The sequence below is a fragment of the Streptomyces sp. NBC_01381 genome, from assembly GCF_026340305.1.
Classification (GTDB): domain Bacteria; phylum Actinomycetota; class Actinomycetes; order Streptomycetales; family Streptomycetaceae; genus Streptomyces.
Genome location: NZ_JAPEPI010000001.1, coordinates 2,849,470 through 2,963,660 on the forward strand (window position 1 = coordinate 2,849,470; position 114,191 = coordinate 2,963,660).

Sequence of the window (114,191 nt, forward strand, 5' to 3'; positions counted from 1 at the left end):
CAGCGGCGGCGCCTTCTACGCGTACATCACGCGCGGTCTTGGCAGGCCCGCCGGAATCGCCGCGGCGCTGCTCGCCATGCTCGGCTACAACGGCATGGAGATAGGCGTCTACGGCCTGCTCGGCACCGCCACCCAGGACACCGCCCACGCCCTCTTCGGCGCCGACATCCCCTGGCTGCCGGTGTCCCTCGCCGGACTCCTCCTGATCTGGTACGCCGGATACCGCTCGATCGACTTCGGCGCGAAGCTGCTCGGTGTGCTCCTGGTCGCCGAGACGGGAATCCTGGTGCTGCTCGCCGGGGGAGTCCTCATCAAGGGCGGCGCCGGGGAGGGCCTGAGCCTGGAAGGCTTCACGCCCGGCAACGTCCTCGTCCCCGGCACGGCCGCCGTGCTCGCCTTCGCCTTCGCGGCGTTCACCGGATTCGAGTCGACCGTCATCTACCGCCGGGAGGCGCGGAATCCGGACCGTACGGTGCCGCGCGCGACGTACATCGCCGTGGCGTTCCTCGGACTGTTCTACGCCTTCATCGTCTGGACGGTGATCCAGGCCTTCGGCGACGCACAGGTCGTGAAGGCCGCCGGGTCCGACCCGGCCGGGCTCTTCTTCTCCGCGATCACGACGTACGTCGGCGGATGGGCGGCCGATCTGATGCATGTCCTCATCGTCACGAGCGTCCTCGCGTCGCTGCTTGCCTTCCACAACGCGATCAATCGGTACGGGCTCGCGCTGGCGGAGGAGGGTGTGCTGCCGAAGGCGCTGGGTCGTGTGCACGCGCGCCACCGGTCGCCGTACCTGGCAGGGGCCGCGCAGACGGTGCTGGGGGCGGTGGTGGTGCTGGCCTTCGCCCTGGCGGGCGCGGATCCCTACGCTCAGCTGCTGCTGTGGGTCAACACCCCGGGAATGATCGGCCTGTTGGCACTCCAGCTCCTGGCGGCGATCGCGGTCCCGTTCTACTTCCGGCGGATCAGTCACGGGGAGGGGGTGCTGCGGACGGTGGTGGCGCCGATGGTGGCGACGCTGCTGCTCAGTGCGGCACTGATCCTGGTGGCCACCCACATCGACGTCTTCACCGGGGCGACGCCCCTGGTGAACACCATCCTGGTGGGCGTCACCCCCACGGTCTTCGCCCTCGGCCTGCTGCTGGCCCTACGCCTGCGCAGTCGCCGTCCGGCGGTGTACGAAAACTTCGCGTCAGAACCAAGCTGATTCCCCGCCCACCCACCCGATTGCCCCGCAGCCTTCCCAGCCCGGCCGCAGTTCTTTCAGCCCGTCCGGCGTTTGAGGACGAACTCGCCGAAGGCGGTGATCTACGGCCACCACCGCACCCCCCGCCCCCCCGAACGGAGTTCCCTGTGCCCCCCGCCGACCTCATCCTCACCGGCGCCCACATCCACACCCTCGACCCCGGCCGCCCCGAGGCCACCGCCCTCGCCGTCCGCGCAGGACACATCGCGGCAGTGGGAGGCGCCGAAGACGTACGCGACTGGAAAGGCCCCCGCACCGAGACGATCGACCTCGGCGGAGCCACCCTCACCCCCGGCCTCGTCGACTCCCACAGCCACCCGGTCCTCGGCCTGGACATGGCCACCGGCGAGGACCTCAGCGGCGTACGCGATCTCGACGGGCTCCGCCGGGCCCTGCGCACAGCGGCCCGCGTCGACGGCTGGATCGTCGCCTGGGGGCTCGACCACAACGCCTTCGGCGGGCGCCCCGTCGACCGCACGCTCATCGAGGACGTGCTCGACGGCGCACCCGCCTTCATCCGCCTCTACGACGGCCACTCCGCCCTGGTCAGCGGCGCGGCCCTGCGCGCGGCGGGGGTCGAAGGCCCGCGCGAGTTCGCCCAGCGGGCCAGCGTCGTCTGCGACGAGCAGGGGCGTCCCACCGGTCACCTCATCGAGCACGCCGCCATGGATCTGCTCACCGCCGTCCTGCCCAAGCCCTCGTACGCCGAGCGCCGCACCCGCCTGGTCGAGCTGCTCACCGGCATGGCGGTCACCGGCCTGACCGGCGCCCATGTGATGGACCTCGGCGACGGCGACGTACCCGAGCTGCTCGCCGCGGTCGAGGCGGAGACGACCCTTCCGCTGCGGCTGCGGCTCGCACCCTGGTGCATGCCGGGGATCAGCGACGACGGCCTCGCGGAACTCATCGCGCTGCAGCGCGAGGCCGGGCGGCACTGGCTCGTCGGCGGGGCCAAGTTCTTCATGGACGGCACCGTCGAGGGCGGCACCGCCTGGCTGGAGCACGCGGACTGCCACGGGCAGGGGACCGATGCCTTCTGGCCGGACCCGGAAGCGTACGCGTACGCCGTACGCCGGCTGCACGCGGCCGGGGTGCGGACGGCGACCCACGCCATCGGGGACGCCGCCGTGCGCCACGTGCTCGACACCGTCGCGGGGCTCGGCCCGAGCGGGCGCCTCGTGCACCGGATCGAGCACATCGAGACCGTCCCCGACGACACGGTGCCCAGGTTCGCGGAGCTCGGCGTCATCGCCTCGATGCAGCCGCCGCACACCGCCTACACGCGGGCCGACCACACCGATGAGTGGTCCAAGCGGCTCGGCGCCGAGCGGGCCGCGCGGGCCTGGCGGACACGGGATCTGCGGGACGCGGGCGCGGTGGTCGCCCTGGGCTCCGACTGGCCCATCGCGCACTACGACGTCCGTCAGGTGCTCGCGACCGCGAGGGTTCCCCGCGGGGCGGCCGGCCCCGCTCAGGGGCTCACAGGGCTCCAGGCGCTCGAAGGCTGCACCTCACACGCCGCGATCGCCGCGGGCGAGGCGGCGGTGGCGGGGCGGATCGCCCCCGGCTTCCGGGCGGATCTGACGGCCTTCGGCCTCGATCCGGTGGCGGCGCCCGCCGACGAGGTGGCCGATGCACCGGTACGGCTGACCGTGATGGGAGGGCACATCACGCACCGGGAGGCCTGAGGCCGGGCCTCAGGCCTTCAGGGGTGGGGCGAGGACAGCCCTCTCGCCCCGCGCCGCGATCTGCCTCGGCAGCGAGTACGGCATGCTCCCGTACCAGATCCACGCCACCGCGAAGCCGAACGCGAGGCAGATCATGCCGCCCACCGCGTCCAGCCAGAAGTGGTTGGCGGTGGCCACGATCACGACCAGCGTCACCGTCGGGTAGAGCAGGCCGAGCACCTTCGCCCACGGCACGGACGCCAGGGCGAAGATCGTCAGGCCGCACCACAGGGACCAGCCGATGTGCATCGAGGGCATCGCCGCGTACTGGTTCGACATGTGCTTGAGGTCGCCGGAGGCCATCGAGCCCCAGGTCTGGTGGACCAGGACCGTGTCGATGAAGCCGTTGCCGTTCATCAGGCGCGGCGGTGCGAGCGGATACAGGTAGTAGCCGACCAGGGCCACCGCGGTGGTCGCGAAGAGCACGAGGCGGGTGGCCGCGTAGCGTCCCGGATGGTTGCGGAACAGCCACACCAGGACACCCAGCGTCACCGCGAAATGCAGCGTCGCGTAGTAGTAGTTCATGCCGACGATGAGCCATGTCACCGAGTTCACCGCGTGGTTGACGCTCTCCTCCACGGCAAGACCCAGGTTCTGCTCCACGTGCCAGATCCAGTCGGCGTTGCGCAGGGCCTGTGACTTCTGTTCCGGCACGGCGTTGCGGATCAGGGAGTACGTCCAGTAACTCACCGCGATCAGCAGGATCTCGAACCAGAGCCGCGGGCGCCGCGGCGTGCGCAACCGGCCCAGGAAAGCCCGCCCCGTGCGGTCGGTCTCCTCGCCCGCATTGGGTGATGTGGTGGGCCGCTGCCGGCCTTCCAGTGTCGTCACGTCATCTCACCCATAGGCACAGAGTCTGCCAGATTCCCACCCTATGCCCGATCATCCCAAGGTCTGGTTCAGGTCGCATTCCCTACGCCCTATGGACGAGTTCGTCCCCCAGGGGCAGAGGCTGTTGAACCTCGAACCACCAGCTCGGGCAGGAACACGAATTCACTGTGCGGAGCGGGGGTGCCGCCGATCTCCTCGAGGAGTGTACGCACGGCCGCCTGGCCCATGGCAGGCACCGGTTTGCGCACCGTGGTCAGCGGCGGATCGGTGAACGCGATCAGGGGAGAGTCGTCGAAACCGACCACCGAGACGTCGTCCGGGACCTCGAGGCCGCGCTGCCGCGCCGCCCGTATCGCCCCCAGCGCCATCATGTCGCTGGCGCAGACGACGGCCGTGCAGCCGCGGTCCAGGAGCGCGGACGCCGCTGCCTGTCCGCCTTCGAGCGTGTACAGCGAGTGTTCGACGAGCTCCGACTCGATCGCGTCGGGGGGCAGTGCCAGCTGGTCCCGCATCGTGCGTACGAAGCCCTCGATCTTCCGCTGTACGGGCACGAACCGCTTCGGGCCCAGGGCGAGCCCGATGCGCGTATGACCGAGGGAGACGAGGTGGGTGACCGCGAGGCGGGTCGCCGCGCGGTCGTCCGGCGAGATGAAGGGCGCCCGCACCTTGGGGGAGAAGCCGTCGACCAGGACGAACGGCACTCCCTGTGCGCGCAGCTGGTCGTAGCGCCCCATGTCGGCCGTGGTGTCGGCGTGCAGGCCCGAGACGAAGATGATGCCGCTGACGCCGCGGTCCACGAGCATCTCCGTCAGCTCGTCCTCAGTGGAGCCGCCCGGGGTCTGCGTCGCGAGGACCGGTGTGTACCCCTGGCGGGTCAGGGCCTGCCCGATGACCTGGGCGAGCGCGGGGAATATCGGGTTCTCCAGCTCCGGGGTGATCAGTCCGACGAGACCCGCGCTGCGCTGCCGCAGCCGCACCGGACGTTCGTAGCCGAGCACGTCGAGTGCGGCAAGCACGGACTGGCGGGTGGCCGCTGCGACGCCCGGTTTGCCGTTGAGCACCCGGCTGACCGTTGCCTCGCTGACCCCCGCCTGCGCTGCGATGTCGGCCAGTCGCGCGGTCACAGGATTGGACTGTACCGGTCACATCTCAGGCTGCCCACCAGACCGCCGAATCCGCCGGGACGCTCACTTCTGCGGAGGCGGGATCCAGGTCCGCGCTCGACAGGAGCACAGTGCCGGGCGTGGGGATGGTGACGGCTTCGGAGGTGAGGTTCACCGTGCAGACGAACGTGCCGCCGGGCGTCGTACGTCGGAAGGCAAGGACGCCGTCGGGGGCGTCGAGCCACTCCACCTGGTGGCCCGCGCCGAGCGCCGGGTGCTCGCGGCGCACGGCGAGCGCACGGCGGTAGAACTCCAGGGTGGAGCCGGGGTCGCCCTCCTGGGCCGCCACGGACAGGTCCTTCCAGCTGTCCGGCTGCGGCAGCCAGCTAGGGCCGCCCTCGACGGGACCGAAGCCGAACGGCGCCCGCTCCCCGGACCACGGCAGCGGCACCCGGCACCCGTCCCGCGTCCCGTCCTGCCCCGCCGTACGGAAGAACGCGGGGTCCTGGCGCACCTCGTCCGGCAGCTCGGTGACCTCGGGCAGGCCGAGCTCCTCGCCCTGGTAGAGGTAGGCGGAGCCGGGCAGCGCCAGCATCAGGAGCGTCGCCGCCCTGGCCCGGCGCAGGCCGCGGGCCGCGTCGCCGTCGGCGAAGCGGGTGGAGTGCCGTACGACGTCGTGGTTGGAGAGCACCCAGGTCGCCGGCGCGTGCACGGCGTTCATCGCGTCGAGGGAGCGGTCGATGACGGCGCGCAGCGCGGCGGCGTCCCAACCCGTCGTCAGATACTCGAAGTTGAAGGCCTGGTGCAGTTCGTCCGGGCGGATGTACAGCGCGCTGCGCTCCACGGTCGGCGTCCACGCCTCGGCGACCGCCGCGCGCTCACCCGCGTACTCGTCGAGGATCTGGCGCCACTCGCGGTAGATCGCGTGCACGCCGTCCTGGTCGAAGTACGGCACCGCCTGGTTGCCGAGCAGCTTCACCTGCTCGCTGTGGCCGATGTCGGGCAGCCCGGCCGCCTTGATCAGGCCGTGCGCCACGTCGATGCGGAAGCCGTCGATGCCGAGGTCGAGCCAGAAGCGCAGGACGGAGCGGAACTCCTCGTGCACCGCCGGGTGTTCCCAGTTGAAGTCGGGCTGCTCGGGCGCGAAGAGGTGGAGATACCAGTCGCCGTCCGCCACCCGCGTCCAAGCCGGGCCGCCGAAGACGGACTCCCAGTCGTTGGGCGGCTCGGAGCCGTCGGGACCCTTGCCGGGACGGAAGTGGAAGCGCTCCCGCCACGGCGAACCCGGCCCCTCGCGCAGCGCCCGCGTGAACCAATCGTGCTGCTCCGAACAGTGGTTGGGCACCACGTCGACGATCACCCGCAGGCCGAGCGCGTGCGCTTCCCGTACGAGATCGTCGGCGTCCGGCAGCGTGCCGAACATCGGGTCGACCGCGCGGTAGTCGGCCACGTCGTACCCGGCGTCGGCCTGCGGGGACACAAAGAAGGGGGAGAGCCACACGGCGTCGACGCCGAGCCGCCGCAGATGCGGGAGACGCGCCGTGATGCCCGGCAGATCGCCCATGCCGTCGCCGTTGCCGTCGGCGAAACTCCGCGGATAGACCTGGTAGATGACGGCCTCGCGCCACCAGTCGCGGCGCTCGGCGGCGTCGGACGAGGCGTCGGAGGGAAGGGCGGCCGTGACGTGCTGGGTCATGAAGTCCCTCGGGGATACGGGGTGCGGACACCTCGATGAACGTCGCGCGGAAGGCGAAGGTCACGAGAACGACATCGCGTTGCGGCCCCGACGGCTGTCATCGGGCCTCCCAGAACAATCGCCGAAGAATCCCCTGCACACACCTGTACCCGAAGACTTACCCATCAGTACATTGACGCCATGTCTAATACGCAGAGCCGGGCGCCCGAGCCCGTCGCGTCCGAGCACACCGCGCTCAAGGCACGCAAAGTCTCCTTCTCCTGGGAGAACACCCCGCTCCACTGGGTGCCGGGCGACCCCTTCGTCACGCATACGATCAACGTCCTCCACCTGCTGCTGCCCGCCGGCGAACGCTGGTTCGTCCACGTGTACAAGCAGGTCCTTCCGTACATACGCGACGAGCGGCTCCGCGAGGACGTGATCGGCTTCATCGGCCAGGAGGCCATGCACTCGCAGGCGCACGACGAGGTGCTGCCCCACCTCAAGGAGCAGGGCCTCGACCCGACGCCGTACACCGCCCAGGTCGACTGGCTCTTCGAGAAGCTGCTCGGCGACAAGACGCTGCCGCCGGGCAAGGCCCGCAAGTGGTGGCTGATGGAGCGCGTCGCGATGATCGCGGCGATCGAGCACTACACCGCCTTCCTCGGCAACTGGGTCCTGAACGCGGAGGAGTTGGACCGGCGCGGTGCCGATCCGACCATGCTGGATCTGCTGCGCTGGCACGGCGCGGAGGAGGTCGAGCACCGCTCCGTCGCCTTCGAGTTGTTCCTGCACGTCGACGGCAGTTACCGGCGGCGCGCGAGGACCTGGGCCACGGCCTTCTCCGCCCTGGTGTTCCTCTGGCAGCGCGGGGCGCGGTTCTTCATGGAGAACGACCCGACGCTGATCGGCGGCAAGGCCTCGTTCAAGGACTTCTACAACGGCGGCCGGCAGGGCATGCTGCCGACGACGCCGGACATGATCCGCTCCATCCCGCGCTATCTGAGCCGCGACTATCACCCCTCCCAGGAGGGCAGCACCGAGCAGGCTCTCGCCTATCTCGCCTCATCGCCCGCGGCGACCGCCGCCGAAGCCGCGACGAACGGAGCCCGCTGACATGCCCCGCATCCGCACCGTCCTGCTCGTCACGGGCGCGGCGGTCCTCGCCAAGCGGGCCATGCGGCGGCGCATCGGCGCATCGCCGCTGTGGCCGCTGCCCGCCCTGGAGGAGCCGATATCGGGACGCCCGCGCTCGCGCGCGCTGCGGCTCCTGGTCACCCGGCACGAGACGGTCGCCGACGGTGTCGTACAACTGCGCCTGGAGGGCGAGGACTTGCCGCCCTGGGAGCCGGGCGCCCACCTCGATCTCGTGCTCCCGTCGGGTCTCGTCCGGCAGTACTCGCTGTGCGGGGACCCCGAGGACACCTCCTCGTACACCGTCGCGACCCGTCTCATCGGCGCGGAGCAGGGCGGCCGGGGCGGCTCGCGCGAGGTGCACGAGCAGCTTCAGGAGGGGGTGGAGGTCGAGATCCGCGGGCCGCGCAACCGCTTCCCGCTCGCCGACGCGCAGCGGTACGTCTTCGTCGCGGGCGGCATCGGCATCACGCCGATCCTGCCGATGCTGCGGGCCGTCGACTCGGCGGGGCATGACTGGCGGCTGCTGTACACGGGCCGGTCATGCGCCTCCATGCCCTTCCTGGAGGACGTCGAGAAGCTGGGCGGGGCGGTGGACGGCCGGGTCACGGTCGCCGCCGACGACGAGGGCGGACAGCCTGACCTGGCCGGTTTCCTCTCGGCGGCGCCGCCCGGCACCGCCGTCCATGTGTGCGGCCCCGAGGGTCTGATGGAGGCGGTCGCGCAGACGCTCCCCGAGGGCTGCGACCTGCACCTGGAGCGGTTCACGCCACACACGTCCCTGGACGGCAACGCATCCTTCGAGGTCGAACTGCGCCGCAGCGGACGGACGATCGAGGTGCCTGCCGACTCCACGGTCCTCGCCGCGGTGCGCGCGGAGCTGCCCGACACCCTGTACTCCTGCGAGCAGGGATTCTGCGGAACGTGCCAACAGCGGGTCCTGGAAGGGGAGATCGACCACCGGGACGAGCTGCTGACGGACGCGGAGCGCGCGGACTCGATGCTGATCTGTGTGTCGCGGGCGAACGGGGGCCGCATCGTCCTCGACATGTGAACAGTTGGGGCGGACCAGCCCCTTGGACGGCCGGATCCGCTCGGTAAGGTGTTCGCATGACTACCGGGGTGCGCCGCAGAATGGGTGTCGAAGAGCGGCGGCAGCAGCTGATCGGGGTCGCCCTCGACCTGTTCAGCCACCGCTCGCCCGACGATGTGTCCATCGATGAGATAGCGGCGGCCGCGGGCATCTCGCGACCGCTGGTCTACCACTACTTCCCGGGCAAACTCAGCCTGTTCGAAGCGGCGTTGCAGCGCGCGGCCGACGACCTCGCCGAGCGTTTCATGGAGCCCCGAGAGGGCCCGCTGGGGGCTCGGCTGCTGCGGGTGATGGGCCGCTTCTTCGACTTCGTCGACGGCCACGGTCCCGGCTTTTCCGCGTTGATGCGCGGCGGCCCCGCGGTCGGTTCGTCGACGACGAACGCGCTGATCGATTCAGTGCGCCAGGCCGCGTACGTCCAGATCCTCGCGCACCTGGGCGTCACGGACCCGCCCGCGCGACTTGAGCTCGTCATCCGCTCCTGGATCTCGCTCGCCGAGTCCACGGCACTGATCTGGCTCGACGGACGCCGCATCCCGCGCGGAGAGCTCGAACTCCAACTGGTCCACGACTTCGCGGCGTTGACCGCGGTGAGCGCGGCATTCGACGAGGAGATGGCGGACATCCTGCGCGCCGTGCTCGCCGATGAACCGGCGGACGGCCTGTTCGCCGGCCTGATCACCCGCCTGCTCGAACTGGCCCCCCAGCAGGCCTGACCAGCGGCACGTCGTACATTTCCCGCATGACGACGACGGACGCCGCAGCGCGGCTGACCCACCGCCCGGCCGACGAGGAGGACATCACCACCCTCGTCGCCCTCTACGACGGCGCCGCGCGCTGGATGCTGGAGCGGGGCATCGACCAGTGGAAGCCGGGCGGGAAGGGCGCGGAGCACTTCCGGCAGCGGATCGCTTCGGACGAGGTCTGGCTCGCGTACGACGGCGCGGCCGTCGCCGGGGCGTACGAGATCTGGTGGGCGGACGAGCCCGCCTGGGGCGTCCAGCCGCCGGTCGCCGGGTATGTACACCGGCTGATGACCCGCCGCGGCGCCCCGCCCGGCACGGGCCGCGCGCTGCTGGCCCGCGCGGAACAGCGGATCGCCGAGACGGGCCTGGACCGCTGCCGCCTGGACTGCGTGACGTCCAACCCCCGGCTGCGCGACTACTACGAGGCCGCGGGATACGCGGTGGTGGGAGAGCTGCCGGGGAAGGTGGCGGCGGACGGAAGCACTTATGGGGTGCTGCTGCTGGAGAAGCGGTTGGGGTGAAGGGCGGCCCGGCGGGCTGGGGCCACGGTTCCGGCAGGCGCGCCCGGCCCGGCGGGGCCGCGGCAGCATCCAGCTGGACGGGAGCGGCCGCTCCGGCGGGGCTTGGACGGCTGCCCGGTGGGGATCAGGGCGTACGCGTGTCGTCCGGTGGGGTCGGGGTGTACGTGTCTTGGCCAATGGGACCGGGGTGTACCCGTCTTGGCCGGTGGGGATCAGGGCCTACCCGTGTCGTCCGGTGGGACCGGGGCGTACCCGTCTTGGCCGGTGAGGGCCAGGGCCTACCCGTGTCGTCCGGTGGGGCCAGGGCGCACTCGTCTTGGCCGACGCTTGCCCTGGACGAGACCGGCGGGGCCTGGACGGCTGCCGGTGGGGATCAGGGCCTACCCGTGTCGTCCGGTGGGATCGGGGCGTACGCGTCTTGGCCGGTGGGACCAAGGTGTACCCGTCTCGTCCGGTGGGACCAGGGCGTGCCCGTCTCGTCCGAGGCTCGCCCCCGGACCATGCCGGGCGCGCCTCAACGCAGCGTAGAGATCTTGCCGCCGTCGGTGAGCCTGCCGCTCAGGCCCGCTCGGGCGCCTCGCCCGACCGGTGTGGCCAGGGTGTTGCCGGGCGTCTTTGTGCCGCCCGACGCTGTGACCGACGTGACCTCCTTGCTGCCGGCGCCCAGCAGGTACCAGGTCCCGCCCCGTGACTTCCAGCGCACCCCGGCGAGCACCGCGGGCTCGCGGCCGCCGCAGGCCGGTGCGTCCTCCGCCTTCGCCACGACGGCGGCGGCCGCCGTCCCAGTCGCCCGGAACTGCGCGAGCAGTCGGCTCCCGCCGCCCCGCCAGGTGTCGGCCCGCGTGCACACCCACTGCGCGAGGCCGTTGCCCTCGGGCAACGCCTGGCGGGCGTACGCCCACGCGTTCACCGTCCGCACCCCGTTCGACCGTGCCGCGGAGAGGGAGCACGCGGTCGCGGACCAGTCCGCGGCGGTGGCCTCGCGCGGAGCCTGCGGGCGGCCGGCCGTCAGGTGGGCGGGGACGAGCTCGCCCAGGTCGGTGGAGAGGCGGTCCGTGCCGGAGTTGTCGCGCAGCTGCAGCGCGCTCCACGACGTGCACGAACTGGCTTGCGCGGGGCTGGCGAAGGGCTCGGTGACGCCGGACTTGTCCCGCTTGAGCGTGGTGGCGGCGGACCCCTTGACCAGGTCGCGGACGGCCGCACCCTTCACCCAAGGCGCCGTCAGATAGCGGACGTTGCCGTCGGTGCGGTTGACGATCACCGCACCGGCCTCCGTGCTGTCCGCACCGTCCACGCGCGCGAAGTCGAGCGCGGCGCCGCTGGTGCCGTCCTTCGGCTCGGCGTACCGCACGATGCGAAGACCGTCGTAGAGGAGCACGACCCGGGCCGCGTCGACCTCGCCCGCGAAGAGCAGCTGCGCGGGGCCGGGAGGAGCGCCGGCCGCCGTGCCGGGCGTGGCGGACACCTGTACCGACTCGCCGGGCCGCGCCCACACCGCGAGGGCGCGGCGCAACAGGGCCTTGTCGCCGGTCAGTTCACCCCGGGCGGGCCACACGGAGAAGTCGGTCCTTGCGGACCGCTTCCACTCGGCGGCCCCGATCAACGTCAACTTCCCCGGATCCAGGGCGGCTTGCCCCGCGGGGTTCCTCGCGTACGAGGGAGCAGCGGCCCCGTCCGGCGCCCAGCCGTCGCCAGGGAGCCCGAGCAGCGCCCCGCACACCAGCGCGGCGGCCACCGCCACACCCGCGGCCTTCATGTGCTGCCTGCGCCGCATCAGATCGGTGGGCCGCGCCTGCAGCGAGCAGGGGTCGAACTCGGGCGATGCGAGCAGTTCGTACCGGGCGTCGACACCGTCGGCCTCGGCGAGCGCGTCACCGGGGTCGTCGACGCCCGCCGCGTCGAGCACCTTGCGTACGTCGCCGTCGTCGAGGCGCTCCAGGCCGCGCAGCACGTAGGCGGCGCGGGCCGCACCGGAGAGGGCGGAAAGCCGCAGGTCCAGGTCGAGTTCGTCCGCGCCTCCCGAGCGGGGGAAGAGGCGCAGGCCCCGGACCTGCGGCAGCAGCGGCGGGAACTGCGAGCGCTTGGGGAGGGCCGTCCAGCGCAGCGGAAGACCCGCCTCCAGGGCGGTGCGCACGACGCGAAGGCGTACGTACGCGTACCCCGGATCGCCCTGGCCGCGGCCGTCCCCCGCGCGCTGCACGGGGACGGCCGCCTCGTCGCCCGACGTGCGGCTGCGGGGCAGCGCGCGCTGGGTGAGCGAATGGGCGGTCAGGGCCCGCCGGTTGCGGCCGAGGCTGGGCGGCAGCACCAGGTAGGCGAGGCGCACCAGACGCGGGTAGTGCTCGACGAGGGCGGCTTCGGCCTGCTCGACATCTACGATGCCGGGGGCATCCTGGTCCGGGGACTGCACATGCGACGACACGTTCAGCAAAACGAGCGAATCGTCGGATGGTCACTTGCCGTTGGGGTTGTACCCCGAGAGGCGCGGCCCCTCAAGCGACCCCCCACCCGCTGAACTCCACCGTCCCGCGCCCGCCGTCACCCCCGTTGGTCGCGCTCATGAACAGCCCCGCATCCTGCGCCCCCGCAACACCCGCCACAGTGACGCCTGCAACCACCCGCCAACTGGCCCCGTCATCCGTCGAGCACGCCCCCGTTACCACGTCCCCCGCCCTGCTCAGCCGCAGCAGCACCGGTGACTTGATTCCCGTGACGCGCTTGTAGGTGTCCAGCGTTCCGTCGCCATTGGTGTCGTACGAGAGCACGACCCCGTTCGCCGGTGTCACGGCGAGGTTGACGAAGCCCTGCGAGCCCGCCTCGCCCAGCTTGTTGCGGGCGATGAGTCCCGCTCTGGCCCATGGACCGGTCGCGTCCTGGGTGTCCACCCGGACCGTCACCGAGGCCCCGTCCCGCAGCGCCCCTTCCCGGTACAGCGCCCCGAACTCCGTCGTGCCCTTCCACAGGTCGGCCCCGCCCCCGTTGATCGCGTACCGCCCTTCCAGCTCGCCGAAGACCGCCGCATTGTTGGTGTATGTATTCCAGTCCGCGCCCACCGGACCCGCCTCGTACAGCGTCCCCTCGTGGACGGACCGCACCCGTGCCTCGCCCCGCGGCCCGTACCGCACGGCGATCTCGTACGGCAGTGCCCGCAAGGGTTGGTCCAGGGGTTCGCCCGAAGCGCGCGCCCGCCAGGCCACCTTCCCCGTGCCGCCCGCCTCGACCCGCGGCAGCGACACCGCGCCCTCCGGCTCCGCCTCGATCCCGCTGAGCCCGAAGTCGACACGGCCGGTGTCCCGCAGCCCGTTGACGTTCCGGAACACGGCCTCCACGCGCGCGTGCCCGCCGGGCGGGAAGGCGGGCGGTGTCGCGGACACGTCGAGGGAGCCCTGGTACGGGGCACGGGCCAGGACGTCGCGGGCCCGCCCCGCGGTCCGGTACGGATCGCCGGTGCCCCGCAGCGGATAGTCCTTGCGCTCGCGGGTCCACGGCTCCTCCACCGCGAACCAGTCGACCGCCTTCGGCTCCCGCCCCGCGGCCAGCGCGTCGGCCAGCTCGTCGAGCCACTTCTGCCAGCGCGGGACGTAGAAGTCGGCCATCAGGCCCGCCCATTCACGGTTGCCGTACTCGTGCAGCTTCCCGCCGTCGGACGTGGGCCGGTCGCCCCACACGGTGATCAGGACCTTCGCGGTCCGCTCGAACTCGGCGCGCTCCGCGTCGCTCGTGCCGAGCCGCCGGGCGGCGTCCACCCAAGGGCCGAGCAGGAACGCCGAGTTGGTCGCCGTCACGTCGTCCGACAGGCGCATCAGCCGCAGCCACAGCGTCGAAAGCGCACGGAAGGTCTCCTGGTCCTTCCTGCCGTACGCGGCCCGAAGCTGCGGAAGCAGCTGCCGGCTGCGGTGGGCCAGCGCCTGCCGGACCACGTCCACCAGGTCGTACCGGTACGCTGCGCTGCCCCGCAGCGCGGGCGCGACCCCGAGCAGACCGGCGAGCGCCGCGTCGAAGCGCCCGGGGTCGTAGGTCAGCGCGCGCGGCGCGTACTCGGCGGCGCGGTTGGCCGCGAGGTCGGGCCGGGCGGCGTACAGCGAGTCGTGCGGGTCGCTGCGCTCGACGGCGGTGTGCCGGTAGGCGGTGTCGTGGAGTGCCTGCCAGGCGGCCCGCGCGTCCCGGTCACGGCCGCCGTACCGGAAGCCGGAGTAGTCCGAGAACCACGCCCCGAGGTCCAACCGCTTCTCGGTCCACGCCAGTTCGGAGAAGAGCTCGAAGGCGGCCGGATCGCGGTCCGTGGCCTCCGGCATGAACGACGTACCGGCCAGCGCGCTGCCGCCCTTGTCCCGCCACGCGAAGAACTTCTCGTTCCAGATGTGCGCCCGCGCCCCGATCGTCGTACGCCCCCCGAAGTTGGGGATGGTCCCGAACGCGTACGGCGTGCCGCCCCAGTCCTTCTCGCGGTCGGTGACACTGGTGAACCGGTCGGAGACCCCGTCGACGATCAGCATCCGCCGCCGGTCGATCGCGTCGAGCAGCTCGGGCAGCGGATTGGCCTCCCAGCCCAGGATCACCCAGGTCGCACCGGGGCGGGCCTTTTGCAGGGCGGCCTCGACGCCGCGCGCCGCGTCGGGCACCGGGACGTCGCCCGCGGTGCCGCCCTCGTGCAGCAGGTCCATCTTGAAGTGCTCGGCGGCGCCGAAGAGTTGCTCCTGGTGCCGGTAGAAGGACGCGGCGACCTGCGCGAAGGACGAGGTGCGCGGGTCGAGCCAGTCGGGCCGCTTGAAGCCGTGCCAGTTGCCCTGCGGCACCACCCGCGCGTCCCCGCCGTTGCGCGCCACGAAGCCGTCCGGGACGTGACCGTAGTAGCCGGGGAGGACGGGGGCCATTCCCAGCTCGCGCAGCCGGTCCACGATCCTGCGGCCCAACTCGGCTCGCTTGTCGATGAGTTCGGGGGAGAGCGGCCCGCCGTACCCTGACAGGTTCTGCAGCAGCCACCATGCCTGGTGCGAGGGCGCGGGCAGCCAGGCGCGCGCCTCCGCGTCGCTGTACCCGAAGTCCTTCAGGAGCCGGTGGTAGACGGCCTCGGCCCCGGCGATCACCAGGACTTCGTTGCAGCCGTGCAGGGCGAGTACGTCGATCATGCGCTCCCAGTACGCCCAGTCGGCGTACGGCGCGGTGTACCCGTCGTTGGTGTCGTTCAGGGCGAACCGGTGCGGCAGTGCGGTCGACCGCTCCAGCGGCCGCGCGGGCGCGGGCAGCCGTCGCGGCAGGTCCAACTGGCTGCCGTTCCAGGTGATATGGGCACCGCACGTGTACTTCAGATACCAGTGGACCCCGGTGAGCAGCACGGCCGGCGTCGTACCGGAGACCTCGATGCGCCCGGTGGTGCCGGTCACGCGGAAGCGGTCCTCCCCACCCTGCGCGGGGACGAGTCTGAGGCGGAACTGTTCCGCGTGATGCGGCAGGAGTCTGTTGAGCGCTGAGCGCGCGGAATCCGTATCGAAGGCGGGGCCCTTGGCGGGCCCTTCGGCGGCGTGGGACGGAACGGCCATACCGCTGATGGCACAGCCGATGCCGATGGCTCCGGCGGTGCCGAGCACGGAACGTCGGGACGGGTCGGTCATGTGTACCCCCCTGGGTCGAATGCTGCGGCGCACGGTATCCGTGCGGTCGCCCGTGCTCAACGGTGCATACGGAGAAGGCGAGTTCGCATCGCCTGAAGGGACTGGTGGGACGATGAAGGCAGCGCGAGGCATGGGTGTGGGACTGCTGCTGGTGCTGGTGGCGTGCGGCGGCTCGGACGGCGACGACGCACCGGAGACGGCGAGCGGCAGCCTGGAGCAACTGGCGGCCAAGGCGCGGTGCGAGCCCGACATCCAGACGGATGCGGCCGAACTGCGGCAGGCCACCTGTGGGAACGGTGCCCGCCGCTATGTCCTCGTAACCTTTACAAACGCCCGTGGCCAGGCCGAATGGCTGGACGAGGCGGCCGATTACGGCGGCACGTACCTCATCGGCAAGAAGTGGATCGCGGTCGGCGACCAGAAGGTGGTCGCGCGGCTGCGCGGCCGGCTCGGCGGGACGGTGGAGGAGGCCTCGCACCACTCGGGGAGTAGCGGTGGTGGGGATCACGAGGACTCGGGCCCGGGGCACTCGGGCCACTCCGGTCACCGCACGAGCTGACCGCGCAGCGGTTACGGGGGGTCAGCGCGGCAGATCGGGATCAGGTGCAGCGCTGACCTTCGTTGATGCAGTCGGTGACGCGCTGCATCAACTGCTCGTCGAAGACGTTGATGAAGTCGCCGTGGTCGGTGACGGGTTTGTGCAGTTGCTCGGGGAACGAGTCGACGGCGAATCCGGGGCCGGGCGGCACGTCGTACACGATGCGCTGCACCAGCTGCGGAATGGCCTGGAACCCTTGTGGACAGGCGCCGCTCTCCTGGTCGGCGAAGGCCACGTGCGTACGGTGGTTGGCGCTGTCGGTGTTCTGTCCGTCCCAGCAGCTCTGGAAGTTGAAGGTCCGCACGACCTTGCTGCCGTCGGGGCAGATCGGATACTTGTCCTTCAGCTGCCGGTCCTCGAACCCGGTGCAGCTCCAGGACGCGTTGGCGTTCGCGTCACCATTGGTGAGCGCCTTGGCGTCGCCGGTGATGATGCGCAGGAAACGCGGCATCTCGACGACGTCGCCCACCGGGCTTCCGACGAATTTCAGGGTGACGGACGTCGGGGTCTGGATCTCCCCGACATTCTGGTCCTTGCCGCCGCCGTCCGCGTCGGCGTCGGCCTCGTTCTGTCCGTTCTGCAGTCGAAGGACCGGCCAGTAATAGGTGGACTTGTCGCCCTGATTTCGGCAACTGGTGTCGCCGTTCGCGAGATCGTCGTCGCTCGCGAAGGCATCATTGGCCTGATTGCCCACGTAATCGTGCATATGGTGAGCGCCATTGCTCACACCGGGCGCGACGATGACATTGTCCGGATTGAACTTGCCGTTCTCGTTCGTCCCGCATTTCGTGGCGAACGTCCCGCGCGATGCGCCCTCCTGCTTGTCGGGGCGGTTCACATTGGGCTCAATGGAGTTGATGTCGACGAAATCGTCGGCCACCGGACCATTGCCGTTCTGCTGCCCGCCGTCACCGTCACCGGGCTGCTGCTGCCCGCCGTCGCCTCCGTCACCTCCCTCTTCCGGAGGCTGTTCGGCGCCGCCGTCCTGCCCTTCCTCGGGCGGCTGCTGGCCCCAGGCGCCGTCCTCGGCCCCGTCACCGGCGCGCATGGTGCACGCCGCCATGGAGTCGAGCCCGTCGGGGGGCTGACCGCCCGCCTGGTCGATGGCGGAACCGATCTCCTGGATGACCGGCCGCCGCTCCTCCTCCAGCGGGCCGAGCACGGCCTGGGCCTGCTCGGCATCCTGTGCGTCGGCGAAATTCTCGTAGGCGGCGGTGATCTGAGAGTCCAGGTCCGCGAGCCGCCGGTCGACGTCCTCGCGAGCGCCGTCCGGCACTTCCGGCAGCTGATTTCCCACGTCCGGGCAGCTGATGGTGGAAAACCCGGGACCGGAACCCTGCTCGCCGGACTGCGCGGAGACGGGCGGATCGGTGCTTTCCTCGGCGTTCGCGTAGACATTCACCGCGACCATTCCGCCGCCGCCCAGGATGAGCGCCGCCGATGCGGCGATCGCCCGCCCGGCGAGCTTTGATCGCTTTCGTTGTGTGCGTCGTGGTGTGCGTCCCATGCGACTACGTACGCAACAGGAGCCCGCCCCGTTCAATCACAACAGGAATTCTCCGACGGCTGATTCAACGACCTTGATCGAGATAAGCGATGACCGCGAGCACCCGCCGGTTGTCGTCGTCGGAGACCGGCAGGTCCAGTTTCCCGAAGATATTGGACGTGTGCTTGGCGATCGCCCGTTCCGTCACCACGAGCTGCCCCGCGATCGCGGCGTTCGACCGTCCCTGCGCCATGAGTTCGAGCACCTCGCGCTCGCGCGGCGTCAGTTTGCCGAGCGGCTGGTCCGCCGAGCGCCGGGAGAGCAGCTGCTGGATCACCTGCGGGTCCATCGCGGTGCCGCCGGCGGCGACCCGGCGTACCGCGTCGATGAACTGCTCGGCGTCGAAGACGCGGTCCTTGAGGAGATAGCCGATCCCGCCGTTCCCATCGGCAAGCAGCTCGCGCGCGTACAGCTGCTCCACGTGCTGGGAGAGCACGAGGACGGGAAGCCCCGGCCGCGCCCGCCGCGCGGCGAGCGCGCACTGCAGACCCTCGTCCGTGTGGGACGGCGGAAGCCGGACGTCGACGACGGCGACGTCCGGCTCCAACTCGGCCAGGGCCTTGGTGAGTTCGGGTCCCGTCTCGACAGCGGCGGCGATCTCGAAGTCGAATGCCTCCAGCATCCGGACCAGACCGTCACGCAGCAGGAAGAGATCTTCGGCTAGGACAACTCGCAAGGGATCTCCATGGTCACCATGGTCGGGCCGCCCGCCGGACTGCTGACGGCCAGTACGCCGTCGAATGTACCGAGTCGGCGTTCGATTCCGCTCAGCCCCGACCCCGCCCCGATGGACGCGCCGCCCTTGCCGTTGTCCGTGACCGCGATCCGCAGCATGCCCTGCGCGTGGTGCACATCCACCCAGACGCGGTCGGCGCCCGCGTGCTTGATGGCGTTCGTCAGGGCCTCGCTCACCGCGAAGTACGCCGCCGACTCCACCGGCGCCTCGGTCCTGCCGTGCAGCTCCACGTCCACGTCGGTCTGCACCGGCAGGCGCAGCGCGAGCGCCTTCACCGCGTCGCCGAGGCCGCGCTCGGCGAGCACCGGCGGGTGGATGCCGCGCACCAGGTCGCGCAGCTCGGTCAGCGCCTCGCCGGAGTTCTGCCGCGCCTTGGAGATCAGCTCCTTGGCCTTCGCGGGGTCCTTCTCGATCATCGCCTCGATGGTGCCGAGGTCCATGCCCATCGCCACGAGACGGGCCTGCGCGCCGTCGTGCAGATCCCGCTCGATGCGGCGCAGCTCGGCGGCCGACGAGTCCACGGCGTCGTGCCGGGTCTCGGTCAACCGGTCCACGCGCTGGGCCAGTTCGCGCTCCCGCATGGAGGCTGTCGGGGCGAGCAGGGTCCTGGCGAGCAGGAAGTGGCCGCGCAGGATGGCCGGGGGCGCGAAGACGGCGACGACGCCGATCGCGGTGCCGAGCAGTGCGGCCATGTTGGCGGTGCCCTGCGAGGTGACGTGGATGAAGCCGTACCAGTCGCCGCCGCCCGCGTTGTAGATCGGCTCCCAGACGCCCAGGGCGAGGACGTAGCCGTACAGCGGGTAGAGCAGCAGCGTCGGCGCGAAGATCACCGTGGTGTAGCCGGCGGTCATGTCGACGAGCAGCCACTGCAGGTCACGCCAGGTCGCCGGGTCCTTCAGCATCAGCGTGGTGCGCTCCACCTGCCCGGTGACGCCGGAGCGCAGATCCGCGGGGAAGGGGCGGTAAGGACGCGGTATGTGTACGTCCGACCACGCGCCGGCCTGGGCGCGGCGCAGGTCGGCCCACTTGCGCACGCCGGTCAGCGCCATCGGAGTCGTGAAGACGCCGATCCCCAGCGGGATGAAAGCGATGGACAGGACCGACAGCACGAAGAGGGTGATCGAACCGGCGAGCATGATGACCGACAGGTAGAGCCCTCGGGCTCCCGCTGTCACGGATTCACGGACCCTCGTCATTTTTCCGTCCCCATCTCTTCCAGCGTCATGGTCACATTCTCTCCGCTGAGGTCGGTGCGGGTCATGGGGTCCGGCACCCGAGCACGGGGTGTACCTGAGGACACCCCCGCACCTCGCCCTGTGCTTCGGCGGGAGGGGGCTTCGGCGGCTGGGTGCGGACGCCCCGGATTTCTAGCGTTGTCGACGTCATCAAGACGGCTTATCCGACGCTTACTTGCTTGCGCTTCTGGCGCCTACTTATGGGGGCGAAAAGGCCATGCGGCCAAACCTCGCGGCACGACTGGGTGTGTGGAGCGCACACCATCGCAAGACGGCCATCCTGGGCTGGCTGCTGTTCGTCGTCCTCGCCACGACCATCGGCGGGGCCTCGGGCATGGTCACCGCGTCCGACGACGAGATGGGGGTCGGCGACTCGGGCCGGGCGGCACAGATCCTTGACGAGGCGGGGGTCGAGGAGCCCGCGGGCGAGCTGGTCATGGTCGCCGCCCGGACCCCGGACGGCTGGCGGGACGTGGCGGGCGACCTGTCCAAGGCGCTGACCGCGACCGGGGACGTACGCGACGTCCAGGCGCCGCTGCCCTCCGAGGACCGCAAGGACGCGCTGCTCCGCTTCGAGATGAAGGGCCCGTCCGACGACGCCGCCGACCGGGTGCAGCCGGTGCTCGACGCGGTGCAGAAGGCGGACGAGGCCGGGGCCGGACAGGGCGTATCGGTCTACCAGTTCGGCGACGCGAGCTCCGAGAAGCAGCTGAGCGACCTGCTCTCCGACGACCTCACCAAGGCCGAGTTCACCGCGGTGCCGCTGGCACTCGGCATCCTCCTGGTCGCCTTCGGCGCGGTGGTCGCGGCGCTGCTCCCGGTGGGCCTCGCGCTGACCGCGTGCGTGGCGGCCTTCGGCCTGCTCTCGCTCGCGAGCCACCAGCTGCACCTCTTCGAGACGACGTACTCGGTGATGTTCCTGATGGGCCTCGCCGTCGGTGTCGACTACTGCCTGTTCTATCTGCGGCGTGAGCGGGACGAGCGGGCGGCGGGGGCGGACGCGGACACGGCGCTGCGGATCGCGGCGGCGACGAGCGGCCGCGCCGTGCTGGTCTCCGGCCTGACGGTGATGGTCGCCATGGCGGGCATGTTCCTGTCCGGCCTCCTCCTCTTCAAGGGCTTCGCCGTCGCCACGATCCTGGTGGTGTGCGTGGCGATGCTCGGCTCGGTGACCGTGCTCCCCGCGCTGCTCGCGGGGCTCGGCGACCGCATCGACGCCGGGCGCATCCCGTTCCTGAACCGCCGCTCCAAGCGGGGCTCGCACGCCAGCGGCGGCATCGCGGGCAGGCTGCTGCGGCCGGTCCTCGCCAGGCCGAAGTTCTTCGCGGTCGGCGCGACCGTGCTGCTGCTCGCGCTCGCCGCGCCCGCGCTCGGCATGAAGACCGAACAGCTCGGCCTGGAGAAGCAGTTCGGCTCCGACGCCCCGCTGTCCGTCTCGTACAAGAAGATCACCGAGGAGTTCCCCGGCGGTCCTTCGCCGGCCCGGGTGGTCGTCGAGGCGGACGACATCGAGGCGAAGCCGGTGCGGGACGCGCTCGCTGCGGTGGTGCGGGAGGCGGGGAAGGGCGCCGAACTCACCGTCCACCAGGGCGCGGACGTCGCCGAGATCGACGTACCGCTGCCGGGCAACGGCAGTGACGCCGAGTCGAAGAAGGCGCTGGGCTCGCTGCGCGACACCGTCGTGCCGGAGGCGTTCGACGGTGTCCCCGCGGCCGAGGCCTACGTCGGCGGTGACCTGGCCGAGTCCGAGGACTTCAGCGATCAGCTCGGCAAGGGCATCGTGCCGGTCTTCCTCTTCATCGCCGCGGTGACCTTCCTCCTGATGCTGTTCAGCTTCCGCTCGGTGGTGATCGCGGTGACGTCCATCGCCCTCAACCTCCTTTCGGTGGGCGCGGCGTACGGCGTGATGACCGCCGTCTTCCAGCACGGCTGGGGCGCGGAGCTGATCGGCTCGGAGAAGGTCGGAGCGATCGAGAACTGGATGCCGCTGTTCGTCCTCGTCGTCCTCTTCGGCCTGTCGATGGACTACCACGTGTTCGTCGTCTCCCGGATCCGCGAGGCGCGGGACCGGGGCCTGGACAACCGCTCGGCGATCCGGGAGGGCATCACGCGCACCGCGGGCGCGGTGACCGGCGCGGCCGTGATCATGGTGGCGGTCTTCGCGGTCTTCGGGACGCTGTCCATGCAGGACATGCAGCAGATGGGCGTGGGCCTGGGCGTGGCGGTCCTCCTGGACGCGACCCTCGTCCGGATGGTCCTGCTGCCTTCGCTGATGACGCTCCTGGGCGACCGCAACTGGCATACGCCGGGCTGGCTTTCGTGGCTGCCGCGGATTTCGCACGGCGAGGAGGCTCCGGTCCAGCCGATGCCCCGTCCGGTGCCGTCGGCGAGGGCGTAGCTTCTGGCCTCAAACGCCGGCCGGGCTGGAGATATCCAGCCCGGCCGGCGTTTGAGGACGAACTCGGCGGAGCCGGTGACTACACCCCCAGCACCTTCGCCTCCTTCTCCGCGGCCAGTCCCACCACCGGACGGTCCGGCCGCTGCGGGGCCACCCCGCCGATCGACCGCAGCCACTCCCACGTATCGGCGACCGTCTCCGCGACCGGCCGCGCCCGCAGCCCCGCGGCCACCGCCTTCTCCGTGGAGGTGCGATGCATCGTGTCGTGGAGTTCCCCCGGCGGTAGCCACACGGGAAGCTCCATCCACGGCTCGATCCCCGCATCGGTGATCACCGAGGGCTCGGTCCAGCGCAGCTCCACGTCGTCCGCCCCGGCCACGGCGACACACGCCTCCAGGAACTCGCCCATCGTGGTGTGCGCCATGGGGGAGACGATGTTGTACGGCCCGTGCAGCCCCGCGAAGCCCGCGTCCAGGACCCACTCGGCGAGATCCCGCACGTCGATGTACTGGATGTCCGACTCCCGGGGCCCGGGGGCCAGTACGGGCCCGCCCAGCGCCACCCGGTTCAGCCACCACGGCAGCCGCCCGATGTTCTCGTAAGGACCGAGGATCAGCCCGGCCCGCGCAAGCACCACCCGCTCCGCGCCGAACTCCGCGACGGCGGCGAGCTCCCCGCCCCGCTTGTCCTCCGCGTACGCCACGGACTGCGCGTCCGGATCGCCCTCCACCAGCGGATACGACTCGTCGGACCCGGCGACCCCCGGATATTGGTACACCGAGCCGCTCGACACATACACGTACCGCCCCGCACGCCCCGCGAGGACCCGCGCCGCATCGCGCACCGCGCTCGGCGCCCCCGACCAGGTGTCGACGACGACGTCCCACTCCGCGTCGGAAGCGGACAGCGCCGCCAGGCCGTCATCGGCCGTGCGGTCCCCGTGCAGGGACGTCACACCGGCGGGGGCCTCATGCCGCCCGCGGTGGAAGACCGTCACGTCCCAGCCACGCGCGAGCGCCGCATCGACCACGGCCCGCCCCACGAACTCCGTACCACCCAGCATCAGAAGTCTCATGGCGACGACTCTGCCCGCCACGAGCCGCCGTGGGAACCGGGTTCTGCTCCTGGCAGAGCCCGGCCCCGGAAGGGAACCCGGAGGTCAGCGCGGTGCCGGCGGCGCGTACTTGTAGCCGACGCGGCGCACCGTCTGGATCGTCGTGCGGTGCTCGGCACCGAGCTTGCGCCGAAGCCGGGCGATGTGGACGTCGACGGTCCGCCCGTCGCCCACGTGCCCGTACCCCCACACCGTGGTCACCAACTGGTCGCGCGTGTGCACCCGGTGGGGGTGCGCGACGAGATGCGCGAGCAGCTCGAACTCCAGATAGGTGAGGTCGAGCGGCCGCCCGTCGACCTGCGCGGCACGCTGCACGGGATCGATCCAGACGGGCCCCGACCCGGGCCCCGCCGCGTCCTGCCGCGCCTCGGGCTCGCGGGGCTCGGCCACGACGGGGGCCTCCTGCCCGGCCGGTACGAGCACCAGGTAGCCGATCATCGGCGGCTGGCCCGGCAGCGTGGGCAGCGTGTGCTGGGGCGCGGGCAGCCAGGTCGCGCCCGGCGGCAGGAAGTCGGTGAGCTGCACCACCTCGTCGGGATCGACGGCCCGCAGCCGGCCACGGGCGGGACTGGTGAGCGGCGAAACAGAAGCGGAGGAGGCGGTGGATGCGGAGAAGGAACGGGAGTTCGCCATGGGAGGTCAGCTTTCGCGCGAAGGAGTCGTCAGTCGTCGAGGACGTACGTACGTCGTGCGCGTCAGGCGAAGGCCGGGTGAACGGCTTTAGAGGGCCCGCGCGTTCATCGCGCGGCAACACACCCGGTCGAAGTCATGGTGCTGACGGGAAGGCCAGAACGGCTCGAGGTCGTGATCCCGACCTGTCGCTGCGTTCCCGTGGCTGTCCATGCCCCCATTGAAGCAGATGGCAGGGACCACACCAGTCCCCTCTCGTACGGTGATACGGACTCTTGGCGGGCTCTTGGCGCGAAATCGCCGCTGGCTCCCCTGCCCAAGAAGGGCGCCCACCGGTTCGGCGGGCGCCCTCTTCAGGAACGTACGGACGGGATCAGACCTGACCGGCCTTCTCCAGGGCGGAGCAGCAGGTGTCGACGAGCAGTCGGGTCACGACGTACGGGTCGACGTTGGCGTTCGGGCGGCGGTCCTCGATGTAGCCCTTCTGCTCCACCTCGACCTGCCACGGGATGCGGACCGAGGCGCCGCGGTCGGAGACGCCGTAGCTGTACTCGTTCCACGGGGCGGTCTCGTGCAGGCCGGTGAGGCGGTCGTCGATGCCCGCGCCGTAGTGCTTGACGTGGTCCATCGGCTTGGAGCCCTCACCGAGGGACTCGCACGCGGTGATGATCGCGGCATAGCCCTCGCGCATCGCCTTCGTGGAGAAGTTGGTGTGCGCGCCCGCGCCGTTCCAGTCGCCCTTCACCGGCTTCGGGTCCAGGGTGGCGGACACCTTGAAGTCCTCGGCGGTGCGGTAGAGCAGCCAACGGGCGATCCACAGCTGGTCGGAGACCTCGAGCGGCGCGAGCGGGCCGACCTGGAACTCCCACTGGCCGGGCATGACCTCGGCGTTGATGCCGGAGATGCCGAGGCCCGCCTTGAGGCAGTTCTCCAGGTGCGCCTCGACGACGTCACGGCCGAAGATCTCGTCCGAGCCGACGCCGCAGTAGTAGCCGCCCTGCGCGGCGGGGAAGCCGCCGACGGGGAAGCCGAGCGGGCGGTCGCCCTCGAAGAAGGTGTACTCCTGCTCGATGCCGAAGATCGGCTCCTGCGAGCCGAAGCGCTCCTCCAACTCGGCCAGCGCGGCACGGGTGTTGGACTCGTGCGGCGTCATGTCCGTGTTGAGGACCTCGCACAGGACGAGTACGTCGTCGCCGCCGCGGATCGGGTCCGGGCAGCTGAAGACCGGCTTGAGCACGCGGTCGGAGGCGTGACCCTTGGCCTGGTTGGTGCTGGATCCGTCGAAGCCCCAGGTGGGGAGCTCGGCGCCGTCCGCGAGGATCTTCGTCTTCGAACGGAGCTTGGCGGTCGGCTCGGTGCCGTCGATCCAGATGTACTCAGCCTTGAAGGTCACGGGGCTCATCCTTAAAACGCTCGGTACGGCGCAGAACGTGCGGGTGCTGCGGTGCCGTGGTGATGCCGCGCAGCCTGCCAACAGGCGATTTCCCGCCCATTGCTCGAATGTGAACCCCGTGTTACCTGCGGTGGATGTGGCTCACTTCACGCCCCGCGCTATTTGATGACGGCGTTGGCCGCGGCTATCAGCAGCCCGATCGCCGCGTCCGCCGTGCCGAGCAGCACGGCCGAGCGCCGCCGGTAGCCCGCCCGGAGCGCGGCGAAGGTGCCCCAGCCGAGGAGGAGCGCCGCGTTCAGGAGGAGCGCCGAGCAGGTGACGGGCGGCTCGGGCCAGTCGAAGATCCCCGCGAGCACGAGCAGCGCCACGGTGGGCCAACAGGCGACGACCACCGGCCACTCGTCCATGAGCTCCCGGGCCAGCTGCCGCCACCGGTGCAGGCCCGATCCCGGCCGGTGCGTGGACATGTGGTGCGCATAGCCGTGCGCGAGGGCGGCCGTGCCGGCGGTCACCATGATCCAGGCCGCGTCGTACCAGGGTGTGTAGGCCTGGTCCTCCGAGTGCAGTGCCGCGATCAGCGCGCTGGCGAGGATCGTTCCGTATACGCCTCCGAACATCAGGCTCCGCACGGTGCGCTCCTTCCCGTTGCCCGGATCCTTCGTCCGGTCGGCGAGGTGTGGAGTGCCCAACGCTATGGAGGCGTCTGTAACGGTTTGACCGATGTTGTTCATCGGTCGGCGGTCATCTTCGAGCGTCCGCGCGGGCGCTAGCGGGACAGCGCGTCCCGTACCGCCTCGTCCGTGCGGGCCACCACCGCGGTGCCGTCCTCGGCGGTGATGATCGGGCGCTGGATGAGCTTGGGGTGTTCGGCGAGGGCCTTGATCCAGCGGGCGCGGCCCGAGGCGTCGCGCGGCCATGCCGCACGGTCCTTCAGGTTAAGGTCCTTGGCGGCCTGCTCCTGGGTGCGGGTGATGTCCCAGGGCTCAAGGCCGAGACGTTCGAGTACGTCGCTGATCTCGGCCTCCGTGGGTACGTCGTCGAGGTAGCGGCGCACGGTGTAGTCGGCGCCCTCCGCGTCGAGCAGGGTGAGCGCGCTGCGGCACTTCGAGCAGGCGGGATTGATCCAGATCTCCATGCCGCACACGCTACCCGCGACCCACCCGTCACAGCGCCCCAAAGCCCGTCTGGCCAGCGGCGATTGTCAGTGCCCGGCAGTAGAATTGAAGCAATGTTCGAGAGGTTCCCGACGGGTCTTCCGACGGGGTTCCCGACCGCGACAGGAGGATGCCTGTGCCCGCTGCCGCACTCACATCGAAGTCGAAGCGCAACGCTTCACGGCCCGTGCTGATCGACCTGACGTACGCACCACTGGAGAAGAGGCCGCTCCCGGCCGGACGGCCGCGGGAGTGGTACATCACGCACAACCGGCGCCTGAAGGCCATGCGCCTGGCGATAGCCCTGCTCGACGCGGGCGTCTACGTACCGAACCAAGCGAGCAACACGAGGATCCGCGGCATGGCGGAGGATGTGGGAATCCATCCGCCGTCGGACATCACCTGCCATATGGTGCGCGCCCTGATGCGGTACAGCCGCTGAGGCGTTGAGGTGAGCGGTACGGGTGGGGGCCCGCGGGTTCCCGCCCGTACGCGTGGTTCATGCTGGCCGCATGACACAGCAGGAATCAGCCTCGGAGCAGCCGCCCGCCGCGGGCAGGGCGGAGCAAGGCGGCGAGCTGCCGCTGCTCGTCACCGTTCAACTCCCGGACGGGGCACGGTTTCCCGTCCGCGCCCTGCGCGGCGAGAAGGCACCGGACGGTCCCGCGCCGGCCGTCCTGATCCTGCCCGCCATGGGCACACCCGCCCGCTACTACCGCGCCTTCGCACGCCAGTTGCACGCCGAGGGCCTCACCGCGCTCACCGTGGACCTGCGGGGGCAGGGCGAGAGCACCCCGCGGGTGACGGACGCCGCCGCCGTCGAGCACGGCTACGGCACGATCGTGGAGCAGGACCTGGTGGCCGTCGTCGACGCGATACGCGCCGAACTCGGCGCCGAACCCCCGCTGTTCCTCCTCGGGCACAGCCTGGGCGGCCAACTGGGCTTGGTGCACGCTGCGTTGGGGATCGGCCCGGGCGTCGACGGAGTCGCCCTCGTGGCCTCCGGATCGGTCTGGTTCCGTGCGTACGGACGGCTGCGCGGGCCCCTGCTGCTCCTCGGCCAGCTGTTCGCCGCCGCGGCGTCGACGCTGCTCGGCCGGTGGCCCGGCGTCCGGCTCGGCTTCGGCGGCAACCAGCCCAAGGGCGTCATGCGGGACTGGGCCCGCCAGGGCCGCACGGGCCGCTACTCCGCCGCCGGCTCCACCCACGACTACGAGGCCGCCTTGCGCACCCTCGACCTGCCCGTCCTCGCGGTCTCCGTCGAGGGCGACACCTGGGCTCCCGCACCCGCCCTCGACCACCTGGTCGGCAAGGTGCCGGGCGCCCGTGTCACCCGCATCCGGTACTCCAGGCAGGAGGCCGGCGGCCGCCTCGACCACTTCGCGTGGACACGCGCCGGCGGGGCACTCGCCAAGCGGGTGGCGGCCTGGGCGGGGCCGGGCGGCAGCTGACCGGCGGCTCACCGGGGGGAGGGGGCGCGTCACCCATTTGCCGTACCCGGCATGCGTACGCGCCCGTGGCGGCATTGGCTGCCCCTGAGAGGAGGCTGTTGCCGGGAGCCACCATCGGAGAGGGGAGAGGGCCATGACCACCCCGGCCGAACGCGCGCGGCTAGGCAAGGCGGCCCGCAAACGCGCGTCCCGCTCCTCGCACGGCGCATGGATACCCTCGGCCGACCGCCCCGACCCGGTGGCCGTCCTGGAACGCCAGGGCAAGGACCGCGTCCAGGAACTCCTCCCCATCCGCTACGGCAGGATGTCCGCTTCCCCCTTCGCCTTCCTGCGCGGCGCGGCCGCCGTCATGGCGGGGGACATCGCCGTCCAGCGGGACAGCGGCCTGACGGTCCAACTCTGCGGTGACGCCCACCTGTTGAACTTCGGCCTGTTCGCCTCGCCGGAACGCACCCTGCTTTTCGACCTCAACGACTTCGACGAGACCTACCCCGGCCCCTTCGAATGGGACGTCAAACGCCTGGCCGCGAGCGTCGCCGTGGCGGCCCGCGACAACGGCCACGCGGAGCCCGCCGCCCACGAGGCCGCCCTCGCGGCGGTGACGGCGTACCGGACCTCGATGCGACGCCTCGCCGGGCTCGGCGAACTCGCCGTCTGGTACGAACAGATAGACGCCCACGGCCTGTTGACGCTCATCGGCTCCACCCGCGATCGCAAGCGCCTGACGGCGACCCTCGACCGCGCGCGGCAGCGCACCAGCCTCCAGGCGCTCGGCAAGCTGACCGAGGAGGTGGACGGAGAGCGCCGCATCATCCACGATCCGCCGCTCCTGGAGCAGGTGGGCGTGCCCGACATGGCGGCGCTGCGGAAGATCTTCGGCGACTACCGCTCCACGCTCTCCGAGGAGCGCAGGCTCCTCCTCGACCGGTACCACTTCGTGGACGCGGCGCGGAAGGTGGTCGGGGTGGGCAGCGTCGGCACCCGCTGCTTCATCGTCCTGCTTGCGGGCCGCGACGCCGACGACCCGCTCTTCCTCCAGATCAAGGAGGCGCTGCGATCGGTCCTGGAGGAGCACCTGCCGCAGGGCCCCTACCGCCACCCCGGTCACCGGGTCGTCGCCGGGCAGCGGCTGCTGCAGGCCTCGGGCGACATCTTCCTGGGCTGGATGACCGGCCCCCAGGGGCGTGCCTTCTACTGGCGCCAGCTCCGCGACATGAAGGGCTCGGCGGACGTGTCGTCCATGAAGCCCTCGGAACTGTCCCGCTACGCGGGCCTGTGCGGCACGGCCCTGGCCCGTGCGCACGCCCGCTCCGGCGACCGGATCGCGATCGCCGCGTACCTGGGCGGCGCCGACACGTTCGACCGCGCCGTGGCGGATTTCGCGCTGCGGTACGTGGCCCAGAACGCGGCGGATCACTCGGCCTTGGGAGAGGCGATGGCCACGGGCGTGGTCGGGGCGGCCGAGGCCTAGCGGATCTCGTCCGGCACCACCGTCAGCCACCGCTTGTCGGCGGTGACCTTCTGGCCGAGCTCACGCTGCCGGTCGGCGTTGGTCCGCTTCATCTCGTTCAGCTGCTGCATGTACTTGTCCTTGCGGTTCACCCAGACCCGCACCCCGCCGTGCTGCACATCCGCGGAGTGGAAAAGCATCGGGCCGTCGCTCACCGGGGTGTCGCCGGCCACCAGGACGGGCTTCTTCCACTCGTCGATGTAGGTGTTGATGGCCGCCGGCTTGCCCTGGAACCAGGTCAGCGGCGCCCACAGGTTCGGCGTCAGCTCACGCCCCGCGAGCTTCTTCTGATCGAAGCGGCCCTCGGCGATCTCCTTGCGGGAGCTGGTGACTTCACCGGTCTTGCGGTCCTTGAGCTGCAGGCCGACGCCGATGACGTTCTCGGGCTTCACGTTGTAGCCGTACTTGGGGTCGGACAGGACCATCCGCACCAGGTCCTCGCTGGCCGCGCTGACGACGTACACCTCTATGCCGTGCGCCCGCAGGGACTTGTAGAGCTCCTGCATGCCGGTGAAGAACTCGGGCGCCTCGACCTCGGTCTTGGTCAGCTTGCCGTCCTCGTAGTACTCGGCCGGGATCGGCTTGTCGTAGGCGAGGAGTTCGTCGACGTACCCCTTGAGCTCCTTCAGCGTGAAACCGGAGAAGATCTGCGCGGCCCACGGATAGCAGACCTGGTCGTCGACCTCGCAGAGCCGGTTGTAGTAGCTGTACAGGCTCTCCTTGTGCTGCGCCGTGTCCTTGAAGGGGATGACCTTCAGCGACGGGTCCATCGACTTGCGGGTCAGCACCCCCTTCATCTCCAGGAAGGGCAGGAGCGCCTCCTCCAGGTCGTTGCGGTACGTCGTGTTGTCCGCGTCGAAGACGGCGTACGCACCCTTGTGGCCGTTCTCCGAGATCACCTTGCCGAGCTTCGCGGCGACCGGCTTCGGCCAGTGCGGCAGCTCGGCCGCGGTCTTGACCGAGGTGTCGGCCGCCGTCGCCTCCGTGCCCGGCCAGAGCGCCACGCCCGCGAGCACCGCCGCGGTGAGCGCGCCCGCCGTACCGAGAACCGCGAGCTTGCCCTTTGCTCCTACTGCCATGTTTCTGCCCCCTGAGAGCGGTCTGCGCCCCGTCCGGAGCGGCGGGTCATCGTACGAGGTCAGACGGCAGATTCCCATGATCGACGTCACCGGTCGTGAGGGGCATGGACCGGCCCCGCGCGGGTAGCAGCATCGAACGCTTCCGCCCCGCGCCCGGGCCCCGTGCATCGCATACTGGAACGTATGGAGACCGGCTCCCGCGAGTTCGTGCGGGCCGTCCCGCGGCTCGACGGCATGGTCGTGTCCGCGGTCGGCTACCGCACCACGGGCGAGCTGCCTGGCCTGCACCGCGGCCTGCCCTCCCCGTATCTCACCCTGATCTTCTCGTTCGACGGCCCGGTCGTCAGCGGCCTCACCCCCGAGCAGGCGGGCGGCGCCGACGCGATCAGCACGGACATCGTCCTCGGCGGTCTGCACCAGTCACCGGCGTACGTCGTCAAGCCCGAGCACGAGGCGGGCATCCAGCTCGCCGTGCATCCGCTCGCCGCCCGCGCCCTGTTCGGCGTACCGGCCGCCGAGCTCGCCGGTGACATCGTCACGTCCGGCACGGAGGTGATGGGGCGCCGCGCCGCCGACGTACGGGAGCTGCTGTGCGAGCGGGACACCTGGGAGGAGCGATTCGCCGCCCTGTCCGCCTACTTGAGGCAGCGGGTTGCCGCCGGCGACGCCCGCGGATCCGTCCGCCCCGAGGTCGCCGAGGCCTGGGCCTGGCTGGCCAGGCACCGGGGCGCGGGCACGATCGGCGGTCTCTCCCGGCACGTCGCGCTCAGCGAGCGCAGGCTCACCGCCCTCTTCCGCGCCGAGACGGGGATCGGCCCCAAGCAGGCCGCCCGCCTGATGCGCTTCCAGCGCGCGCGGAACACCGTCGTGCGCTCCGTCGCCGCGGGCGCCGCGCCCGATCTGGCGCGGGTCGCCGCGGACTGCGGCTATTTCGACCACTCCCACCTGGTGCGGGACTTCCGGCAGTACACCGGCACGAGCCCCAGCGGCTGGCTGGCCGAAGAGTGCCGGAATATCCAAGCCGGGAGCCATGGCGGAGGCGAAGAGTAGGAGCCATGAACACCACCGAGAAGCAGCAGACCCAGACCGCAGCCACCCCCGCGGGACGCGCCCCCGACGTCTGGCCGACCCTCCAGGCCCACGACGCACCCGCCCTGATCGACTTCCTCGTCGGCACGGTCGGCTTCCTGCGCACCGCCGTCTACGAGGACGGCGACCGCGTGGCCCACGCCGAGCTCGACTGGCCCGAGGGCGGGGCGATCATGCTCGGCTCGTACGACGAGAAGGCCGAGGCCTGGTGCCTCAAGCCGGGCACCTTCGGCGCGTACGTCGTCACGGACCATGTCGACGATCTCTATGGGCGCCTCACCGATGCCGGAGTGGAGATCATCCGCGAGATCGAGGACCAGCCGTACGGCAGCCGGGAGTTCGCCATCGCCGACCCCGAGGGCAACAAGTGGTCCTTCGGCACCTACCGCGGCTCGCCCCGGCCCGCGTGATAATTTGCGCACGCCAGTCAAACCCACACCAGGGCCAGGGAATCCGGTGCGAATCCGGAACTGACGCGCAGCGGTGAGGGGGAACGGGCGGGGCCACGGCCACTGGGCGTCCACGGACGCCTGGGAAGGCGCCCCGCCCGGCCGATCCCCGAGTCCGAAGACCTGCTGGCACCTCTGTCCGCGCACCGGGCGGCGGAGGTGATCAAGCAGGCCAGGCTCCGCGTATGAGCCATGAGACTCAAGGGATCGTGTGTCCTCCACAGCCCGTCGTGTACGTATACCCGTCCTCCTCGGCATGGCCCTGGCCGTCACGCTGACCTCCTGCGGTGGCTCGTCGACGCCCTCCACCACGGACAAGAAGGCTGCCGGCTACCCGCTGACCCTCACCTCCTGCGGCAAGAAGTCGCAGATCGAGGCGCCGCCGCGGCGGGCGGTCTCCCTCGACCAGGGCTCCACGGAGATCCTGCTCTCCCTCGGCCTCGCCGACCGCATGGCAGGCACCGGCACCTGGACCGACCCGGTCCTGAAGGGCCTGGAGAAGGACAACGCCAAGGTCCCCCGGCTCTCCGACCGCTACCCGTCCTTCGAGAAGGTCCTCGCCCAGGAGCCGGACTTCGTGACCGCCTCCTTCCTGGCGACGGTGAGCAAGGGCGGCGTCGCCGACCGCGCCAAGTTCACCGAGCTCGGCGTCCCCTCGTACGTCTCGCCCACCGACTGCGCGGGCAAGGACAACACCGGCGACGGCGACGGCAGCCGCGTCAAGGCGCTCACCATGGACACGGTGTACGGCGAAGTGCGCGACCTGGCGCGGGCGTTCGGGGTCCAGAAGCGCGGCGAGCGCCTGGTCGCCGGCTTGAAGTCCCGCCTGGCGAAGGCCAAGCAGGGCATCGACGCCTCCGACACGACGCTCCTCTACTGGTTCTCCGACTCCAAGGCCCCCTACATAGCGGGCTGCTGCGGCGCCCCCGGCATCATCACGCGCGAGCTCGGCGCCAAGAACGTCTTCGACGACACCCGCGAGGAGTGGCCCCAGATCAACTGGGAGACGGTGGCGGACCGTGACCCCGACGTCCTGGTCATCGGCGACCTCACCCGCAAGTCGCAGACGGCCGAGAGCGCGAAGAAGAAGATCGAGTTCCTGGAGTCCAACCCGGTCACCAAGAATCTGACCGCCGTGAAGAAGAAGCGGTACGTCCTGCTCAGCGGCCAGGCGATGAACCCCACGATCCGGACGGTGGACGGAGTGGAGCAAGTGGCGGACGCACTACGCGAGTTCGGGCTCGCCAAGTGACGCTCGCGCGGGGCGCCCTGCTGTGGGCGGCGGGCGTCGCCGCGCTCGCGCTCTCCGTGGCGGTGGCCGTCACCATCGGCCCCGCCGCCATCTCCGTACCGGATGTGTTCTCGGCGGTCGTGGCGCACCTCGGCGGGGGAGAGACGGGGCTCACGCCGCTGCGGGACGGCATCGTCTGGAACCTGCGGATGCCGCGCACCCTGCTCGCCGCGGTGTGCGGCGCGGGCCTCGCGGTCTGCGGGACGGTCCTCCAGTCCCTGCTGCGCAACCCGCTCGCGGACCCCTTCGTCCTCGGCGTCTCCTCCGGGGCGTCCACGGGAGCCGTCGTGGTCGTCGTCCTCGGGGTCGGTGGGGGAGTCGTGTCGGTCTCGGCGGGCGCCTTCGCCGGCGCCCTGTGCTCCTTCGCCCTGGTCCTGCTGCTCAGCCATGCGCTGGGCGGGAGCGCCGACCGCGTCGTGCTCTCCGGCGTCGCGGCCATGCAGCTGTTCTCGGCGCTCACCTCGTTCGTGATCCTGACGGCGGCCGACGCGGAGACGACGCGCGGGGTGCTGTTCTGGCTGCTCGGCTCGCTCAGCGGGGTGGGCTGGACGGACGTATGGATCTGCGCCGCGGTCCTCCTGGCGGCGCTCACCGTCTGCCTGGCGCAGGCCCGCACCCTGGACGCCTTCGCGTTCGGCCAGGACGCGGCGGCGACGCTGGGCGTCCACGTGGCCCGCACCCGTCTGATCCTGCTCTCCGTCACCGCCCTGCTGACGGCGGTCCTGGTCAGCAGCGCGGGCGCCATCGGCTTCGTCGGCCTTGTCCTGCCGCACGCGGCCCGCGCGGTGGTCGGCTCCGGGCACGCGCGGCTGCTCCCGGTCACGGCGCTGGCGGGCGCGGTGTTCCTGGTGTGGGTGGACACACTGGCCCGCACGGTCCTTGACCCCCAGGAAGTGCCGGTGGGAGTCGTGACGTCCCTGATCGGCGTCCCTGCGTTCGTCCTGGTCCTCTACCGCACGCGGAAGGCCGCCCTATGACCGCCGGACTGCGAGCGGACCGGGTCAGCCGCCGGGCGGGCGGCCGCCTCATCGTCGACGGGGTGAGCATCGCCCCGCCGCCGGGCGCGACGGTCGGCCTCCTCGGCCCCAACGGCTCGGGCAAGTCCACCCTCCTGCGCCTGCTCGCCGGTGTCCTCTCCCCGGCCTCGGGGGTGGTCACCCTGGACGGCCGCCCGCTGCCGGAACTCGGCCGCCGGACGGTGGCCCGCAGAGTGGCCGTCGTCGACCAACACTCCGTGACCCAGGTCGACTTGACCGTACGAGACGTCGTACGCCTGGGCCGCATCCCGCACCGCAGGGCCTGGTCCCCGCCGTCGGCGCAGGACGACGAGGCGGTGTCCGATGCCCTTGCCCGCACCGGCCTCACCGACCGCGCCGCCCAGTCCTGGCACACCCTCTCCGGCGGCGAACGCCAACGCGTCCAGATAGCCCGCGCGTTGGCCCAGAACCCCCGCGAACTCCTCCTGGACGAGCCCACCAACCACCTGGACATCCACCACCAGCTGGACCTGCTCTCCCTGGTGGCCGACCTCCCCGTGACGAGCGTCGTCGCCCTGCACGACCTCAACCTGGCGGCGATGTTCTGCGACCACCTGCTGGTCCTGCACGAGGGCACGGCCCACGCGGCGGGCACCCCCGCCGACGTGCTCACCGAGGAGCTGATCGCGAAGGTGTACGGGGTGCGGGCGGTGGTGACCGGGACCACGGACGGGCGCCCGGCGATCCGGTTTCTCAGAAGCTAGATGCTCAGAAACGGGATTCTCAGAAATTGGAGATCACGCTGGTGATCACATCATTGATCATCTTGGGGTTCTTCGCGTCGTACGCCCGTCCTCCGGTGGCCGATGCGACCTCCTGGAGGACGGTCCTGCCCCCGGCGTCCTTCTCGTCCGCCTTGTCGCCGTAGGCAATCGTGAACACCCGGATCTGCGGCTTTCCGCGATCGCCGATCCGCTTCAGGAGCTTGTCGAGCGACAGGCTGTTGCTGTCTTCGTTGACGCCGTCGGTCAGCAGCACGACCGCGTTGATGGCCGCCGGGTCGTAGTCCTCGCGCAGCGTCTTCACGGCGGCGTCCAGGGTGTCGTAGAGGCCGGTCGCGCCGCCCGGCTCAAGCCCGGTGACGTTGTCGGTCAGCGCCTTCGAGCGGGGGCCGCCGGACAGCTTTCCGTCGAACGGGCCGAGCGGCACCAGTTCCTTGTGGTCGCGGCCGCCGCCGAGGACGTCGGCATCCGAGAACTTCCAGAGGCCGACCCGGTCGCTCTTGTAGAACTCCCCGAACAGGGCGGGCTCGGCCCGCTTCAGGAGCTCCATCTTCGTGTCGCCCGTGCCCGGCACCTCGCTGTTCATCGACTCGGACGTGTCGATGACGGTCAGGACGTTGGCGCGCCTGCGGAGCGTGGGCCAGAGCTCAAGCAGCCGGTCGAGCACATCGCCCTCGGGCAGCCGCATGGGAGTGAAGGGGGCGTCGGGCAGCACTCCGTTGGCCTCGGCGACCTGCCCGGTTCCTTTGAGGACCTTGCCTTCGTGGGTGCGGTAGCCGTACGGCGCGAAGTGCTTCTTGAACACCGCGGGGGTGCGCAGATAGTCGAGGAAGTCACCGGAGACCGCCTTCTGTGCCGCGGTCATGCCGTTGAGCTCGATGTAGGGGTGCTCGGAGAACGGGATCCCGTCCTTGGGATAGAAGGAGGCCAGCGGGGTGTGCGGCTTGCTGGTCCTCGCGCAGCCCTTGTCGTCGCTCGGAGCCCCGCACGGATACCCGGCGTTGTACGCCACGACGGTGTTCTCCTCCAGCGTGACGGCGGAGATGTACGACATGGCCTTGTCCGGGCCCGCCTCGCTCGCCTCGCGGAGGTTGGCGAGGAACGTCAGTGTCGTGTCGCCGTAGTGGACCGCGGACTTCTCGATGCTCTTGACGAAGTCCTGGTTGGCGGGCTTGTCGATGTGCGGGGTGCTCAGTTCGCTGCTGGTGCCGGTCTTGGCGAAGAAGGCGGCGACGGTGGCGTTGAGTCCGGACGTCGAGTAGCCGGGGTTCGTCTTGCCGAGCTTGAAGGCGCCCCACTCCGGCCGGTTGTGCTCCTTCCAGAACCCGTCGGCGTCCTTCGACCAGTCCGCGAGCTCCTTCCAGCTGATCGTCCGCTCGGGCCAGCCGAGCTCCTTGGCCATCGGCTTGGGCATCGCGATGGTCAGGGGGCTCTGCGCGATCGGCTTCGCCTGCTCCTGCTCGGGGAACAGCTCTTTCGCCGTCTCCTTCGCGCGGCTGCGGGCCAGCGAGAGCCATGAACTCCCGGCGGGCGACCACACGTTGGGCTTGTCCCCGTCGGACTCGTCCCACCCGTCGGCGAGCGCGCGCATCGCGGTGCCCGAATTGACCCCGACGACCTGGACCCTGGTGCACTTGCCTGCGCCGCGGCGGTTTCCGTAGTCGCTCGCCGCCTTCTCCAGGGACTCCGACAGATCGACGGACGCGGCGATCCGCACGGTGGTGTCCGCGTCCGAGCACCTCGGGAGCGCGGCGGGGGATGCCGGGCCCTTGTCGTCCGCGCCGCCGCCCTGACACGAGACAACGATGGGCGTGATGATGCCCGCGAGGGCGAGGAACGCCGCGGAGATCAGGAGAGGTCTGCGTCTTGAGCGCAGCTTGGCGCCGAGCCGATGTCTGGGGGGTGGGGAAGGGGTGCGGGGCTGGGGGTGGGGGTGGGGTTCGGCGGGGCGTGGGGGAAGGGGGGTGGTGCCCGTGTCGGTGCCGGTGGGGGTGCGGGTGCCGGTGTTGATGCCGGTCGGCAGTGTCGGGGTGCGGGCCGGCTCGCTCGCCTGCCGCTCCGGGGCCGGCTCGCTCTGCGCCTGGCTGACGGGCGCCTGCCCGGTCGGGGCCTCACGGGCGGGATCTACGGGCGGCGCTTGGCCGGTCCGTGCTTCAGGGGGTGGTGCTGCACCGGGTGGTGCTGCACCGGGTGGCGCTGCGACGGGCGGCACTTCGACGGGCGGCGCTGAGACGGGCGGTGCTGCACCGGGCGGCACTTCGACGGGTGGTGCTGCGCCGGGCGGCGCTTCGACAGGCGGCGCTGAGACAGGCGGCGCTGCACCGGGCGGCGCTGAGACACGCGGTGCTGCACCGGGCAGCGCCTCGACGGGCAGCGCTTCGACCTGCGGCGCTTCACCGGGCGGTGCCGGCTTGAGCGCGCTCAGGACGGCGAAGGCGGCCTCGGCCGCGTTCCCGGCGGCGGCCGGCTGGGAACCTGCGGCGTCGGCGATGTGCTTCTGGCCGTCGGCCTTGTCGCTGATGCCGCGGATGGTGAGCCAGAGCGTGCCGGCGAGGTGGGCCGCCTGGGCGACGCCCGCGCTCTCCATCTCGATGGCCACGGCGTCGTTGAACCGCTCGTCGAGCTGCGCGGCGAGGGCGGAGTCCGGGCTGTTGAGCACGACTTCGCCGGCCGCGACCGGCTTGAAGTGCACCGTGCCCTGCCACCGCGGGCCGCGCAGAGCGAACTTCGCGGCCTGCAGCAGCCGGTGCGAGGCTTCCCAGCTCCGTGGGCGTGACTTGAAGCCGTCCGCGGACTCCTTGCCGCCGTGCACCGCGTGCACACGGGTCGCCACGACGACGTCCCCGAGCTGGATGTCGCTCTTCACGCCGCCCGCGATCCCGACGAAGAACAGCGCGTCGGGCTGCAGCCAGGCGCGCAGCTGCCCCGTCAGCGCGGCGGCGGCCTGGTTGCCCTCGCCGATCTCGGCCAGGGCGACCCGCCAGGTGGCGTGGTCGCCCTGATGGGACCCGACCTCCACGAAGGTGCCGTCGGCGTGCCACCGTGTCTGAGGGTCGGTGAGATGACTTCGTACGGCCTCGTACTCCAGCCGAAGTGCCGTAAGGATGACCACCGTGCGCATCGGAAGAGCTTCTGTCACCTGACCAACCGAATCTCGATGCCGACCTGTCCGGGAGACTCACGCTAGAGCATCGTCACACGGTAACTCCCTTTGTCGGAGGGAGACATGGGTGATCGTCGAGCTTTTGTTGTGGTGTCGTGATACGTCGCTTCAGATCAGGTCGAGCCGGTCGGCGAGCCCTGCTTCGGCGAAGGCGGAGACCAACTCGTCGCGCCCCTCGGTGAAATGGGCCCAGCTGTCGAAGTGGACGGGAACGACCTTGCGCGCCCCCAGGATCCTGGCGGCCTCGGCGGCCTGGGCGCTGTCGAGAACGATGGGCGCACCGTCGAACAGAAACGGGAAGCGGGGAGCGCCGGCGAACAGCACGGCGGTGTCCACGGGACCGAACCGCTCTGCGATCTCCCCCACCGCACTGAGCGAGGCATTGTCGCCGCTGACGTAGACCGTCGGAAGCCCTTCCCCGGTCAGGACGAAACCGACGACCTCGCCGGTCACCGCCTCGACCTCCACGCGCGGCCCGGGACCGTGGACGGCGGGCACGCCCGTCACGGTCACGCGTCCGCCGCCGGGCCGCTCGAGCTCTATGGACTCCCAGTCGGCGAGACCCTTGGCGCTGTCCCCCAGGCGCCGCCCGCCGCCCGGGGTGGTGAGGGTGAGCGGTACGTCGGCGAGCAGGGCACGGCCGGAGTCGTCGAGGTTGTCGGGGTGTTCGTCGTGCGAGAGCAGGACCACGTCGACGTCGCCGAGGTCGGCAGGGGAGCAGGCGGCGGGCGCGGTCTTGGTCAGGCCGGGGCCGCCCGGCACCGGGAAGTAGTCGCCGGGAGCGTCGAAGGTGGGGTCGGTGAGAAACCTCAGCCCGCCGTACTCGAAGAGAGCGGTCGGGCCGCCGAAGACGCGTACGGGGAGCTGGTCGCCGGCCGTGCCGGAAGCAGCCGTGGTAGCAGCCATGCAGAAACACACCTCACGGATGGGGGTTGAGTTATCCGTGAGGAACGGTAGTCCTGTCTCACGGATGAGGGCAAGACGTACCATGAGACATGTGAAGCTCAAGGAGACTGCGATCGCCGGGGAGTTGGCGCCGGGAGACGCCAAGCGGCAGGTGCCGGCAGATGCTCAGCCGACGTCGACGTCGACGTCGATGCCAACACCGCCGCCCGCCCCCGGCGCGGACCAGTACCCCGCCCTCGACTTCGCCAACAGCGCCATCGCCCTGCCCGGCGGCCAGTTCACCGACCTCCTCGGCACCCCCGCCGCCGCCAACCAGTGGCTCTTCGCGCACGACCTCGCCCCGGCCGACGCAGGACTCCAGGAGATGTGTACGGCCCAACTGCGCACCCTGCGGGAGCAGATCCGCTCCCTGCTCGCGGCCCGGGTGGAGGGATGCCCGCCCCCGGCGAGCGCGCTCACCGCCGTCAACGAGGCCCTGACCAGGGCACCCGCGGCGACCCTGCTCCACTGGACCCCTGAAGGCGGCCTGTACCGGGCCGCCTCCCACCCCGTCACGCAGATCGTCGAGCGCGCCCTGGCGACCCTCGCCGCCGACGCCGCCGACCTGCTCACCGGCCCCGACGCCGACCGCCTCACCGCCTGCGGCTCCGCCCCCTGCAACCGCTACCTGCTGCGACACGGCCGCCGCCACTGGTGCTCGACCCGCTGCGGCGACCGCGCCCGAGCGGCCCGCGCCTACGCCCGACGTACGCGTTCGGTGAAGCAGTAGTGATGATCAGCGGAACGCATGCCGAACGCACGGCAATGGATCACTAACCCAAATGATCACCGCCGCGCAGGAACGCCGCGCAGGAACGCCCTGGTCGGCGCGACCGTCGCCGGCACCGCGGTGCTCGCCGCGACCCCGGCCTCCGCGCTGAGCCGGAAGTGCAACTCCTCGACTGGAACAACGACGGGGATGACGCGCGCCACCACGGCTTCGAGGGCTCCGGCTCGAAGTGACGCGTCCCTGAACACAAGTGACGCGCCCCTGAACCCAGGAGCACCACACTGAACACGACGAGGGCCGCCACCCCACCCGGGACGGCGGCCCTCGCCACAGCCTCAGCCGGCCACGCGCGCCCGGTCGATGAGGACGAGCGGAACGGCGGCCGCGGCGAGGGCGGCCCCGATCCAGCCGACCGAGGCGAGCGAGGCGCCCTGTGTGAATGCGGCTGCTGCCAGTACGGGGGTGATGCTGATGCCCAGCTGGAACGCCGACACGGTCGTGGCGCCGGCGAGGGTAGGGGCATCGGCCGCGATCGCGAAGACGCGCCCGTAGACCGCGGGGTTCAGCACGAACGCGGCGACACCGAGCAGGAACACGGTCGGCACCACGGCCCAGACCTCCTCGACCGCCGCGACCAGCACGACCGACAGGAGCACGATCGCGGACGCGCCGGTGAGCAGCGCGAGGTGGGGACGCCGGTCGGAGATGCGCCCGCCGATGGACAGACCTACAAATGAGCCGACCCCGAACAGCGCGAGGATCGCCGGGACCCAGACCTCGGGAAGTTCGGTGATGTCCGTGAGCATGGCCGCCAGGTAGTTGAACGAGATCATGTACGCCGCGGTGGTCAGCACAGTGATCGCGTACATGCTCCAGAGCGCCGGCCTGCGCATCGTGGCCAACTCGGCGGACACACGCGGCGCGACGGCCGCCGAGGGGCGGTCCGATCCGGTGGTGGCGGGCAGCCCGAGCAGACAGCCGGCCATCCCGGCGACCGTCAGGGCGACGACGGCCCAGAATCCACCGCGCCAGTCGGTGAAGTGGCTCAGCAGCGTGCCCGCGGGACCGCCGGCGACCATCGCCAGGCTGAGTCCGCTGACCACGACACCGGAAGCGCGGGCATTGCGGTCCGGCGTCACAAGCCCGATCGCGGTCACCGACGCGACGGCGAAGAATCCCGCATAGGCGATGCCCGACACCGCTCTGCTGACCAGCAGCACCTGGTAGTTGCCGAGCAGCCCGGCGGCGACACCGGCCGCGAAGACGGCCTGGGTGGCCACCAGCGCGGTGCGGCGCGGCCAGCGCAGGCTGAGCACGGCGAACGGCGGCCCTCCGACCACGACACCGACGGCGAACGCGGTGATGAGCAGCCCGGCCGAGGACAGCGAAACGTCCAGGTCGTCGGCGACGGCGGGCAGTACACCCGCAAGCAGAAACTCCGCGCTTCCCATGGCGAACAGACTGAAGCCCAGCAGATACACGCCCGCGGGCAGCCGCCCGGAGCCAGTGCTCCGGGCTGTCATCGGTTCGGTGCTGACCACCAGTGCCCACCCTCTTCGTCTTCGTCGAATCCGCAGTCGTGGTGACCATCCGGATCACCTCGGCGTCCAAAGGATCGGGAGATCCCTCGGCCTCCGACAAAAACTGTTGCCGTTTCCGGGACATGTTGGTTCCCTGCCGACCATGGACGAGCAACCGAGCGTCGACGCCGTGATCGAGCAGATCGCCCCTCGCCTGCGACGCGCCCGCGAGAAGAAGGACATCAGCCTGGCCGAACTCGCCCGCGCCACGGGCATCTCGACCAGCACGCTTTCCCGGCTGGAATCCGCCCAGCGCAAGCCGAGCCTCGAACTCCTCCTGCCGATCACTGCGGCCCTCGGCATCCCGCTGGACGAGATCGTCGCCGCGCCACGGATCCTCGATCCCCGCGTGCCGCAACAGCCCACGAGGAAAGACGGCCGCGTACTGATCCCGCTGTCACGACAGCAAGCGGAGCCACGCGCCTACAAGTTGACGATCCCGGCACACGACACCGACCCCCATCTGCGCACCCATGCGGGCCACGAATGGCTCTACGTGCTCCGCGGCCGTCTGCGCGTAAAACTGGGCGACGGCGACTTCGTGATCGGAGCCGGCGAGGCGGCCGAGTTCGACTGCAACATCCCGCACTGGTTCGGCGCCGCGGGCCAGGGCAGCGTCGAGGTGCTCAGCCTCTTCGGCAAACAAGGCGAGCGCATCCACTTCCGAACATCTCGCCGCTGAAGCGGTACGCAACACAAAACGCGACCGTCCCGGAATCGGCAACAGAAATGGCGATGGGGGCACGGGCGCCTCAGCCTGTGCCCCGGAGGTGATCGCCATGAGCGAAGAGCAGAAGACCGAAAAGACGAATCCGCAGAACGTGAACCTGTACGACGCCGTCGTCATCGGCGGCGGCGCCAGCGGCCTAAGCACCGCTCTCATACTGGGCCGCGCACGCCGCAAGGTGGCCGTGGTAGACGCCGGCGAACCACGCAACGCCCCCGCAGCACACATGCAGGGCTTCCTCTCCCGCGACGGCATGCCACCGGCGGCGCTGCTGGACGTGGGGCGTGCGGAAGTATCCGGCTACGGGGCCCACTTGGTCGAGGGAAGGGTGGACACAGTGGAGCCCGGCCGACCCGGCTTCTCCGTGCAACTCTCCGGCGGCCCGGTGCTGCACGCCCGGCACGTGGTGCTCGCGACCGGGCTGCGGGACGAACTGCCGGAGATCCCCGGCGTACGGGAGCGATGGGGACGCGACGTACTCCACTGCCCGTACTGCCATGGATACGAGGTCCGGGACCGTCCCTTCGCGGTGCTAGGCACACACCCCAACTCCGTCAACCAGGCGCTGCTCGTGCGGCAGTGGTCCGAAGACATCGTCTACGTCCCGGGCACCCGCTCCCTCACGGCCGACGACCGCGAACGCCTGGAGGCCCGCGGGGTGCGGATCGCCGCCGCCGGCGCGATCGTGCAGACGCTGACGGATGACGACCGACTGCACGGCGTGGAGCTCGCGAACGGGACGCTGGTGCCGTGCGAGGTCGCTTTCGTCTTCCCACGGATGATCCCGAACGACGGCGTCCTCGACGGCCTCGGCTGCGCCCGGAACGAGGCCGGCTCTGTGAAGACGGACAGCGCGGGCCGCACCAGCGTCCCGGGCATCTGGGCCGTCGGCAACGTCGGCGACTCACGCGCACTGGTGATCTCCGCAGCGGGCACGGGCGCGGCAGCAGCCTTCGCCCTCAACCACGACTTGGTCGACACGGAGGTGCAGCAATCCGTCACCGAACTACGGTCCACCCGCACAGCCATGCAGAGCGGGGCCGGGCTTCTGGCAGAACAGTGAGGGCCGCCACCTCGTATCGAGGTGGCGGCCCTCACTTCCGCGGGTCGCGAACCAGCGGCTTAGATGTCGAAGTACAGCTCGAACTCGTGCGGGTGCGGCCGCAGCTGGATCGGGGCGATTTCGTTCGTGCGCTTGTAGTCGATCCACGTCTCGATCAGGTCGGACGTGAAGACGCCGCCCGCCTGCAGGTACTCGTTGTCCGCCTCCAGGGCGTCGAGGACCGCGGGGAGGGAGGTCGGGACCTGGGCGACGCCCGCGTGCTCCTCGGGGGCGAGCTCGTAGAGGTCCTTGTCGATCGGCTCCGGCGGCTCGATCTTGTTCTTGACGCCGTCGAGGCCCGCGAGGAGGAGCGCGGAGAAGGCGAGGTACGGGTTCGAGGACGGGTCCGGGGCGCGGAACTCGACGCGCTTGGCCTTCGGGTTCGAGCCCGTGATCGGGATACGCATCGCCGCGGAGCGGTTGCGCTGCGAGTACACCATGTTGACCGGGGCCTCGAAGCCGGGGACCAGGCGGTGGTACGAGTTCACCGTCGGGTTGGTGAAGGCCAGCAGCGACGGGGCGTGCTTGAGGATGCCGCCGATGTAGTAGCGGGCGGTGTCCGAGAGACCGGCGTAGCCCTGCTCGTCGTAGAACAGCGGGTCGCCGTTGGCCCACAGCGACTGGTGGACGTGCATGCCCGAGCCGTTGTCACCGAAGATCGGCTTCGGCATGAAGGTCGCGGTCTTCTCGTTGCGCCAGGCGACGTTCTTCACGATGTACTTGAAGAGCATCAGGTCGTCGGCCGCGGCGAGCAGCGTGTTGAACTTGTAGTTGATCTCCGCCTGGCCGGCCGTGCCGACCTCGTGGTGCTGGCGCTCGACCTGCAGGCCGTTCTTGTCCAGCTCCAGGGAGATCTCCGCGCGCAGGTCGGCGAAGTGGTCGACCGGCGGGGCCGGGAAGTAGCCGCCCTTGTAGCGGACCTTGTAGCCGCGGTTGTTCTCGACCGCACCGGTGTTCCAGGCGCCGGCCTCGGAGTCGATGTGGTAGAAGCTCTCGTTCGCCGACGTCTGGAAGCGGACGTTGTCGAAGACGTAGAACTCCGCCTCCGGGCCGAAGTAGGCCGTGTCCGCGATGCCGGTCGAGGCGAGGTACGCCTCCGCCTTCTTCGCCACGTTCCGCGGGTCACGGCTGTACTGCTCGCCCGTGATCGGGTCGTGGATGAAGAAGTTGATGTTGACGGTCTTGTCGCGGCGGAAGGGGTCGACCCGGGCGGTCGACAGGTCCGCGCGCAGCGCCATGTCGGACTCGTGGATGGCCTGGAAGCCGCGGATCGACGAACCGTCGAAGGCCAGCTCCTCGTTCGGGTCGAACGCCGCTGCCGGGATGGTGAAGTGCTGCATCACTCCGGGCAGGTCGCAGAACCGGACATCGACGAACTTCACATCCTCGTCCGCGATGAACTTCTTTGCGTCGTCGGCGTTCTGGAACATCCAACTCCTCCTACTCCCGGCCCCCAGGTGGGTACGGGGTTGCAGCTCGTTGTGCGGCCAGTGCGGTGGCACACGCTGGGACCCGACCATAGGGACGGGGGATTTCTCAAGCATGACCCATTTGTTTCGCCGAAGTTAACCGGGCCGGGTGCGCGCGGGGCGCCATTCGTCCTACCCCGCCCGTCCTCGTACGAAATCGGGCGCAGTACCGTGGTCGGGTGGACAACAGGCAAGCAATCGGATCGTGGCTGTCCGGCCCGCGTGCGGCGGCAGAGGACGCGGGCGTCGATTTCGGCTATCGGGGCGAGCAGCTCGGCCTGCCGGAGGAGGGGCCGGGCTCGATCGCGCGGCCCGGCCGGCGCATCGGCGCGGTCGCCGTCGACTGGGCCCTGTGCATGGTTATCGCATACGGCCTGTTCGCTCGCGGTGACCAGCAGGCGATGGGCAACTGGGCCCTGGGCATCTTCTTCGTGCTCAACGTACTGACCGTCGGCACGGTCGGCTGCACCCCGGGCAAGGCGCTCTTCAGGCTGCGCGTCATCGCCGAGCGCGGCGGCCGCCTCGGCATCGGCCGGGTCCTCGTCCGCAGCCTGCTGCTCTGCGTCGCCATCCCGGCCCTGATCTGGGACCGCGACGGCCGCGGCCTGCACGACCGCCTCGCGCGCGCCGTCCAGGTGCGGATCTAGCCCCTACGCATACGTCGATGGGGCGCCCGGAACCGAGTGGTTCCGGGCGCCCCATATGAGTTTCGAGCAGCGGCTGCGGCAACGGCAGCGCTAGCCCTGACCTGGGCAAACACTGGCTGTGGAGGAAGCGCGAGGATATAGGCGGGCCAGAGAAGCTGCGCTGAAGCCGGTGATTGGCGGGGCCCACGGCGTGGATTCCTGAGTTAGCTCAGCCCGTGGGGTGCGGCCGGTCGTACCTAGTCATCCTGCAACGACGCAAGGTTGTCCATCGCATCGATGTGTCCGGCTTCGGCGGCTCGGGTGAGCCAGGTGCGGGCTCCGTGGGTGTCTCCCTGCCTCTTCAGGAGTGCTGCCCGACCGGGAATCGGCCAGCCTCGCAGCCTGGCTCGCGAAGCGGCCAGGGATTTAGGTGATCTGCCGGGACCGGGCACCCTTCTTGCCGAGGGTGCCACCGTCGGCGCACCCCAGGCAGTCCAGGTCGCCGACCGACGGCACCTGTGGCACAACCTCAGCGAGGCCGCCGAGCGAAGCGTCTCCCAGCACGGCCGCTGCCCGCAGGTACTCGTTCCCGCTGCCCGCTGCCCGCTGCCCGCTGCCCGCTGCCCGCTGCCCGCAGCCCGACACAAAACCGGCTCCGGCAGCCGAGCCCGCGTCCTCGCCGTGGGCAACCAGCAGCCGCTACGCGGATCGCACCAGAGCCCCCCACGCCACGATCCATTCCCTGATCGAGGACGGGCACAGCCGGCGCTCGATCCAACGTCAGCTCGGCATGACATACCGCACCGTCCAGCGTTTCGCCGACGCCGCACGACCGGAAGACCTCTTCACCGGCCAGTGGCAGAACCGGTCCTCGGTCCTGGACGAGTACAAGCCCGACCCCGACGACCGCTGGAGTGAGGGTTGCACCAACGCCTGGAAGCTATGGGAGGAGATCGTCCCCCTCGGTCACCAGGGAAGCTACGGACGCGTCCGTGCCTATCTGCACCTCAAACGGACATCGCCCCGTCCGGTGGCGGCCCGGCCCCCTTCGCCCCGCTCAGTCGCCGGACGGATCCTCCGCCGCCCCGAGACCCTCACCGAACCGGAGCAACTCCAGCTCAAGAACATCTCTCCGTCTGAGAGAGCGGAAGAACGTACGGCAGCGCCACCTGTTGGAAGACAAGGGCGCGCAGATCCGCCAGACCGAGTTCGCCTGGCGGAACTCGCAGCAGCTCATGCACCCTGCGCACCAAACTGGTTGCATCACGCGTCAGCGCCGCCGACCGCACCGCACTCCGCCATCAGCGCCGACACCCGCACCAGATAGCGTTCTGCGCATGACAACGGACGGAAGGCCGCAACCGCCGACGCCGATGTGTCCGCGCTGCGGTGGAGCCGAGGTGCGGACGGTCGAACAGGCGCGCTCCGGCAAGGGCGCCCTGACCAAAAGCCTCGGTACCCGCCTGGCGAAGGGCCCGGAGAAGAGCGGCGACGGCTGCATCCACTTCGCCGAGGGGCTCGTCCTGAGCCTCATGTTCGGCGGCGGTCTCGCCTACATGGGCGTCGAGAAGGACAACCAGCTGTACACGGTCGGCGGTGTGGTCCTCGGGCTGCTCATCTTCGCCGCCACCCTCGCGGTGGTGCGCGAGGACGGCCGGGAGAAGGACGCCGAGACGTCCGGCGAGACACTGGCCAACGAGTTCTGGCTGCCGGCGCACTACTGCTACGGCTGCGAGGGCGTGTTCTGCCCGGGCGGCACCCCTTGGCAGGGCGTGCTCACCCCGGAGCAGTTCAAGAAACTGGTCTGGCGTCAGGGCTGCTACGACCGCCAGTTGCAGCCGGGTGACAAGGCGAAGGACGCGGAGGTCCCGCCGGGGACCCTGATCGAGGGCTAGTAGGACTTTGTTAGGTGGGCTGGTCAGTGTCGAGTTGGAAAGCCCCTGCGGATCAGTCCTGGGGTCCGGGTCGGGATGATGCCGTGCTTCACTGTAAATCCAGGTCGATGATCCTGCGGGACTGCTCGCCGTGCTCCTTGTGATGACCCCCGACGACGCTCTCAAGCAGCTCAGCCACATCGCGCGCGAGAGGGCATTCGGTAGGCACGTAGGGTCGGACCGGCTCATCCAGGTCGGGCTGGACGCGCTGATTGCCGGGGTCGAGAGCCCCTCCCTCGCCACGCTGGCCGGTCTCTTCCGGAGCGAAGAGCCCGAGGCTCCGGCTCTCTTCGACCAGGTGCTGGAGGAGTTGGGACTGTTCTTCCACCCGCCCGCTGACCCTCGGGCCGCGAAGTGGGCCATGGCCTATTGGGTCGCCGGTCAGATCGCCGACGGATCCCTGGATCCTGCAGTCGGCACCCACCTCATCTGGTCAGACATCGCCTATGACCTCGGCTACCGCGTAGAACTGGAACCCTTCGTCCACTGCGCGCACAACTTGGACGGCTGGGAGGAGAGCTGGGGTGCCTCCGTCGAGGAACTCAACGGGGAAGCGGTTAAGGCAGCGAAGCAGTTCCTTAGCAAGGGGGCGGCCGTCGAGGTGCTCTGCTCACGGACCTCTTGGACGATCTAGCCGACACTGGCCCCAACACCGAACCTCACGAACAACTGGCCATCGCAGACCGCATCCTGCGCGAAGCCGCACACCTACTCACCGCGCACTACCGCGCTTGGAACGGAGCCGGAAAGGTTGCCCATACGCCTGAGAGCAGCTGATGCCGTCCTCGGCCAGAAGCTTTTCGACGGACATCTAGCCCTCGCCAGGCACGCTGACCCGGGACTGTTGGCGGCTTCAGTCATCGATGTGCTGGACCTGCCAGGCGGCCCCCTCCGCGAGGGCTATGTCGACCACTGACTCTGCGGCAACCCGCGTGGCGAACGCAGACCGCGTGTGATGACGGCGCCCGCTTGGCCGTGGTTGGCATCTGACGATGCATCGTCGCGGGCCCTGCCGGCGCTCCACAAACATCAAGGGTGTGCCGGGCGCCGGTCAGAGCTCCGCGCCATTCGCTCAGCCGAACAGCAGCCTGCCAAGTAGGCCTGCGCCTGCGTCTTGGTCAGGGCTCTCTGCGGCCGGAGTCTCGTTTTGGACGATGCCCCCGATTCGATTCACGCCGTGCTCAGGCAACGAGCTCGGCCTTTCATGTCCGGCATGCTCTGGCTGGTCATTCCCGGAAGCGGATTGAACGATGCTGCCGTTCTTCTCATCGTCCCCGGCGGTGGCTGGGCCAATGCTGCCGAGGACTGCTGCGGCAGCCATGGCGGTTACGGTCAGGAGCTTGCGGATGCGCATGTGGGGCGTTCTCCGTTCGAGCGCGGGACATTGGACAGGCCCATATCATCATCACTTGTGAAATTGATGACCAATGCGCCCATCTGTGGGCGAGGCATCCCACAGAGCCAGTGGACCGTGGCGGGGGAGTGCCGGCCGCTGTGCTCGTGCGTCGATGCGCCACCCGACGAACACAGCCTCCGTCAGCACGCGCACCTCGTTCTCGCTGCGCCCGGTGCGGTTCCGCTCGTTGGCCACGGTCGGCAGCGGCAGGCCCTCCGCCGCAGAGGCGGGAGGGTTCGTTACGAACGGCGCGCGCTCGGCCTGATGCGCGGGTGTCATGCCGCCCGTGATGCCGTTCGCGCGGGCCTGACGCCAGCCGGCGACAGCTGTAGCAGCAGGTGCCGCAACATCACGGCCGTGTTGCTGATTCTCATCGACATTTCCGAGCACTGTGATCGCTAAGTGCTGCCCGAAACCGACGACAAACGTTGCCCGCTCCTGCTTACAGACTCAGACAGGGGGCTGCGCGGAATTCGGTGATCCTGGCGAATGGGCACTTATCAGGCCGTTGATCGTGCCAAGCCTGTCTGGCGGGCAGTCGACTACCTGCGGGTGTCTACCGATCAGCAGATCGACGGCTACGGCATCGCGTACATGGGCGACGAGACGGCCGCGTACATCGAGCGCAAGGGCTGGGCCCACGTCGACACCTTCAAGGACGAAAGGGAGTCGGGCACTCTCGCATGGGACAAGCGCGAGGGCGCGACAGAGATCATGTCCCTCGCTCAAAAGAAGCCCTGCCCATTCAATATGGGTAAGCCTTGGAGCGAGGCGAACTTCCGAGTGCGCTTGCTCAATGAGGCCCTGCTAGAGGCTCGGTATGTGTTCCGTGGCAAGAGCGCAAAGGTCGGACCGGACGGAACCCCTGTGTGGGGACCAACTAGCGTTACTCCGCTCGACCCGATGTTTACGCCCGAGGAAGTGACAGAGCTGCGGAGCGGTACAGACAAGCCTCGTCGCGTCCGCTCAGCCACGGGGCGGATTTATACGCTGACAGGGCTAATTCAGAGTCAATGCGGTAAATCTACGTTGGCTGCGCCCCGGCAAATGAAGCAGCGCACTACCTCTGTTCAGGAAAGAGAGAGGCGTATCCAGGGGCGCCAACATGCTCGTGTCCTCAGCTCGATGCTCAGGGCGTGGAGGCCTGGGCCTGGGGGAGTGTCTGCGACTTCCTGAGGGATGGGGACAGGTTGCAGAGGCTCTCTGATGAATGGCTGGGGAAGTCGAGCGAGTCGCAGGAGGACCAGCGGGCAGCGAGCCTTCAAAGGCTTGCGCGAATCAGTGGCCGTTTGGACGCTCTGCCTCGGCTAGAGCAGCAGGAGTTCTTCGGGCTGGCCAACATCAAGATCCTGATCACAGGTACCCCGCCCCCCCATGCATCGCGGGCTCGCCCGCCCCATCGCCGCGTGGTTCCGCACCAATGATCGGTTGGTGCCGACGCTGTGTGACTGCGCCCCTCGGACAGTGCTCGAAGCCTTTCTCAAGAAGGCTCGCACCGGCGTTGCCTGGCCGGAGCTGGACGCTGAGCACGGCTCTACAGGCCTCATTGGGCACTGGAAGCGCTGGAGTGCTTCGGGGCGCTGGGAAAGAGTGATGGGCGCCTTGGAGGGCGCCCATGGGGGTGTGCAAGTAGCGAGGCCTCACCTCTCCCGCCCATGGAAATGACGGGAGAGGTGGAGCCTGGTGTCATCCTCGCGGCATTTTCGGGGTGCGACCTCGTCCCGCACCCTTCGGCATCGGCCCCTTCGGCAGCGGCATGTTGCTCATCAGGTCGCCCATCGCGCGCAGCCGGTCGTTGGTCGCCGTGACCTGCGGGCCCTGGAGGACGCGGGGGAGCTTCAGAAGCGTCGTACGCAGCTTCTTCAGCGGGACCTCGCCCTCGCCGGTGCCGACGATGACGTCATGCACCGGGACGTCCGACACGACGCGCGCCATCTTCTTCTTCTCGGCGGCCAGCAGGCTCTTCACCCGGTTCGGGTTGCCCTCGGCCACGAGCACGATGCCGGCCTTGCCGACCGTGCGGTGCACGACGTCCTGGCTGCGGTTCATCGCCACCGCCGGAGTCGTCGTCCAGCCACGGCCGATCTTGTCGAGCACCGCGGCCGCCGCACCGGGCTGGCCCTCCATCTGCCCGAAGGCGGCACGCTCGGCCCTGCGCCCGAAGACGATCGCCATCGCGAGGAAGGCGAGCACAAAGCCCAGAATGCCGAGATAGATCGGGTGACCGATCCCGAAGCCGATCGCGAGGAAGACACCGAAGGTGACGATTCCCACAGCCGCGATGACAAGCCCGATCCGCGGATCGGCCTTGCGGGTCATCTTGTAGGTCAGAGCGATCTGCTTGAGTCGCCCGGGGTTCGCGGCGTCCGCCGCGGTTTCCTTCCTCGCCATGTCCTGAAGTCTACGTGTCCCTGGAAGTGACTACGACGTGCGGGTTGTCATCGCCTCTTCGAGCACGCGCAGCGCCTCGGCCCGGTCCTTGGCGCGGCGCCGGTCGTCGAGCACGGACGTCCAGGCGTTGCGGCGTGCGGTGCGCTGGCCGCCGCTCATGAGCAGCGACTCGACGGCACGCAGTGCGTCGGTGACGGACGGGATGGCGGTGGCGCGTACGGGCGCGGCCTGCATGGTGGGGCCCTCCTGAGCGGCTATGGGTAGGGCTGTACGTGGGGTAATTCCAGGGTCACTGATTGGTGTTACCAGGGCGTGACCGACCGGTCAAACACCGATGAAACCTTGACGCTGAGCCGCAGAACGCTGACGCGGCCCGTACGGTCCCCCTCACCTGCGGGGACCGTACGGGCCGCGTCATATCAGCCTCTACTCGGCGGTAGCCGCTTGTGCGCCGATTCACACAGTCGGGCCTGTGGTCCGGATCGGACCACCCCGGTCGTCCGGATCGGACCACCGGGCCCACGCCCGGATCGGACCATCAGGCCCGCCCGGATCAGACCGCCTGCGCCGCCACGTACGACCCACGCTTCTCGATCGCCATCTGGTACAGGCGCCCGGCGCGGTACGAGGAGCGGACCAGCGGCCCGGACATGACTCCGGAGAAGCCGATCTCCTCGGCCTCCTCCTTCAGCTCCACGAACTCCGCCGGCTTGGCCCAGCGCTCCACGGGGTGGTGGCGCGGCGTCGGGCGCAGGTACTGGGTGATCGTGATGAGCTCGCAGCCCGCGTCGTGCAGGGCGTGCAGCGCCTCGCTGATCTCCTCGCGCTCCTCGCCCATGCCGAGGATGAGGTTCGACTTGGTGACCAGGCCGGCCTCCCGCGCGCGGGTGATGACCTCCAGCGAGCGCTCGAAGCGGAAGCCGGGGCGGATCCGCTTGAAGATGCGCGGCACGGTCTCCACGTTGTGCCCGAGGACCTCGGGGCGCGAGGAGAAGACCTCGGCCAGCTGGTCGGGGTCGGCGTTGAAGTCGGGGATGAGCAGCTCGACCTTGGTCTTGCCCTCCGCCCGCTCCGCCGTCATCGCGTGGATCTGGCGCACGGTCTCCGCGTACAGCCAGGCGCCGCCGTCCTCCAGGTCGTCGCGGGCGACGCCGGTGATCGTGGCGTAGTTCAGGTCCATCGTGACGACGGACTCGCCCACGCGGCGCGGCTCGTCGCGGTCCAGGGCCTGCGGCTTGCCCGTGTCGATCTGGCAGAAGTCGCAGCGCCGTGTGCACTGGTCACCGCCGATGAGGAAGGTGGCCTCGCGGTCTTCCCAGCACTCGTAGATGTTGGGACAGCCCGCCTCCTGGCAGACCGTGTGCAGGCCCTCGCTCTTCACGAGGTTCTGCATCTTGGTGTACTCGGGGCCCATTTTCGCCCGGGTCTTGATCCACTCGGGCTTGCGCTCGATGGGGGTCTGGGCGTTCCGGACCTCCAGGCGCAGCATCTTGCGTCCGTCGGGTGCGACTGCGGACACATCGGCTCCCTGTAGCTTCGATTCTTCGGCGTACATCAGGGTACGCCCGTGATGTCGTTGGGCTTACGTCCGGCCAACCTCTCGCCGAACGGGTGCATTCCCTAGACGGCTGCTTTGGCCTCGGGCTGCTCGGCGGGCTTCTCGATGAGACGCGGCTTGAGCTCCGCGTTCTCCAGGATGTCCCGCAGGTGCCGTTCGGCGACCGGCAGTACGTCGGCGATCGTGACCTCGCGGCCCAGTTCGTACGAGAGCGAAGTCACGCCCGCGTCGCGGATGCCGCACGGGATGATCTTGTCGAACCAGGTGCTGTCCGGGTTCACGTTGAGCGCGAAGCCGTGCATCGTCACGCCCTTGGCGACGCGGATGCCGATCGCGGCGATCTTGCGGTCCTCGCGGCGCTGGCCCGCGTTGGACGGGGCGTACTCCGGACCATTGAGCCGGGGATCGAACTCATCGTCCGCGACCCGCGGGTCGAAGTCCAGGTTCAGCCCGCCCAGCGCCGGGCGCTGCTCCACTGGGTCGCCCAGGACCCATACGCCGCTGCGGCCCTCGACCCGCGAGGTCTCCAGGCCAAACTCCGCGCACGTACGGATAAGTGCCTCTTCCAGGCGGCGCACATGTGCTACGACGTCCACCGGGCGCGGCAGCTTCTGGATCGGGTAGCCCACGAGCTGGCCAGGGCCGTGCCAGGTGATCTTTCCGCCGCGGTCCACGTCGATGACGGGGGTGCCGTCCAGCGGGCGCTCACTGGGGTCCGTACGGCGGCCCGCCGTGTAGACCGGCGGGTGCTCGAGCAGCAGACAGATGTCGGGGAGCTCGTCGGCGAAGCGGGCGGCGTGTACGCGGCGCTGCTCGTCCCAGGCCTCCTGGTACTCGACCGAGTCCGGGCCGAAGCCCAGCCGGACGAACTCAATCTCACTCACGGCAAGTGCCTCCCTAGAACCTTCACCGTGCACATATCGCGCCCCCAGCCACTGTACGGGCAGCGGATTCCCGTCAGTCCTCCGGCCAATCCTCACACGATCGGATGAATGCGGGTCGAAGGTCGCGATGAGGGCGTCGAGGGCCGCTACATTCACGCCGTTCACAGAGCCATAAGGGCTGCTCAAGGCAACGCCCGAAAGGCAGGAGACCGCACAGCTGATGACGGAACGACCTCCGCAGCGCACGCCCAACCGCCAGCTAGCCGCGCTCATCTCAGAAGCCGGCTTCTCCAACGCGGGGCTCGCGCGCCGCGTCGATCAGCTGGGGCTCGAGCACGGTCTCGATCTGCGGTACGACAAGACATCGGTGACCCGCTGGCTGCGCGGGCAGCAGCCGCGAGGCACCACGCCCGCGCTGATCGCCGAGGTCTTCACCCGGCGGCTCGGCCGGCGCCTGTCTGCCCAGGACCTGGGGCTCGACGCGTGCGCGCCGGTGTACGCAGGGCTGGAGTTCGCGGCAACGCCCGAGGAGGCCATCGACATCGTCGGCGGGCTCTGGCGCAAGGACTCCGGGAGCCATGCCGAGCTGCGGAAGATCGCGTTCACCCCGGCCGGGCTCGTCGTACCGAGCAGAGACTGGCTGATCGGCCGCGCCGACGACCGGGTGGGCCGCGGCGACCACGGCCCCGGCGGCGTCCGCGTGCCCTCGCAAGGGCGTCCGGCCATACCGCGCCAGCGCAAGGAACCCGAGCGAGGCGTCGGGGCGAAGGTGAGCAGCGGTGACATCGCCGCCCTGCGCTCCGTCGGCGAGCTCTTCCGCGCGCTCGACCACGCGTACGGCGGCGGGCACGCCCGGCAGGCGCTCGTGCGCTATCTGGAGCACGAGGCCGAGCCGATGCTGCGCGGCAGCTACGGCGAGCAGGCCGGGCGGCGGCTCTTCGCGGCCGCCGCCGACCTGACCCGGCTCGCGGGCTGGACGTCGTACGACATCGCGGCGCACGGCCTGGCCCAGCGGTACTACGTCCAGGCGCTGCGCCTCTCGCAGGCGGCGGGGGACCGGGCGTACGGCAGTTATGTCCTGGTCACGATGAGCCGCCAGGCCGTCTACCTCGGGCACGGGCGCGAGGCGGTCCAGCTGGCGCGGGTGGCGCAGCAGGGCGTCGGCTCCGCGGCGCCGCCCGTCGTGCAGGCCCTGCTGCACTCCGTGGAGGCGCGCGGGCACGGCGTCCTCGGGGAGGTGCGGGCGTGCACGGCGTCGATGGTGCGGGCCGAGCGTGCGCTCGAAGCCGCGCGGCCCGGTGACGAGGTCCCCTACTGGGCGCGGTTCTTCGACGAGGCTCAGCTCGCCGACGAGTTCGGCCACTGCCACCGGGACCTCCAGCAGTACCGGGTGGCCGCCCAGCACGCGGAGCGCTCGCTCCAGCTGCGGCCCGCCGGCTATGCCCGCAGCCGGCTCTTCTGCCGGGTGGTGCTCGCCTCCGCGCGCCTCGCCCTCGGCGAGCTGGAGCAGGCCTGCCAGCTCGGCGCGGAGGCGGCACAGGCCGCGGGCGAGATGCGGAGCGTCCGTGCGGTCGAGTACGTACGGGACTTCGAGCGGCGCCTCGAGCCGTACCGGGACGCGGCGCCGGTGCGGGGGTACCGGGACAAGGTGGCGGCGCTGGGCTGAGGTCCGGCGGTGCGATGTAAGGGGCGGGGCACCTGGTGCCCCGCCCCTTACACGTCGCTCCGTAGCGCGCTATTTCAGGTTCGCGACCGCCTCCGGAGTCAACGCCTCGTCCCACGTGGTCAGTTCGTCGAGGTCGCCGCGCAGGCTCGCGGTCTCCGTGCCGATGGACCGCAGCGGCAACGGGATCGACGCCGCGACCGACCCGACCCGCTCCCCGTCGGCGTACAGAGTGGTCTGGCTCGGAGTCGTCACCCAGGTCAGCCGTGTCCAGCGGTCGAGCGGGAGCGTGTAGTCGAAGCTGTGGTCCGCCGAGCCGTACCGCGTGAAGCCGACCTTGCCCGTGCCGTGCTGCATCAGCTTCAGGGCGCCCGCCTTGGAGCTGAGGAGTACCTGGTCGGCGGTCCTGGCCGAGGGGCGGACCTGGACCGACACCGTCCAGGGCTCGGCGACGTCGAGGCCGCCGAAGCCCACGCCGTCCCGGTCGGAGTCGAAGCGCCAGGCCTGACCGCGCACGCCGTCCACAGGCGTCGGGTTGTTGATGATGTAGGAGGTGCCGGGCAGGGCGCCCGCCGTGTCCTCGGCGAAGATCGTGTTGCCGGGGCTTCCCGCGTACGTCCAGCCGCTCGGGTACGCGGCGTCGTCGAAGGTCCAGTGGTGGCTCGGCCGTCCCTCGACGCGCGGCGGAACCGGCGCGGGGGTGGTGCCCGGAGGGTCGCCGATCAGGGCGGCGCGGGCCCTGAAGCCGGCGAGGGTGTCCGGTGTCGCGGACTTGTTCCAGGCGCGGTCGGCGAGGATCGCGCGGGCGCCCGCCATGCTCTTCTCGAAGTAGCCGTCGTCGGCCCAGAAGTTGTAGTCCGCCCAGTTGGTGAGGCCGGAGCCGAGCATGTCGGGGTCGGTGTTCGGGGCCCAGCTGTCGTACATCCAGGGCTCGTCCGGGTAGAGGTGGTGGTAGTTGTTCGGGGTGTCGTAGAAGGGGCCGATGGCGATCTCGTCGTGGCCGGGGATGGCGGGCTCGGCGCCGGTGCCCTCCCAGGTGAGGAAGACGACGGGGCCGTGCACTTTCTGCTGGGGCGCGGTGAGGTGCTCGGAGCCGTTGTAGACGGCGGTGCGCTTGCCGTGCGAAGCGACCACGTCGTCCAGGGTGTTGATGTAGCGGTTGAGCAGGTCGCCGAGCGTGGAGACGTCGGGCGCCGACGCGAGGTAGTCCTTCACACGCGGGCATTCGGCCAGCTGCCCGGGCACTTCCTCCGCGCCGATCGAGAAGAGCGGCGCGTCGAACCAGCCCGCGAACTCGTCGACGATCTCCTTCGACTTCGCGATCGCCTCGTCGCTGGTCATGTCGATGATCCAGTCGGGCGTGAGGTGTGAGTGCGTGTGTGCGCCCGTGCAGGCGTTCGCGCCGGATCCGAAGCCGATGCCGAAGGCCTCGCTGATCACGGTGGCATGGCCGGGGAGTTCGAGGCCGGGCATCAGCTGGACGTGGTGGCGGGCCGCGAACGACTTCAGGTGCTCGATGTCGGCGCGGCTGTAGCTGTGCTCCGGGCCGGCGAGGCCAGGGAACTTGGGGCTGTAGAGGCGGAAGCCCTCGGACTCGGAGAGGTGCAGGAAGAGGGTGTTGAGCTTCTGGTCGCCCATCCTGCGGATCAGGTTCTCCAGGTAGGAGATCTTCCAGTACTTGCGGCCCGCGTCGAGGTGGACCATGCGGACGGCCTGTGCGGGGCGGTCGGTGGAGCGGGCGCGGGGGACCTCGCGGTGGTCCTCCGTGTCGGTGGCGCGCAGGAGTTGGAGAAGGGTGCGCGTGCCGTAGTACAGGCCGTGGGTGGACGCGGCCCTGATACGGATCGGGCCCGCGCTGTCGAAGGTGTAGCCCTCGGCGCCGAGTTGGCCGTCGGCGGTGAGGCCGAGCGTGATGTCGCCGTCTGCGGGGCGTCCCGTGTCGTCGCTGATGCGCGGCGTGATGCCCGTGACCTGCTTGATCTCCGTACGGAGCTGGGTGGCGAGCCCGCGTACGGACTGCCGTGCGGGGCCCGGCAGTTCACTGCGTCCCGAGGGGAGCGCGGTGGTGGAGCCGGCCCGCGGGTCGATCAGGATGCGGGTGCGCTCGGTGAGCTTCGTACGGCCGTCGAGCGCGGTCCAGTCGGTGGGGCGGGGGACCACGGAGGGGGCGTTCGGGGCCGCGGTCGTGTCCGGAGCCGCTGCCGTGTCGGCGTGGGCGGTTGGCAAAGCTAGACCTCCCATGAATAGGCCGAGGATGAGCGATATCACCGGCATGGTGCGACGCACGTGAGCCTCCCGCGGCTTGACGATCCGGTGGGACCGTAGCCGGGCGATACCGGTGTGGCAAGGGGAGTTGCAGGGAAGAGGGAAGCCCCCGCGTGGGGGCGCGGGGGCTTCCGGGGGATTGGTCTAGAGGTCGGATGGATGGGGAGTCGACTCAAGACGTCAGGCCGCGAGCGGCAGCGGACCCGTCCCGTACGTGGGGTGCACGCCGAAGTCCGCGAGCGCCGCACGCGCGGCACGGCGCCCCGAGTACAGGGCGCCTTGCACCGTGCTGGTGTCCCGGTGGTCCCCGCACACGTAGAGCCCCGAGAGCAGCCGCACCGGGCGGCGCAGGTCGTGCGGGGGCGGCATCGCGGGCACGGCCTCGTGGGTGTGGTGGACGGCGAGCGGCTCCCAGCGGGCCGTCGACGTGCCGTAGAGGTCGGCGAGATGGGCGAGGACGGCCCGCTCGTCGGGCGGCGGGCCGAGGACCGTCGAGGAGATGAGGGCGCGGCCCGCGGGCGCGCGCGAGGGGTCGACGTGGCTGATGACGGCCGTGTGCGCGACCGGACCCGAACGGTCGGCGTCGAGCAGCAGCGCGGGCTCGGCGAGCGGCGGCTCGGGAGCGGCGTGGTGCAGGACGGTCACCGGGTGGAAGGACGGCACCCGCAGGCCGGGCAGGAGCTCGGCGGCGGCGCGGGCGTCAGTGGCGAGCAGGACGGCGCGGCAGGGCAGTTCGCCCTGGTCCGCCGTCGTGACCGAGGTGGTGGACACGTCGGTGACGCGTACGCCGGTGCGCACCGTCCCCGGCGGCAGCGCGGCCGCCAGGAGCTCGGGGACCACTTCGGCGCCGCCCTCCGGCAGGCACAGCCGGCCGCGCGCGTACGAGTGCAGGGCGAGGTCCGCGCACCGGCTCGACGTGGTCAGATCCGGGTCGCACAGGAGCGCCGAGAGCAGCGGGCGCAGGAAGCCGTTGATGGTGCGTGACGGCAGGCCGCGGGCGAAGAGGGCGTCCGCCGCGGGGAGTTCGGGGCGCGCGAGGATGCGCTCCACGGGCGTTGCCGCGAGCCTGGCGAGCGCCGCGGCGAGGCGGGCCTGGTCGAGGGCGCTGCCGAGCGGGGCGGCGCGGGGCGTGGTCCTCGCGGCCCGCGGAACCCGGGGGGCGCTCGCTAGGGCGCGCGCCGCCGTGAGTGCGCCCCTTGCGCCCCGTGCGCTCGTGGGCTCGACGGCGCGGTGGTGTCGGCCGTCGCTGTGCACCAGGATGCCGGGGGCGAAGGGCCGCAGCACGAGGGCGCCGAGCGCCGGTGTGTGACGCAGTTCGGGATACGACGTGGTGAGCAGCTGGCCGATCCTGTCGAGCCGGAACCCGTCGACCTTCTCCGTGGACATTCGCCCGCCGACGTAAGGGGCGGCCTCCAGGACAACGGTCGTTACACCGGCGCTGGTCAGCTGGTGGGCGGCCGCCAGTCCCGCGACCCCCGCTCCCACGACGACGACATCCGCTTGGTGCGCAGGCTCTAGCACGTGCCCCTCCCCGAGGTTGCGCGGCTGCTGGGGACGTCATGCCCTCAACAGGGCTCCGGAATACCCGAGTTCCGCACGAGGGTAGGAGCCGGACCGGTCAACGGCAGTCGCGCATCGACCGGGCACGGTCGCACGACGGTCGCACGGCGATCAGGGGCGTGCCGTCATTTCTGCAGTGCCGCGCGGAGCGTCTCCTCGATGCCTGGGAACGCGAACGAGAATCCGGACTCCAGGAGCCGGGTCGGCAGCACCCGCTGGCTGCCGAGGACGTCGCCGGCCATCTCGCCGAGCACGATCCGCAGCGCGGGCTCCGGAGCCGTGAAAAGCGTGGGCCGGTGCAGCACCCGCCCCATCGCGGCCGTCACCTCACGGTTGGTGAGCGGATCGGGCGCCGTCAGGTTGAACGGCCCCGACAGGTCGTCCCGGTCCAGGAGGTGGCGCAGCGCGGCGACCTCGTCGTGCAGCGAGATGAAGCTCCAGTACTGGCGGCCGTTGCCCAGGCGTCCGCCGAGCCCGGCCTTGAAGAGCGGGAACATCCGCCCCCAGGCCCCGCCCTCGCGCGCCACCACCAGGCCGTTGCGCGCGATGACCGTGCGGATGCCCGCGTCCTGCGCGGCGGCCGCGGCCCCCTCCCACTCCACGCACAGCGACGCCAGGAAGCCCTCTCCATGAGGTGCGCTCTCGTCCACCGCGCGCTGACCGGTGTCTCCGTAGTACCCCATCGCACTGGCGGACAGGAACACCCGCGGCGGCTCGTCGAGCGCGGCAGCGGCGGCGGCGAGCGTCGCGGTGCCCAGCACCCTGCTGTCACGGAGCTCCCGCTTGTACGCGTCCGTCCAGCGGTGGTCGCCGATCCCGGCCCCCGCGAGATTGACCATGGCGTCGCAGCCCGCGAGCCCCGCCGTGTCGACGTACCCCTCCTTGGGATCCCAGCGCACCTCGTCCTTCTTAAGAGGTGCCCGCCGCACGAGCCGCACCACCTCATGTCCGTCGTCGGCGAGGGCGCGCGTCAGCGCCGTCCCGATGAGGCCGGACGCACCGGTCACCGCGATGCGCAGCCGTCGCGCTGACGGCGCCGGCGGCGCTGATTTCCTGGGCTCGGTGGGCTCCATGGAGCCATCCTGCCGTGAAATCGCTCCTGTGGGCCTCAGGGGGCGGCCGTACAGTGGCGCTCATGCCGGATACGCACATACGCACCGCTCTGCCGGACGACGAAGAAGCCCTCGGCCGTATCGACCGTGCCACCTGGTCCACGCTGCACGCGGTGCAGCCGGCGCCCCAGCCGCCCCATCCGCCCTTCTTCAACGAGCGCTTCGGCCCGCACGACCATCTGGTCGCCGAACTGCACGGCGAGGTCGTCGGGTACATCAGGCTCGGCTATCCCACGCCCCTGCTCGCCCACGCCCACGTACGCCAGATCCTGGGTTTCGCCGTCGCCGACGAGGCGCGCGGCAAGGGGATAGGGCGTGGCCTGGTCAGGGCCGCGGTGGAGGAGGCCCGACGGCAGGGCGCGCGCCGCATCACGCTGCGGGTCCTCGGCCACAACGCTCCGGCCAGGACGCTCTACGAGTCCGAGGGGTTCGTGGTCGAGGGAGTGCTGCCGGGCGAGTTCTTCCTGGACGGTGCCTACGTGGACGACGTGCTGATGGGCCGCTCCCTCTGAGGCACCGCTCCCTCTGACTCACCGGAGACCGGCCCCCTGAAGGACCGGCCCGGCGTGCGGTCCCCACGCGCGCGTAGGAGCGTGAAGACGTACCCCGGAAGGAGCGAACCGATGATCAGGGCCGCGGCCAGTCGTCGGGACCGAGAGGAGCCGAGCCGGCTGCGCGAAGCACCGCGGCCCCGCTGGGTGCGCGGGGCTCCGCCGCTGCTCCTCGCCGCGATCTGCGTGATCCAGCTGGCCACCCCGGAGGCGGTCGACCTCAGCTTCCTGCTCGCGGCCGTCCCGCCGATGGCGGCGCTGTCGTACGGCGCGTCCGCCACGGCCCTCTTCGGCGGCAGCGTGATCATCCTGCTCTCCTTGCCGAGCTTCGGTCTCGGCCGCCCCGGGGAGAGCGATCTGCTGACCGTCACCTTCGCGGCGCTGCTCAGCATCGTGTTCGCCTGGGTGCGCAGCCGCCGCGACGCCCAGCTGGTGACCGTCCGCACCGTCGCGGAGGCCGCCCAGTTCGCCGTCCTTCCGCCGCTGCCGGAACGCGTGGGCCCGGTGCGCTGCGCAGGCCTCTACCGCGCGGCACAGGGCGGGACTCTGGTGGGCGGCGATCTCTTCGACGTACGCAAGGGGCCGTGCGGCGTACGGGCGCTGGTCGGCGATGTGCAGGGGCACGGTCTGGAGGCCGTGGGCACGGTCGCCGCGCTGCTCGGCGCCTTCAGGGAGGCGGTGCTCGACCAGCCCGACCTTGAGGGGGTGGCCGGACGGCTCGACCGCCGTCTCGTGGTCGACGCCGAGCAGGCCGAACACGCCGAACTCTTCGCCACCGCCGTGCTCCTGGAGTTCCGCGACGACGCCGCGGAGGTGCGGCTCGTCTCCTGCGGTCACCCGCCGCCGCTGCTGCTGCGCGGCGGCACCGTGGAGGAGCTCGATGTGGCACCGGGGCCCCCGCTGGGCCTGGGGATCGCCGGTGTCGCCGCGCCCGAGGAAGTGAGCGTGGCGCTGAAGCCCGGCGACCGGCTCCTTGCGGTCACCGACGGGGTGACCGAGGCGCGGGACGCGTCCGGGGCCTTCTATCCGCTGGCCGAGCGCCTCTCGTCCTTCCCCATCGAGGTGTGGGACAACCCGGCGGTCCTGACGTCCGCGGTCTGGCGGGACCTCGTGCGGTTCTCCGGCGGGGTCGGGGACGACGTGGCGCTGCTGGCGTTCGCGGTGGAGGTCTAGGCCCCCGGGCCCCGAGGAGCGGCGAGGAGCCGCAGGCCGCCCGTCAGCTCCCGCAGGCAGTGCACCGCGAGGGCGGCGGGGGAGCCGGGGCCTTCGGCGGGCGCGTCCGTGGCGGCCCAGGTCTCCAGGGCCAGGCGGACGGCGTCCGTGGCGGCGGCCGCCGCCAGGCGCACGTCCAGCGGGTCGGCGTCGCCGCCGGCGAGCCCGGCGATCACGGGGACCAGCTGCTCCTCGGACTCCTGGTTCACGCGGTACCAGACGGCACGCAGCGCCGGATCGTCCTGCGCGGCGCGCAGCAGGCCCCGCGTCCACTCCAGGGACTCGACCGCGCGGTCGTCCGCTGCGGTGAGCGCGTCGGCGATGGACCGCTCAAGGGCCGTCGCCACTCCGGCGGCCGGATCGAGCGCGGCCAGATGGGTGCGCCACTGCGCGCCGCCGCCCGCGAGGAGCGGGCCGACCGCGTCCTGCTTGTTGCGGAAGTACCGGTAGAAGGTGCGCAGCGCCACCCCGGCCCGGCCCGCGATCTCCTCGGCCGTGGTGCCGTCCGGGCCGCGCTCGGCGAAGAGTTCGGCGGCGGCGCGGGCGATGTCGAGCTGCGTGGCCGCTTTGCGGCGCTCGGTCAGCGACGGTTGCGATGGCTGCGTCGGTTGGGTGCTCACGCCCGCAGCCTACGCGCGGACATCACCCTGATACATGAATTGTCGGCATGGCAAAACATGCCAGACGGGCGTACATTGAATTGAGACCGGGAGGGCCGGATCCATCGACGGACCGGGGAGCCCGGAGCTGATCGGAGGCAATTTCATGAACCGCTACGAAGGCCGTCGCGCACTCATCACCGGCGGCGGCTCGGGCATCGGCCAGGCCACCGTCCTGCGGATCCTGGAGGAGGGCGGCATGGTCGTGGCCGCCGACGTCAGCGAGGCCGGCCTGAAGGACACCGTCGAGAAGGCGGGCGCGTCGGCCGACCGGCTCACCACCCTCGTCGTCGACATCTCCGACGAGAGCTCGGTGCGCGAGGGCGTCGCCGCGGCGGTCACCGCGCTCGGCGGCCTCGACGTCCTGGTGAACGCGGCGGGCGTGCTCCGCTCCTCGCACACCCACGAGACCAGCCTGGAATCCTTCAACCGCGTCATCCAGGTCAACCTGGTCGGTACGTTCCTGGTGATCCGCGAGGCGATACCGGCACTGCTGCAGGGCGACGGCGCGGCCGTCGTCAACTTCAGCTCCACGTCCGCGATGTTCGCCCACCCGTACATGGCGGCGTACGCGGCGAGCAAGGGCGGCATCCAGTCCATGACGCACGCGCTCGCCAGTGAGTACGGCAAGCAGGGCATCCGCTTCACCGCCGTCCAGCCCGGCTCCATCTCCAGCGGCATGACCGACGGCAGCGGCGCCAGCAGGCAGAGCGTGGGCCCCGGGCTGCCCGAGGACGCGGACATGAGCCTGTTCATGAAGCTCGCCCCGGCCATCGGCCAGGGCTTCGCGGGACCGGAGTCCGTGGCCTCCGTGGTCGCGATGCTCGGCTCCGAGGACGGCAAGTTCATCACCGGCACCGAGGTCCGCATCGACGGCGGCACCCACTTCTGACCGACGGCGGCACCCACTTCTGGCGGCACCCACTTCGGAGGGAAGAGCAGCATGAGCAAGGCAAGCGAGACCTTCGCGGGCAAGGTCGTCGTCATCACCGGCGCGTCCGCGGGCATCGGATCCGGATTCGCCCGGCACGCCGCGACCCTCGGCATGCGTCTGGTCCTGGCCGACATGGCCGCCGACCGGCTCTCGGCCCTGACCGATGAACTGCGGGCCTCCGGCGTCGAGGTCGAGGCGGTCGTGACCGACGTGGCCGACCCGCTGTCCGTCGACGCCCTCGCGGACCGTGCGTACGAACGCTTCGGCGCGGTCGACATGCTGATCAACAACGCCGGGATCATGGTGATGGGCTACTCCTGGGAGATCCCCGCCGAGCGCTGGGACGCCGCCCTGCGGATCAACATCGGCGGGTATGTGAACGGCATACGTTCCTTCGTGCCGCGCCTGCTCGAGCGGTCCACGCGGACCTGGGTGCTCAATGTGTCGTCGGTCGGCGGACTGCTGCCGAGCCCTCTGATGGCGCCCTACAGCGTGACCAAGTTCGGGACGCTCGCGCTCACCGAGTCCCTCGCCCACGAGATGCGGATGAAGCAGGCGCGGGTGCAGGTCTCGGTGGTGCTGCCGGACTCGGTCAAGAGCGAGATATTCAGGGCTGCGCGGCCGGGGGACGGTACACCGCCGGAGATAGCGGGGTTCAACGAACAGCTGCAGCAGCGCGCCGACACCCAGGGGATCACGCCCGAGGAGCACGCACGCCGTGTCTTCGAGCAGGCCGCGGAGGGCCGTTACTGGATCATTCCGCAGCCCGAGATGATCGACGCGGCACTCCAGCCGCGCACGGACATGATCCTCTCGCGGACGAACCCGGGGCAGGAGCCGGGGCAGCAGCCGGGGCAGGAGCCGGGCGGGGTCTGAGCGGGAGCCGCTTCGGGCGAGCCAGGCCGGGGCCCGTTCGGCCGACCCGCGCCCGGCGGCCGTTCAGCCAAGTGGCCTACCGCGGATCGTGGGCGGGGCCGGTCGGGCGGAGAGTCGGACCATGCGTGTCTTCCGAGGTATACCCGCCAGGCGCGTGCCGTCATCGGTGCGCGCGGCGGGGGCCCGAGCGGTCGCGGCAGTGCGGTCGGCGCCGGCGGCCCGAGCGGCCCGTGTCGCGTTGTGCTGTGTGCCCGGAGCCGCGGCCGTGTCGCTGCTGCTGATATGCGCGGTGTCCGTGGGGCCGGAGACGGCGGCGCGGGCCGGCGGGCCGGTGGAGTTCGGTGGGGTCACCGGGGCTGTGGTCGGCGTGAAGGAGCGGGACTCCCTGATGCCGGCGGCGGCGGCGCGGGTGCGGCGGCCCGCCGGGCATCCGGCGGGGCAGCCTCCGGTGGTGCTCCGCGCCGACTGGCTGGTCGACGCGGTGAAGGACCCGCCGCCGGCCCGGTACGCCGACCGGGTCGACGCGGTCTTCGTGCACCACACGGACTCGCCGAACAGCTACGACTGCGCGGACGCCCCGCGCATCATCCGCTATCTGTACGTGGGACAGGCGGAGGGCAGGGACTGGGACGACATCGGCTACAACTTCCTGGTCGACCGGTGCGGGACCATCTATGAGGGGAGGGCAGGCGGGATCGACAGAGCGGTGGTGGGGGCGCACACCCAGGGCTTCAACCGGGGGTCGGTGGGGATCGCGGCGATCGGGACGTTCACGGAGGGGACACCGGTTCCCCGGGCCATGACCGACGCCCTGGCGGCGTTGGCCGCGTGGAAGCTCGGGCTCTCGGACGTCGACCCTCGGTCGACGGTGCGGTTGGTCTCCACGCACAGCCTCAGCAAGTACCGGGCGGGCAGCAGCGGGCAGTTCCGGGCGATCTCCGGACACAGGGACGGCTACTACACGTACTGCCCGGGCGCCGCCCTGATGGCCGCGCTCCCCGCGATCAGGGAGACGGCGGCGAGGTTGCAGAGCCGGTAGCGCGGGGCACGAGCGGATGGGGCGAGCCGCGCGTCAGCCCGAGCCGCTCATGAAATCGAGCCCCCACGGGGCAGTCGAAGGACGGCCAGTCGAACCACGGGCCAGTCGAACCGCGGGCCTAGTCGACACCGCCGAACGCGACCCAGAGCTTCGGGTAGCGCTGGGCCATCACGCTGTTGTTCTCGAAGTCGAGCGGTGTGCCCTCCGGCTCCGGTGGGGCCGGTGCGATGCCGAGGTCGGGGGTGACGACACCGGTGAGCTGCTCGTATGCCTCGTCGGCGGCGTACCCGAGCTCCTCGCCGTCACCGTCGATCTCCTCGTCGAAGTCCTCCAGGAGATCCGCGAGGGAGTCGGGGTCGTGCAGGGCGCCCTCGAAGACCTCACGCCCCTGGCCGATCAGCCAGCACCGGAAGTAGTCGAAGGCGTCGTCGCTCACGCCGCCGAGCAGGATCCAGGCGGCGCCCCAAAGGTCCCAGCGGTAGGCGCGGTTGTAGCGCGCCTCGAAGTGACGGGCGAAGTCGAGCACCATGTCCGGTTCGAGTTCGAGCAGTCTCTCGACGAGCAGGTCGGCGTGGTCCTCGGGGTCGCCCTCGGCGGCCACGCGGGTGCGGTCCACGATCTCCCAGAACTCCGTCTCGTCCATCACGGGACAAGCATCGGTCCTGGGGGGTGGGTACGCACGTGGAGTGCGGCGGATGCGACTGTCTCGTTATGCGTGCACATGCCCATGGAAAACCCGACAGCAGGTGTCGGCATTGGGTGGCAGCCTCGGACCATGGACACCACACGCGCACTTCCGCACACACTGACCGGAAAGATCGCCCTCGTCGCCGGTGCCACCCGTGGCGCGGGCCGGGCCATGTCCGTGGAGCTCGGCCGTGCAGGGGCCACCGTGTATGTGACGGGACGGACGACCCGCGAGCACACCAGTGAGGTCGGCCGCACCACCGAGACCATCGAGGAGACCGCCGAGCTGGTCACCGAGGCGGGAGCGGAAGCGGGCGGCGGCAAGGGCATCGCCGTACCCACCGATCATCTGGAGCCCGAGCAGGTCGAAGCCCTGGTCGAGCGGATCGACCGGGAGCAGGGCCGCCTCGACATCCTGGTCAACGACATCTGGGGCGGCGACGTCCACGTCGAGTGGGACAAGAAGATGTGGGAGCACGACCTCGACAAGGGGATGCGCATCCTCCGTCTCGGCGTCGAGACCCACATCGTCACCAGCCGGTTCGCGCTGCCGCTGCTCGTCAGGAACCCCGGCGGCCTGGTCGTCGAGGTCACCGACGGGACCGAGGAGTACAACGGCCCCAACTACCGCAAGCCCTTCTACTACGACCTGGCCAAGTCGGCCCCGCTGCGGATGGCGCGCGGCCTCGCCGAGGAGGTCGGGGAGTACGGCTGCACGGCGCTCTGTCTGACCCCCGGCTGGCTGCGCTCGGAGTTCATGCTCGACACCGCCTTCAGCGTGAGCGAGGAGAATTGGCAGGACGGCTGCGAGCAGAACCCGCACTTCGCGATCTCCGAGACGCCGACCTTCGTGGGCCGCGCCCTCGTCGCGCTCGCCTCCGACCCCCAGGTGGCCCGCTGGAACGGAAAGTCGCTCTCCAGCGGCGGCCTCGCCAAGGAGTACGGCTTCACGGACGTGGACGGTTCGGCGCCGGACGCCTGGCGCTATATGACGGAGGTCGACCAGGAGAGCAAGACCGCCGACGTCACCGGCTACCGGTAAGAAACTTCAGAAGTCGTAGAGATCTCAGAAGTCGTAGAGCCCTCAGGAGTCGTAGAGCCCCGTCATCCGCGCCGCCGCCCGCGCGAATCGCGCCCGCAGACCCTCGGGCGCGATGACCTCCGCCTCCGGCCCGAGCGCCATGAGCTGGGTGAACGCCACGTCCTCGTTCTCGACGGGCAGCGTGACCGTCACCCGGCCCGCCGCGTCGGGCTCGCCCGCCGACGCCATCGCCTCACGAGCGGACGCGGGATCGGTGGCGTACGGAAGGTGCCGCACCCCCGCCTCGGAGAGCCGCACCACGACCTCGGACCGCAGGATCGCCCGCGCGAACTGCGCGGCCCGCTCCTCCCAGAAACCCGGCAGGTCGAACTCCTCATCGCGTACGAAGCGTTCCTCGCCGGAGGCGATCGACGCGAACCGGTCGATGCGGTACACGCGGTACGCCCCGGAGTCGGGAACCCGCGCGCACAAGTACCAGACGCCCGCCTTGAGCACGAGCCCGTACGGCTCCAACTCCCGCTCCACCTCGGCCTCTTGGCGCCGGTAGCGGGCGGTGACCCGGCGGTCGTCCCACACCGCGTCCGCGACCGCGGGCAGCAGTTCGGGGGCGGGCGTCTCCTTGAACCACCCCGGCGCGTCCAGATGGAACCGCTGCGAGGCGTTCTGCGATGCGTCCCGCAGCGAGGGCATCAGCGCCGCCGACACCTTCAGCCGGGCCGCCGATGCCGCGTCCTCCAGGCCCATCTCCCGCAGCGCGCCCGGCACTCCGGACAGAAACAGCGCCTCGGCCTCGCTGCGCCCGAGCCCGGTAAGGCGTGTGCGATACCCGCCGATGAGCCGGTAGCCACCGGCCCGCCCCCGATCGGCGTAGACGGGAACGCCCGCCTCCGACAGCGCCTGCGCGTCCCGCGTGATGGTCCGCTCGGACACTTCGAGCTCGGCGGCGAGCTCGGCGGCGGTCATGGAGGGCCGTGCCTGAAGCAGCAGCACCATTTTGATGAGGCGGGCAGCGCGCATGGACCCATGATGCCGCGCACACGAACGCGGGCCCCCACCAGACGGTGGGGACCCGCGCACGTATCAAGCGTCAAGCCGAAGGCCTACAGGCCGTACTTGGCCCGAGCCTCCTTCACCGCGGCAGCGGGCACCTCGCCACGACGGGCGAGCTGCGCGAGCGCTGCGACGACGATCGACTCGGCGTCGATGCCGAAGTGGCGGCGCGCGGCGTCACGCGTGTCGGAGAGGCCGAAGCCGTCCGCACCGAGCGAGGAGTAGTCCTGCTCGACCCACTGCGCGATCTGGTCGGGGACCTGGCGCATGTAGTCGGAGACGGCGAGCACGGGACCCTGCGCACCCTCAAGTGCCGTACGCAGGTAGGGAGTACGCTCCTCGCCGCGCAGGATGGCCTCGTCGGCCTCCAGGGCGTCGCGGCGCAGCTCGGTCCAGGAGGTCGCGGACCATACGTCGGCGGCCACACCCCACTCCTCGGCGAGCAGCTGCTGGGCCTTGAGCGTCCAGTGGATGGCCGTGCCCGAGCCGAGCAGCTGGATGCGCGCGGCGTTGGCGGCGGGGGAGATCCCGGCCGTCTCGGCGGTGTTGAACCGGTAGAGACCGCGCACGATCCCCTCGTCCACACCCGCGGGCTTCGCGGGCTGCGGCATCGGCTCGTTGTAGACGGTGAGGTAGTAGAAGACGTTCTGGTCCTCACCGGGGGCCGCCTCGCCGTACATCCGGCGCAGACCGTCCTTGACGATCGCCGCGACCTCGTAGGCGAAGGCCGGGTCGTACGACATCGCGGCGGGGTTCGTCGCGGCGATCACCGGCGAGTGGCCGTCCGCGTGCTGCAGACCCTCACCCGTCAGCGTCGTACGACCGGCGGTGGCGCCGATGAGGAAGCCGCGGCCGAGCTGGTCGCCGAGCTGCCACATCTGGTCGGCGGTCCGCTGCCAGCCGAACATCGAGTAGAAGATGTAGAAGGGGATCATGGCTTCGCCGTGCGTCGCGTACGACGACGACGCGGCGATGAAGTCCGCCATCGACCCGGCCTCGGTGATCCCCTCGTTGAGGATCTGGCCGTCCTTCGCCTCGCGGTAGTACATCAGCTGGTCGCGGTCGACCGGCTCGTAGTTCTGGCCCTTGGGCGAGTAGATGCCGAGCGACGGGAAGAGCGACTCCATGCCGAAGGTGCGCGCCTCGTCGGGGACGATCGGCACCCAGCGCTTGCCGGTCTCCTTGTCGCGGATCAGGTCCTTGGCGAGACGTACGAACGCCATGGTCGTCGCCATCGACTGGCTGCCGGAGCCCTTGTCGAACGCGGCGAAAGCCTTGTCGGCGGGGGCGGGCAGCGGCGCGAGCGGCTGCGTGCGGCGGGCCGGGGCCGGACCGCCGAGGGCCGCGCGGCGCTCCTGGAGGTAGCGGACCTCGGGGGAGTCGGCGCCGGGGTGGCCGTAGGGCACCTGGCCGTCGACGAAGTCGCTGTCCGGGATCGGCAGTTCAAGGAGGTCACGCATGTCCTTGAACTCGTCCACCGTCAGCTTCTTCATCTGGTGGTTGGCGTTCTTGGACTCGAAGCCCTTGCCCAGCGTGAAGCCCTTGACCGTCTGCGCGAGGATCACGGTCGGCGCGCCCGTGTGGGTGAGCGCGGCGCGGTAGGCGGCGTAGACCTTGCGGGCCTCGTGGCCGCCGCGCGAGAGGTGGAAGCACTCGCTGATCTTGTCGTCGCTGAGCAGCTGACCGAGGGCGACGAGCGCGGGCTCGGCACCGAAGAAGTGCTCGCGGATGTAGGCGGCGTCACGCGTCGCGTACGTCTGGAACTGGGCGTCCGGCACCTCGCGCAGGCGGCGGACGAGCGCGCCCGTGGTGTCGAGCTGGAACAGCTCGTCCCAGGCGTTGCCCCACAGGACCTTGATGACGTTCCAGCCGGCGCCGCGGAACTGGGCCTCCAGCTCCTGCACCACGCGGAAGTTGGCGCGGACCGGGCCGTCGAGGCGCTGCAGGTTGCAGTTGATGACGTAGGTGAGGTTGTCCAGACCCTCACGCGCGGCCAGTGCGAGGGCCGCCGTCGACTCGGGCTCGTCCATCTCGCCGTCACCGAGGAACGCCCACACGTGCGAGGCGGAGACGTCCTTGATGCCGCGGTTGGTGAGATACCGGTTGAAGCGCGCCTGGTAGATGGCGGAGAGCGGACCCAGACCCATCGAGACGGTCGGGAACTCCCACAGCCAGGGCAGGCGGCGCGGGTGCGGGTAGGAGGGCAGGCCGTTGCCGCCCGCCTCCTGCCGGAAGTTGTCGAGCTGCGTCTCGTTCAGCCGGCCGTCGAGGAAGGCGCGGGCGTAGATGCCGGGCGATGCGTGGCCCTGGATGTAGAGCTGGTCGCCGGAGCCGGCGGCCTCGCCGGACTCCTTGCCCTTGAAGAAGTGGTTGAAGCCCGTCTCGTACAGCCAGGCGGCGGAGGCGAAGGTGGCGATGTGGCCGCCGACGCCGTGCTTGCTGCCCCGGGTGACCATCGCGGCCGCGTTCCAGCGGTTCCACGCGGCGATCTTCCGCTCCATCTCCTCGTCACCGTCGATGGACGGCTCGGCGGAGGTGGGGATGGTGTTGACGTAGTCGGTCTCAAGGAGCTTGGGCAGCGCCAGGCCCGCGCCCTCGGCGCGCTCCAGCGTGCGGCGCATCAGGTACGCGGCACGGTGCGGCCCGGCCGCCTGCGTAACGGCGTCCAGGGAGGCCTGCCATTCGGCGGTCTCCTCGGGGTCGCGGTCCGGGAGCTGGTCGAGCTCGCTCGGCTGGATTGCGGAGGGGTCGGTCATGTCGCCGCCTTCCTGAGTCGGAGGGGGTCCCCTGTTTCGGTAAGGGGTGGGGTTGCCCTAGGTCTTTGGCAGGACAGGGCAGAGGGCTCTGGTGAGAGCCCGTCGGAGACTCTAACTCCGTGATCGATGATCGATCAAAGGGTTGAAGGCGAAAACTCCTTCATATTCAGAAAGTAGGCATCCGGTGCCATTAAAGCGGGCACGCGGTGCCTTCGATTTAAAGGGTTCCCGCAGGTGAGAGCACGTATGAGCGGGTCGGCCACGGATGAGCGGGAGCCCTGCGGGAGTCCTGTGGGAGTCCTGCGGGAGGGGGGTCAGGCGCGCGGCGCGCAGCCGAGCACGTGGGCCTTCACCAGGTCCGCGATCGCGGGGTCGCGGCGCCGGAAAGCGGAGACCAGGGCCTCGTGCTCCTCCGCGTACGACTGCTGAACCGTGCCGAGCCAGCGGATCGACAGCGCGGTGAAGACCTCGATGCCGAGGCCCTCCCAGGTGTGCAGCAGCACGGAGTTGTCCGCGGCCCGTACCAGCTCCCGGTGGAAGCCCACCGTGTGCCGCACCTGCGCGGTGCCGTCCGCGGCCCGGTCGGCCTCGTACAGGGCGGCCACATGGGGCTCAAGGGCCGAGCAGTCCTCGGCCAGGCTCTCCGCGGCGAGTTCGGCGGCGATCGCCTCCAGGCCGGCACGGACCGGGTAGCTCTCCTCCAGGTCGGCCGCCGTCAAGTTGCGTACACGTACACCCTTGTTGGGCGCGGACTCGATGAGCCGCAGCGTCTCAAGCTCCCGGAGAGCTTCACGGACCGGGGTCTGCGAGACCTCGAGCTCCACGGCGATGCGGCGCTCCACGATCCGCTCGCCCGGCTTCCAGCGCCCGCTGACGATCCCCTCCACGATGTGCTCGCGGATCTGTTCGCGCAGCGAGTGAACAACGGGCGCGGTCATGTGGGCTCCTCCGGCAGGGGCAGCGCCCCAGGGCGTGGTGACCCCTAGACAATACGGCGACGCCCCCGTCCGGAAACCTCCGAACGGGGGCGTACGCGCTGATGAGACGAGTCTTACAGCCCTACGGGGCGGTAGGACTACAGACCGAGCTCGACCTCGAACTCGCCGGCCTCGAGGATCGCCTTGACCGCGGTCAGGTAGCGGGCGGCGTCCGCGCCGTCCACCAGACGGTGGTCGTAGGAGAGCGACAGGTACGTCATGTCACGGACGGCGATGGTCTCGCCCAGGTCCGGGTGGTTGATGACGACCGGACGCTTCACCGTGGCACCGATGCCGAGGATCGCGGCCTGGTTCGGCGGCACGATGACCGTGTCGAACAGGGCGCCGCGCGAACCGGTGTTGGAGATCGTGAAGGTGGCGCCGGACATGTCGTCCGGGGTGAGGCCACCGCCACGGGCCTTGCCGGCCAGCTCGGCGGTCTTCTTCGAGATACCGGCGATGTTCAGGTCGCCCGCACCCTTGATGACCGGCGTCATCAGACCCTTCTCGGCGTCAACGGCGATGCCGATGTTCTCCGAGTCGAAGTACGTGATGGTGCCTTCGTCGTCGTTGATCCGGGCGTTGACGACCGGGTGGGCCTTCAGCGCCTGGGCGGCGGCCTTGACGAAGAACGGCATCGGGGAGAGCTTGACGCCCTCGCGAGCCGCGAACGAGTCCTTCGCCTTGGCGCGCAGCTTCATCAGCTTGGTGATGTCGACCTCGACGACCGAGGTCAGCTGGGCCTGCGAGTGCAGCGCCTTCATCATGTTGTCGCCGATGACCTTGCGCATGCGGGTCATCTTGACGGTCTGGCCGCGGAGCGGAGAGACCTCCAGGGCCGGGGCCTTCGACGCGGCCGGGGCAGCGGCGGCGGCCGGAGCCGGGGCGGCCTTCTTGGCCTCGGCGGCGGCGATGACGTCCTGCTTGCGGATGCGGCCACCGACGCCGGTGCCCTTGACGTCCGCGAGGCTCACGCCGTGCTCACCCGCGAGCTTGCGGACCAGCGGCGTGACGTACGCGCCGTCCTCGGCGGGCGAGGTCGCGGCGGGCGCGACCGGAGCAGCCGGGGCGACGGGGGCCGGGGCGACCGGAGCCGGAGCGGCGGGCGCGACCGGGGCCGGAGCCGCGGGCTGGACCGGAGCCGGAGCGGCGGGGGCGGGGGCGGCCGGGGCGGCAGGCGCGACCGGAGCCGGAGCCGGAGCCGGAGCCGGGGCCGGAGCGGCCGGGGCAGCCGGAGCCGCGGCGGCCGGAGCGGCACCCGCGGCGCCGATGACGGCGAGCTTGGCGCCGACCTCGGCGGTCTCGTCCTCGCCGACGGCGATCTCGAGCAGCACGCCCGCGACCGGCGACGGGATCTCGGTGTCGACCTTGTCCGTGGAGACCTCGAGCAGCGGCTCGTCCTCGGCGACCTCTTCGCCCACGGCCTTCAGCCAGCGGGTGACGGTGCCCTCGGTGACGGACTCGCCCAGGGCGGGCAGCGTCACGTCGGTGCCGGTGGCGCCACCGGCCGGCGCGGCGGCGGGGGCGGCCGGCGCGGCCGGAGCCGCGGGGGCCTCGGCGACCGGGGCCGGAGCAGCCGCCGGAGCGGGCTCGGCGGCCGGGGCCGGGGCGGCAGCGGGGGCACCGCTGCCGTCGTCGATGACGGCCAGCTCGGCGCCGACCTCGACGGTCTCGTCCTCGGCGACCTTGATGGACGCCAGGATGCCGGAGGCCGGCGACGGGATCTCGGTGTCGACCTTGTCGGTCGACACCTCGAGCAGCGGCTCGTCGGCCTCGACGCGCTCGCCCTCGGCCTTCAGCCAACGGGTGACAGTGCCCTCGGTGACGCTCTCGCCGAGCGCCGGAAGGGATACGGAAACCGCCATGGTTTCAGTTGCTCCTTACGAAATTGCGGAAGTCTAGGTCGTCGCGCCCGAAAAACTGAGGGGGCTCAGTCGTGGGAGTGCAGCGGCTTGCCCGCGAGGGCCAGGTGGGCCTCGCCCATCGCCTCGTTCTGCGTCGGGTGGGCGTGGATGAGCTGCGCGACCTCGGCCGGCAGCGCCTCCCAGTTGTAGATCAGCTGGGCTTCGCCGACCTGCTCGCCCATGCGGTCGCCGACCATGTGGACGCCGACCACGGCACCGTCCTTGACCTGGACGAGCTTGATCTCGCCCGCGGTCTTGAGGATCTTGCTCTTGCCGTTGCCCGCCAGGCTGTACTTGAGGGCGACGACCTTGTCCGCGCCGTAGATCTCCTTGGCCTTGGCCTCGGTGATGCCCACGGAGGCGACCTCGGGGTGGCAGTACGTCACCTTCGGCACGCCGTCGTAGTCGATCGGGACGGTCTTGAGACCGGCCAGGCGCTCCGCCACCAGGATGCCCTCGGCGAAGCCGACGTGCGCGAGCTGGAGGGTCGGCACCAGGTCGCCCACGGCCGAGATGGTCGGGACGTTGGTCTGCATGTACTCGTCGACCAGGACATAGCCGCGGTCCATCGCGACGCCCTGCTCCTCGTAGCCGAGACCGGCGGAGACCGGGCCGCGGCCGATGGCGACCAGAAGCACCTCGGCCTCGAAGGTCTTGCCGTCGGCGAGGGTCACGCGGACGCCGTCCTGCGTGTACTCGGCCTTCTCGAAGAAGGTGCCGAGGTTGAACTTGATGCCGCGCTTGCGGAACGCGCGCTCAAGAAGCTTCGAGGAGTTCTCGTCCTCGACCGGCACGAGGTGCTTGAGGCCCTCGACGACGGTCACCTCGGCCCCGAAGGACTTCCACGCCGAGGCGAACTCGACGCCGATGACGCCGCCGCCCAGGATGATCGCGGACTTCGGCACGCGGTCCATGACCAGCGCGTGGTCCGAGGAGATGATGCGGTTGCCGTCGATCTCCAGGCCCGGCAGCGACTTCGGCACGGAGCCGGTCGCGAGGAGCACGTGGCGGCCCTGGATGCGCTGGCCGTTCACGTCCACGGAGGTCGGGGACGACAGCCGGCCCTCGCCCTCGATGTACGTCACCTTGCGCGAGGCGATGAGTCCCTGCAGGCCCTTGTAGAGGCCCGAGATCACGTCGTCCTTGTACTTGTGGACGGCCGCCATGTCGATGCCATCGAAGGTGGCCTTCACACCGAACTGGTCGGCCTCGCGAGCCTGGTCGGCGACCTCACCGGCGTGCAGCAGCGCCTTCGTCGGGATGCAGCCGTTGTGCAGGCAGGTGCCGCCGACCTTGCCCTTCTCGATCAGGGCGACGTCCAGGCCCAGCTGCGACGCGCGCAGTGCCGCGGCGTAACCGCCGCTACCGCCGCCGAGGATCACTAGGTCGAAAACGGTGCTGGCGTCGTTCGCCACGTCACGTCCTCCATGCATGTGCGCCGTACGCCGGACCGCTCTTCCCGGGGGACGACCGGTCGGTCGGCTGGTATTCGGCCGCTCTTGTTTCGGCCCTGTGGTGGGGGCCCTGTCCTGCCGAGAACCCATCTTCGCACTTGTCGGCGGGAGGTGGGACGGCGGGCCGGGCTGTGAGACGTCTGATTCGACACGTCCAGGGGTTACCAAGGTGTACGAACGTACGGATTTCGTTGTGGGCGAAACCGCGCGGGGCCCCGGACGTACCTGCCGTCCGGGGCCCCACGCAACGTACGCAAATCAGCCGAGGTCGCCCGCGGCCGTGCGCTCGGCGAGCCGGACCAGGGTGCGGACCGCGGAGCCGGTGCCGCCCTTGGGCGTGTAGCCGAACGGTCCGCCCTCGTTGTAGGCCGGGCCCGCGATGTCCAGGTGCGCCCAGGTGATGCCCTCGCCGACGAACTCCTGGAGGAAGAGACCGGCCACCAGACCGCCGCCCATCCGCTCGCCCATGTTGGCGATGTCGGCGGTGGGGGAGTCCATGCCCTTCTTCAGGTGCTCGGGCAGCGGCATCGGCCAGGAGTCCTCGCCCGCCTCCAGGGAGACGTCGTGGATCGCGGCGCGGAACGCGTCGTCGTTGGCCATGATGCCGAAGGTGCGGCTGCCGAGCGCCATCATCATCGCGCCGGTCAGCGTCGCCACGTCGACGATCGCGTCGGGCTGGTCCTCGGAGGCCTTGGCGATCGCGTCGGCCAGGACGAGGCGGCCCTCGGCGTCGGTGTTGAGCACCTCCACCGTCTTGCCGCTGTACATCCGCAGGACGTCGCCGGGGCGGGTCGCCGAGCCGGACGGCATGTTCTCGGCGAGCGCGAGCCAGCCGGTGACGTTCACCTCGAGACCCAGACGCGCGGCGGCGACGACGGCGGCGAAGACGGCCGCGGCGCCACTCATGTCGCACTTCATGGTCTCGTTGTGACCGGCGGGCTTCAGCGAGATGCCGCCCGAGTCGTACGTGATGCCCTTGCCGACGAAGGCGAGGTGCTTCTTCGCCTTGGACGACGTGTACGACAGCTTCACCAGGCGCGGCGGGGCCTCCGAGCCGACGCCGACACCGAGGATGCCGCCGAAGCCGCCCTTGGTGAGCGCCTTCTCGTCCAGGACCTGGACCTTGATGCCGTGCTCCTTGCCGGCCGCGGTGACGACGGCGGCGAAGGCCTCGGGGTTCAGGTCGTTCGGCGGGGTGTTGATCAGGTCGCGGCAGCGGTTGAGCTCCTCGGACACGGCGGTGGCGCGCTCGACCGCGGCCTTGTACGCCTTGTCGCGGGACTTGCCGCCGAGCAGGGCGATCTCGGCGAGCGGCCCCTTGGAGTCCTTGGCCGCCTTGCCGTTCTTGCCCTTCGCGGAGCCGTTCTCCTTGTACGCGTCGAACGAGTACGCGCCGAGCAGCGCGCCCTCGGCGATCGCGCCGGCGTCGTCGGCGTCCTCGGTGGGCAGCGCGAACCCGGCCTTCTTCGAGCCGGTCAGGGCGCGCGCGGCGGTGCCGGCGGCGCGGCGCAGGGCGTCGGTGCCGTACGTCTCGTCCTTCTCCGGCACCGTGCCGAGACCGACCGCGACGACGACCGGCGCCTTGAAGCCGGACGGCGCGGGCAGCTTCGTCACCTCGCCCTCGGCGCCCGAGGCACCGAGGGTCTCCAGGACGGACGCGAGCTTGCCGTCGTACGCCTTGTCCACGGACTCGGCGCCGGGCGCTACAACCGCGCCCTTGGCGCCCTTCGCTACACCGACGACGATCGCGTCGGCACGCAGGCCGGACGCGGCGGCGGTGCTGAGAGTCAGAGCAGTCACGGTGGTGAATTCTCGCTTCCGTTGAGTTCCTTGGCCGATGGGGTTGGGTCGACCGGGCCCGGCGCCAGCCTAGAACGGGCCGGAAGGGCGCCGGACATGAGCCTACGCGCGTCGCGCCGATTCGATCGCGCCAGCGCAGATTCATCCGTTCGTGGCGTCATTTTCATGTTTGGCGCGCGTGTTCACGATGGTGTACGCAGTGTGAGCGGGCCGTCGCACAGCGGCCCCTCCCGTGTGGTGAGCCCGCGTCACCTCCCGTACGGTGAGCCCGTGTCAGCCCACCTTCGACGTGCCGCCGTGCTCCTCGTTCTGCTGGTGCTCGCGGGCTGCGCGGCGCCCGCGGAGGAGAAGCCGGACGAAGCGCGGTGGCAGCCGCGCCCCGGGACGGCCTGGCAGTGGCAGTTGAGCGGGAAGCTCGACCCCTCCGTCGACGTCCCCGTCTACGACATCGACGGCTTCGACCACTCCGAGGCGACCGTCGCCGATCTGCACCGGCGCGGCCGCAAGGTCATCTGCTATCTCTCCACCGGCGCCTGGGAGGAGTTCCGCCCCGACGCGGGGAAGTTCCCCCGGGCGGTCATCGGCAGGAGCAACGGCTGGGACGGCGAGCGCTGGCTCGACATCCGTCGCACCGACGTCCTGGAACCCCTGATGGCGCAGCGCATCGACATGTGCCGCGACAAGGGCTTCGACGCGGTCGAGCCGGACAACATGGACGGCTACGCGAACCGCACAGGATTCCGCCTCACCGGCGCCGACCAGCTCCGCTACAACCGTCTGATCGCCCGCCTCGCGCACGAGCGCGGGATGGCCGTCGGTCTGAAGAACGACCCGGACCAAATCCCGGACCTCGTCGGGGACTTCGACTTCGCGGTGAACGAACAGTGCGCGCAGTACGAGGAGTGCGAGCGCTGGAAGCCGTTCATCGCGGCGGGCAAGGCGGTCTTCCACGTCGAGTACGAGCTGCCGACGCGGCGGTTCTGCGATCAGTCGCGGAAGCTGAACCTGTCGTCGATGCTGAAGAAGTACGAGCTGGGGGTCTGGCGCGAGGCGTGCGCCTCAGCCGAGGGCTAGGACGACCAGGGCCGTCGTCGCGGCGGTCTCGGCGAGGGCGCCGAAGACGTCGCCGGTGATGCCGCCGAAGCGGCGGACGCAGTGGCGCAGCAGTAGTTCGGCGGCGCAGACCGCGAGGACGACGGCGGCCGCGTACTGCACGGTCTCGTACGTTCCCAAGGACACGGCGGCGGCCGCGGCGGCCGCGGTGACGCCGGCCGCCGTGAGCAGCGCGGCCTTCCGCGGGACGGTGCCCGCCACGGCGGCGCCGAGGCCCTCCGGGCGGGCCGCGGGTACGCCCGTGCGGGCGGCCAGGGTGAGGGCGAGCCGGGCCGCGGCCGCGGAGACGACCGCGGCGAGTGCGCCCCTGGCCCATGAGGCGTCGTAGAGCTGGAAGAGGACGGCGACCTGGGCGAGCAGCACGAAGAGCAGCGTGATGACGCCGAAGGGCCCGACGTCGGACTGCTTCATGATCCGCAGGGCGTCTTCTGGGGGCTTGGCGCTGCCGAGACCGTCGGCGGTGTCGGCGAGGCCGTCGAGGTGGAGGCCGCGGGTCAGCGCGGCGGGGGCTGCGGCGGTCGCCACGGCGGCGAGGAGGGGACCTGCGCCGAGGGCCATGAGCGCACCGCCGAGTGCCGCGGCGAACAGCCCCACGGTGAGGCCGGCCAGCGGAGCGCAGAGCATCCCGGCACGGGCGGCTTCGCGGTCCCACCGGGTGACCTTGACCGGCAGCGCGGTGAGGGTGCCGAAGGCGAAACGGGGGCCGTCGGCGGGGGAGGTTCGGGGCACCGCGGAAGGGTATCTGGCCTGACCGTCGAGTCAATCGGCACCCGGCATGGGCGCTGTGCCCACCCTTCCCCAAGCTCTCGGCTTCGCTCGAGCAGGGGAGGCCCCACTCGCCTTGCGGAACGCCTGCCCACAGCAGGAGGCTGATGCGGGGCAATCGGGTGGGTGGGCGGGAAAGATCCGCCGCGAAGCGGCGGCACAGGAAAGCCCCCACTCGCCCGCAGCGAAGTGCGGCAAGCGGAACCCCGGCCCAGGATGGCCCCATGGCCGACTGGTGGTACCGGAACATCACGGAGCCGGGAAAGCTCCCGCTCCTCCTGGCCCTGCTCTCCTTCGTCGTCACGTTCCTCGTCACCCGCACCATCACCCGCCTCATCCGCGCGGGCAAGGGCCCCTTCCGGAACCTCAGCTCGGGCGACGTACACATCCATCACGTCGTACCCGGCATCTTCCTCATGCTCGTCGGCGGTTTCTGGGCCGTCGCCGCGGGCTCGCACAGCCTGGGGCCGATGCTCGCGGCGGTCATGTTCGGGATCGGCGCAGGGCTCGTCCTGGACGAGTTCGCGCTGATCCTCTACCTCGACGACGTCTACTGGAGCGAACAGGGCCGCAAGAGCGTCGAGGTGGTGATGCTCACCGCGGCCCTGGTGGTGCTCATCCTCACCGGCTTCACCCCGTTCGGCGTGGACGACATGTCGCCCGATGAGCGCAGCAACCGCGCCGCGCTCGCCCTGAACGTCGCCTTCAACTGCTGCTGCGCCCTGGTCGCCCTGGCCAAGGGCAAGCTGCAGACGGCGCTGATCGGCATGGTGATCCCGCTGGTCGCGCTGGTGGGCGCGATCCGCCTCGCCCGCCCGGGATCGGCATGGGCCAGGCGCTTCTACCGCAACCGGCACCGCTCCCGCGCCCGCGCCGGCCTGCGCGCCTACCGCCACGACCGCCGCTGGGCCGGCCCGCGCCGCAAGGTTCAGGACTGGATCGGCGGCAAGCCCGACACGGAACTCGCGCGCCCGCGCCGCTGAAGCACCGCCGAGCAGCCGCACAGGACGAGTACGGCCGCGATCGCCGCCAAATGCTCCTTGCCCGCGAGGTTGTTCTTCACGAAGACCTCGATGACCATCACGGCGATCACCAGAACCCCCGTGAACCACGCCCGGTACCGCCAGCACACATAGACCGCGAGCCCCACCACCGCGGCGGATGGACCGGTGTCGACGACCTGCGCGTTGGACGCGGGAAGCCCCAGCGGGTTGCCGGGACCCCACGCGATGCCCACGCGCGCGTAGAGCGTGCCCGCGAGGGTGGCCGCGTAGCCGATGAGGAGCGTGCGCCACCAGCCGACGCAGATCTCGGCGATGCCGAACACCAGCAGGATCTGCGCGAGCGCGCCCCAGACGGGCAGGTCGAGTGCGGGTACGAAGAGCGAGAGCGGGGTCCGCAGGAGGGCGAGCCAGAGCGGGTCCTCGGCCCGTACGGAACCGATGTTCTGGACGTACTGATAGCCCCAGGGCTGGTTCTGGACGAACTGGCACAGGGCGGTGAGACAGACCGCGGCGAGCGTCATCGGCGCGGCCCGCCACCGCCGGGCCACGATCCCGTCCCGCACCGCGGCGTACAGCGGCCCCCACTCGTCGCGTGCCATGCGGGCCAGGGACCGGGACAGGGACGGGGACGGGGCGCTCATCGTCGGGACTCCAGATGCTTGCGGTGCAGCCACTTCGGCAGGCCCGGCGCTTCCAGGAAGCCCTCCGCGCGGGCCGACGCGATGCCGATGCGCGGCAGGTCGCCGCTCTTCTCGAAGAGAAGGAAGCGCGGCTCCCAGATCGGGCGGTACTTCGCGTTGGCCCGGTACAGCGACTCGATCTGCCACCACCGGGAGAAGAAGGTGAGCAGCGAGCGCCACAACCGCAGGACCGGGCCCGCGCCGAGCCGCGAGCCACGTTCGAAGACGGACCGGAACATCGCGAAGTTCAGCGACACCTGAGTGACGTCGATCTCCGGGGCGCGCTGGAGCAGCTCGATGACCATGAACTCCATCAGGCCGTTCTCGGCGTCGCGGTCGCGCCGCATCAGGTCGAGGGAGAGCCCGTTCGGCCCCCAGGGCACGAACGAGAGCACCGCTCTCAACTCGCCGTCCCCGTCGGTGCATTCGAGCATCACGCACCGCCCGTCGGCAGGATCGCCGAGCCGCCCGAGCGCCATGGAGAAGCCGCGCTCGGTGGCCCCGTCGCGCCAGTCGTCGGCGCGCTCCAGCAGATACGCCATCTCGTCGGCCGGAATGTCCTCGTGACGGCGGATCCGCACCTCGTACCCGGCGCGCTTGACCCGGTTGTACGCCTGCCGGACGGTGCGCATGGCCCGTCCCTCCAGGGTGAATTCAGCGGTCTCGACGATCGCTTCGTCGCCCAGTTCGAGCGCGTCGAGCCCGTGCCGCGCGTAGATCGTGCCCGCCTCCTCGCTCGCCCCCATCACGGCCGGGATCCAGCCGTGCTCGCGGGCGTCGGCGAGCCAGGGCTCGATGGCGCCGGGCCAGGCCTCCGGATCCCCGATGGGATCACCGGAGGCCAGCGAGACGCCCCCGATGACCCGGTAGGCGACCGCGGCCTTGGCGCTCGGCGACCACACGACGCTCTTCTCGCGGCGCAGCGCGAAGTACCCGAGCGAGTCGCGCTCCCCGTACTTGTCGAGCAGCCCGTGCAGCTTGGTCTCGTCGTCCTCGGTGAGCGGGTCGACGGCCTTGCGGGAGCGGAAGGCGGCGTACAGCACGGCAAGGAGGAGGAGCGTGCTGAGCACGTTGATGGTGACGTTGACCCAGCCCGGCGTGGCGATGCCCTCGAACCGTGTGTCGTCGGCGGCGAGCGAGACGAGCCGCATGGTGCCGTAGCGCCAGCGGTCGAGGAAGGTCGAACGGTATTCGTCGTGCGCGTGGTTGGTGACGGTGACCAGGAGCGCGGCGATCAGCGAGGTCACGAGCAGACCGCCGACCGCGACGGCCGCGGCGAGCTTGGGGTTCGAGCGGTCGCCCTTGGCGTAGAACTCCCGGCGCCCGACGATCAGCGAGGCGACGAAGGCGGCGGTCAGGACGAGGGAGATCCAGTTCTGCGCGTGCTGACGGATCTCCGGAAAGACCATCGCGAACGCGAAGAGCAGCAGAAAGAGCCCGCTGAGTACGAGGTTGAGAATCCAGGCGGCGCGTTTGCGGCGGCGCATCGTGATGGCCAGGAACATCGTGAACGCCCCCGAGGCGAATCCTGCCGTCAGCAGATACGGGGTGAAGTAGTTCTCGGTGTTGTGCCGCCGCAGATCCTGCCCCAGGGAGACCCAGACCGCGCTCAGAAAGTTGATGAAGGTGACGGCGCGCAAGTACCAGACACTGAAGCCCGCGGCGATCCGTCGATTACGCCCAGAAGAAACATCCGGCTCATCTCCCATGAAAAGGGATCATATGGGGCGTGATGTCCTTGTTGGGGGCAGGCGTTCCGGGGTGCCTACTCCTCAGGCTCAGGCGTCGGCTCAGGTGCCCGCTCCGGCAGCTCGGCGGAGAGCGCGGCCGCGGCCCGCACCAAGGGAAGTGCCAGCAGCGCCCCCACCCCCTCACCCAGCTTCACGCCCTGTTCGAGCACCGGATCAAGCGCCATCCGGTCCAGCGCCTTCGCCTGCGCCGGCTCTCCGCTGGCATGCCCCGCGAGCCACCAGTCCGGCGCCCGGAAGGCGACCCGCTGGGCCACCAGCGCTGCCGCCGAGGCCACGACCCCGTCAAGAATCACGGGCGTACGCCGCACCGCGCACTGCAGCAGGAACCCGGTCATGGCGGCGATGTCCGCCCCGCCCACCGCCGCGAGCAGCTCCAGCTGGTCCCCGAGCACGGGCCGCGCCCGCCGCAGCGAGTCACGGACCGCCGCGCACTTGCGCATCCACGCCAGGTCGTCGATCGGCGAGCCGCCCCGCCCGGTCACCACGGACGCGTCGGTCCCGCAGAGCGCGGCGACCAGCGTCGCCGCGGGCGTCGTCCCGCCGACGCTCACATCGCCGAGCACGACCAGATCGGTGCCGGAGTCGGCCTCCTCGTCGGCGACGGCCATCCCGGCCCGCAGCGCCGCCTCGGCCTCCTCGGCCGTCAGCGCGTCCTCGATGTCGACGCGCCCCGAGCCGCGCCGCACCCGGTGACCCGCCACCTCGGCGGGCAGCTCGGCAGGGTCGCAGTCCAGGGCCATGTCGACGATCCGGACCGGTACGTCGAGCCGGCGCGCGAGCACGGCGACGGGGCTCTCCCCGGCGAGCACGGAGCGCACGAGTTCGGCCGCGCTGCCCGCGGGCCTGGTGGAGACGTCGAGCTCGGCGACCCCGTGATCGCCCGCGAACAGGATCACGCGCGGCCGCTCGATCGGCCTGACCGGAACCGACGACTGGGCGGCGGACAGCCACTCGCCCAGTTCGTCGAGGCGCCCGAGCGCCCCGGGCGGCACGCTCTGCCGTTCCCTGCGCTCTTCGGCGTCGCGCCGCACCCCGCCGTCGGGGCGCTCGATCAGGTCGGTGAAGTCGTCGAGATTCAGCGAGCTCATTCGCCGAACAGTACCGGGAGGGTCGGGGCCCCGCGTGGTCGCCTCCGTGGTGTCATTGCCCTGGTGTCGATCATCCCTTACGTACCGTTTCAAGGGGATTGTCGTGCTGCTCGAACCGTCGGACAGAGGAGCCCTCCACCCCCATGGACGCCGCCCACGCCGCCGCAGCCCAGGCCGAGAAGGTCCTCGCCGCCCCACACCCGGCCGCCCGCCGTCACCGGGCCCGCGCCCGCGCGATGGGCCGCTTCACCGAGCCCGAGAGCTGGCTGGACATCGACACCGGACACGGGGACTTCCCCGCCGCCGCCAAGGAGGTCCACCCGTACACCGCCTTCGACGGGCTCGACCGCACCGGGCGGGTGGAGCGGGGGCGCGCGGCGGGCCGCGTGGAGGAGGCCCACCGGGGACTGCTCGCCGATCTCGCGCCGAAGCTCGCGGGGCGCTACGACGCGCTGAGCATGTTCCACTACCTGGAGCGCAGCGCCGACCCGCGCATCGAACTCATCGCCGCCCGCACGGTGTTGCGGCCCGGCGGCCATCTGATGATCGAGGTCCCCGTCCCGGAGAGCCGGTACGCGAGGCTGCTCGCCAAGGGCTGGATCCGGCCCGAGCCGCACCACCGCATCCCGCTCACCGCACTCCGGCGCGAGCTGGAGAGCCTCGGCTACACCGTCGTGGCCACCGACCGGCGCGAGCCGCACATCCCGCTCGACCTGACCGCGGGCCTCGCCGTCGCCCTCGGCCGCATCCGCGCCGCGGCCCGCCTCGCGATCCCGCTGCTCGCCGCCGCCGCCCTGGCCGACCGGCTGCTCGCGCCCGTGGTCAGCCGCACCCGGTTCTCCAACGCCTACCGGATCATCGCCCGCAGGAACCCGGACACGTGACCGGCCCGGTCGGTCCCGTCAGCCCCGCAGGACCAGCGCCTGGCCCGCCACGACCATCAGGACCTGCTCGCACTCCGCCGCGAACGCCGCGTTGAGACGGCCCAGTTCATCGCGGTAGCGACGGCCCGACGCGGTCGCGGGGACGATCCCCGAGCCGACCTCGTTCGAGACGGCGACGACCGTGCGCCGGGTCGCCCGCACCGCGTCCGTGAGCTCGGCGACCCGCTTGCGCAGGGCACGCTCGCCGCCGCCCGCCCACTCGGCGTCGTCCCACGCGTTCACCTCGTCCATCGCGTACGTCAGCCACAGCGACAGGCAGTCGATGAGCAGGGGAGGCCCGTTCTCGGCGAGCAGGGGCACCAGATCGCAGGTCTCGGCGGTGCTCCACGAGCCCGGCCGCCGCTCGCGGTGCGCGCTCACCCGGTCCGCCCACTCGGAGTCGCCGTTCCTGGTCCCGCCCGTCGCCACGTACAGCACATCGGGGAACGCCTCGAGCCGCCGCTCGGCCTCCACCGACTTCCCCGACCGAGCGCCGCCCACGACGAGGGTGCGCCGCGGCACGTCCGGTACGTCCTCGTAGGCGCCGACCACCAGCGTCGAACCGTCCGGCACGGCCCGCGCACCGGCGGCCGCGAGCCTGCGCCGCAGCTCCGCGCCGGGCGGCACCTCATCGCTCAGATGGACGGCGATGATGTCCGTCGTCGGCCCGATGGCGCCCGCCGCCCGCAGCCGGGCGAGCCCGTCGGGGCGCCCGATGACATCGGCCACGACCATCTCGTACGCGGGATGGTCGTCCGGCACCCCGGAGGGCGCACCGCCCGGCGGCAGATACAGCAGCCGCTCCCCGTCGGGCCCGACCACCTCGTACCCGGTGCCCGGGTGGTCCATCGCCACCGCGCGCACCCGGTGCCCGGTGAGCAGTGCGAGCTCCCGCCCGTCCGGGACCCGGCCCGGCTGCGGCAGACCGGCCGGCACCTCCACCGATGGGCCGTCGTGCGGATGGGAGAGGAGAACCTGGCGTACGCCGCCGAGCGTGTGCCCGGAGCGGGCGGCCGCGAGGGCGGCGCCAGGCGTGAGGTCGAGCAGCAGAACGCCGTCGACGAGGAGCGCGGTCGCGGCGCGTGCGGCGTCGCCGAGCGCGGTCGCGCAGGCCGCGCAGGGGCAGCCGGGGCGCGGCAGGCCTTCAGGGGCGCCGGTGCCGAGCAGAGTCAGTTCCACGAGAAGATCCTCCCGCGTCACCGCGAGCACCGCTCGCCCGGCTAGGCTTCAAGCGGCTTGAGACAGCTGTCGGACCATCGGGAGGCTGGCATGGCGGCATGGACGTGGCGGTTCGAGAAGGCGGACGGGACGGAGGTCCAGCCCGCGCTGCAGCCCGAGGAGTTCACCACTCAGGGCGACGCGGAGTCCTGGGTCGGCGAGTACTGGAAAGAACTCGCCGAGGGCGGCGCCGACCAAGTGTCGCTTTTCGAGGACGCCAACAAGATCTACGGACCGATGAGCCTGCACGCGGAGGACGCGGCGCAGGGCTGAGCCGGGCCTGGACATGAGGGAGGCGGTGGCCGTCGGCCACCGCCTCCCGCACGTCCGGCTACATCTCGCCCAGCGTGACGTCGACGGTCTTCTCGGCGCCGTCCCGCACGTACGTCACTTCCGTCTTGTCGCCCGGTTGCTGCCCGGCAAGTGCCTCGGAGAGCGAGGTGATCGTGGTGATGTCGGCGTCGCCCACCTTGGTGATGATGTCGCCGGTCTCGATGCCGGCGTCGGCCGCCGCACCGTCCTGCTGCTCCTCGACCACGGCGACGCCCGCGGGACGGTAGTCGTCGCCGAGCACGGTCCGCCCCGTGATGCCGAGCGCGGCCCGGCCCGAGTCGGTGACCCTGCCGTCCTTGATGATCTGGTCGGCGACCGTCTTCACCATCGAGGACGGGATCGCGAACCCGATGCCGGGCGCCGCGCTGTCGCCCATGTCCGGGTCGGTCGCCGCGAGCGTCGGGATGCCGATGACCTCGCTGTCGAGATTGACCAGGGCGCCGCCGCTGTTGCCCGGGTTGATCGCCGCGGATGTCTGCACCATGTTGGCGATGGTGGCGCCGGTACCGCCGCCCGAACTGCCCTCGCTGACGGTCCGGCCGGTGGCGGAGACGATGCCCTGCGTGACGCTGGACGAAAGACCCAGCGGCGAACCCATGGCGAGCACGATCTGCCCGACCTCGGCCTTGTTGGAGTCCCCGAACTTCGCGGCCTTGAGCCCGCTCGGCACGTCGTCGAGCTTGATGACGGCGAGGTCCTGCTCCGGGTACGCGGCGACGAGCTCGGCGCCGAGCGTCAGCTCACCGGTGGCCGTCGTCACCTTGAAGGTCTGCTCCTTGCCCACGACATGGGCGTTGGTGACGATGTGCCCCTTGCCGTCGTAGACGATGCCGGAGCCGAGACTGTCGGAGGCCTCGATCTGCACGACCGACGGCAGGACGTCCTCGATGACCTGCTGGTAGTCCTCCTGCAGATCGTTCGCGGCGGCGGGCGCGGCCTGCGTGGTGGACTCACCGGAGTCCCCGGAGCCGGAGCTTGAGCAGCCTGCGACGAGGAGGGCGGCGGCAAGGGAAGCGGTCACGGTGACAGCACGGGTGCGCGAGACATTCATGTCCCGAGTGTCCCGTTCGCCCCCATACGGCGCACTGAGTTGCGGGGCAATCGGGTGGGCGTGCGGAAAGATCCGCCGCGAAGCGGCGGATCAGTCAGTCCCGTACCCCACACACATGCAAAAGAGCCGCGACCCGGCGGTACGGGTCGGTACGCCCGGCCCGCTCCTCGGCGGCGAGCAACGCGGACAGCTCGGCCTCCGCGGGTACACCCGCGTCATCCGCCGCCGTATCGGTGAAGACCCGCACCCCGTACCAGGCACGCAACGGCGCCGCGATCCCGGCGAGAGACGCCACCACCGCGTCGAGCCGATCCGCCCGCGCCTCGATGCCGAGCCGGTTCCGGTACGACGTCGAGTCGAACGCGGCCAGCGCCCCCGCCCAGTCACCGGCCAGCCCCGGCCGCATGGCAAGCGCGTCCGCGTTCCGTACGAGCAACGAAAGCAGCCCGCCGGGCGCCAGCATCCGGGCAAGCCCCGCGAGCAACGCGTCCGGCTCCTCGACGTACATGAGGACGCCGTGGCACAGCACGACATCGAAGCTGCCCGGCAGGAAGTGCACCCCGGTCTCGTGCCCGTCGCCCTCGACGATCCGCATCCTCCCGCGGATGCCCTCGGGCTCCGCGTCGAGCGCCGCACGCGCCGCGGCGACCATCGCCGGATCCTGCTCGACGCCCGTCACCTTGTGACCGGCACGCGCGAGCCGCAGCGCCTGCGTGCCCTGGCCCATGCCCACGTCCAGCACCCGCAGCCGCTGCCCCACGGGGAAGCGCCCTGCTATCTGTTCGTCGAGCTGCCGGGACACCAGCTCCTGGCGTACGGCATTGCGCAGACCGCCCAGCTTCTCCAGCCAGGCGGCCGCTCCGCCGGCGAAACCGCTCAGGGCCGCTCTCCGCGCTTGACCTGCGGCTTGGGCAGTCGCAGTCGGCGCATCTGGAGCGTACGCATCAGGGCGTAGGCGACGGCGCCCTTCTTGCTCTCGTCGGGGAAGCGCTCGGCAAGGCGTTTCTTCAGACGGAACGCGGTGGTGACCGAGTCCACGATGATCAGGACGATCACGGCGAGCCAGAGCAGCAGCGCGATGTTCTGCAGCTGCGGGATCCGGACCATGCTCAGTACGAGGATGATCACGGCCAGCGGCAGGAAGAACTCGGCGATGCAGAACCGCGAGTCCACGAAGTCACGGGCGAACCTGCGCACCGGACCCTTGTCGCGGGCGGGCAGATAGCGCTCGTCACCGCTGGCAAGCGCCTGGCGCTGCTTGTCCATCTGGACGCGGCGCTCGCTGCGCTGCCGCTTCGCCGCCTCCTTGCGCGTCACAGGCGTGTTGGCCACGCTGCGGCGCTGGGTCTGGGCCTCACTGCGCTTGGGCGTGGGGCGGCCCTTCGGGGCCTCGGGGTCACGGGGCTGCTGGGAGTCGGTCACCGGGGCCTTGCTCGCCGGGGCCTTCTCGTCCTTGGATCGGCTACGGAACACAAAACCCAAGGGTACGGGGTGCGGACGTGTGGACCCCAGTCCGATGGGAACGATCCGGCAACACCGCGCGTCTTGATTATGTGTCTACGGGGACGTTCGGTGTAGTTTGCATGCGCTTTGCGGGCGGATCACAGGGGTACACCTACTCCCTACGCCGGAGCGCGGCGGGATGCAGTCGTCCTTGGGGATGAGCGCATCCGCACGCGAACAGTGCGGTAATGGATGCAGGGCCCGTACTGTGGGTTCTGTTGCAGTACCTGGAGCTGAGAAGTCCGTCAGAAGGGGGCGCGCGAAGCCCATGAGCGGTGTCATGAAGCGTATGGGGATGATCTTCCGCGCGAAGGCGAACAAGGCCCTTGACCGGGCCGAGGACCCGCGCGAAACCCTCGATTACTCCTACCAGAAGCAGCTGGAGCTGCTGCAGAAGGTGCGCCGTGGAGTCGCCGACGTGGCGACGTCCCGCAAGCGCCTCGAGCTGCAGCTGAGCCAGCTCCAGAAGCAGTCGTCGACCCTGGAGGACCAGGGTCGCAAGGCGCTCGCGCTCGGCCGCGAGGACCTGGCCCGTGAGGCCCTGTCCCGCCGTGCCGCGCTCCAGCAGCAGGTGACGGACCTGGAGACCCAGCACCAGACGCTCCAGGGCGAGGAGGAGAAGCTCACCCTCGCGGCGCAGCGACTCCAGGCCAAGGTCGACGCCTTCCGTACGAAGAAGGAGACGATCAAGGCCACGTACACCGCCGCGCAGGCGCAGACCCGGATCGGCGAGGCCTTCTCCGGCATCTCCGAGGAGATGGGCGACGTCGGCATGGCCATCCAGCGTGCCGAGGACAAGACCGCGCAGCTCCAGGCGCGGGCCGGCGCGATCGACGAGCTGCTCGCCTCCGGTGCCCTCGACGACTCCTCCGGGCTGGCCAAGGACGACATCCAGTCCGAGCTGGATCGCCTCTCCGGTGGTACTGATGTAGAGCTGGAACTGCAGCGCATGAAGGCGGAACTGGCCGGCGGCTCGACGCCGAAGCAGGCCATCGAGCCGGGTCAGGGACAGCCCCAGGCCCAGCAGCCGCAGGACACTCCGCGCTTCGACAAGCAGTAGCCCTGCGCATACCGCTCACGTCCGAGGAGGGCGACATGATCGTACGGATCATGGGGGAGGGGCAGGTGAAGCTGGCCGACAGCCACTTCGCCGAACTGAACAAACTGGACGACGAGCTGCTCGCCGAGATGGAGGGCGGCGACGAGTCCGGCTTCCGCAGGACGCTGGGCGCGCTGCTCGACAAGGTCCGGGAGCTGGGGGAGCCCCTCCCGGACGAGGCGCTGGAACCTTCGGAGCTGATCCTCCCCGCCGAGGACGCGACGCTGGACGAGGTCCGCCAGATGCTGAACGACGACGGCTTGATCCCCGGCTGAGGGTCCCTCCGGGGGTGGCGCGCAGAACCGCCGCTCCGCGCCGGCACTTCCCCACCCACCCGCCCGATCACTCGGCAGCGCGGTCAATCCCCTGCCCCGCGCCGACCCGTCACCTGGCAACTTCGACATCCCACCCGCCCGCCCGATTGCTCGGCAGCTCAGGTCAATTCTTCGGTCCGCCGGCTGATGGCGGGTGGCTCCGGCCTTCGGCCCGCCGGCCCGATCACTCGGCAGCTCGGTCAATCCCTCGCCCCGCGCCGACCCGTCACCTGGCAACTTCGACGTCCCGCCCGCCCGCCCGATTGCTCGGCAGCTCAGGTCAATTCTTCGGTCCGCCGGCCCGATGACCGGGTGGCTCCGGCCTTCGGCCCGCCTGCCTGATTGCTCGGGTGCTCGGGGCGATTCTCTGTTGCGCTGGCCTGGCTACTCGGTAGCTCCGGTCTCCCACCCGCCCGCCCGATTGCTCGGCGGCTCGGGGCGATTCTCCGGTCCGTTGGCCCGATCACCGGGTGTCTCCGGTCTTCAGCCCGCCCGTCGGGTTGCTCGGGAGCTTGGGGCGATTCTCAGGTCCGTTGGCCCGGCTGCAAGGCAGCTCTGGCCTCCCCCGGCCCGCCCGATTGCTCTGGTCCGCCAGCCCGTCGGTCCGGTGGCTCCGGTCTCTCGTCCACCCCGCCCGGTTCCCTCGCAGTTCGGGTAAGTCTCCCGGCCCGCCCACGCGATCACCCCACAGCTCCGGGTAATCGGGTGGGTGGGTGGGGAAATCGCCGCGAAGCGGCGGAACGGCTCCGGGCACCCCGGGGTGCGGAAAGTAGGGCGAGGCGGCAGAGCGGTCCCGGCAGCCCGCAGGGCCCCGTACCGTTTAAGGCGTGACGACTCTTGTGCGGGGCCGCTGTTGGGCCAAGGCGCATCCCTTGGCGGTGGACGGCGCCCTCGCGGCGGCGGTTCTCGTCTGCATGGTCATCGGGTCGCTCGTCGAGCCGTACCGGCACGACGGAGGACCCAGCTGGGGCACCCGCACCCCGGCCACCCTGAACGTGATCCTGATGGTCCTCGGCGCCGCCGCGCTGATCTTCCGCCGCCGCGACCCCTGGCTCGTACTCGCCGCGACCTGCGCCGTCTCCGTCATCGACCTCGTCACCGGCGAGTACCGCGGCGCCGTCGTCATGAGCGCGGTCGTCGCCCTCTACACCGTCGCCGCCACCACCAACCGCCCCACCACCTGGCGCATCGGCCTGATCACCATGACGGGCCTCACCGGAGTGGCGATGGTCGCGGGCCCCCTGCCCTGGTACGCCCAGGAGAACCTCGGCATCTTCGCCTGGACCGGCATGGCCTCCGCCGCGGGCGACGCTGTCCGCAGCCGCCGTGCCTTCGTCGACGCCATAAGGGAGCGCGCCGAGCGGGCGGAACGGACCCGGGAGGAAGAGGCCCGGCGGCGCGTCGCCGAGGAGCGCCTGCGCATCGCCCGAGATCTGCACGATGTCGTCGCGCATCACATCGCCCTGGTCAATGTGCAGGCCGGGGTCGCGGCCCATGTCATGGACAAGCGGCCGGACCAGGCGAAGGAAGCCCTCTCCCACGTGCGCGACGCCAGCCGCTCCGCGCTCAACGAACTGCGCGCCACCGTCGGCCTGTTGCGCCAGTCCGGCGACCCCGAGGCCCCCACCGAACCGGCCCCCGGCCTCGCCCACCTCGACGACCTCGTCGACACCTTCCGGCACGCGGGACTCCCCGTGGAGGTGACCCGCGGCGACGCGGCCACGGAGCTGCCGGCCGGAGCCGACCTGGCCGCCTACCGCATCATCCAGGAGGCCCTCACCAACGTACAGAAGCACGCGGGCACGGGCGCCAAGGCCGAGGTCAGCGTCGTCCGCGTAGGACCGAACATCGAGGTCACCATTCTCGACGACGGCCCGGGAGAGAGCGCCGAGCCCCAGGACGACGAGAACAACGGCGGTGGGCACGGGCTGATCGGCATGCGTGAACGCGTCAGCGCGCTCAGCGGCCGCTGTACCGCGGGCCCCCGCTACGGCGGCGGTTTCCGCGTCCATGCGATCCTGCCCGTCACGGCAAAGCCGGTCAGCCCGGCAGAGGGAGGGACCACCGCGTGACGATCCGGGTGCTGCTCGCCGACGACCAGGCACTGCTGCGCAGCGCGTTCAAGGTGCTTGTGAACTCCGAGCCCGACATGGAGGTCGTCGCCGAGGCGTCGGACGGCGCGGAGGCCGTCGAGCTCGCCAAGGCGCGGGCCGCCGACGTGGTCCTGATGGACATCCGGATGCCCGGCACGGACGGTCTCGCCGCCACCCGGCTGATCAGCGCCGACCCCGATCTCTCCCACGTACGCGTGGTGATGCTGACGACCTTCGAGGTCGATGAGTATGTAGTGCAGTCGCTGCGCGCGGGGGCCTCCGGATTCCTCGGCAAGGGGGCCGAGCCGGACGAGCTGCTCGGCGCGATCCGCATCGCGGCGGCCGGCGACGCGCTGCTCTCCCCGGCGGCGACCAAGGGCCTGATCGCCAAGTTCCTCGCGCAGGGCGACGGTTCGGACGGTGACGGCGTCGGCGGCACGCGCGGCGAGCGGCTCGACGCGCTCACCGGGCGCGAGCGCGAGGTCCTCGTCCAGGTCGCCGGCGGGCACTCGAACGACGAGATCGCCGAGCGGCTCGAAGTCAGCCCGCTCACCGTGAAGACCCATGTGAACCGCGCGATGGCGAAGCTCGGCGCCCGTGACCGGGCACAACTCGTCGTCATTGCCTACGAATCGGGCCTGGTACGTCCAAGGGTGGAGTGAGCCGGGGCGCTGTGTACTGCGCCCGCAGTATGCGCCGCATAAGAACGGGACCCGGGAGTGACGGCTCCCGCTCTGGACATGGCAGATCGTGTAGGGGGCACCGGTCGGGCATCGGCCTGTCGGTGCCCGTTCCTGCGCAGTACGCCACAGAGAGAGACCACCATGTCCTGGCTGTCCCGATTCAGCCTGGCCCAACGGGCCCTGATCGGGCTGATATCGATCGTCGCGCTCGTCTTCGGCGCCATCGCGATCCCTCAGCTCAAGCAGCAGTTGCTGCCCTCCATCGAACTTCCGATGGTGTCCGTCCTGGCCCCGTACCAGGGCGCGTCCCCCGATGTGGTCGAAAAGCAGGTCGTCGAACCGCTCGAGTCCTCCATCGACGCGGTCGACGGGATCACCGGAATCACCTCCACGGCGAGCGAGGGCAACGCCGTGATCATGGCCCAGTTCGACTACGGCAACGGCTCCAAGCAGCTCGTCGCCGATGTCCAGCAGGCCGTGAACCGCGCCGGGGCCGAACTCCCCGACGACGTCGACCCGCAGGTCATCGCCGGTTCCACGGATGACATCCCGACCGTGGTCCTCTCCGTCACCTCCGACAAGGACCAGCAGGCGCTCTCCGACCAGCTCGACCGCACCGTCGTCCCCGCCATGGAGGACATCGACGGCGTCGGCCAGGTCACCGTCGACGGCGTGCGCGACCTCCAGGTCGACGTCACCCCCGACGACAAGAAGCTGGCCAAGGCGGGCCTGACCCCGGCCGCGCTCGGCCAGGCGCTCCAGGCGGGCGGCGCCACGCTCCCCGCGGGCTCCTTCGACGAGGACGGCAAGAACCGCACCGTCCAGGTCGGCGGCGGCTTCACCTCCCTGAAGCAGATCCAGGACCTGATGGTCACCCCCGAGGCCAAGCCCGGGGAGCGCCCCGGCAAGCCGGTCCGCCTCGGCGACCTCGCCACGGTCAAGCAGCAGCCGGCCGACGCCACGTCCATCACCCGCACCAACGGCAGGCCAAGCCTCGCCGTCGCGATCACCATGGACCAGGACGGCAGCGCCGTCGCCATCTCCGACGCGGTCAAGGACAAGCTGCCCGACCTCCGCAAGGACCTCGGCGCCGGCTCCGACCTGACCGTGGCGAGCGACCAGGGCCCGGCCGTCTCCAAGTCCATCGACGGTCTCACCACCGAGGGCGCGCTAGGCCTGGTCTTCGCGGTCATCGTCATCCTGGTCTTCCTGGCGTCGATCCGCTCGACGCTGGTCACCGCGGTCTCCATCCCGCTCTCGGTCGTCCTCGCCCTGATCGTGCTGTGGACCCGCGACCTCTCCCTCAACATGCTCACGCTCGGCGCGCTGACCATCGCGATCGGCCGCGTCGTCGACGACTCGATCGTGGTCCTGGAGAACATCAAGCGCCATCTCGGATACGGCGAGGAGCGCGAGGCCGCGATCATCAAGGCGGTCAAGGAGGTCGCGGGCGCCGTGACGTCCTCGACCCTGACGACCGTCGCGGTGTTCCTCCCCATCGGCCTGGTCGGCGGCATGGTGGGCGAGCTCTTCGGCTCGTTCTCGCTGACGGTGACCGCGGCGCTCCTGGCGTCCCTGCTCGTCTCGCTGACCGTCGTACCGGTCCTCTCGTACTGGTTCCTGCGCGCCCCCAAGGACGTGCGCGGCGCCGACCCGGAGGAGGCCCGCCGCAAGGCCGAGGAGAAGGAGGCGAAGAGCAGGCTCCAGCGCATCTACGTCCCCGTCCTGCGGTTCGCGACCCGTCGCCGCTTCACCAGCCTCGCCATCGCGATCGTGATCCTCGTCGGTACGTTCGGCATGGCGCCGCTCCTGAAGACCAACTTCTTCGACCAGGGCGAGCAGGAAGTCCTGACGATCAAGCAGGAGCTGAAGCCGGGCACCAGCCTGGCCGCGTCCAATGCCTCGGCCAAGAAGGTCGAGAAGATGCTGGACGGCCTCGACGAGATCAAGGACTACCAGGTCACCGTCGGCTCGTCCGGTTTCATGGCGGCCTTCGGCGGCTCCACGGACACCAACCAGGCCTCGTACACCCTGACGCTCAAGGACAAGTCCTCGTACGACAAGACGCAGGACCTGGTCGAGGAGGAGCTCGGCAAGCTCTCCGGCATCGGCCAGACGTCCATCGCGGCCGGTGACGGCTTCGGCAGCCAGGACCTGAGCGTCGTCGTCAAGGCCGCCGACGCGGGCGTGCTGCGCAAGGCGTCCGACGAGGTGCGCGCCGAGGTTGCGAAGATCGACGACGTCATGGACGTCCAGAGCGACCTCTCGCAGAGCATCCCGCGCATCTCGGTCAAGGCCAACTCCAAGGCGGCGGCGGCCGGTTTCAACGACACCACCCTCGGCCAGGCCGTCGCCCAGGCGGTCCGCGGTACGCAGAGCGGCAAGGCGATCCTGGACGACACCGAGCGCGACGTGGTGGTGAAGTCGGCGAAGCCGGCGAAGACCCTCGCCGAGCTGCGGGGGCTGAACCTCGGCACTGGCGTCAGGCTTGGTGACATCGCCTCCGTCAAGCTGGTCGACGGACCGGTCTCGATGACCCGCATCGACGGCGCGCGCGCCGCGACGATCACGGCGAAGCCGACCGGTGAGAACACCGGCGCGGTCAGCGCGGACCTCACCAAGAAGCTCGACGCGCTACAGCTGCCGGACGGTGCCACGGCGTCCATCGGCGGTGTCTCCGAGGACCAGGACGAGGCGTTCGCCTCGCTGGGGCTCGCGATGCTCGCCGCGATCGCGATCGTCTTCATGCTGCTGGTGGCGACCTTCCGGTCCCTTGCCCAGCCGCTGATCCTGCTGGTCTCGATCCCGTTCGCGGCCACGGGCGCGATCGGTCTGCTGATCGCCACGGACACCCCGATGGGCGTCCCGGCGATGATCGGCATGCTGATGCTCATCGGCATCGTGGTCACCAACGCGATCGTCCTGATCGACCTGATCAACCAGTACCGCAAGCAGGGGCACGGCGTCGTCGAGGCGGTCATCGAAGGCGGCCGCCACCGGCTCCGCCCGATCCTCATGACGGCCCTGGCGACGATCTTCGCTCTCCTCCCCATGGCCCTGGGCATCACGGGCGAGGGCGGCTTCATCGCCCAGCCGCTCGCGGTGGTGGTGATCGGCGGCCTGATCACCTCGACCCTCCTCACCCTCCTCCTCGTCCCGACGCTGTACGCGATGCTGGAGCTCCGCAAGGAGCGAAGGCGCGCGAAGCGCGAGGCGAAGCGGGCGAAGAAGGCGGGCGTCCCGCCTCAGGCCGCCCCCGATGCGGGCGACCCGGAACCGGCTCAGGTGTAGTTCTCTGCCTGCGGGCCGGTAGGGGCTGATCGCGCAGTTCCCCGTGCCCCTTACGGGGCACGATCCCGCCCGCCCCGCGTTGTGGGCAGGCGTTCCGCACGGCGGAACGGGTGGGCACAACGCACCACTGCCGGACCAGCGCTAACCAAGGCGTCCAGCACCACTAACGACGGGGTGCTCCTCAGACAGAGGAGCACCCCGTCCGCGTACGCCCACTGCAAGTGCCAGCACCGCAGCCCCGCTGCACAGCGTCATCCCCACAAACAGCGGCACCGCAGTGGAATCCCCGCCGAGCCCCACCAGCGGCGCGACCACCGCACCCAGCGCGCTCTGGGCGGTCCCGAGAAGGGCGGACCCCACCCCGGAGGCGTAAGGCACACGCGCCAGAGCAAGCGCCGCCGCGTTGGCCACGACGAGCCCCAGCCCGCCGCACACCACCGCCAGCAGCCCCAGGCACACCAAGGTCGTCAGAAGCCCGGCCACCGTCAGCACCAGCAGCACGGCAGACCCGCCGAGCATCGCCAACAACCCACCCCGCAGCAGCACTTCGGGAGCGACCCGCCCCACAAGGCGGGCCCCCACCGCACTGGAGACCGTCGCGACCACGGCCCCGCCCGAGAAGGCGACGGACGACGCCCCGACCCCCATCCCCAGCACGTTCTGCAGCAGGAACGGCGACCCGGCGATGTAGCAGAACAGCATCCCGAACCCGAAGGTGAAGGCGAGCGTGTAGCCCACGTACGCCCGATCGCCCACGACCTCGCGGACCGAAGCCGCCACCTCCCGCATCCCGCCCTCGTGCCGCCGCTCCTTCGGCAGGCTCTCCGGTACGCCGACCACCACCGCAAGCGTCACGAGCAGCGACACCCCGGCGAGCACCCAGAACACGCTCCGCCACCCCGCGGCCCCGATCACCGCGCCGCCGGCCAGCGGGGCGATGATCGGCGCGATCCCGGCCAGCGTCATGAGCACCCCGAACAGCCGTGCCGCGGCGGCCCCTTGGACCCGGTCGGCGACGACGGCCCGGCTGATCACGACCCCCGCCGCCCCGCTGAACCCGGTCACGAACCGCAGCGCGACCAGCCACCCCAGCGAGGGTGCGACGGCACACAGCGCGGTCCCCACGGTGCACACGGCCGCGCCCGCGAGCAGCGGCGCCCGCCGGCCGTGGCGGTCGGAGAGGGGCCCGAAGACGAGATGCCCGAGCGTCATCCCGACCAGGAACGCGGTCAGCGTGAGCTGCACCCCGGAGGCGTCGGTGTGCAGTTCCTCGGCCATCCGCGGAAAGGCAGGTAGATACATGTCGGTTGACAGCGGACCTATGAACGAGAGCAGCGCGAGCGCGGCGGTGAGCAAGGGCATGGCTGAGAGACCCCCGGGGCGAGTTAGAGATAGTTATATATCTATAGGTGACGCTAGCATGGGAGTGTGACCGAGCAGAGGAACGCGCAGCGGAACGTGAAGGACGACGAGGCCGACCGCAGGCTGATCCAGCACGCCAGGGAGCTGACCCCCGCGCTGTACGCGCTCTCACGGGTCCTGCGCTTCCAGGGCATGGAGGAGGCGGGGCTGTGGCGACTGCCGCCGTCGGAGCTGGAGTTGATGCGCTACGTCCACGCGGAACCGGGCGTGACGGTGAGCGTCCTGGCCCGCGAACTGGGCCTGCACGCCAGCAATGTGAGCGCCACGGTCCGGGGTCTTGTCAACCAAGGACTGCTTGAGCGCGAGAAGGACCCGAACGACGGCCGGGTGGTGCGCCTGAAGCCGACCCTCAAGGCGGAGCAGGGCATGGCCCTGATCGAGAACGCCTGGGCGGAGATCTTCGCCGACGCGCTCGCCACGCTCTCCGGCGAGCAGCGGGCGGCGCTTGTCGCGTCCGTGCCGGCCCTGGGGGCGCTGGGTGCGGCGCTGAAGGAGCGGCGCAGGACGACGTAGGAACCGTAGAACGCCGTAAGGGGCGCCCGCAATGGCGGACGCCCCTTACGTACGAGAACAGGACAGGACTACGGAAGCGCCAGCATCCGCTCCAGGGCCAGCTTCGCGAACTGCTCGGTCTCGCGGTCGACCTCGATCTGGTTGACGAGGTTCCCCTCGGCGAGCGACTCCAGCGCCCAGACCAGGTGCGGCAGGTCGATCCGGTTCATGGTCGAGCAGAAGCAGACCGTCTTGTCGAGGAAGACGATCTCCTTGTCCTCGGCGGCGAACCGGTTGGCCAGCCGGCGTACGAGGTTCAGCTCGGTCCCGATGGCCCACTTGGAGCCGGCGGGCGCCGCCTCCAGGGTCTTGATGATGTGCTCGGTCGAGCCGACGTAATCGGCCGCGGCCACGACCTCGTGCTTGCACTCCGGGTGCACCAGGACGTTCACACCGGGAATCCGCGCCCGCACGTCCTCGACCGACTCCAGCGAGAAGCGTCCGTGCACCGAGCAGTGCCCGCGCCAAAGGATCATCTTCGCGTCGCGCAGCTGCTCGACGGTCAGGCCGCCGTTCGGCTTGTGCGGGTTGTAGACCACGCAGTCGTCGAGCGAGAAGCCCATGTCGCGCACGGCGGTGTTCCGGCCCAGGTGCTGGTCGGGCAGGAACAGGACCTTCTCGCCCTGCTCGTAGGCCCACTCGAGCGCGCGCTTGGCATTGGACGACGTACAGATCGTGCCGCCGTGCTTGCCGGTGAAGGCCTTGATGTCGGCGGAGGAGTTCATGTACGAGACGGGCACGACCTGCTCGGCTATCCCGGCCTCGGTCAGCGCGTCCCAGCACTCCGCGACCTGCTCGGCGGTGGCCATGTCGGCCATCGAGCAGCCCGCGGCCAGGTCGGGAAGCACGACCTTCTGGTCGTCGGTGGTCAGGATGTCCGCCGACTCGGCCATGAAGTGCACGCCGCAGAAGACGATGTACTCCGCCTCGGGCTTGGCGGCCGCGTCCTTGGCCAGCTTGAAGGAGTCGCCGGTGACATCCGCGAACTGGATGACCTCGTCGCGCTGGTAGTGGTGGCCGAGTACGAAGACCTTGTCCCCGAGCTTCTCCTTGGCGGCGCGGGCGCGCTCGACGAGGTCGGGGTCGGAGGGCGACGGCAGATCGCCGGGGCACTCCACACCGCGCTCGCTCTTGGGGTCGGCTTCGCGGCCGAGCAGCAGCAGGGCAAGCGGTGTGGGCTGAACATCGAGGTCCACGAGGGCCACGCGGGACTGGGCGGTGGTCACGACACGCACCCTTTCTCTTCTGCAGACGAGCCTTTTCGTCTAATTGACGTTATCTATCATAACCGCTTCACGTCAGTTTGACGATGGCCATAGTGTCGATGTGACGCGTTCGCCTTTCACGGGCCGGTGCTCCGGGGGATGTCATGTGCGAGCATGAAGGGACAGACAGCCGAGAGACACAGCACTCGGCCCGGAATGAATCCGCGGCCCCGACGGTTGCACCTGTCGGCAAGCAGTCTCCGTACAACCCGGGAGAGAAGCAGATGTCCGTATCGGACGAGACCACCACCGTGAGCGACGGCATCCTCCTGTCCGACGCCGCCGCGGCCAAGGTCAAGGGCCTTCTTGAGCAGGAGGGCCGGGACGACCTGGCGCTGCGCGTCGCCGTTCAGCCCGGTGGCTGCTCCGGCCTGCGCTACCAGCTGTTCTTCGACGAGCGCACGCTCGACGGCGACGTCGTCAAGGACTTCGACGGCGTGAAGGTCGTGACCGACCGGATGAGCGCTCCTTACCTGGGCGGCGCCTCCATCGACTTCGTCGACACCATCGAGAAGCAGGGCTTCACGATCGACAACCCGAACGCCACCGGCTCCTGCGCCTGCGGCGACTCCTTCAGCTAAATCCGTACGCCGGGCCGTTCTTTCTGGTCCCGTACGCCGAAGGCGGCCCCCCGAGAACTCGGGGGGCCGCCTTCGTCTGCTGGCTGCGGCTCAGTCTGCTGCTTCGGCTACTTCTGCGGCACCGTCTTGCCGCCCGCCGCGTCCACGACCTTCCGGTCGCCGAGCGGCGCGTCCAGGGTCACGGTCTCCGTGAACTCCTTGGCGATCATGATGCAGACCTCGCCCTTCTTCCGGGTCTCGGTCACCTTGACGCGCACACTGTCCTTGGACTCGTCGGCCGACGCCGAGTAGTCGCTGCACACGCCGCCCCAGAAGTGCAGCGTCAGCGACTTGCCGTCCGCGCTGTAGGACTCGATGCGCAGCGTCGGGTCCGGGTTGTCCGTGCCCGGCTTCTCGGTGGGCGTGGGCGTGGGGCTCGGTGTGCTCGGCGAGGTCAGGAACTTCGGCTCCACCGCCGGGTGCGTCACGGTGAAACTGTCCTGCGCGCCCTGCGGCTTCACCTCGAAGAGCCAGGACGGCACGAGCGCCTGGCGCCCGTCCACGAACTGCACCGCGAGCCCGAACGTCGCGCCCTTCACGGTGATCGGCTGCGGCTTCGGGGGAGCGGACGAGGGCTCGCAGGGCGCCTGCGTCTTCGTGTCGTCCGCGCTCTGCTGACCGTTGCCCACAGCCGGCTGCTGCCCGTCGCCCGCCGCGTCCGGCACCGGCGTGGCGCATCCGCCGATGCCGACACGGCCATCGCCCCGGCCCGACTTGTTGAGCTGCTTCAGGGTCTCGTCGGCGCTCGTCACCGGATACGTCGCGCCCTTCTCCGGCGCCTTCAAGTGGCCACTGCCGCCGACCACTTGGCCGTCCGAGCCGACCTGGATACCGGTCGACCAGCCGTACGTCGGGAGGCCACCCACCTTCGGGTCGGCGTTCACCACCCGTACGGCGCCCATGAGTTGGCGGGCGTCCAGCTTCGCGTCGTCCTGGCCGAGCGCCTTCAGGACCGGGGCGGCCGCCTTCTTCGCCGCGCCCTCACCGACCGCCTCGCCCGAGCCGTTCGGGGCGGTCGACGTCCCCGAACAGGGCTTGCCCTTCTGGCAGTTGTCGGTGCCGCCGGTGGCGTACTTGGTGAACGTCCAGGTGCCGGGGGCCTGCTTGCTCACCTGGAGCGAGGGCCCCGAGCCGTCCTTGGCCGGACCGATCCGCCAGGCCCCGTCCTGCGACGTGGGCTTGCCCTCGACTCCCAAGGCCTTGGCGAGCTCGGTCACTTGGTCCGCGCCGACGGTGCCCCGTGCGTGGTACACGGCCGCCGACTCCGGTCCGCCGGGCAGCTTGCCCTCGGCGCGGTACGCGGCGCCGTTCGGGTCGGGCTCGCCCGGGGCGATCCCTCCGGTGCCGCCGTCCCGGTCGCCGTCCGTGTATCCGTCGAGCGCGAGCGGCGGGGGAGCCCCGCCGTCTCCCGCGGGCGCGCCGCCCTTGCTGCTGCCGCCGCTGCCGCCGGACGCCGTCGCGGCGAAGTAGGCGCCGCCGCCACCGACGAGCAGCACCGTGGCCGCCACCGACGCGACGGCAAGGCGGGAACGCCGCCGCTGCGGCTCGGCCGCGTCATGAACGGATCGCTCGGTGCTCACCGCATCGCTCCTTCGACTGCACTGCTGTCCCTCGGGACCCGTGCGTGGGTCTCGTTCGTATCCCGCATCCCCTTTACCGGGGACAGCGGTGGGACGCAGCGGGGGAGCGCACGGTTCCCTCCGTGCGCGCCGATGCCCCTGGAATCAGTCTCGGTCAGTCTCCGTACTCGGACATTCCGTCGATCAGCCGCGCGGACGCGGTCGGCACGGTGACTCCGTGGATCAGGGCGGGCGACACCGGGGCGGCGGTGGCCGCGGCGGGCGCCACCCAGTGCGGGGCCATGCGGGCGCAGTCGCCGCGCAGCGTCTCCAGGGTCTCGGAGGGCAGCTCGACGGGACGCGTGGTGACGACATGCTTTGAGATAACGGCCATATACGCACCGTACGCATCTGAAGTCCTGCGAAAAAAGCCCTACTATCGGGTAGTTTTGCCTCTTCAGTGAGGGTGGTCCGACCCGGTAGCGTGAACTGTCAACCCCTCGCCTCTCCTCCACAGGAGTACTCAGCCGTGCGTATCGCAGTCACCGGCTCCATCGCCACCGACCACCTGATGACCTTCCCCGGCCGCTTCGCCGACCAGTTGGTCGCCGATCAGTTGCACACGGTCTCCCTGTCCTTCCTGGTCGACGCCCTCGACGTCCGCAGGGGAGGCGTCGCCGCCAACATCAGCTTCGGCATGGGGCAGCTCGGCACCGACCCGATCCTGGTCGGCGCCGCGGGCTCCGACTTCGACGAGTACCGCGCCTGGCTCGACCGGCACGGCGTGGACACGGCCTCCGTACGCATCTCGGAGACCCTGCACACCGCGCGCTTCGTCTGCACCACGGACGCCGACCACAACCAGATCGGCTCCTTCTACACGGGCGCGATGAGCGAGGCCCGCCTCATCGAACTGAAGACCGTCGCCGACCGCGTGGGCGGCCTCGACCTGGTCCTGATCGGCGCCGACGACCCCGAGGCGATGCTCCGCCACACCGAGGAGTGCCGCTCCCGCAAGATCCCGTTCGCCGCGGACTTCTCGCAGCAGATCGCGCGCATGGAGGGCGACGAGATCCGCACCCTCCTCGACGGCGCCACGTACCTCTTCTCCAACGAGTACGAGAAGGGGCTCATCGAGTCCAAGACGGGCTGGACCGACGCCGAGATCCTCTCCAGGGTCGGCCACCGTGTGACCACCCTCGGCTCGCGCGGCGTCCGCATCGAGTCCGCCGGACAGGACCCGATCGAGGTCGGCGTCGCCGAGGAAGAGGCGAAGGTCGAGCCGACCGGCGTCGGCGACGCGTTCCGCGCGGGCTTCCTTTCGGGCCTGGCCTGGGGTGTCTCGCACGAGCGCGCGGCCCAGGTCGGCTGCATGCTCGCCACCCTGGTCATCGAGACCGTCGGCACGCAGGAGTACGAGCTGCAGCGCAGCAACTTCATGGACCGCTTCACCAAGGCGTACGGCCATCCCGCGGCCGCCGAGGTCCAGTCACACCTGGCCTAGTCACGAGCTCCGGCGGACCACATAGGCAGTGCCGTGGTCCGCCGGCTCCTCGCCCACGTACTCCTGCCCCCGCATCTCGCACCACGCCGGGATGTCGAGCCGGGCCGCCTCGTCGTCGGCGAGGACGGTGACGGTGCCGCCGACCGGCACGTCCCCGATGACCTTCGCGAGCTCGATGACGGGCAGCGGGCAGCGCTTGCCGAGCGCGTCGACGACGAGAGAAGCGGATTCCGCACGCTTCGTGGCTGCCACCGGCGCGCCCAGCTGCTCACGCACCCCGGCCACCACACCCGGCAGCACCTCCAGAAAGCGCTCGACCTCTTCCTCCTGGGTCCCCCGTGGGAGTGACACCCGGACATTGCCCTCGCTCAGTACGCCCATGGCCTTCAGGACATGGCTCGGGGTCAGCGTCGAGCTGGTGCAGGACGATCCGGACGAGACCGAGAACCCGGCCCGGTCCAGCTCGTGCAGCACTGTCTCCCCGTCGACATAGAGACACGAGAACGTGACGAGATGGGGCAGGCGCCGCACGGGATCGCCCACCACCTCCACATCCGGCACCAGCCCCGGCACCCGCGCCCGGATCCGCTCGGTCAGCTCCCGCAGCCTGGCCCCCTCCGCGGCGGCCTCGGCCCGCACGGCCCGCAGCGAGGCCGCGGCGGCGACCACCGCGGGGATGTTCTCGAAGCCGGCCGCCCGCCCCGACTCCCGCTCGTCGGCGGGGCCTTGAGCGGCGAACCGCACTCCCTTGCGTACGACGAGAAGTCCCGCACCCGCGGGCCCGCCCCATTTGTGGGCACTCGCGGCAAGCAGCGACCAGTCCCCGTCGACAGGACCCCACGGCAGCGACTGCGCCGCGTCCACGAGCAGCGGCACCCCGGCGGCACGACACGCCGCCGCGACCTCGGCCACCGGCTGTTCCGTGCCGACCTCGTGGTTGGCGGACTGCAGGCAGGCGAGGGCCGTGTCGGGGCGCAGCGCCCCGGCGTACGCCTCGGGGGCCACCGCCCCGGCCCGGTCCACGCCCACCTCGGTGACCGTCCCGCCGGCGGACTCGTGCGCCGCCGCCGAATGGAGGACCGACGAGTGCTCGACCGCGGACACCACCAGATGCCGCCCGACACGCCGCCGCCCGGCGAGCGCCCCGGCGATCCCGGAGTGCACCGCACGGGTCCCGGACGAGGTGAAGGAGAGCTCGTCCGGGCGGCACCCGACCGCATCCGCGGCGGCTTCGCGCGCCGCGTCGAGCAACAGCCTGGCCCGCCGCCCCTCCCGATAGAGCCGAGCGGGATCGGCCCACCCCTCATCGAGCGAGGCCTGCAGCGCCTGCCGGGCAACGGGATGAAGGGGAGCGGAGGAAGCAGCATCGAAGTAGGACACACGCCAACGCTAAAGCGTGCGCCCGGGGGAGCGCCCCGAAGGGGCGCGGGGCTGTGACATGTGCGGCTCCGCCGCGTGGGCGCGACAAGCCCCAACGCACCCGCACCCGCGGACGGACAGATTCCGCCGAGCCACTGGGCGCCAGACCCCCCGTCAGAAAGGGGCCGACGGAGGGGCGTCCCACCCTTCGGAGTGACCCGCGGCGCGTTAGGCACCCTCCCCGCGCGACCCCAAATAGCGTCCAGTAAGGTTTGGCCCGCATAAACATCCAAACCCCTGCCCGCCGCAGGGCGGCGACCGACGACCGAGAAGGCCGCACCCGACCGCGCGGGCCGAGACTCTCGGGAAGGCGCTACGTGAGTCCCAACGGCTCCGACCGCTCGTCGCGGCGCCCGATGCGGCGGAAGCTGCCGCAGGTGCTGACTGCGGGCCTGATCCTTGCGACCGCTACAGGTTGCACATACAAGGACTTCCCCCGCCTTGGTATGCCCACCCCCGTAACGGAAGAGGCTCCGCGGATCCTCTCCCTCTGGCAGGGCTCGTGGGCGGCAGCGCTCGCCACGGGCGTGCTGGTCTGGGGTCTGATCCTGTGGAGTGTCATCTTCCACCGGCGCAGCCGCACCAAGGTGGAGGTACCTCCGCAGACGCGTTACAACATGCCGATCGAGACGCTGTACACGGTGGTCCCGCTCATCATCGTCTCGGTGCTCTTCTACTTCACGGCTCGCGATGAGTCGAAGCTCCTCAAGCTCGAGGACAAGCCCGCCCACACGATCAACGTGGTCGGCTACCAGTGGAGCTGGGGCTTCAACTACATCGAGGACGTGCCGGGTTCCAACAAGGGCGACGCCAAGACGTCCAAGGAGCTCGAGGCCATCCCGGACAAGTTCCGCAAGGCCTTCCCGGCGAACGCCGGCGGCGTCTACGAGGTCGGTACGCCCGGCGAGCGGAACCCGCAGAACGGCAACCCCGGCCCGACCCTCTGGCTCCCCAAGGGCGAGAAGGTCCGCTTCGTACTGACTTCGCGTGACGTCATCCACTCCTTCTGGGTGGTGCCGTTCCTCATGAAGCAGGACGTCATCCCGGGCCACACCAACGCCTTCGAGGTGACTCCCAACAGGGAGGGCACCTTCATGGGCAAGTGCGCCGAGCTCTGCGGTGTCGACCACTCCCGGATGCTCTTCAACGTGAAGGTCGTTTCCCCCGAGCGCTACCAGAAGCACCTCGAGGACCTCGCGAAGAAGAACCAGACCGGTTACATCCCGGCCGGCATCGAGCAGACGAGCCACGAGAAGAACCGGGAGACGAACAACCTGTGAGCATCCTCAACGAACCTCAGGGTGCCGCGGCAGCAGACGACTCGTACGAGAATGAGCTGCCGGTACGGCGCAAGCAGCCGGGCAACGTCGTCATCAAGTGGCTGACCACCACTGACCACAAGACGATCGGCACGCTCTATCTGGTCACGTCGTTCGCGTTCTTCTGCATCGGCGGTGTGATGGCGCTCTTCATGCGCGCCGAGCTCGCCCGCCCCGGCTCGCAGCTGATGTCGAACGAGCAGTTCAACCAGGCGTTCACGATGCACGGCACGATCATGCTGCTGATGTTCGCGACGCCGCTGTTCGCCGGATTCGCGAACTGGATCATGCCGCTGCAGATCGGCGCGCCCGACGTGGCGTTCCCGCGGCTGAACATGTTCGCGTACTGGCTGTACCTCTTCGGCTCGCTGATCGCGGTGGGCGGCTTCCTCACCCCGCAGGGTGCGGCCGACTTCGGCTGGTTCGCCTACTCCCCGCTGTCGGACGCGGTCCGCTCGCCGGGCATCGGCGCCGACATGTGGATCATGGGTCTGGCCTTCTCCGGCTTCGGCACGATCCTCGGCTCGGTCAACTTCATCACCACGATCATCTGCATGCGCGCTCCCGGCATGACGATGTTCCGGATGCCGATCTTCGTGTGGAACGTCCTGCTGACCGCCGTACTGGTCCTGCTGGCCTTCCCGGTCCTGGCCGCCGCGCTGTTCGCCCTGGAGGCGGACCGCAAGTTCGGTGCCCATATCTTCGACGCCTCAAATGGCGGCGCGCTGCTATGGCAACACCTCTTCTGGTTCTTCGGCCATCCAGAGGTGTACATCATCGCGTTGCCATTCTTCGGAATCATTTCCGAGGTCATCCCGGTCTTCTCCCGCAAGCCGATGTTCGGCTACATGGGCCTGATCGGCGCGACGATCGCGATCGCGGGTCTCTCCGTGACCGTGTGGGCGCACCACATGTACGTCACCGGTGGCGTGCTCCTACCGTTCTTCTCCTTCATGACGTTCCTGATCGCCGTGCCAACAGGCGTGAAGTTCTTCAACTGGATCGGAACGATGTGGAAGGGCTCACTGAGTTTCGAGACACCGATGCTCTGGGCCGTCGGCTTCCTGATCACCTTCACCTTCGGTGGTCTGACCGGCGTCATCCTCGCCTCGCCGCCGATGGACTTCCACGTCTCGGACTCGTACTTCGTGGTCGCGCACTTCCACTACGTCGTCTTCGGCACCGTGGTCTTCGCGATGTTCTCCGGATTCCACTTCTGGTGGCCGAAGTTCACCGGCAAGATGCTCGACGAGCGCCTCGGCAAGATCACGTTCTGGACGCTGTTCGTGGGCTTCCACGGCACGTTCCTGGTGCAGCACTGGCTGGGTGCCGAGGGCATGCCGCGTCGTTACGCGGACTACCTCGCCGCCGACGGCTTCACCGCGCTGAACACGATCTCGACGATCTGCTCGTTCCTGCTCGGTCTGTCGATCCTGCCGTTCTTCTACAACATCTGGAAGACGGCCAAGTACGGCAAGAAGATCGAGGTCGACGACCCGTGGGGCTACGGCCGTTCGCTGGAGTGGGCGACGTCCTGCCCGCCGCCGCGGCACAACTTCCTCACGCTGCCGCGCATTCGCTCGGAATCCCCGGCGTTTGACCTGCACCACCCGGAGATCGCGGCGCTCGACCAGCTTGAGCACGCAGGCCACGGCGCCAGCTCCATCGCGGGCAGCAAGGAGGCCGGCAAGTGAAGATCCAGGGCAAGATGTTCATCTGGCTGAGCGTCTTCGTGCTCGCCATGGCGATCGTCTACGGCTGGTGGTCCAAGGAGCCGGCCGGTACGACCGCGCTCTTCCTGGCCTTCGGCCTGTGCATCATGATCGGCTACTACCTGGCCTTCACGGCCCGGCGTGTCGACGCGGCCGCACAGGACAACAAGGAGGCCGAGGTTGCGGACGAGGCCGGCGAGGTGGGCTTCTTCAGCCCGCACAGCTGGCAGCCGCTCTCCCTGGCCGTCGGTGGTGCGCTCGCCTTCCTGGGCGTCGTCTTCGGCTGGTGGCTGCTGTACTTCTCGACCCCGATCATCCTGATCGGCCTCTTCGGCTGGGTCTTCGAGTACTACCGCGGCGAGAACCAGACCCAGTGAGTCTGTAGTTCACACCCGCACCGAGGGGCCCGGACACTCCGCCAGGAGAGTCCGGGCCCCTCGGCGTGTCGCGCTTGACACTCGTACGGGTCACACGGCGCGCTGGAGGTGATGAACCTTCATACGGTGTGCTTCATGAGCCACTCACCGCGAATCCGCACTGTACTGAGCTGCACGATGCTGGTGGCCGCCCTCGGTGCCGGGGCCACGGCGTGCGGCAGCTCCGACCATCCGCTCTCGGCGAAGCCGTACGACGCGGCCGGCCAGATCGCCTTCAACGGCCCGGTGGGCAGCCAGAAGGCGGATCCGGACAAGCCCCTCGAAGTCACCGCCGAGGGCGACGACGGGCGCATCACCGATGTGACGGCCACCGATGCGCAGGGGCGGTACGTGGCAGGCGAACTCGCCGCCGACGGCGCCCGCTGGCACACCACGGCGCCGCTGGCGGCAGGCACCCAGTACACGGTGCGGGTCAGCACCGAGGACGGAGAGGGTTCGCCGGGCCGCAAGGTGCTGACCTTCAACACCGACGCCCCCGCCAAGAAGAAGCGGCTCGACGTCACCTTCGGCCCCGACTCGGGCAAGTACGGCGTCGGCCAGCCCGTCACGGCGAAGCTCAGCGCCAAGGTGAAGGGCAAGGAGGCAAGAGCCGTCGTGGAGCGCGGCCTGAAGGTCGAGACACAGCCAGCCACCGAGGGCGCCTGGCACTGGGTGGACAGCAAGACGCTGCACTACCGCCCCAAGGAGTACTGGCCCGCGGGCGCGACCATCAACGTACGGAGCAACCTCAAGGGCATCAAAGTCCGCGACAGGCTCTGGGGCGGCGGGGCCAAGCCGCTGAGGCTGACCATCGGCGACCGCATCGAGGCCGTGACGGACGCCGGGTCGCACTACATGACGGTCTACCGCAACGGCGAGGAGATCAACACCATTCCGGTGACCACGGGCAGGCCCGGCTACTCCACACGCAACGGCGTCAAGGTGGTGCTGGGCAAGGAGTACTCCGTACGCATGACCAGTGCCAGCATCGGCGCATCGGACTTCTACGACAAGATGGTCTATTACGCGACGCGGGTCACGGACTCCGGTGAGTATGTGCACGCCGCGCCCTGGTCGGTCGGCTCGCAGGGCAACGCGAACACCAGCCACGGCTGCACCGGGATGAGCACCGACAACGCCGCCTGGTTCTACGAGACCGTCCGGCAGGGCGACATCGTGAAGGTCGTCAACAGCAATGGCGCGGACATGGATCCGTTCGGCAACGGCTTCGGCGACTGGAACGTCGACTGGAAGGAGTGGCGGGGCGGCAGCGCCCTGTTGGAAGGCGTCAAGGAAGGCCCCACAGCGGTCGACGCGGCCCGGCTGCGGCCGCAGGTGTGAGAGCGCCACAGGAGACGCATGAGAGGGGGCCACGCCGCGCGTGGGCCCCTCTCATGCGTTCTCGTACGTCTCGTACGCCAAGTGGCGCGTCAGGCCTGTACGGCCGGCCTGACGCGCAGCAGGGCGGCCAGCGTTTCGGCGAACTCGACCGGTTCGACCGGAAGGGTCACCGCCGCCTCCGCGCGGCTCCAGGTGGCGAGCCAGGCGTCCTGCGGGCGCCCCATGAGCAGGAGCACCGGCGGGCAATGGAAGATCTCGTCCTTGAGCTGACGGCAGACCCCCATGCCGCCGACGGGCGTGGCCTCGCCGTCGAGCACGCAGACGTCGATGCCGCCCCGGTCGAGTTCCTTCAGCACGGCGGGCAGCGTCGCGCACTCGATGAACTCGACCGCGGGGACGTCCGCAGCCGGCTTGCGTCCGGTGGCCAACCGGACCTGCTCGCGGGTGCTCGCGTTGTCGCTGTAGACCAGCACCGTGGCGGTCGGCTGCATTGTTCCTCCGCTTCGTTGAGGGGCTCTCGGCCGGGGACCGATGCGCGGATGCTACTCCTCCGGACACCCCGTCAACAGCGGTTCGGACAGCCCTTCGATGGGCCATACGGGCAGGACACACCCCGTAGACACTCCGAACGGCACCCCCCGGGGTGAGGGCGGGATAAGCGACCGACATAATGTCGGTCGTGGCGACAGCAACGACAGTAGATACCGGGCACGCGCACCCGCCGGTCAATCGACCGAACCTCACCAGCGTCGGAACCATCATCTGGCTCAGTTCCGAGCTGATGTTCTTCGCGGCCCTCTTCGCGATGTACTTCACCCTGCGATCGGTGACAGGTCCTGATCACTGGAAGGAAATGGCTTCGGCCCTCAACTTCCCGTTCTCGGCGACGAACACCACGATCCTGGTGCTCTCCTCCCTCACCTGTCAGCTCGGCGTATTCGCCGCCGAGCGCGGTGACGTGAAGAAGCTCCGGATGTGGTTCATCGTCACCTTCATCATGGGTGCGGTCTTCATCGGCGGTCAGGTGTACGAGTACACCGAGCTGGTCAAGCACGAGGGCCTCTCGCTCTCGTCCGACCCGTACGGCTCGGTCTTCTACCTGACCACCGGCTTCCACGGACTGCACGTGACAGGCGGTCTCATCGCCTTCCTGCTGGTCCTCGGCCGCACCTACGCGGCCAGGAGGTTCACCCACGAGCAGGCGACCGCAGCCATCGTCGTGTCCTACTACTGGCACTTCGTCGATGTTGTCTGGATCGGTCTTTTTGCCACGATCTACATGATCAAGTAGCCGGGCCCGAACCCGAACCATTCCGAAGCATCGACGCAGAAGATCCTGACACCGGGGTAATCCGTGAAAAAGCTCTCCGCACGACGACGCCACCCGCTGGCGGCGATCGTCGTCCTACTCCTCGCGCTGGCGGCCACCGGGGGGCTGTACGCCGCGTTCGCACCCGCGGACAAGGCGCAGGCCGACGACACCGCCCAGTCCCTCGCCATCGACGAGGGCAAGAAGCTCTACTCCGTTGGCTGCTCCAGCTGCCACGGAACCGGCGGTCAGGGGTCCTCCGACGGTCCGAGCCTGGTGGGCGTCGGCGCCGCCGCCGTTGACTTCCAGGTCAGCACCGGCCGCATGCCGCTCCAGCAGCCGGGCGCCCAGGCGCCGAAGAAGAAGGCCATCTACAACCAGGCCCAGGTCGACCAGCTCGCGGCGTACATCGCCTCGCTGGGCGCCGGACCGAACATCCCCACCGAGAAGCAGTACAGCCCGGACGGGGCGGACATCGCCAAGGGTGGCGAGCTGTTCCGCACCAACTGCGCGCAGTGCCACAACTTCACCGGTGAGGGCGGCGCGTTGACGAACGGCAAGTTCGCCCCGTCGTTGGAGGATGTCTCCCCGAAGCACATCTACGAGGCCATGGAGACCGGCCCGCAGAACATGCCGTCCTTCCCCGAGACGATCATGCCGGAGAAGAACAAAAAGGACATCATCGCGTACCTCGACGCGGTCAACGGCGAAGAGACCGAGAGCCCCGGCGGCCTCTCGCTGGGCGGCCTCGGTCCGGTCAGTGAAGGCCTGTTCGGCTGGATCTTCGGCCTCGGCTCGCTGATCGCGGTCGCCGTGTGGGTCGCCGCTCGGACCGCAAAGGCCAAGAAGTCATGAGTAGCCAAGAGAATCCAGAAGAGAACCTGCCCAGCGTGCAGGAAGCCGAGCACAGCCCGGTAGCGGTCGCGGACGAGAAGAACCCGTTCGCCGACCCGGGGCTGCCGCCCCACGAGCATCGCGTCCAGGACATCGACGAGAAGGCAGCCCGGCGCTCCGAGCGCGCGGTCGCCTTCATGTTCCTGCTCTCGATGCTGGCCACGGTCGGCTTCATCGCCTCGTTCGTGGCCTTCCCGGTCGACCAGAGCGTCTACATCTGGCCGATCGGCCGCATCAGCGCGCTCAACTTCTCCCTGGGGATGACCCTCGGCATCGCCCTCTTCTGCATCGGCGCGGGAGCGGTCCACTGGGCCCGCACCCTGATGTCCGACGTGGAGGTCGCCGACGAGCGGCACCCCATCGCCGCCGAGCCCGAGGTCAAGGCCAAGGTCATGGCCGACTTCAAGGCCGGCGCCGAGGAGTCGCAGTTCGGCCGCCGCAAGCTGATCCGCAACACGATGTTCGGCGCGCTGGCCATGGTGCCGCTCTCCGGCATCGTCCTGCTGCGTGACCTCGGTCCGCTGCCCGAGGACAAGTTGCGGCACACCCTGTGGGGCAAGGGCAAGCTGCTCGTGAACATGAACACGAACGAGCCGCTGCGCCCCGCGGACGTCTCGGTCGGTTCGCTGACCTTCGCCAAGCCCGAGGGCCTGGAGGAGCACGACCACGACTTCCAGGTGCAGATCGCCAAGGCGGCCCTGATGATCGTCCGGATCCAGCCGGACAACATCAAGGACAAGCGCGAGCTCGACTGGTCGCACGACGGCATCGTCGCCTACTCCAAGATCTGCACCCACGTGGGTTGCCCGATCTCCCTGTACGAGCAGCAGACGCACCACGTCCTCTGCCCGTGCCACCAGTCCACCTTCGACCTCTCCGACGGTGCCCGAGTGATCTTCGGCCCGGCCGGTCACGCACTGCCGCAGCTGCGCATCGGCGTGAACGACGAGGGCTACCTCGAGGCGCTCGGCGACTTCGAAGAGCCCGTCGGTCCTGCATTCTGGGAGCGCGGATGAGCACTTCGGCGAACGACAACCGCAAGAAGGAGGCGCCCGCCGGTGAGCGGGTCGCCGACTGGGCCGACGGCCGCCTGGGGATCTATTCCCTGGCCAAGGCCAACATGCGCAAGATCTTCCCGGACCACTGGTCCTTCATGCTGGGTGAGGTCGCGCTCTACAGCTTCATCATCATCATCCTCACGGGTGTGTATCTGACGCTGTTCTTCCACCCGTCGATGAACGAGGTGGAGTACCACGGCAGCTACGTCCCGCTGCAGGGACAGCTGATGTCCGAGGCGTTCAACTCGACCATGCACATCAGCTTCGATGTGCGCGGTGGTCTGCTGATCCGGCAGATCCACCACTGGGCGGCGCTGATCTTCCTCGCGGCGATGTTCGTGCACATGATGCGCGTCTTCTTCACGGGTGCCTTCCGCAAGCCCCGTGAGGTCAACTGGATCTTCGGCTTCCTGCTGCTCGTCCTCGGCATGTTCACCGGCTTCACCGGTTACTCGCTCCCGGACGACCTGCTCTCCGGCACCGGTGTCCGCTTCATGCAGGGCGCGATCCTGTCCGTACCGATCGTCGGTACGTACCTGTCGATGTTCCTGTTCGGCGGGGAGTTCCCCGGCGGCGACTTCGTGGCCCGGTTCTACTCGGTCCACATCCTGCTGCTGCCCGGCATCATGATGGGCCTCCTGGTGGCCCACCTGATCCTGGTCTTCTTCCACAAGCACACGCAGTTCGCGGGCCCCGGCAGGACCGAGAAGAACGTCGTCGGCATGCCGCTGCTCCCGGTCTACATGGCCAAGGCCGGAGGCTTCTTCTTCCTGGTCTTCGGCGTCATCGCGGCCATCTCGGCGATCGCCACGATCAACCCGATCTGGGCTCTCGGCCCATACCGTCCGGACCAGGTCTCCACCGGAGCCCAGCCCGACTGGTACATGGGCTTCTCCGAGGGCCTGATCCGGTTCATGCCGGGCTGGGAGATCAATCTCTGGGGTCACACGCTCGTCCTGGGTGTGTTCATCCCGCTGATCATCTTCCCGTTGGTCCTGGTCGCGATCGCGGTCTACCCGTTCATCGAGTCCTGGGTCACCGGCGACAAGCGCGAGCACCACATCCTGGACCGCCCACGCAACGTCCCGACCCGTACGGCCTTCGGTGTCGCATGGCTGTCCTGGTACTTCGTGCTGCTCATCGGCGGCGGAAACGACCTGTGGGCCACGCACTTCCACCTGTCGATCAACTCGATCACCTGGTTCGTGCGGATCGCCTTCTTCGTCTTCCCGGTGCTGGCGTTCATCATCACCAAGCGGATCTGCCTGGGTCTGCAGCGGCGCGACAAGGACAAGGTGCTGCACGGGCGCGAGTCCGGCATCATCAAGCGCCTGCCGCACGGTGAGTTCATCGAGGTCCACGAGCCGCTCAACCAGGAGCAGCTGCACACGCTCACCGCGCACGAGCAGTACGTGCCGGTCGAGATCGGCCCGACGGTCGACGAGAACGGTGTCGAGCGCAAGGTGTCCGGTTCGCAGAAGCTCCGGGCCAAGCTCTCGAAGGGCTACTTCGGGGAAGAGAGCCAGATCCCCAAGCCCACCGTCGAGGAGTACAAGGAGATCACGAGCGGCCACGGCCACCACTGATCCCTGAGCTCACAGAGCTCTGACCACAAGGTCGCCACGGCAAGAGCCCCGTCCATTGCGCGGACGGGGCTCTTTGCCGTCCCCGCACCTGGATAGGGTGTCCTTGGCCCATTTATACGAACTCAGGAGCGGCAGATGAG

The 114,191-nt window shown here is 70.2% G+C and carries 103 protein-coding genes, 1 pseudogene and 1 riboswitch (2 of these 105 only partly in view); of the genes and pseudogenes, 52 read left to right on the forward strand and 52 right to left on the reverse strand.

Annotated elements, in window-relative coordinates; genetic code table 11:
* Positions 1–1,207, forward strand: partial view of an APC family permease gene (locus tag OG453_RS13440; protein ID WP_266867699.1) — the 3' portion only. 242 nt of this gene lie to the left of the window's left edge; only the last 1,207 of its 1,449 coding nucleotides appear in the window; its start codon lies off the left edge, out of view; it ends in the stop codon at positions 1,205–1,207.
* 146 nt (positions 1,208–1,353) lie between these two features.
* Complete coding sequence (locus OG453_RS13445) at positions 1,354–2,934, forward strand: amidohydrolase (protein ID WP_266867701.1); 1,581 nt, start codon at positions 1,354–1,356, stop codon at positions 2,932–2,934.
* Between the two features lie 9 nt (positions 2,935–2,943).
* Here OG453_RS13445 and OG453_RS13450 read toward each other — a convergent pair whose 3' ends face one another.
* From OG453_RS13450 to OG453_RS13460, 3 genes are all read right to left on the reverse strand, one after another.
* Complete coding sequence (locus OG453_RS13450) at positions 2,944–3,804, reverse strand: phosphatase PAP2 family protein (protein WP_266867703.1); 861 nt, start codon at positions 3,802–3,804, stop codon at positions 2,944–2,946.
* Positions 3,805–3,893: 89 nt separating this feature from the next.
* On the reverse strand, positions 3,894–4,928 hold the full coding sequence (locus OG453_RS13455; protein ID WP_266867705.1) for a LacI family DNA-binding transcriptional regulator: 1,035 nt from the start codon (positions 4,926–4,928) through the stop codon (positions 3,894–3,896).
* Between the two features lie 25 nt (positions 4,929–4,953).
* Positions 4,954–6,603, reverse strand: coding sequence for a glycoside hydrolase family 13 protein (locus OG453_RS13460; protein ID WP_266867707.1), 1,650 nt, complete (start codon positions 6,601–6,603; stop codon positions 4,954–4,956).
* A 180-nt stretch (positions 6,604–6,783) separates the two neighbouring features.
* On the opposite strand from OG453_RS13460, the gene OG453_RS13465 reads away from it, so the two are divergent.
* Genes OG453_RS13465 through OG453_RS13480 form a run of 4 tightly spaced genes read left to right on the forward strand, consistent with a single transcriptional unit; the run spans position 6,784 to position 10,076 of the window.
* Complete coding sequence (locus OG453_RS13465; RefSeq protein ID WP_266867709.1) at positions 6,784–7,698, forward strand: metal-dependent hydrolase; 915 nt, start codon at positions 6,784–6,786, stop codon at positions 7,696–7,698.
* 1 nt (position 7,699) lies between these two features.
* A complete protein-coding gene (locus OG453_RS13470) occupies positions 7,700–8,770 on the forward strand; it encodes a PDR/VanB family oxidoreductase (RefSeq protein ID WP_266867711.1) in 1,071 nt (356 codons plus the stop codon).
* Positions 8,771–8,826: 56 nt separating this feature from the next.
* Positions 8,827–9,525: a TetR/AcrR family transcriptional regulator gene (locus tag OG453_RS13475; RefSeq protein WP_266867713.1), complete on the forward strand. Its 699-nt coding sequence runs from the start codon at positions 8,827–8,829 to the stop codon at positions 9,523–9,525.
* A 26-nt stretch (positions 9,526–9,551) separates the two neighbouring features.
* Complete coding sequence (locus OG453_RS13480) at positions 9,552–10,076, forward strand: GNAT family N-acetyltransferase (RefSeq protein ID WP_266867714.1); 525 nt, start codon at positions 9,552–9,554, stop codon at positions 10,074–10,076.
* A gap of 514 nt (positions 10,077–10,590) precedes the next feature.
* On the opposite strand, the gene OG453_RS13485 is transcribed toward OG453_RS13480, so the two are convergent.
* Both OG453_RS13485 and OG453_RS13490 read right to left on the reverse strand, forming a co-directional pair.
* On the reverse strand, positions 10,591–12,498 hold the full coding sequence (locus OG453_RS13485; RefSeq protein WP_266867715.1) for a hypothetical protein: 1,908 nt from the start codon (positions 12,496–12,498) through the stop codon (positions 10,591–10,593).
* Positions 12,499–12,568: 70 nt separating this feature from the next.
* The gene (locus OG453_RS13490; protein WP_266867716.1) at positions 12,569–15,688 is read right to left on the reverse strand and encodes an alpha-N-acetylglucosaminidase; all 3,120 of its coding nucleotides are present in this window, start codon (positions 15,686–15,688) and stop codon (positions 12,569–12,571) included.
* Positions 15,689–15,800: 112 nt separating this feature from the next.
* Here OG453_RS13490 and OG453_RS13495 point away from each other — a divergent pair, with 112 nt between their 5' ends.
* Positions 15,801–16,247, forward strand: coding sequence for a hypothetical protein (locus OG453_RS13495; protein WP_266867718.1), 447 nt, complete (start codon positions 15,801–15,803; stop codon positions 16,245–16,247).
* A 40-nt stretch (positions 16,248–16,287) separates the two neighbouring features.
* Here the strand turns inward: OG453_RS13495 and OG453_RS13500 are convergent, their stop codons facing one another.
* The 3 genes from OG453_RS13500 to OG453_RS13510 form a co-directional block, all read right to left on the reverse strand.
* A complete protein-coding gene (locus OG453_RS13500) occupies positions 16,288–17,793 on the reverse strand; it encodes a DUF1996 domain-containing protein (RefSeq protein WP_266867720.1) in 1,506 nt (501 codons plus the stop codon).
* 64 nt (positions 17,794–17,857) lie between these two features.
* Positions 17,858–18,508, reverse strand: coding sequence for a response regulator transcription factor (locus OG453_RS13505; RefSeq protein WP_266867722.1), 651 nt, complete (start codon positions 18,506–18,508; stop codon positions 17,858–17,860).
* Positions 18,493–19,764, reverse strand: a complete 1,272-nt coding sequence (locus OG453_RS13510) for a sensor histidine kinase (protein ID WP_266867724.1) — start codon at positions 19,762–19,764, stop codon at positions 18,493–18,495. The genes OG453_RS13505 and OG453_RS13510 overlap by 16 nt, the downstream gene beginning before the upstream one ends.
* 256 nt (positions 19,765–20,020) lie before the next feature.
* Between OG453_RS13510 and OG453_RS13515 the strand changes: the two genes are divergently transcribed.
* The gene (locus tag OG453_RS13515; RefSeq protein ID WP_266867726.1) at positions 20,021–22,201 is read left to right on the forward strand and encodes an MMPL family transporter; all 2,181 of its coding nucleotides are present in this window, start codon (positions 20,021–20,023) and stop codon (positions 22,199–22,201) included.
* Positions 22,202–22,280: 79 nt separating this feature from the next.
* On the opposite strand, the gene OG453_RS13520 is transcribed toward OG453_RS13515, so the two are convergent.
* The 5 genes from OG453_RS13520 to OG453_RS13540 form a co-directional block, all read right to left on the reverse strand.
* Positions 22,281–23,276, reverse strand: a complete 996-nt coding sequence (locus tag OG453_RS13520; RefSeq protein ID WP_266867728.1) for an NAD-dependent epimerase/dehydratase family protein — start codon at positions 23,274–23,276, stop codon at positions 22,281–22,283.
* Between the two features lie 84 nt (positions 23,277–23,360).
* On the reverse strand, positions 23,361–23,948 hold the full coding sequence (locus tag OG453_RS13525) for a winged helix-turn-helix domain-containing protein (RefSeq protein WP_266867730.1): 588 nt from the start codon (positions 23,946–23,948) through the stop codon (positions 23,361–23,363).
* A 370-nt stretch (positions 23,949–24,318) separates the two neighbouring features.
* Positions 24,319–25,338, reverse strand: a complete 1,020-nt coding sequence (gene glnII / locus OG453_RS13530; protein WP_266867732.1) for a glutamine synthetase — start codon at positions 25,336–25,338, stop codon at positions 24,319–24,321.
* A 158-nt stretch (positions 25,339–25,496) separates the two neighbouring features.
* Positions 25,497–25,967: a hypothetical protein gene (locus OG453_RS13535; RefSeq protein ID WP_266867733.1), complete on the reverse strand. Its 471-nt coding sequence runs from the start codon at positions 25,965–25,967 to the stop codon at positions 25,497–25,499.
* Between the two features lie 137 nt (positions 25,968–26,104).
* On the reverse strand, positions 26,105–26,473 hold the full coding sequence (locus OG453_RS13540; RefSeq protein WP_266867735.1) for an arsenate reductase family protein: 369 nt from the start codon (positions 26,471–26,473) through the stop codon (positions 26,105–26,107).
* Positions 26,474–26,628: 155 nt separating this feature from the next.
* Here OG453_RS13540 and OG453_RS13545 point away from each other — a divergent pair, with 155 nt between their 5' ends.
* The 3 genes from OG453_RS13545 (at position 26,629) to OG453_RS13555 (ending at position 29,414) form a co-directional block, all read left to right on the forward strand.
* Complete coding sequence (locus OG453_RS13545; RefSeq protein ID WP_266867737.1) at positions 26,629–26,934, forward strand: hypothetical protein; 306 nt, start codon at positions 26,629–26,631, stop codon at positions 26,932–26,934.
* Between the two features lie 70 nt (positions 26,935–27,004).
* Complete coding sequence (locus tag OG453_RS13550; protein ID WP_266867739.1) at positions 27,005–27,943, forward strand: alpha/beta fold hydrolase; 939 nt, start codon at positions 27,005–27,007, stop codon at positions 27,941–27,943.
* 133 nt (positions 27,944–28,076) lie between these two features.
* Positions 28,077–29,414: a DUF2252 domain-containing protein gene (locus OG453_RS13555; protein WP_266867741.1), complete on the forward strand. Its 1,338-nt coding sequence runs from the start codon at positions 28,077–28,079 to the stop codon at positions 29,412–29,414.
* Here the strand turns inward: OG453_RS13555 and OG453_RS13560 are convergent.
* The gene (locus OG453_RS13560) at positions 29,411–30,532 is read right to left on the reverse strand and encodes an HAD family hydrolase (protein WP_266867742.1); all 1,122 of its coding nucleotides are present in this window, start codon (positions 30,530–30,532) and stop codon (positions 29,411–29,413) included. The genes OG453_RS13555 and OG453_RS13560 overlap by 4 nt on opposite strands.
* 183 nt (positions 30,533–30,715) lie before the next feature.
* Between OG453_RS13560 and OG453_RS13565 the strand changes: the two genes are divergently transcribed.
* The 5 genes from OG453_RS13565 to OG453_RS13585 all read left to right on the forward strand — a co-directional run bounded on the left by OG453_RS13565 (position 30,716) and on the right by OG453_RS13585 (position 35,102).
* Positions 30,716–31,582: a helix-turn-helix domain-containing protein gene (locus tag OG453_RS13565; RefSeq protein ID WP_266867743.1), complete on the forward strand. Its 867-nt coding sequence runs from the start codon at positions 30,716–30,718 to the stop codon at positions 31,580–31,582.
* Positions 31,583–31,587: 5 nt separating this feature from the next.
* Positions 31,588–32,031: a VOC family protein gene (locus tag OG453_RS13570; RefSeq protein ID WP_266867744.1), complete on the forward strand. Its 444-nt coding sequence runs from the start codon at positions 31,588–31,590 to the stop codon at positions 32,029–32,031.
* Positions 32,029–32,216, forward strand: a riboswitch (cobalamin riboswitch). (Overlaps the previous gene by 3 nt.)
* Before the next feature lie 110 nt (positions 32,217–32,326).
* Positions 32,327–33,322, forward strand: a complete 996-nt coding sequence (locus OG453_RS13575) for an ABC transporter substrate-binding protein (RefSeq protein WP_266867745.1) — start codon at positions 32,327–32,329, stop codon at positions 33,320–33,322.
* Positions 33,319–34,338: an iron ABC transporter permease gene (locus OG453_RS13580; RefSeq protein WP_266867746.1), complete on the forward strand. Its 1,020-nt coding sequence runs from the start codon at positions 33,319–33,321 to the stop codon at positions 34,336–34,338. The genes OG453_RS13575 and OG453_RS13580 overlap by 4 nt, the downstream gene beginning before the upstream one ends.
* Positions 34,335–35,102 carry an ABC transporter ATP-binding protein gene (locus OG453_RS13585; protein ID WP_266867747.1) on the forward strand — a complete coding sequence of 256 codons (768 nt, stop codon included), beginning with the start codon at positions 34,335–34,337 and terminating at the stop codon, positions 35,100–35,102. The genes OG453_RS13580 and OG453_RS13585 overlap by 4 nt, the downstream gene beginning before the upstream one ends.
* A 19-nt stretch (positions 35,103–35,121) precedes the next feature.
* Here OG453_RS13585 and OG453_RS45340 read toward each other — a convergent pair whose 3' ends face one another.
* The gene (locus OG453_RS45340; RefSeq protein ID WP_353962299.1) at positions 35,122–36,711 is read right to left on the reverse strand and encodes a substrate-binding domain-containing protein; all 1,590 of its coding nucleotides are present in this window, start codon (positions 36,709–36,711) and stop codon (positions 35,122–35,124) included.
* A gap of 599 nt (positions 36,712–37,310) precedes the next feature.
* Here OG453_RS45340 and OG453_RS45345 point away from each other — a divergent pair.
* On the forward strand, positions 37,311–37,535 hold the full coding sequence (locus tag OG453_RS45345) for a pentapeptide repeat-containing protein (protein ID WP_353962300.1): 225 nt from the start codon (positions 37,311–37,313) through the stop codon (positions 37,533–37,535).
* A 19-nt stretch (positions 37,536–37,554) separates the two neighbouring features.
* On the opposite strand, the pseudogene OG453_RS45350 reads toward OG453_RS45345, so the two are convergent.
* Together OG453_RS45350 and OG453_RS13595 are read right to left on the reverse strand one after the other, a co-directional pair.
* Positions 37,555–38,241, reverse strand: a pseudogene (locus OG453_RS45350) (nucleosidase); the annotation flags it as partial.
* Positions 38,242–38,391: 150 nt separating this feature from the next.
* Positions 38,392–39,189, reverse strand: coding sequence for an MBL fold metallo-hydrolase (locus OG453_RS13595; RefSeq protein ID WP_266867749.1), 798 nt, complete (start codon positions 39,187–39,189; stop codon positions 38,392–38,394).
* A gap of 190 nt (positions 39,190–39,379) precedes the next feature.
* On the opposite strand from OG453_RS13595, the gene OG453_RS13600 reads away from it, so the two are divergent.
* Positions 39,380–39,958 carry an ABATE domain-containing protein gene (locus OG453_RS13600; RefSeq protein ID WP_266869851.1) on the forward strand — a complete coding sequence of 193 codons (579 nt, stop codon included), beginning with the start codon at positions 39,380–39,382 and terminating at the stop codon, positions 39,956–39,958.
* Between the two features lie 56 nt (positions 39,959–40,014).
* Here the strand turns inward: OG453_RS13600 and OG453_RS13605 are convergent, their stop codons facing one another.
* Together OG453_RS13605 and OG453_RS13610 are read right to left on the reverse strand one after the other, a co-directional pair.
* The gene (locus tag OG453_RS13605; protein WP_266867750.1) at positions 40,015–40,206 is read right to left on the reverse strand and encodes a hypothetical protein; all 192 of its coding nucleotides are present in this window, start codon (positions 40,204–40,206) and stop codon (positions 40,015–40,017) included.
* Between the two features lie 87 nt (positions 40,207–40,293).
* The gene (locus tag OG453_RS13610) at positions 40,294–41,481 is read right to left on the reverse strand and encodes an MFS transporter (protein ID WP_266867751.1); all 1,188 of its coding nucleotides are present in this window, start codon (positions 41,479–41,481) and stop codon (positions 40,294–40,296) included.
* A gap of 160 nt (positions 41,482–41,641) precedes the next feature.
* Between OG453_RS13610 and OG453_RS13615 the strand changes: the two genes are divergently transcribed.
* Both OG453_RS13615 and OG453_RS13620 read left to right on the forward strand, forming a co-directional pair.
* Positions 41,642–42,220, forward strand: a complete 579-nt coding sequence (locus OG453_RS13615) for a helix-turn-helix domain-containing protein (RefSeq protein ID WP_266867752.1) — start codon at positions 41,642–41,644, stop codon at positions 42,218–42,220.
* Between the two features lie 97 nt (positions 42,221–42,317).
* Positions 42,318–43,328 (forward strand): NAD(P)/FAD-dependent oxidoreductase, encoded by a 1,011-nt coding sequence (locus tag OG453_RS13620; protein WP_266867753.1) that lies wholly within the window; start codon positions 42,318–42,320, stop codon positions 43,326–43,328.
* A 59-nt stretch (positions 43,329–43,387) separates the two neighbouring features.
* Here the strand turns inward: OG453_RS13620 and glnA are convergent, their stop codons facing one another.
* The gene (gene glnA / locus OG453_RS13625) at positions 43,388–44,797 is read right to left on the reverse strand and encodes a type I glutamate--ammonia ligase (RefSeq protein ID WP_266867754.1); all 1,410 of its coding nucleotides are present in this window, start codon (positions 44,795–44,797) and stop codon (positions 43,388–43,390) included.
* Positions 44,798–45,015: 218 nt separating this feature from the next.
* Here glnA and OG453_RS13630 point away from each other — a divergent pair, with 218 nt between their 5' ends.
* Positions 45,016–45,483 carry an RDD family protein gene (locus OG453_RS13630; RefSeq protein ID WP_266867755.1) on the forward strand — a complete coding sequence of 156 codons (468 nt, stop codon included), beginning with the start codon at positions 45,016–45,018 and terminating at the stop codon, positions 45,481–45,483.
* Between the two features lie 405 nt (positions 45,484–45,888).
* Here the strand turns inward: OG453_RS13630 and OG453_RS13635 are convergent, their stop codons facing one another.
* Together OG453_RS13635 and OG453_RS13640 are read right to left on the reverse strand one after the other, a co-directional pair.
* Positions 45,889–46,107 carry a hypothetical protein gene (locus tag OG453_RS13635; protein WP_266867756.1) on the reverse strand — a complete coding sequence of 73 codons (219 nt, stop codon included), beginning with the start codon at positions 46,105–46,107 and terminating at the stop codon, positions 45,889–45,891.
* Positions 46,108–46,580: 473 nt separating this feature from the next.
* Positions 46,581–46,751 (reverse strand): contact-dependent growth inhibition system immunity protein, encoded by a 171-nt coding sequence (locus tag OG453_RS13640; RefSeq protein WP_323178631.1) that lies wholly within the window; start codon positions 46,749–46,751, stop codon positions 46,581–46,583.
* 48 nt (positions 46,752–46,799) lie between these two features.
* On the opposite strand from OG453_RS13640, the gene OG453_RS13645 reads away from it, so the two are divergent.
* Complete coding sequence (locus OG453_RS13645) at positions 46,800–47,357, forward strand: hypothetical protein (RefSeq protein ID WP_266867758.1); 558 nt, start codon at positions 46,800–46,802, stop codon at positions 47,355–47,357.
* Between the two features lie 142 nt (positions 47,358–47,499).
* Positions 47,500–48,030, forward strand: coding sequence for a hypothetical protein (locus tag OG453_RS13650; RefSeq protein WP_266867759.1), 531 nt, complete (start codon positions 47,500–47,502; stop codon positions 48,028–48,030).
* A 438-nt stretch (positions 48,031–48,468) separates the two neighbouring features.
* On the opposite strand, the gene OG453_RS13660 is transcribed toward OG453_RS13650, so the two are convergent.
* A complete protein-coding gene (locus OG453_RS13660; protein WP_266867761.1) occupies positions 48,469–48,750 on the reverse strand; it encodes a hypothetical protein in 282 nt (93 codons plus the stop codon).
* Positions 48,751–49,386: 636 nt separating this feature from the next.
* Between OG453_RS13660 and OG453_RS45355 the strand changes: the two genes are divergently transcribed.
* Positions 49,387–49,968, forward strand: coding sequence for a hypothetical protein (locus OG453_RS45355; protein WP_353962301.1), 582 nt, complete (start codon positions 49,387–49,389; stop codon positions 49,966–49,968).
* A gap of 510 nt (positions 49,969–50,478) precedes the next feature.
* On the opposite strand, the gene OG453_RS13665 is transcribed toward OG453_RS45355, so the two are convergent.
* The 4 genes from OG453_RS13665 to lipB all read right to left on the reverse strand — a co-directional run bounded on the left by OG453_RS13665 (position 50,479) and on the right by lipB (position 53,625).
* Positions 50,479–51,183 (reverse strand): DUF4191 domain-containing protein, encoded by a 705-nt coding sequence (locus OG453_RS13665; RefSeq protein ID WP_266867763.1) that lies wholly within the window; start codon positions 51,181–51,183, stop codon positions 50,479–50,481.
* A 30-nt stretch (positions 51,184–51,213) separates the two neighbouring features.
* Positions 51,214–51,417, reverse strand: a complete 204-nt coding sequence (locus OG453_RS13670) for a hypothetical protein (protein ID WP_135328862.1) — start codon at positions 51,415–51,417, stop codon at positions 51,214–51,216.
* Positions 51,418–51,736: 319 nt separating this feature from the next.
* Positions 51,737–52,702, reverse strand: a complete 966-nt coding sequence (locus OG453_RS13675) for a lipoyl synthase (protein ID WP_266867766.1) — start codon at positions 52,700–52,702, stop codon at positions 51,737–51,739.
* A gap of 101 nt (positions 52,703–52,803) precedes the next feature.
* Positions 52,804–53,625, reverse strand: coding sequence for a lipoyl(octanoyl) transferase LipB (gene lipB, locus OG453_RS13680; protein ID WP_266867768.1), 822 nt, complete (start codon positions 53,623–53,625; stop codon positions 52,804–52,806).
* 220 nt (positions 53,626–53,845) lie between these two features.
* On the opposite strand from lipB, the gene OG453_RS13685 reads away from it, so the two are divergent.
* Positions 53,846–55,291, forward strand: a complete 1,446-nt coding sequence (locus OG453_RS13685; protein ID WP_266867770.1) for a regulator — start codon at positions 53,846–53,848, stop codon at positions 55,289–55,291.
* Positions 55,292–55,360: 69 nt separating this feature from the next.
* Here the strand turns inward: OG453_RS13685 and OG453_RS13690 are convergent, their stop codons facing one another.
* The 3 genes from OG453_RS13690 to OG453_RS13700 all read right to left on the reverse strand — a co-directional run bounded on the left by OG453_RS13690 (position 55,361) and on the right by OG453_RS13700 (position 60,186).
* Positions 55,361–57,514, reverse strand: coding sequence for a family 20 glycosylhydrolase (locus tag OG453_RS13690; RefSeq protein ID WP_266867772.1), 2,154 nt, complete (start codon positions 57,512–57,514; stop codon positions 55,361–55,363).
* Between the two features lie 219 nt (positions 57,515–57,733).
* A complete protein-coding gene (locus tag OG453_RS13695; RefSeq protein ID WP_266867773.1) occupies positions 57,734–59,074 on the reverse strand; it encodes an NAD(P)/FAD-dependent oxidoreductase in 1,341 nt (446 codons plus the stop codon).
* A gap of 164 nt (positions 59,075–59,238) precedes the next feature.
* A complete protein-coding gene (locus OG453_RS13700) occupies positions 59,239–60,186 on the reverse strand; it encodes a TIGR01777 family oxidoreductase (RefSeq protein WP_266867774.1) in 948 nt (315 codons plus the stop codon).
* A gap of 62 nt (positions 60,187–60,248) precedes the next feature.
* Between OG453_RS13700 and OG453_RS13705 the strand changes: the two genes are divergently transcribed.
* A complete protein-coding gene (locus tag OG453_RS13705; RefSeq protein ID WP_266867776.1) occupies positions 60,249–60,737 on the forward strand; it encodes a GNAT family N-acetyltransferase in 489 nt (162 codons plus the stop codon).
* Positions 60,738–60,848: 111 nt separating this feature from the next.
* Entirely contained in the window at positions 60,849–61,949 is a 1,101-nt protein-coding gene (locus OG453_RS13710; RefSeq protein WP_266867778.1) for a PP2C family protein-serine/threonine phosphatase, read from the forward strand.
* On the opposite strand, the gene OG453_RS13715 is transcribed toward OG453_RS13710, so the two are convergent.
* A complete protein-coding gene (locus tag OG453_RS13715) occupies positions 61,946–62,608 on the reverse strand; it encodes a TetR/AcrR family transcriptional regulator (protein ID WP_266867780.1) in 663 nt (220 codons plus the stop codon). The genes OG453_RS13710 and OG453_RS13715 overlap by 4 nt on opposite strands.
* Before the next feature lie 145 nt (positions 62,609–62,753).
* Between OG453_RS13715 and OG453_RS13720 the strand changes: the two genes are divergently transcribed.
* The 3 genes from OG453_RS13720 to OG453_RS13730 all read left to right on the forward strand — a co-directional run bounded on the left by OG453_RS13720 (position 62,754) and on the right by OG453_RS13730 (position 65,496).
* A complete protein-coding gene (locus tag OG453_RS13720) occupies positions 62,754–63,539 on the forward strand; it encodes an SDR family NAD(P)-dependent oxidoreductase (RefSeq protein WP_266867782.1) in 786 nt (261 codons plus the stop codon).
* Positions 63,540–63,590: 51 nt separating this feature from the next.
* Entirely contained in the window at positions 63,591–64,457 is an 867-nt protein-coding gene (locus tag OG453_RS13725) for an SDR family NAD(P)-dependent oxidoreductase (protein ID WP_266867784.1), read from the forward strand.
* A 265-nt stretch (positions 64,458–64,722) separates the two neighbouring features.
* Positions 64,723–65,496 carry a peptidoglycan recognition protein gene (locus OG453_RS13730; protein WP_266867785.1) on the forward strand — a complete coding sequence of 258 codons (774 nt, stop codon included), beginning with the start codon at positions 64,723–64,725 and terminating at the stop codon, positions 65,494–65,496.
* 118 nt (positions 65,497–65,614) lie between these two features.
* On the opposite strand, the gene OG453_RS13735 is transcribed toward OG453_RS13730, so the two are convergent.
* Positions 65,615–66,139: a DUF4240 domain-containing protein gene (locus tag OG453_RS13735; protein WP_266869852.1), complete on the reverse strand. Its 525-nt coding sequence runs from the start codon at positions 66,137–66,139 to the stop codon at positions 65,615–65,617.
* Positions 66,140–66,271: 132 nt separating this feature from the next.
* Between OG453_RS13735 and OG453_RS13740 the strand changes: the two genes are divergently transcribed.
* Complete coding sequence (locus OG453_RS13740) at positions 66,272–67,225, forward strand: SDR family oxidoreductase (protein WP_266867787.1); 954 nt, start codon at positions 66,272–66,274, stop codon at positions 67,223–67,225.
* Positions 67,226–67,267: 42 nt separating this feature from the next.
* Here the strand turns inward: OG453_RS13740 and OG453_RS13745 are convergent, their stop codons facing one another.
* The 6 genes from OG453_RS13745 to OG453_RS13770 all read right to left on the reverse strand — a co-directional run bounded on the left by OG453_RS13745 (position 67,268) and on the right by OG453_RS13770 (position 77,166).
* Positions 67,268–68,242, reverse strand: a complete 975-nt coding sequence (locus tag OG453_RS13745) for a YafY family protein (protein WP_266867789.1) — start codon at positions 68,240–68,242, stop codon at positions 67,268–67,270.
* An 83-nt stretch (positions 68,243–68,325) separates the two neighbouring features.
* Positions 68,326–71,031, reverse strand: coding sequence for a pyruvate dehydrogenase (acetyl-transferring), homodimeric type (gene aceE / locus OG453_RS13750; protein WP_266867791.1), 2,706 nt, complete (start codon positions 71,029–71,031; stop codon positions 68,326–68,328).
* A 314-nt stretch (positions 71,032–71,345) separates the two neighbouring features.
* Positions 71,346–71,969, reverse strand: coding sequence for a GntR family transcriptional regulator (locus OG453_RS13755; RefSeq protein WP_266867793.1), 624 nt, complete (start codon positions 71,967–71,969; stop codon positions 71,346–71,348).
* Positions 71,970–72,106: 137 nt separating this feature from the next.
* Entirely contained in the window at positions 72,107–73,873 is a 1,767-nt protein-coding gene (gene sucB / locus OG453_RS13760; protein ID WP_266867794.1) for a 2-oxoglutarate dehydrogenase, E2 component, dihydrolipoamide succinyltransferase, read from the reverse strand.
* Between the two features lie 65 nt (positions 73,874–73,938).
* A complete protein-coding gene (gene lpdA / locus OG453_RS13765; protein ID WP_266867796.1) occupies positions 73,939–75,327 on the reverse strand; it encodes a dihydrolipoyl dehydrogenase in 1,389 nt (462 codons plus the stop codon).
* A 297-nt stretch (positions 75,328–75,624) separates the two neighbouring features.
* Positions 75,625–77,166 (reverse strand): leucyl aminopeptidase, encoded by a 1,542-nt coding sequence (locus tag OG453_RS13770; protein WP_266867798.1) that lies wholly within the window; start codon positions 77,164–77,166, stop codon positions 75,625–75,627.
* A gap of 270 nt (positions 77,167–77,436) precedes the next feature.
* On the opposite strand from OG453_RS13770, the gene OG453_RS13775 reads away from it, so the two are divergent.
* Positions 77,437–78,240 carry an endo alpha-1,4 polygalactosaminidase gene (locus tag OG453_RS13775; protein ID WP_266867799.1) on the forward strand — a complete coding sequence of 268 codons (804 nt, stop codon included), beginning with the start codon at positions 77,437–77,439 and terminating at the stop codon, positions 78,238–78,240.
* On the opposite strand, the gene OG453_RS13780 is transcribed toward OG453_RS13775, so the two are convergent.
* Positions 78,226–79,008 (reverse strand): adenosylcobinamide-GDP ribazoletransferase, encoded by a 783-nt coding sequence (locus tag OG453_RS13780; protein WP_266867801.1) that lies wholly within the window; start codon positions 79,006–79,008, stop codon positions 78,226–78,228. The two genes, OG453_RS13775 and OG453_RS13780, sit on opposite strands and share 15 nt — an antisense overlap.
* Before the next feature lie 260 nt (positions 79,009–79,268).
* On the opposite strand from OG453_RS13780, the gene OG453_RS13785 reads away from it, so the two are divergent.
* Entirely contained in the window at positions 79,269–80,027 is a 759-nt protein-coding gene (locus OG453_RS13785) for a hypothetical protein (protein ID WP_266867803.1), read from the forward strand.
* On the opposite strand, the gene OG453_RS13790 is transcribed toward OG453_RS13785, so the two are convergent.
* Genes OG453_RS13790 through cobT form a run of 3 tightly spaced genes read right to left on the reverse strand, consistent with a single transcriptional unit; the run spans position 79,973 to position 83,567 of the window.
* Positions 79,973–80,689: a hypothetical protein gene (locus OG453_RS13790; protein ID WP_266867805.1), complete on the reverse strand. Its 717-nt coding sequence runs from the start codon at positions 80,687–80,689 to the stop codon at positions 79,973–79,975. The two genes, OG453_RS13785 and OG453_RS13790, sit on opposite strands and share 55 nt — an antisense overlap.
* A complete protein-coding gene (locus tag OG453_RS13795; protein ID WP_266867807.1) occupies positions 80,686–82,437 on the reverse strand; it encodes a phosphatidylglycerol lysyltransferase domain-containing protein in 1,752 nt (583 codons plus the stop codon). The genes OG453_RS13790 and OG453_RS13795 overlap by 4 nt, the downstream gene beginning before the upstream one ends.
* 56 nt (positions 82,438–82,493) lie before the next feature.
* On the reverse strand, positions 82,494–83,567 hold the full coding sequence (cobT, locus tag OG453_RS13800) for a nicotinate-nucleotide--dimethylbenzimidazole phosphoribosyltransferase (protein WP_266867809.1): 1,074 nt from the start codon (positions 83,565–83,567) through the stop codon (positions 82,494–82,496).
* 143 nt (positions 83,568–83,710) lie between these two features.
* Here cobT and OG453_RS13805 point away from each other — a divergent pair, with 143 nt between their 5' ends.
* Complete coding sequence (locus OG453_RS13805; protein WP_266867811.1) at positions 83,711–84,451, forward strand: class I SAM-dependent methyltransferase; 741 nt, start codon at positions 83,711–83,713, stop codon at positions 84,449–84,451.
* A gap of 18 nt (positions 84,452–84,469) precedes the next feature.
* Here OG453_RS13805 and OG453_RS13810 read toward each other — a convergent pair whose 3' ends face one another.
* Entirely contained in the window at positions 84,470–85,669 is a 1,200-nt protein-coding gene (locus OG453_RS13810) for a bifunctional adenosylcobinamide kinase/adenosylcobinamide-phosphate guanylyltransferase (RefSeq protein ID WP_266867813.1), read from the reverse strand.
* A gap of 90 nt (positions 85,670–85,759) precedes the next feature.
* On the opposite strand from OG453_RS13810, the gene OG453_RS13815 reads away from it, so the two are divergent.
* Positions 85,760–85,981: a hypothetical protein gene (locus tag OG453_RS13815; RefSeq protein WP_266867815.1), complete on the forward strand. Its 222-nt coding sequence runs from the start codon at positions 85,760–85,762 to the stop codon at positions 85,979–85,981.
* 58 nt (positions 85,982–86,039) lie between these two features.
* On the opposite strand, the gene OG453_RS13820 is transcribed toward OG453_RS13815, so the two are convergent.
* The 3 genes from OG453_RS13820 to OG453_RS13830 form a co-directional block, all read right to left on the reverse strand.
* Positions 86,040–87,092 (reverse strand): S1C family serine protease, encoded by a 1,053-nt coding sequence (locus OG453_RS13820; protein WP_266867817.1) that lies wholly within the window; start codon positions 87,090–87,092, stop codon positions 86,040–86,042.
* A 94-nt stretch (positions 87,093–87,186) separates the two neighbouring features.
* On the reverse strand, positions 87,187–87,894 hold the full coding sequence (locus OG453_RS13825) for a bifunctional 2-polyprenyl-6-hydroxyphenol methylase/3-demethylubiquinol 3-O-methyltransferase UbiG (RefSeq protein WP_266867819.1): 708 nt from the start codon (positions 87,892–87,894) through the stop codon (positions 87,187–87,189).
* A 74-nt stretch (positions 87,895–87,968) separates the two neighbouring features.
* Positions 87,969–88,565: a DUF3043 domain-containing protein gene (locus OG453_RS13830; RefSeq protein WP_266867821.1), complete on the reverse strand. Its 597-nt coding sequence runs from the start codon at positions 88,563–88,565 to the stop codon at positions 87,969–87,971.
* Positions 88,566–88,863: 298 nt separating this feature from the next.
* On the opposite strand from OG453_RS13830, the gene OG453_RS13835 reads away from it, so the two are divergent.
* From OG453_RS13835 to OG453_RS13855, 5 genes are all read left to right on the forward strand, one after another.
* Complete coding sequence (locus OG453_RS13835) at positions 88,864–89,655, forward strand: PspA/IM30 family protein (RefSeq protein WP_266867823.1); 792 nt, start codon at positions 88,864–88,866, stop codon at positions 89,653–89,655.
* A gap of 35 nt (positions 89,656–89,690) precedes the next feature.
* Positions 89,691–89,969: a hypothetical protein gene (locus OG453_RS13840; protein ID WP_266867825.1), complete on the forward strand. Its 279-nt coding sequence runs from the start codon at positions 89,691–89,693 to the stop codon at positions 89,967–89,969.
* Between the two features lie 866 nt (positions 89,970–90,835).
* Entirely contained in the window at positions 90,836–92,080 is a 1,245-nt protein-coding gene (locus tag OG453_RS13845) for a sensor histidine kinase (RefSeq protein ID WP_266867827.1), read from the forward strand.
* A complete protein-coding gene (locus OG453_RS13850; RefSeq protein WP_266867829.1) occupies positions 92,077–92,763 on the forward strand; it encodes a response regulator transcription factor in 687 nt (228 codons plus the stop codon). The genes OG453_RS13845 and OG453_RS13850 overlap by 4 nt, the downstream gene beginning before the upstream one ends.
* 162 nt (positions 92,764–92,925) lie before the next feature.
* Positions 92,926–96,075, forward strand: a complete 3,150-nt coding sequence (locus OG453_RS13855; RefSeq protein WP_266867831.1) for an efflux RND transporter permease subunit — start codon at positions 92,926–92,928, stop codon at positions 96,073–96,075.
* Positions 96,076–96,216: 141 nt separating this feature from the next.
* On the opposite strand, the gene OG453_RS13860 is transcribed toward OG453_RS13855, so the two are convergent.
* Positions 96,217–97,437 (reverse strand): multidrug effflux MFS transporter, encoded by a 1,221-nt coding sequence (locus OG453_RS13860; protein ID WP_266867833.1) that lies wholly within the window; start codon positions 97,435–97,437, stop codon positions 96,217–96,219.
* 66 nt (positions 97,438–97,503) lie between these two features.
* On the opposite strand from OG453_RS13860, the gene OG453_RS13865 reads away from it, so the two are divergent.
* Entirely contained in the window at positions 97,504–98,010 is a 507-nt protein-coding gene (locus OG453_RS13865) for a MarR family winged helix-turn-helix transcriptional regulator (protein WP_266867835.1), read from the forward strand.
* Between the two features lie 68 nt (positions 98,011–98,078).
* Here the strand turns inward: OG453_RS13865 and nadA are convergent, their stop codons facing one another.
* Positions 98,079–99,275 carry a quinolinate synthase NadA gene (nadA, locus tag OG453_RS13870; protein ID WP_266867837.1) on the reverse strand — a complete coding sequence of 399 codons (1,197 nt, stop codon included), beginning with the start codon at positions 99,273–99,275 and terminating at the stop codon, positions 98,079–98,081.
* 263 nt (positions 99,276–99,538) lie between these two features.
* On the opposite strand from nadA, the gene OG453_RS13875 reads away from it, so the two are divergent.
* Positions 99,539–99,895, forward strand: coding sequence for an iron-sulfur cluster assembly accessory protein (locus tag OG453_RS13875; protein WP_030786960.1), 357 nt, complete (start codon positions 99,539–99,541; stop codon positions 99,893–99,895).
* A 107-nt stretch (positions 99,896–100,002) separates the two neighbouring features.
* Here the strand turns inward: OG453_RS13875 and OG453_RS13880 are convergent, their stop codons facing one another.
* Together OG453_RS13880 and OG453_RS13885 are read right to left on the reverse strand one after the other, a co-directional pair.
* Positions 100,003–101,514 carry a hypothetical protein gene (locus tag OG453_RS13880; protein WP_266867841.1) on the reverse strand — a complete coding sequence of 504 codons (1,512 nt, stop codon included), beginning with the start codon at positions 101,512–101,514 and terminating at the stop codon, positions 100,003–100,005.
* Between the two features lie 154 nt (positions 101,515–101,668).
* Complete coding sequence (locus OG453_RS13885; protein WP_266867843.1) at positions 101,669–101,887, reverse strand: hypothetical protein; 219 nt, start codon at positions 101,885–101,887, stop codon at positions 101,669–101,671.
* Between the two features lie 135 nt (positions 101,888–102,022).
* Between OG453_RS13885 and OG453_RS13890 the strand changes: the two genes are divergently transcribed.
* The gene (locus OG453_RS13890) at positions 102,023–102,997 is read left to right on the forward strand and encodes a carbohydrate kinase family protein (protein WP_266867844.1); all 975 of its coding nucleotides are present in this window, start codon (positions 102,023–102,025) and stop codon (positions 102,995–102,997) included.
* Here OG453_RS13890 and OG453_RS13895 read toward each other — a convergent pair whose 3' ends face one another.
* A complete protein-coding gene (locus OG453_RS13895) occupies positions 102,998–104,377 on the reverse strand; it encodes a cysteine desulfurase/sulfurtransferase TusA family protein (RefSeq protein WP_266867845.1) in 1,380 nt (459 codons plus the stop codon).
* Positions 104,378–104,733: 356 nt separating this feature from the next.
* On the opposite strand from OG453_RS13895, the gene coxB reads away from it, so the two are divergent.
* The 4 genes from coxB (at position 104,734) to OG453_RS13915 (ending at position 109,204) form a co-directional block, all read left to right on the forward strand.
* Positions 104,734–105,696 (forward strand): cytochrome c oxidase subunit II, encoded by a 963-nt coding sequence (coxB, locus tag OG453_RS13900; protein WP_266867846.1) that lies wholly within the window; start codon positions 104,734–104,736, stop codon positions 105,694–105,696.
* Entirely contained in the window at positions 105,693–107,429 is a 1,737-nt protein-coding gene (gene ctaD / locus OG453_RS13905; protein WP_266867847.1) for a cytochrome c oxidase subunit I, read from the forward strand. The genes coxB and ctaD overlap by 4 nt, the downstream gene beginning before the upstream one ends.
* Positions 107,426–107,824 carry a cytochrome c oxidase subunit 4 gene (locus OG453_RS13910; RefSeq protein WP_266867848.1) on the forward strand — a complete coding sequence of 133 codons (399 nt, stop codon included), beginning with the start codon at positions 107,426–107,428 and terminating at the stop codon, positions 107,822–107,824. Before ctaD ends, OG453_RS13910 begins: the two co-directional genes overlap by 4 nt.
* 135 nt (positions 107,825–107,959) lie before the next feature.
* Complete coding sequence (locus OG453_RS13915) at positions 107,960–109,204, forward strand: Ig-like domain-containing protein (RefSeq protein WP_266867850.1); 1,245 nt, start codon at positions 107,960–107,962, stop codon at positions 109,202–109,204.
* An 89-nt stretch (positions 109,205–109,293) separates the two neighbouring features.
* Here the strand turns inward: OG453_RS13915 and OG453_RS13920 are convergent, their stop codons facing one another.
* Complete coding sequence (locus OG453_RS13920) at positions 109,294–109,695, reverse strand: hypothetical protein (RefSeq protein WP_266867853.1); 402 nt, start codon at positions 109,693–109,695, stop codon at positions 109,294–109,296.
* Positions 109,696–109,874: 179 nt separating this feature from the next.
* On the opposite strand from OG453_RS13920, the gene OG453_RS13925 reads away from it, so the two are divergent.
* From OG453_RS13925 to trpD, 5 genes are all read left to right on the forward strand, one after another.
* Positions 109,875–110,495, forward strand: coding sequence for a heme-copper oxidase subunit III (locus tag OG453_RS13925; protein WP_266867855.1), 621 nt, complete (start codon positions 109,875–109,877; stop codon positions 110,493–110,495).
* Positions 110,496–110,558: 63 nt separating this feature from the next.
* The gene (locus OG453_RS13930) at positions 110,559–111,368 is read left to right on the forward strand and encodes a c-type cytochrome (RefSeq protein WP_266867857.1); all 810 of its coding nucleotides are present in this window, start codon (positions 110,559–110,561) and stop codon (positions 111,366–111,368) included.
* Positions 111,365–112,423: a ubiquinol-cytochrome c reductase iron-sulfur subunit gene (locus tag OG453_RS13935; RefSeq protein ID WP_266867859.1), complete on the forward strand. Its 1,059-nt coding sequence runs from the start codon at positions 111,365–111,367 to the stop codon at positions 112,421–112,423. The genes OG453_RS13930 and OG453_RS13935 overlap by 4 nt, the downstream gene beginning before the upstream one ends.
* On the forward strand, positions 112,420–114,051 hold the full coding sequence (locus tag OG453_RS13940; protein ID WP_266867861.1) for a cytochrome bc complex cytochrome b subunit: 1,632 nt from the start codon (positions 112,420–112,422) through the stop codon (positions 114,049–114,051). Before OG453_RS13935 ends, OG453_RS13940 begins: the two co-directional genes overlap by 4 nt.
* 135 nt (positions 114,052–114,186) lie before the next feature.
* Positions 114,187–114,191, forward strand: partial view of an anthranilate phosphoribosyltransferase gene (trpD, locus tag OG453_RS13945; protein WP_266867863.1) — the start only. Its footprint extends 1,060 nt past the window's final position; 5 of the gene's 1,065 nt are visible here — the first part of the coding sequence; its start codon is at positions 114,187–114,189; its stop codon lies off the right edge, out of view.

Coding starts and splice junctions, on each gene's coding strand:
- OG453_RS13465 (WP_266867709.1), top strand. CDS start 6,784: ATGTCTAATACGCAGAGCCGGGCGCCCGAGCCCGTCGCGTCCGAGCAC.
- OG453_RS13820 (WP_266867817.1), bottom strand. CDS start 87,092: ATGAATGTCTCGCGCACCCGTGCTGTCACCGTGACCGCTTCCCTTGCC.
- OG453_RS13525 (WP_266867730.1), bottom strand. CDS start 23,948: ATGGCGAACTCCCGTTCCTTCTCCGCATCCACCGCCTCCTCCGCTTCT.
- OG453_RS13490 (WP_266867716.1), bottom strand. CDS start 15,688: ATGACCGACCCGTCCCGACGTTCCGTGCTCGGCACCGCCGGAGCCATC.
- OG453_RS13610 (WP_266867751.1), bottom strand. CDS start 41,481: ATGACAGCCCGGAGCACTGGCTCCGGGCGGCTGCCCGCGGGCGTGTAT.
- OG453_RS13475 (WP_266867713.1), top strand. CDS start 8,827: ATGACTACCGGGGTGCGCCGCAGAATGGGTGTCGAAGAGCGGCGGCAG.
- OG453_RS13860 (WP_266867833.1), bottom strand. CDS start 97,437: ATGCCCTTGCTCACCGCCGCGCTCGCGCTGCTCTCGTTCATAGGTCCG.
- OG453_RS13615 (WP_266867752.1), top strand. CDS start 41,642: ATGGACGAGCAACCGAGCGTCGACGCCGTGATCGAGCAGATCGCCCCT.
- OG453_RS13725 (WP_266867784.1), top strand. CDS start 63,591: ATGAGCAAGGCAAGCGAGACCTTCGCGGGCAAGGTCGTCGTCATCACC.
- OG453_RS13565 (WP_266867743.1), top strand. CDS start 30,716: ATGGAGACCGGCTCCCGCGAGTTCGTGCGGGCCGTCCCGCGGCTCGAC.
- OG453_RS13720 (WP_266867782.1), top strand. CDS start 62,754: ATGAACCGCTACGAAGGCCGTCGCGCACTCATCACCGGCGGCGGCTCG.
- OG453_RS13510 (WP_266867724.1), bottom strand. CDS start 19,764: ATGACGAGGGTCCGTGAATCCGTGACAGCGGGAGCCCGAGGGCTCTAC.
- OG453_RS13875 (WP_030786960.1), top strand. CDS start 99,539: ATGTCCGTATCGGACGAGACCACCACCGTGAGCGACGGCATCCTCCTG.
- OG453_RS13495 (WP_266867718.1), top strand. CDS start 15,801: ATGAAGGCAGCGCGAGGCATGGGTGTGGGACTGCTGCTGGTGCTGGTG.
- OG453_RS13620 (WP_266867753.1), top strand. CDS start 42,318: ATGAGCGAAGAGCAGAAGACCGAAAAGACGAATCCGCAGAACGTGAAC.
- OG453_RS13790 (WP_266867805.1), bottom strand. CDS start 80,689: ATGAGCGCCCCGTCCCCGTCCCTGTCCCGGTCCCTGGCCCGCATGGCA.
- OG453_RS13550 (WP_266867739.1), top strand. CDS start 27,005: ATGACACAGCAGGAATCAGCCTCGGAGCAGCCGCCCGCCGCGGGCAGG.
- OG453_RS13710 (WP_266867778.1), top strand. CDS start 60,849: ATGATCAGGGCCGCGGCCAGTCGTCGGGACCGAGAGGAGCCGAGCCGG.
- OG453_RS13670 (WP_135328862.1), bottom strand. CDS start 51,417: ATGCAGGCCGCGCCCGTACGCGCCACCGCCATCCCGTCCGTCACCGAC.
- OG453_RS13735 (WP_266869852.1), bottom strand. CDS start 66,139: ATGGACGAGACGGAGTTCTGGGAGATCGTGGACCGCACCCGCGTGGCC.
- OG453_RS13920 (WP_266867853.1), bottom strand. CDS start 109,695: ATGCAGCCGACCGCCACGGTGCTGGTCTACAGCGACAACGCGAGCACC.
- OG453_RS13575 (WP_266867745.1), top strand. CDS start 32,327: ATGGCCCTGGCCGTCACGCTGACCTCCTGCGGTGGCTCGTCGACGCCC.
- glnA (WP_266867754.1), bottom strand. CDS start 44,797: ATGTTCCAGAACGCCGACGACGCAAAGAAGTTCATCGCGGACGAGGAT.
- aceE (WP_266867791.1), bottom strand. CDS start 71,031: ATGACCGACCCCTCCGCAATCCAGCCGAGCGAGCTCGACCAGCTCCCG.
- OG453_RS13460 (WP_266867707.1), bottom strand. CDS start 6,603: ATGACCCAGCACGTCACGGCCGCCCTTCCCTCCGACGCCTCGTCCGAC.
- OG453_RS13665 (WP_266867763.1), bottom strand. CDS start 51,183: ATGGCGAGGAAGGAAACCGCGGCGGACGCCGCGAACCCCGGGCGACTC.
- sucB (WP_266867794.1), bottom strand. CDS start 73,873: ATGGCGGTTTCCGTATCCCTTCCGGCGCTCGGCGAGAGCGTCACCGAG.
- OG453_RS13555 (WP_266867741.1), top strand. CDS start 28,077: ATGACCACCCCGGCCGAACGCGCGCGGCTAGGCAAGGCGGCCCGCAAA.
- OG453_RS13885 (WP_266867843.1), bottom strand. CDS start 101,887: ATGGCCGTTATCTCAAAGCATGTCGTCACCACGCGTCCCGTCGAGCTG.
- OG453_RS13650 (WP_266867759.1), top strand. CDS start 47,500: ATGACCCCCGACGACGCTCTCAAGCAGCTCAGCCACATCGCGCGCGAG.
- OG453_RS13705 (WP_266867776.1), top strand. CDS start 60,249: ATGCCGGATACGCACATACGCACCGCTCTGCCGGACGACGAAGAAGCC.
- OG453_RS13470 (WP_266867711.1), top strand. CDS start 7,700: ATGCCCCGCATCCGCACCGTCCTGCTCGTCACGGGCGCGGCGGTCCTC.
- OG453_RS13600 (WP_266869851.1), top strand. CDS start 39,380: ATGCCAACACCGCCGCCCGCCCCCGGCGCGGACCAGTACCCCGCCCTC.
- OG453_RS13840 (WP_266867825.1), top strand. CDS start 89,691: ATGATCGTACGGATCATGGGGGAGGGGCAGGTGAAGCTGGCCGACAGC.
- OG453_RS13585 (WP_266867747.1), top strand. CDS start 34,335: ATGACCGCCGGACTGCGAGCGGACCGGGTCAGCCGCCGGGCGGGCGGC.
- OG453_RS13935 (WP_266867859.1), top strand. CDS start 111,365: ATGAGTAGCCAAGAGAATCCAGAAGAGAACCTGCCCAGCGTGCAGGAA.
- OG453_RS13645 (WP_266867758.1), top strand. CDS start 46,800: ATGACAACGGACGGAAGGCCGCAACCGCCGACGCCGATGTGTCCGCGC.
- OG453_RS13915 (WP_266867850.1), top strand. CDS start 107,960: ATGAGCCACTCACCGCGAATCCGCACTGTACTGAGCTGCACGATGCTG.
- OG453_RS45340 (WP_353962299.1), bottom strand. CDS start 36,711: ATGCGCGCGCTCGCCGACGGGTGGGACGAGTCCGACGGGGACAAGCCC.
- OG453_RS13540 (WP_266867735.1), bottom strand. CDS start 26,473: ATGGAGATCTGGATCAATCCCGCCTGCTCGAAGTGCCGCAGCGCGCTC.
- OG453_RS13480 (WP_266867714.1), top strand. CDS start 9,552: ATGACGACGACGGACGCCGCAGCGCGGCTGACCCACCGCCCGGCCGAC.
- OG453_RS13925 (WP_266867855.1), top strand. CDS start 109,875: ATGTCGGTCGTGGCGACAGCAACGACAGTAGATACCGGGCACGCGCAC.
- OG453_RS13660 (WP_266867761.1), bottom strand. CDS start 48,750: ATGCGCATCCGCAAGCTCCTGACCGTAACCGCCATGGCTGCCGCAGCA.
- OG453_RS13515 (WP_266867726.1), top strand. CDS start 20,021: ATGCGGCCAAACCTCGCGGCACGACTGGGTGTGTGGAGCGCACACCAT.
- OG453_RS13700 (WP_266867774.1), bottom strand. CDS start 60,186: ATGGAGCCCACCGAGCCCAGGAAATCAGCGCCGCCGGCGCCGTCAGCG.
- OG453_RS13685 (WP_266867770.1), top strand. CDS start 53,846: ATGACGGAACGACCTCCGCAGCGCACGCCCAACCGCCAGCTAGCCGCG.
- OG453_RS13500 (WP_266867720.1), bottom strand. CDS start 17,793: ATGGGACGCACACCACGACGCACACAACGAAAGCGATCAAAGCTCGCC.
- OG453_RS45355 (WP_353962301.1), top strand. CDS start 49,387: ATGGGCGACGAGACGGCCGCGTACATCGAGCGCAAGGGCTGGGCCCAC.
- OG453_RS13835 (WP_266867823.1), top strand. CDS start 88,864: ATGAGCGGTGTCATGAAGCGTATGGGGATGATCTTCCGCGCGAAGGCG.
- OG453_RS13755 (WP_266867793.1), bottom strand. CDS start 71,969: ATGACCGCGCCCGTTGTTCACTCGCTGCGCGAACAGATCCGCGAGCAC.
- cobT (WP_266867809.1), bottom strand. CDS start 83,567: ATGAGCTCGCTGAATCTCGACGACTTCACCGACCTGATCGAGCGCCCC.
- OG453_RS13795 (WP_266867807.1), bottom strand. CDS start 82,437: ATGGGAGATGAGCCGGATGTTTCTTCTGGGCGTAATCGACGGATCGCC.
- OG453_RS13855 (WP_266867831.1), top strand. CDS start 92,926: ATGTCCTGGCTGTCCCGATTCAGCCTGGCCCAACGGGCCCTGATCGGG.
- OG453_RS13815 (WP_266867815.1), top strand. CDS start 85,760: ATGGCGGCATGGACGTGGCGGTTCGAGAAGGCGGACGGGACGGAGGTC.
- OG453_RS13785 (WP_266867803.1), top strand. CDS start 79,269: ATGGCCGACTGGTGGTACCGGAACATCACGGAGCCGGGAAAGCTCCCG.
- OG453_RS13560 (WP_266867742.1), bottom strand. CDS start 30,532: ATGGCAGTAGGAGCAAAGGGCAAGCTCGCGGTTCTCGGTACGGCGGGC.
- OG453_RS13595 (WP_266867749.1), bottom strand. CDS start 39,189: ATGGCTGCTACCACGGCTGCTTCCGGCACGGCCGGCGACCAGCTCCCC.
- OG453_RS13940 (WP_266867861.1), top strand. CDS start 112,420: ATGAGCACTTCGGCGAACGACAACCGCAAGAAGGAGGCGCCCGCCGGT.
- OG453_RS13520 (WP_266867728.1), bottom strand. CDS start 23,276: ATGAGACTTCTGATGCTGGGTGGTACGGAGTTCGTGGGGCGGGCCGTG.
- OG453_RS13740 (WP_266867787.1), top strand. CDS start 66,272: ATGGACACCACACGCGCACTTCCGCACACACTGACCGGAAAGATCGCC.
- OG453_RS13745 (WP_266867789.1), bottom strand. CDS start 68,242: ATGCGCGCTGCCCGCCTCATCAAAATGGTGCTGCTGCTTCAGGCACGG.
- OG453_RS13570 (WP_266867744.1), top strand. CDS start 31,588: ATGAACACCACCGAGAAGCAGCAGACCCAGACCGCAGCCACCCCCGCG.
- OG453_RS13805 (WP_266867811.1), top strand. CDS start 83,711: ATGGACGCCGCCCACGCCGCCGCAGCCCAGGCCGAGAAGGTCCTCGCC.